General features: G+C 59.0%; 110 protein-coding genes and 4 pseudogenes (1 of these 114 cut by a window edge). 50 read left to right on the top strand and 64 right to left on the bottom strand.

The genetic code is table 11. The features are described 5' to 3' along the window. Positions 1-147: 147 nt before the first annotated feature. From ACZRMS_RS11465 to ACZRMS_RS11455, 3 genes and pseudogenes are all read right to left on the bottom strand, one after another. Positions 148-1,002 (bottom strand): annotated as a pseudogene (locus ACZRMS_RS11465) (YifB family Mg chelatase-like AAA ATPase); the annotation flags it as partial. Between the two features lie 225 nt (positions 1,003-1,227). Then, on the bottom strand, positions 1,228-1,650 hold the full coding sequence (locus tag ACZRMS_RS11460) for a bleomycin resistance protein (protein ID WP_463995442.1): 423 nt from the start codon (positions 1,648-1,650) through the stop codon (positions 1,228-1,230). Positions 1,651-1,693: 43 nt separating this feature from the next. After that, positions 1,694-1,954 (bottom strand): accessory factor UbiK family protein, encoded by a 261-nt coding sequence (locus ACZRMS_RS11455; RefSeq protein WP_048361399.1) that lies wholly within the window; start codon positions 1,952-1,954, stop codon positions 1,694-1,696. Between the two features lie 416 nt (positions 1,955-2,370). Here ACZRMS_RS11455 and glnK point away from each other — a divergent pair, with 416 nt between their 5' ends. The 3 genes from glnK (at position 2,371) to sutA (ending at position 4,889) form a co-directional block, all read left to right on the top strand. Further along, the gene (gene glnK / locus ACZRMS_RS11450) at positions 2,371-2,709 is read left to right on the top strand and encodes a P-II family nitrogen regulator (protein WP_002555808.1); all 339 of its coding nucleotides are present in this window, start codon (positions 2,371-2,373) and stop codon (positions 2,707-2,709) included. Between the two features lie 34 nt (positions 2,710-2,743). After that, positions 2,744-4,081, top strand: coding sequence for an ammonium transporter (locus ACZRMS_RS11445; protein WP_463995441.1), 1,338 nt, complete (start codon positions 2,744-2,746; stop codon positions 4,079-4,081). A gap of 481 nt (positions 4,082-4,562) precedes the next feature. Beyond that, on the top strand, positions 4,563-4,889 hold the full coding sequence (sutA, locus tag ACZRMS_RS11440; RefSeq protein WP_048361401.1) for a transcriptional regulator SutA: 327 nt from the start codon (positions 4,563-4,565) through the stop codon (positions 4,887-4,889). Between the two features lie 234 nt (positions 4,890-5,123). On the opposite strand, the gene ACZRMS_RS11435 is transcribed toward sutA, so the two are convergent. The 6 genes from ACZRMS_RS11435 to lptM are packed head-to-tail and all read right to left on the bottom strand — an operon-like array spanning position 5,124 to position 9,684. After that, a complete protein-coding gene (locus tag ACZRMS_RS11435) occupies positions 5,124-5,813 on the bottom strand; it encodes an HAD family hydrolase (RefSeq protein ID WP_463995440.1) in 690 nt (229 codons plus the stop codon). After that, positions 5,810-6,706 carry a tyrosine recombinase XerC gene (gene xerC / locus ACZRMS_RS11430; protein WP_463995439.1) on the bottom strand — a complete coding sequence of 299 codons (897 nt, stop codon included), beginning with the start codon at positions 6,704-6,706 and terminating at the stop codon, positions 5,810-5,812. The genes ACZRMS_RS11435 and xerC overlap by 4 nt, the downstream gene beginning before the upstream one ends. Then, on the bottom strand, positions 6,707-7,423 hold the full coding sequence (locus ACZRMS_RS11425) for a DUF484 family protein (RefSeq protein ID WP_463995438.1): 717 nt from the start codon (positions 7,421-7,423) through the stop codon (positions 6,707-6,709). 13 nt (positions 7,424-7,436) lie between these two features. After that, positions 7,437-8,267 (bottom strand): diaminopimelate epimerase, encoded by an 831-nt coding sequence (dapF, locus tag ACZRMS_RS11420; protein ID WP_463995437.1) that lies wholly within the window; start codon positions 8,265-8,267, stop codon positions 7,437-7,439. A 4-nt stretch (positions 8,268-8,271) separates the two neighbouring features. Then, positions 8,272-9,519 carry a diaminopimelate decarboxylase gene (gene lysA, locus ACZRMS_RS11415; RefSeq protein ID WP_463995436.1) on the bottom strand — a complete coding sequence of 416 codons (1,248 nt, stop codon included), beginning with the start codon at positions 9,517-9,519 and terminating at the stop codon, positions 8,272-8,274. 9 nt (positions 9,520-9,528) lie between these two features. Further along, positions 9,529-9,684 (bottom strand): LPS translocon maturation chaperone LptM, encoded by a 156-nt coding sequence (gene lptM, locus ACZRMS_RS11410; protein WP_463995435.1) that lies wholly within the window; start codon positions 9,682-9,684, stop codon positions 9,529-9,531. 203 nt (positions 9,685-9,887) lie between these two features. Between lptM and cyaY the strand changes: the two genes are divergently transcribed. From cyaY to rnk, 3 genes are all read left to right on the top strand, one after another. Beyond that, entirely contained in the window at positions 9,888-10,220 is a 333-nt protein-coding gene (gene cyaY / locus ACZRMS_RS11405) for an iron donor protein CyaY (protein WP_463995434.1), read from the top strand. Beyond that, the gene (locus tag ACZRMS_RS11400; RefSeq protein ID WP_261742526.1) at positions 10,217-10,435 is read left to right on the top strand and encodes a DUF1289 domain-containing protein; all 219 of its coding nucleotides are present in this window, start codon (positions 10,217-10,219) and stop codon (positions 10,433-10,435) included. The genes cyaY and ACZRMS_RS11400 overlap by 4 nt, the downstream gene beginning before the upstream one ends. 303 nt (positions 10,436-10,738) lie before the next feature. After that, a complete protein-coding gene (gene rnk, locus ACZRMS_RS11395) occupies positions 10,739-11,152 on the top strand; it encodes a nucleoside diphosphate kinase regulator (protein WP_463995433.1) in 414 nt (137 codons plus the stop codon). 16 nt (positions 11,153-11,168) lie between these two features. On the opposite strand, the pseudogene ACZRMS_RS11390 reads toward rnk, so the two are convergent. Together ACZRMS_RS11390 and ACZRMS_RS11385 are read right to left on the bottom strand one after the other, a co-directional pair. Next, a pseudogene (locus ACZRMS_RS11390) lies at positions 11,169-12,431 on the bottom strand (class I adenylate cyclase); the annotation flags it as partial. Between the two features lie 159 nt (positions 12,432-12,590). Further along, positions 12,591-12,839: a TIGR02647 family protein gene (locus ACZRMS_RS11385; protein ID WP_048361411.1), complete on the bottom strand. Its 249-nt coding sequence runs from the start codon at positions 12,837-12,839 to the stop codon at positions 12,591-12,593. A 351-nt stretch (positions 12,840-13,190) separates the two neighbouring features. Between ACZRMS_RS11385 and oscA the strand changes: the two genes are divergently transcribed. The 5 genes from oscA to ACZRMS_RS11360 all read left to right on the top strand — a co-directional run bounded on the left by oscA (position 13,191) and on the right by ACZRMS_RS11360 (position 17,233). Continuing rightward, positions 13,191-13,373 carry a sulfur starvation response protein OscA gene (oscA, locus tag ACZRMS_RS11380; protein WP_048361412.1) on the top strand — a complete coding sequence of 61 codons (183 nt, stop codon included), beginning with the start codon at positions 13,191-13,193 and terminating at the stop codon, positions 13,371-13,373. A 67-nt stretch (positions 13,374-13,440) separates the two neighbouring features. Then, entirely contained in the window at positions 13,441-14,454 is a 1,014-nt protein-coding gene (locus tag ACZRMS_RS11375; RefSeq protein ID WP_463995432.1) for a sulfate ABC transporter substrate-binding protein, read from the top strand. A gap of 90 nt (positions 14,455-14,544) precedes the next feature. Continuing rightward, on the top strand, positions 14,545-15,363 hold the full coding sequence (cysT, locus tag ACZRMS_RS11370) for a sulfate ABC transporter permease subunit CysT (protein WP_048361414.1): 819 nt from the start codon (positions 14,545-14,547) through the stop codon (positions 15,361-15,363). Positions 15,364-15,376: 13 nt separating this feature from the next. Further along, the gene (gene cysW, locus ACZRMS_RS11365) at positions 15,377-16,249 is read left to right on the top strand and encodes a sulfate ABC transporter permease subunit CysW (RefSeq protein WP_048361415.1); all 873 of its coding nucleotides are present in this window, start codon (positions 15,377-15,379) and stop codon (positions 16,247-16,249) included. A gap of 3 nt (positions 16,250-16,252) precedes the next feature. Next, positions 16,253-17,233, top strand: a complete 981-nt coding sequence (locus ACZRMS_RS11360) for a sulfate/molybdate ABC transporter ATP-binding protein (protein ID WP_463995431.1) — start codon at positions 16,253-16,255, stop codon at positions 17,231-17,233. Between the two features lie 112 nt (positions 17,234-17,345). Here ACZRMS_RS11360 and ACZRMS_RS11355 read toward each other — a convergent pair whose 3' ends face one another. Together ACZRMS_RS11355 and prlC are read right to left on the bottom strand one after the other, a co-directional pair. After that, positions 17,346-17,624, bottom strand: coding sequence for a YheV family putative zinc ribbon protein (locus ACZRMS_RS11355; protein ID WP_463995430.1), 279 nt, complete (start codon positions 17,622-17,624; stop codon positions 17,346-17,348). Beyond that, a complete protein-coding gene (gene prlC / locus ACZRMS_RS11350) occupies positions 17,621-19,672 on the bottom strand; it encodes an oligopeptidase A (protein WP_463995429.1) in 2,052 nt (683 codons plus the stop codon). Before prlC ends, ACZRMS_RS11355 begins: the two co-directional genes overlap by 4 nt. A 101-nt stretch (positions 19,673-19,773) precedes the next feature. On the opposite strand from prlC, the gene ACZRMS_RS11345 reads away from it, so the two are divergent. Both ACZRMS_RS11345 and ACZRMS_RS11340 read left to right on the top strand, forming a co-directional pair. Then, positions 19,774-20,322: a gamma carbonic anhydrase family protein gene (locus ACZRMS_RS11345; RefSeq protein ID WP_463995428.1), complete on the top strand. Its 549-nt coding sequence runs from the start codon at positions 19,774-19,776 to the stop codon at positions 20,320-20,322. Positions 20,323-20,345: 23 nt separating this feature from the next. Next, the gene (locus ACZRMS_RS11340) at positions 20,346-20,993 is read left to right on the top strand and encodes an HAD family hydrolase (RefSeq protein WP_463995427.1); all 648 of its coding nucleotides are present in this window, start codon (positions 20,346-20,348) and stop codon (positions 20,991-20,993) included. A gap of 99 nt (positions 20,994-21,092) precedes the next feature. On the opposite strand, the gene ACZRMS_RS11335 is transcribed toward ACZRMS_RS11340, so the two are convergent. Further along, complete coding sequence (locus ACZRMS_RS11335; RefSeq protein ID WP_463995426.1) at positions 21,093-21,572, bottom strand: Mpo1 family 2-hydroxy fatty acid dioxygenase; 480 nt, start codon at positions 21,570-21,572, stop codon at positions 21,093-21,095. Between the two features lie 120 nt (positions 21,573-21,692). On the opposite strand from ACZRMS_RS11335, the gene ACZRMS_RS11330 reads away from it, so the two are divergent. The 3 genes from ACZRMS_RS11330 to ACZRMS_RS11320 all read left to right on the top strand — a co-directional run bounded on the left by ACZRMS_RS11330 (position 21,693) and on the right by ACZRMS_RS11320 (position 24,294). After that, on the top strand, positions 21,693-22,274 hold the full coding sequence (locus tag ACZRMS_RS11330) for an alpha/beta hydrolase (RefSeq protein WP_463995425.1): 582 nt from the start codon (positions 21,693-21,695) through the stop codon (positions 22,272-22,274). 49 nt (positions 22,275-22,323) lie between these two features. Continuing rightward, positions 22,324-23,220, top strand: a complete 897-nt coding sequence (locus ACZRMS_RS11325; protein WP_463995424.1) for a sigma 54-interacting transcriptional regulator — start codon at positions 22,324-22,326, stop codon at positions 23,218-23,220. A 291-nt stretch (positions 23,221-23,511) separates the two neighbouring features. After that, positions 23,512-24,294 (top strand): MetQ/NlpA family ABC transporter substrate-binding protein, encoded by a 783-nt coding sequence (locus tag ACZRMS_RS11320; RefSeq protein ID WP_019828286.1) that lies wholly within the window; start codon positions 23,512-23,514, stop codon positions 24,292-24,294. 51 nt (positions 24,295-24,345) lie between these two features. On the opposite strand, the gene ACZRMS_RS11315 is transcribed toward ACZRMS_RS11320, so the two are convergent. After that, positions 24,346-25,509 (bottom strand): AAA family ATPase, encoded by a 1,164-nt coding sequence (locus ACZRMS_RS11315; RefSeq protein WP_463995423.1) that lies wholly within the window; start codon positions 25,507-25,509, stop codon positions 24,346-24,348. Between the two features lie 231 nt (positions 25,510-25,740). On the opposite strand from ACZRMS_RS11315, the gene ACZRMS_RS11310 reads away from it, so the two are divergent. From ACZRMS_RS11310 to ACZRMS_RS11295, 4 genes are all read left to right on the top strand, one after another. Further along, positions 25,741-26,832: an efflux RND transporter periplasmic adaptor subunit gene (locus ACZRMS_RS11310; RefSeq protein WP_463995422.1), complete on the top strand. Its 1,092-nt coding sequence runs from the start codon at positions 25,741-25,743 to the stop codon at positions 26,830-26,832. Between the two features lie 11 nt (positions 26,833-26,843). After that, positions 26,844-27,914: an efflux RND transporter periplasmic adaptor subunit gene (locus ACZRMS_RS11305; RefSeq protein WP_463995445.1), complete on the top strand. Its 1,071-nt coding sequence runs from the start codon at positions 26,844-26,846 to the stop codon at positions 27,912-27,914. Then, positions 27,911-30,973 carry an efflux RND transporter permease subunit gene (locus tag ACZRMS_RS11300; RefSeq protein ID WP_463995421.1) on the top strand — a complete coding sequence of 1,021 codons (3,063 nt, stop codon included), beginning with the start codon at positions 27,911-27,913 and terminating at the stop codon, positions 30,971-30,973. The genes ACZRMS_RS11305 and ACZRMS_RS11300 overlap by 4 nt, the downstream gene beginning before the upstream one ends. 121 nt (positions 30,974-31,094) lie before the next feature. Next, complete coding sequence (locus ACZRMS_RS11295; RefSeq protein ID WP_463995420.1) at positions 31,095-31,835, top strand: SDR family oxidoreductase; 741 nt, start codon at positions 31,095-31,097, stop codon at positions 31,833-31,835. Between the two features lie 78 nt (positions 31,836-31,913). On the opposite strand, the gene ACZRMS_RS11290 is transcribed toward ACZRMS_RS11295, so the two are convergent. The 7 genes from ACZRMS_RS11290 to ACZRMS_RS11260 all read right to left on the bottom strand — a co-directional run bounded on the left by ACZRMS_RS11290 (position 31,914) and on the right by ACZRMS_RS11260 (position 38,842). Then, a complete protein-coding gene (locus ACZRMS_RS11290; RefSeq protein ID WP_463995419.1) occupies positions 31,914-32,540 on the bottom strand; it encodes an ABC-type transport auxiliary lipoprotein family protein in 627 nt (208 codons plus the stop codon). After that, entirely contained in the window at positions 32,537-33,475 is a 939-nt protein-coding gene (locus tag ACZRMS_RS11285) for an MlaD family protein (protein WP_463995418.1), read from the bottom strand. The genes ACZRMS_RS11290 and ACZRMS_RS11285 overlap by 4 nt, the downstream gene beginning before the upstream one ends. A 1-nt stretch (position 33,476) precedes the next feature. Then, positions 33,477-34,268: an ABC transporter ATP-binding protein gene (locus ACZRMS_RS11280; RefSeq protein ID WP_463995444.1), complete on the bottom strand. Its 792-nt coding sequence runs from the start codon at positions 34,266-34,268 to the stop codon at positions 33,477-33,479. 8 nt (positions 34,269-34,276) lie between these two features. Further along, positions 34,277-35,407: an MlaE family lipid ABC transporter permease subunit gene (locus ACZRMS_RS11275; RefSeq protein WP_463995443.1), complete on the bottom strand. Its 1,131-nt coding sequence runs from the start codon at positions 35,405-35,407 to the stop codon at positions 34,277-34,279. 79 nt (positions 35,408-35,486) lie between these two features. Continuing rightward, on the bottom strand, positions 35,487-36,527 hold the full coding sequence (locus ACZRMS_RS11270; RefSeq protein WP_463995417.1) for a DUF5924 family protein: 1,041 nt from the start codon (positions 36,525-36,527) through the stop codon (positions 35,487-35,489). 183 nt (positions 36,528-36,710) lie between these two features. Next, a complete protein-coding gene (locus ACZRMS_RS11265; RefSeq protein ID WP_463995416.1) occupies positions 36,711-37,376 on the bottom strand; it encodes a fumarylacetoacetate hydrolase family protein in 666 nt (221 codons plus the stop codon). Between the two features lie 71 nt (positions 37,377-37,447). Beyond that, complete coding sequence (locus tag ACZRMS_RS11260; protein WP_048361435.1) at positions 37,448-38,842, bottom strand: FAD-binding oxidoreductase; 1,395 nt, start codon at positions 38,840-38,842, stop codon at positions 37,448-37,450. A gap of 206 nt (positions 38,843-39,048) precedes the next feature. On the opposite strand from ACZRMS_RS11260, the gene serA reads away from it, so the two are divergent. Continuing rightward, a complete protein-coding gene (gene serA / locus ACZRMS_RS11255) occupies positions 39,049-40,278 on the top strand; it encodes a phosphoglycerate dehydrogenase (RefSeq protein ID WP_048361436.1) in 1,230 nt (409 codons plus the stop codon). 60 nt (positions 40,279-40,338) lie between these two features. On the opposite strand, the gene ACZRMS_RS11250 is transcribed toward serA, so the two are convergent. Next, positions 40,339-40,776 (bottom strand): DUF4399 domain-containing protein, encoded by a 438-nt coding sequence (locus ACZRMS_RS11250; protein WP_463995415.1) that lies wholly within the window; start codon positions 40,774-40,776, stop codon positions 40,339-40,341. A gap of 138 nt (positions 40,777-40,914) precedes the next feature. On the opposite strand from ACZRMS_RS11250, the gene ACZRMS_RS11245 reads away from it, so the two are divergent. Continuing rightward, the gene (locus ACZRMS_RS11245; protein WP_463995414.1) at positions 40,915-41,556 is read left to right on the top strand and encodes a transporter substrate-binding domain-containing protein; all 642 of its coding nucleotides are present in this window, start codon (positions 40,915-40,917) and stop codon (positions 41,554-41,556) included. A 101-nt stretch (positions 41,557-41,657) separates the two neighbouring features. Here ACZRMS_RS11245 and ACZRMS_RS11240 read toward each other — a convergent pair whose 3' ends face one another. The 3 genes from ACZRMS_RS11240 to ACZRMS_RS11230 are packed head-to-tail and all read right to left on the bottom strand — an operon-like array spanning position 41,658 to position 45,451. After that, positions 41,658-42,914, bottom strand: coding sequence for a c-type cytochrome (locus tag ACZRMS_RS11240; protein ID WP_463995413.1), 1,257 nt, complete (start codon positions 42,912-42,914; stop codon positions 41,658-41,660). 12 nt (positions 42,915-42,926) lie between these two features. Beyond that, positions 42,927-44,711 (bottom strand): GMC family oxidoreductase, encoded by a 1,785-nt coding sequence (locus ACZRMS_RS11235; protein ID WP_463995412.1) that lies wholly within the window; start codon positions 44,709-44,711, stop codon positions 42,927-42,929. Between the two features lie 2 nt (positions 44,712-44,713). Further along, positions 44,714-45,451 (bottom strand): gluconate 2-dehydrogenase subunit 3 family protein, encoded by a 738-nt coding sequence (locus ACZRMS_RS11230; protein WP_463995411.1) that lies wholly within the window; start codon positions 45,449-45,451, stop codon positions 44,714-44,716. Positions 45,452-45,740: 289 nt separating this feature from the next. Here ACZRMS_RS11230 and ACZRMS_RS11225 point away from each other — a divergent pair, with 289 nt between their 5' ends. Continuing rightward, entirely contained in the window at positions 45,741-46,382 is a 642-nt protein-coding gene (locus ACZRMS_RS11225; RefSeq protein WP_463995410.1) for a dual specificity protein phosphatase family protein, read from the top strand. Between the two features lie 5 nt (positions 46,383-46,387). Here ACZRMS_RS11225 and ACZRMS_RS11220 read toward each other — a convergent pair whose 3' ends face one another. Beyond that, the gene (locus tag ACZRMS_RS11220) at positions 46,388-48,397 is read right to left on the bottom strand and encodes a M3 family metallopeptidase (RefSeq protein ID WP_463995409.1); all 2,010 of its coding nucleotides are present in this window, start codon (positions 48,395-48,397) and stop codon (positions 46,388-46,390) included. A 308-nt stretch (positions 48,398-48,705) separates the two neighbouring features. After that, positions 48,706-49,761: an aminopeptidase gene (locus tag ACZRMS_RS11215; RefSeq protein ID WP_463995408.1), complete on the bottom strand. Its 1,056-nt coding sequence runs from the start codon at positions 49,759-49,761 to the stop codon at positions 48,706-48,708. Between the two features lie 181 nt (positions 49,762-49,942). Between ACZRMS_RS11215 and ACZRMS_RS11210 the strand changes: the two genes are divergently transcribed. Continuing rightward, a complete protein-coding gene (locus ACZRMS_RS11210) occupies positions 49,943-50,359 on the top strand; it encodes a PA0061/PA0062 family lipoprotein (RefSeq protein ID WP_463995407.1) in 417 nt (138 codons plus the stop codon). Here the strand turns inward: ACZRMS_RS11210 and ACZRMS_RS11205 are convergent. Together ACZRMS_RS11205 and ACZRMS_RS11200 are read right to left on the bottom strand one after the other, a co-directional pair. After that, complete coding sequence (locus ACZRMS_RS11205; protein ID WP_463995406.1) at positions 50,351-50,593, bottom strand: DUF1161 domain-containing protein; 243 nt, start codon at positions 50,591-50,593, stop codon at positions 50,351-50,353. The genes ACZRMS_RS11210 and ACZRMS_RS11205 overlap by 9 nt on opposite strands. Positions 50,594-50,752: 159 nt before the next feature. Continuing rightward, positions 50,753-51,184, bottom strand: coding sequence for an OsmC family protein (locus tag ACZRMS_RS11200; protein ID WP_048361447.1), 432 nt, complete (start codon positions 51,182-51,184; stop codon positions 50,753-50,755). A gap of 215 nt (positions 51,185-51,399) precedes the next feature. Here ACZRMS_RS11200 and ACZRMS_RS11195 point away from each other — a divergent pair, with 215 nt between their 5' ends. Next, the gene (locus tag ACZRMS_RS11195) at positions 51,400-52,404 is read left to right on the top strand and encodes an LLM class flavin-dependent oxidoreductase (protein WP_463995405.1); all 1,005 of its coding nucleotides are present in this window, start codon (positions 51,400-51,402) and stop codon (positions 52,402-52,404) included. 120 nt (positions 52,405-52,524) lie between these two features. On the opposite strand, the gene ACZRMS_RS11190 is transcribed toward ACZRMS_RS11195, so the two are convergent. Both ACZRMS_RS11190 and ACZRMS_RS11185 read right to left on the bottom strand, forming a co-directional pair. Next, positions 52,525-52,749, bottom strand: coding sequence for a DUF1161 domain-containing protein (locus tag ACZRMS_RS11190; RefSeq protein WP_019828311.1), 225 nt, complete (start codon positions 52,747-52,749; stop codon positions 52,525-52,527). 122 nt (positions 52,750-52,871) lie between these two features. Further along, positions 52,872-53,087 carry a dodecin gene (locus ACZRMS_RS11185; protein WP_019828312.1) on the bottom strand — a complete coding sequence of 72 codons (216 nt, stop codon included), beginning with the start codon at positions 53,085-53,087 and terminating at the stop codon, positions 52,872-52,874. 154 nt (positions 53,088-53,241) lie between these two features. On the opposite strand from ACZRMS_RS11185, the gene ACZRMS_RS11180 reads away from it, so the two are divergent. Further along, entirely contained in the window at positions 53,242-53,568 is a 327-nt protein-coding gene (locus ACZRMS_RS11180; RefSeq protein WP_048361451.1) for an ElaB/YgaM/YqjD family protein, read from the top strand. On the opposite strand, the gene ACZRMS_RS11175 is transcribed toward ACZRMS_RS11180, so the two are convergent. Then, positions 53,565-54,455 carry a LysR family transcriptional regulator gene (locus tag ACZRMS_RS11175; RefSeq protein ID WP_463995404.1) on the bottom strand — a complete coding sequence of 297 codons (891 nt, stop codon included), beginning with the start codon at positions 54,453-54,455 and terminating at the stop codon, positions 53,565-53,567. The two genes, ACZRMS_RS11180 and ACZRMS_RS11175, sit on opposite strands and share 4 nt — an antisense overlap. 112 nt (positions 54,456-54,567) lie before the next feature. On the opposite strand from ACZRMS_RS11175, the gene trpB reads away from it, so the two are divergent. Together trpB and trpA are read left to right on the top strand one after the other, a co-directional pair. Further along, positions 54,568-55,788, top strand: a complete 1,221-nt coding sequence (trpB, locus tag ACZRMS_RS11170; RefSeq protein ID WP_463995403.1) for a tryptophan synthase subunit beta — start codon at positions 54,568-54,570, stop codon at positions 55,786-55,788. Beyond that, positions 55,788-56,594, top strand: a complete 807-nt coding sequence (gene trpA, locus ACZRMS_RS11165; protein WP_463995402.1) for a tryptophan synthase subunit alpha — start codon at positions 55,788-55,790, stop codon at positions 56,592-56,594. Before trpB ends, trpA begins: the two co-directional genes overlap by 1 nt. 59 nt (positions 56,595-56,653) lie before the next feature. On the opposite strand, the gene epsC is transcribed toward trpA, so the two are convergent. From epsC to phoB, 7 genes are all read right to left on the bottom strand, one after another. Beyond that, positions 56,654-57,580 (bottom strand): serine O-acetyltransferase EpsC, encoded by a 927-nt coding sequence (gene epsC / locus ACZRMS_RS11160; protein WP_463995401.1) that lies wholly within the window; start codon positions 57,578-57,580, stop codon positions 56,654-56,656. Between the two features lie 95 nt (positions 57,581-57,675). Further along, positions 57,676-59,052, bottom strand: coding sequence for a M16 family metallopeptidase (locus ACZRMS_RS11155; RefSeq protein WP_463995400.1), 1,377 nt, complete (start codon positions 59,050-59,052; stop codon positions 57,676-57,678). Between the two features lie 83 nt (positions 59,053-59,135). Continuing rightward, the gene (locus ACZRMS_RS11150; RefSeq protein ID WP_463995399.1) at positions 59,136-60,794 is read right to left on the bottom strand and encodes a Na/Pi cotransporter family protein; all 1,659 of its coding nucleotides are present in this window, start codon (positions 60,792-60,794) and stop codon (positions 59,136-59,138) included. Between the two features lie 245 nt (positions 60,795-61,039). Continuing rightward, positions 61,040-62,347, bottom strand: a complete 1,308-nt coding sequence (locus ACZRMS_RS11145; RefSeq protein WP_463995398.1) for a CitMHS family transporter — start codon at positions 62,345-62,347, stop codon at positions 61,040-61,042. 269 nt (positions 62,348-62,616) lie between these two features. Further along, on the bottom strand, positions 62,617-63,957 hold the full coding sequence (locus ACZRMS_RS11140; RefSeq protein WP_463995397.1) for a hemolysin family protein: 1,341 nt from the start codon (positions 63,955-63,957) through the stop codon (positions 62,617-62,619). Between the two features lie 100 nt (positions 63,958-64,057). Then, on the bottom strand, positions 64,058-65,380 hold the full coding sequence (phoR, locus tag ACZRMS_RS11135; RefSeq protein WP_463995396.1) for a phosphate regulon sensor histidine kinase PhoR: 1,323 nt from the start codon (positions 65,378-65,380) through the stop codon (positions 64,058-64,060). 44 nt (positions 65,381-65,424) lie between these two features. Then, a complete protein-coding gene (gene phoB / locus ACZRMS_RS11130) occupies positions 65,425-66,117 on the bottom strand; it encodes a phosphate regulon transcriptional regulator PhoB (RefSeq protein WP_016782809.1) in 693 nt (230 codons plus the stop codon). 151 nt (positions 66,118-66,268) lie between these two features. On the opposite strand from phoB, the gene ACZRMS_RS11125 reads away from it, so the two are divergent. Then, positions 66,269-66,649, top strand: a complete 381-nt coding sequence (locus ACZRMS_RS11125) for a COG4315 family predicted lipoprotein (protein WP_463995395.1) — start codon at positions 66,269-66,271, stop codon at positions 66,647-66,649. 164 nt (positions 66,650-66,813) lie between these two features. On the opposite strand, the gene ACZRMS_RS11120 is transcribed toward ACZRMS_RS11125, so the two are convergent. The 8 genes from ACZRMS_RS11120 to ACZRMS_RS11085 form a co-directional block, all read right to left on the bottom strand. Then, positions 66,814-67,704 carry an ABC transporter permease subunit gene (locus ACZRMS_RS11120; protein WP_463995394.1) on the bottom strand — a complete coding sequence of 297 codons (891 nt, stop codon included), beginning with the start codon at positions 67,702-67,704 and terminating at the stop codon, positions 66,814-66,816. After that, positions 67,701-68,621, bottom strand: coding sequence for an ABC transporter permease subunit (locus ACZRMS_RS11115; RefSeq protein WP_463995393.1), 921 nt, complete (start codon positions 68,619-68,621; stop codon positions 67,701-67,703). Before ACZRMS_RS11115 ends, ACZRMS_RS11120 begins: the two co-directional genes overlap by 4 nt. Then, positions 68,618-69,760 carry an ABC transporter ATP-binding protein gene (locus ACZRMS_RS11110; RefSeq protein ID WP_463995392.1) on the bottom strand — a complete coding sequence of 381 codons (1,143 nt, stop codon included), beginning with the start codon at positions 69,758-69,760 and terminating at the stop codon, positions 68,618-68,620. Before ACZRMS_RS11110 ends, ACZRMS_RS11115 begins: the two co-directional genes overlap by 4 nt. A gap of 70 nt (positions 69,761-69,830) precedes the next feature. Next, positions 69,831-70,925 (bottom strand): polyamine ABC transporter substrate-binding protein, encoded by a 1,095-nt coding sequence (locus ACZRMS_RS11105; protein ID WP_463995391.1) that lies wholly within the window; start codon positions 70,923-70,925, stop codon positions 69,831-69,833. A 254-nt stretch (positions 70,926-71,179) separates the two neighbouring features. Further along, positions 71,180-72,292: a polyamine ABC transporter substrate-binding protein gene (locus ACZRMS_RS11100; protein ID WP_463995390.1), complete on the bottom strand. Its 1,113-nt coding sequence runs from the start codon at positions 72,290-72,292 to the stop codon at positions 71,180-71,182. Positions 72,293-72,476: 184 nt separating this feature from the next. Next, positions 72,477-73,841 carry an aspartate aminotransferase family protein gene (locus ACZRMS_RS11095; protein WP_463995389.1) on the bottom strand — a complete coding sequence of 455 codons (1,365 nt, stop codon included), beginning with the start codon at positions 73,839-73,841 and terminating at the stop codon, positions 72,477-72,479. 61 nt (positions 73,842-73,902) lie between these two features. Beyond that, positions 73,903-75,261, bottom strand: coding sequence for a glutamine synthetase family protein (locus tag ACZRMS_RS11090; protein ID WP_048362178.1), 1,359 nt, complete (start codon positions 75,259-75,261; stop codon positions 73,903-73,905). A 36-nt stretch (positions 75,262-75,297) separates the two neighbouring features. Further along, positions 75,298-76,074 (bottom strand): gamma-glutamyl-gamma-aminobutyrate hydrolase family protein, encoded by a 777-nt coding sequence (locus ACZRMS_RS11085; protein WP_463995388.1) that lies wholly within the window; start codon positions 76,072-76,074, stop codon positions 75,298-75,300. A gap of 278 nt (positions 76,075-76,352) precedes the next feature. Here ACZRMS_RS11085 and ACZRMS_RS11080 point away from each other — a divergent pair, with 278 nt between their 5' ends. Together ACZRMS_RS11080 and ACZRMS_RS11075 are read left to right on the top strand one after the other, a co-directional pair. Further along, complete coding sequence (locus ACZRMS_RS11080; RefSeq protein WP_463995387.1) at positions 76,353-77,729, top strand: glutamine synthetase family protein; 1,377 nt, start codon at positions 76,353-76,355, stop codon at positions 77,727-77,729. Positions 77,730-77,837: 108 nt separating this feature from the next. After that, positions 77,838-78,482 carry a TetR/AcrR family transcriptional regulator gene (locus ACZRMS_RS11075; RefSeq protein WP_463995386.1) on the top strand — a complete coding sequence of 215 codons (645 nt, stop codon included), beginning with the start codon at positions 77,838-77,840 and terminating at the stop codon, positions 78,480-78,482. Between the two features lie 142 nt (positions 78,483-78,624). Here ACZRMS_RS11075 and ACZRMS_RS11070 read toward each other — a convergent pair. Next, a pseudogene (locus ACZRMS_RS11070) lies at positions 78,625-78,933 on the bottom strand (TauD/TfdA family dioxygenase); the annotation flags it as partial. A 2-nt stretch (positions 78,934-78,935) separates the two neighbouring features. Between ACZRMS_RS11070 and ACZRMS_RS11065 the strand changes: the two are divergent. Next, a pseudogene (locus tag ACZRMS_RS11065) lies at positions 78,936-79,085 on the top strand (TetR/AcrR family transcriptional regulator); the annotation flags it as partial. A 142-nt stretch (positions 79,086-79,227) separates the two neighbouring features. Here the strand turns inward: ACZRMS_RS11065 and tauD are convergent. The 4 genes from tauD to tauA are packed head-to-tail and all read right to left on the bottom strand — an operon-like array spanning position 79,228 to position 82,743. Next, the gene (gene tauD / locus ACZRMS_RS11060) at positions 79,228-80,061 is read right to left on the bottom strand and encodes a taurine dioxygenase (protein WP_463995385.1); all 834 of its coding nucleotides are present in this window, start codon (positions 80,059-80,061) and stop codon (positions 79,228-79,230) included. A 46-nt stretch (positions 80,062-80,107) separates the two neighbouring features. Continuing rightward, complete coding sequence (gene tauC / locus ACZRMS_RS11055) at positions 80,108-80,944, bottom strand: taurine ABC transporter permease TauC (protein ID WP_463995384.1); 837 nt, start codon at positions 80,942-80,944, stop codon at positions 80,108-80,110. Next, positions 80,941-81,735 carry a taurine ABC transporter ATP-binding subunit gene (gene tauB, locus ACZRMS_RS11050; RefSeq protein ID WP_463995383.1) on the bottom strand — a complete coding sequence of 265 codons (795 nt, stop codon included), beginning with the start codon at positions 81,733-81,735 and terminating at the stop codon, positions 80,941-80,943. Before tauB ends, tauC begins: the two co-directional genes overlap by 4 nt. Before the next feature lie 27 nt (positions 81,736-81,762). Further along, positions 81,763-82,743, bottom strand: coding sequence for a taurine ABC transporter substrate-binding protein (gene tauA / locus ACZRMS_RS11045; RefSeq protein ID WP_463995382.1), 981 nt, complete (start codon positions 82,741-82,743; stop codon positions 81,763-81,765). Positions 82,744-83,242: 499 nt separating this feature from the next. Here tauA and ACZRMS_RS11040 point away from each other — a divergent pair, with 499 nt between their 5' ends. The 8 genes from ACZRMS_RS11040 (at position 83,243) to ACZRMS_RS11005 (ending at position 90,646) form a co-directional block, all read left to right on the top strand. After that, entirely contained in the window at positions 83,243-84,613 is a 1,371-nt protein-coding gene (locus tag ACZRMS_RS11040; protein WP_463995381.1) for an OprD family porin, read from the top strand. 294 nt (positions 84,614-84,907) lie between these two features. Then, positions 84,908-85,546, top strand: coding sequence for a peroxiredoxin (locus tag ACZRMS_RS11035; RefSeq protein ID WP_463995380.1), 639 nt, complete (start codon positions 84,908-84,910; stop codon positions 85,544-85,546). Between the two features lie 303 nt (positions 85,547-85,849). Beyond that, positions 85,850-86,443, top strand: a complete 594-nt coding sequence (gene ssuE, locus ACZRMS_RS11030) for an NADPH-dependent FMN reductase (RefSeq protein WP_463995379.1) — start codon at positions 85,850-85,852, stop codon at positions 86,441-86,443. A gap of 187 nt (positions 86,444-86,630) precedes the next feature. After that, a complete protein-coding gene (locus ACZRMS_RS11025; RefSeq protein WP_463995378.1) occupies positions 86,631-87,596 on the top strand; it encodes a sulfonate ABC transporter substrate-binding protein in 966 nt (321 codons plus the stop codon). 32 nt (positions 87,597-87,628) lie between these two features. Beyond that, a complete protein-coding gene (gene ssuD, locus ACZRMS_RS11020) occupies positions 87,629-88,777 on the top strand; it encodes an FMNH2-dependent alkanesulfonate monooxygenase (RefSeq protein WP_463995377.1) in 1,149 nt (382 codons plus the stop codon). Positions 88,778-88,784: 7 nt separating this feature from the next. Further along, the gene (gene ssuC, locus ACZRMS_RS11015; protein WP_463995376.1) at positions 88,785-89,591 is read left to right on the top strand and encodes an aliphatic sulfonate ABC transporter permease SsuC; all 807 of its coding nucleotides are present in this window, start codon (positions 88,785-88,787) and stop codon (positions 89,589-89,591) included. Continuing rightward, the gene (gene ssuB, locus ACZRMS_RS11010) at positions 89,588-90,394 is read left to right on the top strand and encodes an aliphatic sulfonates ABC transporter ATP-binding protein (RefSeq protein WP_463995375.1); all 807 of its coding nucleotides are present in this window, start codon (positions 89,588-89,590) and stop codon (positions 90,392-90,394) included. The genes ssuC and ssuB overlap by 4 nt, the downstream gene beginning before the upstream one ends. Before the next feature lie 36 nt (positions 90,395-90,430). Then, on the top strand, positions 90,431-90,646 hold the full coding sequence (locus tag ACZRMS_RS11005) for a TOBE domain-containing protein (protein ID WP_003444581.1): 216 nt from the start codon (positions 90,431-90,433) through the stop codon (positions 90,644-90,646). Between the two features lie 76 nt (positions 90,647-90,722). On the opposite strand, the gene ACZRMS_RS11000 is transcribed toward ACZRMS_RS11005, so the two are convergent. Further along, positions 90,723-90,980 (bottom strand): hypothetical protein, encoded by a 258-nt coding sequence (locus tag ACZRMS_RS11000; RefSeq protein WP_463995374.1) that lies wholly within the window; start codon positions 90,978-90,980, stop codon positions 90,723-90,725. 417 nt (positions 90,981-91,397) lie between these two features. Between ACZRMS_RS11000 and ACZRMS_RS10995 the strand changes: the two genes are divergently transcribed. Together ACZRMS_RS10995 and ACZRMS_RS10990 are read left to right on the top strand one after the other, a co-directional pair. After that, positions 91,398-91,643 carry a FitA-like ribbon-helix-helix domain-containing protein gene (locus ACZRMS_RS10995; RefSeq protein ID WP_463995373.1) on the top strand — a complete coding sequence of 82 codons (246 nt, stop codon included), beginning with the start codon at positions 91,398-91,400 and terminating at the stop codon, positions 91,641-91,643. Continuing rightward, positions 91,640-92,068 carry a PIN domain-containing protein gene (locus ACZRMS_RS10990; protein WP_463995372.1) on the top strand — a complete coding sequence of 143 codons (429 nt, stop codon included), beginning with the start codon at positions 91,640-91,642 and terminating at the stop codon, positions 92,066-92,068. Before ACZRMS_RS10995 ends, ACZRMS_RS10990 begins: the two co-directional genes overlap by 4 nt. A gap of 138 nt (positions 92,069-92,206) precedes the next feature. On the opposite strand, the gene betT is transcribed toward ACZRMS_RS10990, so the two are convergent. The 5 genes from betT to ACZRMS_RS10965 form a co-directional block, all read right to left on the bottom strand. Continuing rightward, positions 92,207-94,204 carry a choline transporter BetT gene (gene betT / locus ACZRMS_RS10985; RefSeq protein ID WP_463995371.1) on the bottom strand — a complete coding sequence of 666 codons (1,998 nt, stop codon included), beginning with the start codon at positions 94,202-94,204 and terminating at the stop codon, positions 92,207-92,209. A gap of 631 nt (positions 94,205-94,835) precedes the next feature. After that, on the bottom strand, positions 94,836-96,236 hold the full coding sequence (locus ACZRMS_RS10980; protein WP_463995370.1) for a hypothetical protein: 1,401 nt from the start codon (positions 96,234-96,236) through the stop codon (positions 94,836-94,838). A 99-nt stretch (positions 96,237-96,335) separates the two neighbouring features. Beyond that, a complete protein-coding gene (locus tag ACZRMS_RS10975) occupies positions 96,336-96,872 on the bottom strand; it encodes a hypothetical protein (RefSeq protein WP_463995369.1) in 537 nt (178 codons plus the stop codon). A gap of 284 nt (positions 96,873-97,156) precedes the next feature. Continuing rightward, the gene (locus ACZRMS_RS10970; protein ID WP_463995368.1) at positions 97,157-97,483 is read right to left on the bottom strand and encodes a DOPA 4,5-dioxygenase family protein; all 327 of its coding nucleotides are present in this window, start codon (positions 97,481-97,483) and stop codon (positions 97,157-97,159) included. Between the two features lie 24 nt (positions 97,484-97,507). After that, a complete protein-coding gene (locus ACZRMS_RS10965) occupies positions 97,508-98,434 on the bottom strand; it encodes a choline sulfate utilization transcriptional regulator (protein ID WP_463995367.1) in 927 nt (308 codons plus the stop codon). Between the two features lie 109 nt (positions 98,435-98,543). Between ACZRMS_RS10965 and betC the strand changes: the two genes are divergently transcribed. Together betC and ACZRMS_RS10955 are read left to right on the top strand one after the other, a co-directional pair. Continuing rightward, positions 98,544-100,097: a choline-sulfatase gene (gene betC, locus ACZRMS_RS10960; protein WP_463995366.1), complete on the top strand. Its 1,554-nt coding sequence runs from the start codon at positions 98,544-98,546 to the stop codon at positions 100,095-100,097. A 10-nt stretch (positions 100,098-100,107) separates the two neighbouring features. Beyond that, positions 100,108-101,676, top strand: a complete 1,569-nt coding sequence (locus ACZRMS_RS10955) for a SulP family inorganic anion transporter (protein WP_463995365.1) — start codon at positions 100,108-100,110, stop codon at positions 101,674-101,676. A gap of 16 nt (positions 101,677-101,692) precedes the next feature. Here ACZRMS_RS10955 and aroE read toward each other — a convergent pair whose 3' ends face one another. Continuing rightward, a complete protein-coding gene (gene aroE, locus ACZRMS_RS10950; RefSeq protein WP_463995364.1) occupies positions 101,693-102,514 on the bottom strand; it encodes a shikimate dehydrogenase in 822 nt (273 codons plus the stop codon). A 22-nt stretch (positions 102,515-102,536) separates the two neighbouring features. Further along, positions 102,537-103,451: an oxygen-dependent coproporphyrinogen oxidase gene (hemF, locus tag ACZRMS_RS10945; RefSeq protein WP_463995363.1), complete on the bottom strand. Its 915-nt coding sequence runs from the start codon at positions 103,449-103,451 to the stop codon at positions 102,537-102,539. A gap of 162 nt (positions 103,452-103,613) precedes the next feature. Here hemF and ACZRMS_RS10940 point away from each other — a divergent pair, with 162 nt between their 5' ends. Then, positions 103,614-104,591 (top strand): NADPH:quinone reductase, encoded by a 978-nt coding sequence (locus tag ACZRMS_RS10940; RefSeq protein WP_463995362.1) that lies wholly within the window; start codon positions 103,614-103,616, stop codon positions 104,589-104,591. Positions 104,592-104,714: 123 nt separating this feature from the next. On the opposite strand, the gene tsaC is transcribed toward ACZRMS_RS10940, so the two are convergent. Together tsaC and dprA are read right to left on the bottom strand one after the other, a co-directional pair. Further along, positions 104,715-105,272, bottom strand: coding sequence for an L-threonylcarbamoyladenylate synthase type 1 TsaC (tsaC, locus tag ACZRMS_RS10935; protein ID WP_463995361.1), 558 nt, complete (start codon positions 105,270-105,272; stop codon positions 104,715-104,717). 35 nt (positions 105,273-105,307) lie between these two features. After that, the gene (gene dprA / locus ACZRMS_RS10930) at positions 105,308-106,405 is read right to left on the bottom strand and encodes a DNA-processing protein DprA (RefSeq protein ID WP_463995360.1); all 1,098 of its coding nucleotides are present in this window, start codon (positions 106,403-106,405) and stop codon (positions 105,308-105,310) included. Positions 106,406-106,786: 381 nt separating this feature from the next. On the opposite strand from dprA, the gene def reads away from it, so the two are divergent. From def to ACZRMS_RS10905, 5 genes are all read left to right on the top strand, one after another. After that, positions 106,787-107,293, top strand: a complete 507-nt coding sequence (def, locus tag ACZRMS_RS10925; RefSeq protein WP_463995359.1) for a peptide deformylase — start codon at positions 106,787-106,789, stop codon at positions 107,291-107,293. A 122-nt stretch (positions 107,294-107,415) separates the two neighbouring features. Beyond that, entirely contained in the window at positions 107,416-108,375 is a 960-nt protein-coding gene (gene fmt / locus ACZRMS_RS10920) for a methionyl-tRNA formyltransferase (protein WP_463995358.1), read from the top strand. Further along, positions 108,372-109,682 (top strand): 16S rRNA (cytosine(967)-C(5))-methyltransferase RsmB, encoded by a 1,311-nt coding sequence (gene rsmB, locus ACZRMS_RS10915; RefSeq protein WP_463995357.1) that lies wholly within the window; start codon positions 108,372-108,374, stop codon positions 109,680-109,682. Before fmt ends, rsmB begins: the two co-directional genes overlap by 4 nt. Positions 109,683-109,705: 23 nt before the next feature. Then, the gene (gene trkA / locus ACZRMS_RS10910) at positions 109,706-111,082 is read left to right on the top strand and encodes a Trk system potassium transporter TrkA (RefSeq protein WP_048362207.1); all 1,377 of its coding nucleotides are present in this window, start codon (positions 109,706-109,708) and stop codon (positions 111,080-111,082) included. Positions 111,083-111,100: 18 nt separating this feature from the next. Next, positions 111,101-111,412 carry a tetratricopeptide repeat protein gene (locus ACZRMS_RS10905; RefSeq protein WP_463995356.1) on the top strand — a complete coding sequence of 104 codons (312 nt, stop codon included), beginning with the start codon at positions 111,101-111,103 and terminating at the stop codon, positions 111,410-111,412. Positions 111,413-111,527: 115 nt separating this feature from the next. Here ACZRMS_RS10905 and ACZRMS_RS10900 read toward each other — a convergent pair whose 3' ends face one another. Further along, on the bottom strand, positions 111,528-112,122 hold the 3' portion of the coding sequence (locus ACZRMS_RS10900; protein ID WP_463995355.1) for a lysophospholipid acyltransferase. The gene runs 293 nt beyond the window's last position; only the last 595 of its 888 coding nucleotides appear in the window; its start codon lies beyond the right edge, outside the window; the stop codon is at positions 111,528-111,530.

Below are 112,122 nucleotides of genomic sequence, written 5' to 3'. Positions count from 1 at the left end.
ATACAGCTTACTTCTCTGATCCCGAGGATTTCCCAGATGCGGGGGTCGTCGGCTAGCTGGGGGATAAAATTCACGTCGCTTCCAAAGCTTCATTATCAGATAAAAATAGAAATTATCATGCTTTGGTGTGCATTTGCATTTATCAATAGGTTTTACACCGCCGCCCACCAATGCCGGGCCGGAGGCAGAATGGTGCGGCTGGCGAAAAGGGCGCTGTGGCCAGCAACTCAACGGCACATGACTGGCCACCGACTGGATGGCCGCCACTTCCAGCGCCTCTTGCTCGTTGAGTGGCGGCAACAAGCCGGGCAGCCGGCTGGCCAGCAGGGTTTTGCCGGTGCCGGGCGGGCCGGTGAACAATAAATTATGGCCGCCAGCTGCGGCGATCAACAGCGCCCGCTTGGCTGAAAGCTGACCCTGGACATCGCTCAAGTCGGGGTAGGGCTTGACCACGTGCAGCAATCCGCTGGCGACATAGGGCTCGATCACCGAGCGCCCGGCGAAATGCGCCACCACCTGCAACAGATGTTCGACCGCGATCACCCGCAACCCGCATGCCAGGCAAGCCTCTTCGGCATTGGCCAGCGGCACCACCAGGGTCCGGCCCGCCGCCCGCGCCGCCAGTGCGGCAGGCAACACGCCCTGAACGGGCCGGATCGCGCCCGACAGGGCCAACTCACCCAGACACTCCACCTGTTCCAGCGCCGCAGCAGGCAATTGCCCGCTGGCGGCCAGAATGCCCAGAGCAATGGCCACATCAAAGCGCCCGCCGTCCTTGGGCAGATCGGCGGGTGCGAGATTGAGAGTGATACGCCGGGCCGGGAAATCAAGCGCGCAATTAAGAATCGCGCTGCGCACCCGGTCCTTGCTTTCCTTGACCGCAGTTTCGGGCAACCCGACCAGGGTTAACGCCGGCAACCCATTGGCCAGATGCGCTTCGACCGTAACCGCTGGCGCCTCCACGCCGACCTGGGCGCGGCTGTAAACGATAGCCAGAGCCATGACTCATTCCTTGAGTTTGCAAAAAATGCATCCTGCGCGAGTCGTCGACCAAGGTCAGGGGGGGAATGGATACGGGATGTGAATGGGTACGCAAAACACTGGGGATTCCGAGCTTGTTCGCGATACAGGAAACTTGATTCATCTGACGGTGCGAAGCGATGCCATCGCTGGCAAGCCAGCACCTGCAGGAATTACTGGGGGCTGGCTGATTTTTCTGCACATGTCCTATAGCGCTTTGGTCCCCAGGTCCTCGGCAAAGCGTAACAAGTAGCCATCCGGGTCGAGCACCAAAAAGTTGCGCTCGCCAAACAGCACGTCGTTGCTGCGATACCAGCGTTCTTCGAGGGGTTTGCGCAAGGTGTGGCCTGCCGCTTCAAGGCGGCCAATCAGGCCCGGGGCGTGCGGGCACTTGATCGAGAGGTTCATGCCGCGACCGAACGGCGGCTCCAGTGGGCCGACACGCCAGGACGACTCTTCAAGGTCGTCCTGCTCCAGCATCAACTGGCTGCCATGGAACGATAAAAACGCAAAATGATGCTCGGGCCGCTGGTACTCGATCTTGAAGCCGAGCACCTCACAGTAGTAGTGCAAGCTGCGGGCAAGATCCGAGGCGATCATCTCGGGCACCAAAGGGTTCATGACCAGCATGTGAAAACGTCCTTGTTTTTGTGATACGCACCGCCGTTGAGCATTACTCGGTCGGCGGCAACAGCCTGGCTTCCAGCTCGGCCACTTTGGCCTCCAGGCTTTCGAGGCGCGCACGGGTGCGGGCCAGGACCACCATCTGGCTGTCGAATTCTTCGCGGCTCACCAGGTCCAGTTTGCTGAAGCCACTTTGCAGCAAGGCTTTGAACTGGCTTTCGATTTCGTTGCGCGGCAGCGCGGTTTCGCCGCTGAACAAGCGTGAAGCGTGGCCACCAAGGGCGTCGAGAAGGTCTTTGGGCGCGAGCATGGGTAAGGTCCTTAAAACTGATGGCGCCGAGTGTATCACGGGGTATCAGGGCTCATTGCCGGCGGGCTTCTGCACATTTTTCGCGCACCCCCTGTGCCGGCCATGCACCATCTTCGAGCACAAATACCCCGGAAAATCAGGCCAAAAGCCATCAACTTCCCATAAATCTCTGTAATTGCTGACTTTTCCAGACATGGCAAGGTTTCTGCTTAGTCGTACATGACTCATGCACTGATGCAGCAGCTGTGACGAAGGCAGTGCGGCAGGTGGTTCAAGGAGTGTTTTCGTCACCAGCGATTTACGCACGTTGTGCAGCCTGAAGAAGGCTAACGACGCGTTACAAAGCCAGACACTGCGCTTAGACTTGAGCCGGGTTTGTTTTCCTGGGGCAAGTCCACCAATTCGGGAGAAGTTTCATGAAGCTAGTCACCGCCATTATCAAGCCGTTCAAGTTAGACGACGTGCGCGAGTCGCTGTCCGAAATCGGCGTACAAGGCATTACCGTTACTGAGGTTAAAGGCTTCGGCCGGCAGAAGGGTCACACCGAGCTGTATCGCGGCGCGGAATACGTGGTCGATTTTCTGCCAAAGGTGAAGATTGATGTCGCCATCGACGACAAGGATCTTGATCGGGTTATCGAGGCGATAACCAAGGCAGCCAACACCGGCAAGATTGGTGACGGCAAGATTTTCGTGGTCAATCTGGAACAGGCTATTCGCATCCGTACCGGCGAAACCGATACCGACGCAATCTAAGCCGCCAAACCCCAACGCCCCAGGAGAAAACACTATGACTCTGCGTAAAATCGCAGGGCTCGGAGCCCTGCTGTCCGTCGTAATGCCTGGCCTGGCCATGGCGGCAGACGAAGTGGCTGCTCCAGTCCTCAACTCCGGCGATACCGCCTGGATGCTGACTGCAACCGCTTTGGTGCTGTTTATGACCATTCCCGGCCTGGCGCTGTTCTACGGCGGCATGGTGCGCTCCAAAAACATTCTTTCCGTGATGATGCAGTGCTTCGCCATTACCGGTCTGATCAGCATCCTGTGGGTCATTTATGGCTACAGCATCACGTTCGACACCACTGGCATGGAGCAGGGCGTCACCAACTTCAATTCGTTCATCGGCGGGTTCAGCAAAGCCTTCCTGGCGGGTGTAACGCCGGCAAGCCTGACCTCATCCACCGCGTTGTTCCCGGAAGCCGTGTTCATCACCTTCCAGATGACCTTCGCCATCATCACCCCGGCACTGATCGTCGGCGCCTTTGCCGAACGCATGAAGTTCTCGGCCATGCTGATCTTCATGGGTGTGTGGTTCACCCTGGTCTATGCGCCGATTGCGCACATGGTGTGGAGCGGCAACGGCGGCCTGCTGTGGGATTGGGGCGTACTCGACTTCGCAGGCGGCACCGTGGTCCACATCAACGCCGGTATCGCAGGCCTGGTGGCGTGCATCGTGCTCGGCAAGCGTAAAGGCTACCCAAGCACCCCGATGGCCCCGCATAACCTGGGTTACACCCTGGTGGGCGCAGCCATGCTGTGGATCGGCTGGTTCGGCTTTAACGCAGGTTCGGCCGCTGCCGCCAACGGCACCGCCGGCATGGCGATGCTGGTGACTCAGATCGCAACTGCCGCTGCCGCACTGGGCTGGATGTTTGCCGAGTGGATCACCCACGGCAAACCAAGCGCGCTGGGCATCGCCTCGGGCGTGGTTGCAGGTCTGGTAGCCATCACTCCGGCTGCAGGCACCGTAGGCCCGATGGGCTCGATCGTGATCGGCCTGTCGGCGGGTGTCATCTGTTTCTTCTGCGCCACCAGCCTCAAGCGCAAGCTGGGCTATGACGACTCGCTGGATGCATTCGGCGTACACGGCATCGGCGGCATCGTCGGCGCTCTTCTCACCGGTGTATTTGCAGCCCCGGCACTGGGCGGCTTCGGCACCGTGACCGACATCGCAGCCCAGGTCTGGATCCAGTTCAAAGGCGTCGCCTTCACTGTGATCTACACCGCGATTGTGACCTTCATCATTCTCAAGGTACTGGATGCCGTGATGGGTCTGCGTGTGGCTGAAGAGGAAGAGGCTGTCGGCCTCGATCTGGCCCAACACAACGAACGTGGCTATAACCTGTAACTACCCCTAAAAAAAACCCGGCCTGCCGGGTTTTTTTTTGCCTGTAACAAGACGATATTCACGCCAATGAAATGATTTCTCCTACGCGTTACAGGGGCCGACAAGTTCTACGCTTGTTTATGCGACAGTCACTTGCAGCGCAACTCGACTATTAGCCGCTTTGCTTTTTTCTTCAGCACGCTAGAATGCGCGCCGAAGGGCAGAAAACAATGCTCGAGTACGACGAAGGCGAGGATGATCTCCCGACGCTTTCAAGGCCCGTGTCCCGTGCTGCTGGAGCATCTGGCACTGGGCGCCTGGCAAGGTGTTTATTCAGGCGAACACCGTGATAATGGCGGTGTTCACCAAGCCCTCTTCGCGTTACAACGATGAAGAGGCGTGAGCCGCGGTTTGCCCAAGGCTACTTTTTCACCAGCGGTGGTCGACAGTTGGCCCAGCTGGTCTATAACTAATCTGCTTTACGTATGTCATGGGGTAGAACATGAGCGACGATGATCTGGAAAATGATGACCTCGAAGTAGGCGAAGACGACGATACCGAAGAGGGCCTGGAAACGGCCGCTGAGGACGTTGCTGACGACGACGGTGGCGAAGATGCGCCGGCCCCTGCGGCCAAAGGCAAATCCAAGGCTGCGGTGTCGGTTGATGACCTGCCCAGTGTAGAAGCCAAAAACAAGGAGCGTGATGCTCTGGCTCGCGCCATGGAAGAGTTTTTGTCCAAAGGCGGCAAGGTGCAGGAAGTTGAGGCCAACGTGGTGGCTGACCCACCCAAGAAGCCTGACAACAAGTACGGCAGCCGCCCTATCTAAGGGCAGCTTGTTCGCTTGAAGAAAAAACCCGCCGTCGCTGCGGGTTTTTTTGTGGGTGATGGGAATCTTGTAGAAACCTGGAGGAACAAAAGCTGCGATCGGCGTGATGCGGCACCCCGACGAAGCCGTCGAAGATCGGACACCCCGGTGTTTCAGGGCAAATGAGTACTCAGGGTTTACGACTGCTACGCAGCCTCGCGCTGCTCATCAGCGGCTACACGATGGTTGTTGGCTCTAACCGAGAGCTTTCAACACCGCCGGCAACTCACTCAAGCAGCCAATCTCGGCGTCCGGGGCCTTGTCGCCGTCCCAGTGTTTGCCGCCCGGGTTGAACCACACCGCGCGCAAACCCGCCTGCTGGGCACCGGCGATATCGTCGCCCGGATGATCGCCCACATGCACCGCCGAACCCGCTGCCACCCCACCACGCACCAGTGCCTCATGAAACAACCGCACATCCGGCTTGGCGATGCCGATATCTTCGGCACACAACACAAACTTGAAGTGATGCCCCAGACCGATTCGCCGTACATCGGCATTGCCGTTGGTGACCACCCCCAAGGCGTAATCCCGGGCCAGGGTGATCAGCATCGGCTCGACCTGCGGGAACACTTCCAGGGCGTGGCGCGCCTCGATGAACACGGCAAATGCATCATCGGCCAGGCTGGCAGCATTCACGTAACCCGCCCCCTGCAGGGCATGAAACAGGATCTGCCGGCGCAGCGCACTGATCCGGTGCCGCAGTTGCGGCTCGTCACTCAAGACCTGCTGGCGAACGGCCTGAAATGCCTCAACGTCTAAAGCGCCCACTTTTGGTGCATTAACAACCAGCCATTCGCGCAGCACCGCTTCGGCACTCACGATCACCGGTGCGGTATCCCACAGGGTGTCGTCCAGGTCGAAGGTAATCAGCTCAATCGTCATTCACTGTCCTTACTGCGTTTGGCCCGTGGGTGGGCACTGTCGTAGACCGATGCCAGATGCTGGAAGTCCAGATGAGTATAGATTTGCGTAGTTTTGATGTCCGCATGCCCCAGCAACTCTTGCACGGCGCGCAAATCCTGGGAGGACTCCAGCAGATGGCTGGCAAATGAATGGCGCAGCATGTGCGGGTGCAGGTTCTGCCCCAGCTCGCGCTCTCCGGCTGCCTTGACCCGCAGTTGAATGGCTCGCGGCCCAAGACGCCTGCCGCGCTGGCTGACGAACACGGCGTCGTCCTCGGGGTTGGCCAGAGCCCGCAAGGGCAACCACGCCTGCAGCGCCTCCCGGGCCTTCTTGCCCACAGGCAGCACGCGGGTCTTGCTGCCCTTGCCGAGCACTTCCACCAGCCCGTCTGCCAGGTCCAGTTGCTCCAGATTGAGCCCGGTCAGCTCCGAAAGGCGCAGCCCCGAGGAGTAGAACAACTCCAGAATGGCCTGATCGCGCTGGGCCATAAAGTCGTCCTCAATGGCACCCTCCAGCAATTGCAGGGCACGGTCGGTATCCAGGGTTTTGGGCAGGCGACGCTCACCTTTGGGCGGGGCCAGGCCGTTGGCCGGGTCGTGGTCGCACAAACCTTCGCGATTGAGATAGTGATAAAGCCCGCGCACCGCCGAGAGCAAACGCGCAATGCTGCGCGATGATTGCCCTTGCTGATGCAGACGTGACACCAGCTGGCGCAGGCGCTGGATATCCAGCGCAGTCCAGCTGGTGATTGATTCTTTGGCGCAAAACCCCAGCACCTTGTTCAGGTCGCGGCGGTAAGCCTCCAGCGTATGGGGCGACACCTGGCGCTCACTGCGCAGGTGAATGCAGTAAGCGTCCAGCTGACCTTGCATCTAACGTACCGAACGCAGGGCGTTGGTAAAGCGCGGCAGCATCCGGCCCAGAACTTCGGCGACATAACCCAGGAACAGGCTGCCCACCGAGCTCTTGTAGTGCTGCGGGTCGCGACTGGCAATCGCCAGTACGCCGTGCAAACCCAGATGGTTGAGCGCCACCACGGCCGTCGAACCGATCTGCTTGCGCTGCTCTTCGCCAAACAGGAAGTCCAGCTCATGCTCGCGCAGGCTGCCGCTGACCGCTTTGCCTTCCGTCAGCAAACCACCCAGCGCGCGTTGCGCCTCGGCACTGTTGACCCAGCGGCCGACCGGCATCGGGTTGTCGCCAAACAGCACAAGGCTGACGAAGGGGACCTGAAAGTCCTGGCGCAAGCTGTCTTCGACGGCAATCACCAGTTCATCAAGGCTGGTAGCGTCCATCAAGGCGAGGTTGAGGCGCCGGGTTTTCTCGAACAGGCGGTCGTTGTCGCGGGCCACGTCCATCAACTGGGACAACCGATGACGCATCTCGATGTTACGACCACGCAACAGCTCCAGCTGGCGCTCCACCAGCGAGATCGTGTCGCCGCGCTGGTGTGGAATGCGCAGCGACAGCAACAGCTCATCGCGCTGGTTGAAGAAGTCCGGATGCGCCTGCAGGTAGGCCGCAACAGTGTCTGCCTGCGAGTTATCCACAGATGCGTCGAGTTCCAAGGGCTGCGTCTTGTCGGTCATCGGTTGCGCTCGCTCATAAACGGACTTGTCCTTCGTAAACACGCATCGCCGGGCCGGTCATGATCACCGAATGGCCTGGACCGGCCCATTCGATGGACAAACGGCCACCGGGCAAATCCAGGATCAGCGGCGAGTCCATCCAGCCCAGGCTGATGGCGGCCACAGCAGCGGCACACGCGCCGGTACCGCAGGCCTGGGTTTCCCCGGCGCCACGTTCCCAGACCCGCAGTTGCCCGCGCTGGCGATCAATTACGTGAAGAAAACCGACATTGACCCGTGCCGGGAAGCGCGGGTGATGTTCAATTTTTGGTCCCAGCTCATGCACCGGCGCGGCGTTGATATCGTCGACGCGCAGCACCGCATGGGGGTTGCCCATCGACACGGCCGCCAACTCAACGGTCTGCCCGTCGACATCCAGCTCATAGCTCAACGCCTGGGCATCGGCCACAAACGGAATCTCGGCAGGAATCAGACGCGGCGGGCCCATGTCGACGCTGATTTGCCCATCGCTGCGCACGTTCAGTTCGATGATGCCGCCTTTGGTTTCGACCTTGAACTGGCGCTTGGTGGTCAAGCGTTTGTCGAGCACGAAGCGCGCAAAACAGCGCGCACCGTTGCCGCATTGCTCAACTTCGGAACCGTCGGAGTTGAAGATCCGGTAACGGAAATCCACCTCCGGGTTGCTCGGTGCCTCAACCAGCAGCAGTTGATCAAAACCGACACCCGTGTGCCGATCACCCCATTGCTTGGCATGCTTGGGCAGGATATGCGCGTGCTGGCTGACCAGGTCGAGAACCATGAAGTCATTGCCCAGGCCGTGCATTTTAGTAAAACGCAGCAACATGGGTTTACTCCGCCAGCAGGCTTTCGCCAGCAAACAACTCGGCTACGGTCTCGCGACGACGCACTTCAAATGCTTGGTCGCCATCCACCAGAACTTCGGCAGCGCGGCCACGGGTGTTGTAGTTCGAACTCATGACAAAGCCATACGCGCCAGCCGAGTGCACCGCCAGCAGATCGCCTTCGGCCAAGGCCAGTTGGCGGTCCTTGGCCAGGAAGTCGCCGGTTTCGCAGATCGGGCCGACGATATCGTAAGCACGGGCTTCGGTGTCACGCGGGCGAACCGCGGTCACGTCCATCCAGGCCTGGTACAACGCAGGGCGGATCAGGTCGTTCATCGCCGCATCGACGATGGCGAAATCCTTGTGTTCGGTGTGCTTGAGGTACTCGACCCGGGTCAGCAGCACGCCCGCATTGGCCACGATAAAGCGGCCGGGCTCGAACACCAGCGCCAGGTCGCGACCGTCAATGCGCTCGCGCACGGCCTTGATGTAATCGCCGGCCAACGGCGGCTCTTCGTCGCGATAACGCACGCCCAAACCACCACCCAGATCGATATGGCGCAGGTAAATGCCGCAATCGCTCAGACGGTCGATCAGCGCCAGCAGGCGGTCGAGCGCATCGATGAAAGGTTCGAGGGTGGTCAGTTGCGAGCCGATATGGCAATCGACGCCAACCACTTCCAGGTTCGGCAATTGTGCGGCGCGGATGTACACATCTTCGGCGTCAGCGATGGCGATACCGAACTTGTTTTCCTTCAGGCCGGTGGAAATGTACGGGTGCGTGCCCGCATCGACGTCCGGGTTGACCCGCAGCGAGACCGGCGCGCGAACGCCCATTTCGGCGGCCACAATCTGCAGGCGCTCAAGCTCTTCGGTGGACTCGACGTTGAAGCAGTGCACGCCCACTTCCAGGGCGCGACGCATGTCGTCACGGGTTTTGCCCACACCGGAGAACACGATCTTGTCAGCCGAGCCGCCAGCGGCCAGCACACGTTCCAGCTCGCCACGGGACACGATGTCAAAACCGGCGCCCAAACGCGCCAGGACATTGAGCACACCCAGGTTGGAGTTGGCCTTGACCGCGAAACACACCAGGTGCGGCACGCCGTTCAGGGCATCGGCGAAAGCGTTGTATTGCGCCTCGATGTGCGCACGGGAATACACATAGGTCGGCGTGCCAAAACGCTCGGCAATGGCCGTCAGCGCAACACCTTCGGCGAACAGCTCGCCGTCCCGGTAATTAAAAGCGTCCATGGTGTTCCCTTATTGGTGCTTGTGCGATTGCGATTGCGACGACTTCGCTTGGTCTTCCGGGGATTTGCTGTCATCGGGCAGATACAGCGGTCCTTTTTGACCACAGGCAGAAACAAGGCAGGCGACCGCGAGGAGCGCAGCAATAGAAGAGATCAGGCGCTTCATGGCGAAATCCTTTGAAAAGTATTAATTGCGCCCGAGTATACCCAGCGCCTACCAGCTTGCCTATGCAGCAGAACGCGCCGCGCGCAAGGCCCTGTGTGGATAATCAGTAGTGGTTGGCGGCAGGTGTCATGGGGTTTGCAATCGGCCTGGAGCGCCCGTATCTTGCGAGCTCCGAGCATGACTAGACATTACGAGGTTCCACCATGAGTTTGACTGAAGCCCGTTTTCACGATCTGGTCGATGCCACCCAGGAAAATCTGGAAGACATCTTCGACGACTGTGATCTGGACGTAGATGTGGAAAATTCCGCCGGAATCCTGACGGTCAAGTTTGAGAATGGCAAAGCCCTGATCTTCAGCCGCCAAGCCCCCGTGCTTCAGCTCTGGCTGGCCGCTCCCAATGGCGGTTTCCACTTTGACTACGATGAAAAGCGCAGTTCGTGGAAGTGCGATAAAACCGACGAGTTGCTCAGCGAAATGGTTCAGCGCCTGACCCTGGAACACGCTGGCGCCGAGCTGGAATTTGAAGAGATCTGATAGTGACCGCTCCTGTTAAACCCGCAAAACCGCTCTACAGCAACGTCAGCCCGGCAGTGCCGTCCCCATGTATCAGCACCTGCCGGCTGGATGAGCACAAAGTCTGCCTGGGCTGTTTTCGCCACGTCGAAGATATCCGCGAGTGGCGCTCGGCAGACGACCAGCGGCGACGTGTAATCTGTGAACAGGCGCAACTGCGGCAGATGCTCCCGTAGCAACTGCCGCAGGCTGCGTCCGATTGCGCAGCAATCGTAAACCTCAGTCCTTTGCTCAACTGACACACCGCGCAACCTGACTTTACGACCACTGCGTCGCCGATCGCAGCCTGCTGCAGCTGCTACGAATAATCTCCCGTTGCAATCCGTTCAGGGGCAAACAGCAAAACCCCACATGGCTTGTGTATTTATTTTGCTGTGGTAGTGTCCGGATACGCCTCGCACTAACGAGGTTCGTCAAAACCCCGCCATTTTCCGGCGGGGTTTTGCTTTTTCGTGCAGAAAAAAGGAGTCTGCCAGGTCATGAGCACCCCAACCCCACTCATTCTTACCCGCCTGGACGTTCAGCGTCTGGAGCACCTCATTGACAGCTTGCCAGAAACGACTCCTGGCATTGCTGCCCTGCAGGCCGAGCTCGATCGCGCCGAAACCATCGTCGGCCACGAAGACGTGCCTGCAGGCGTTGTGACCATGAACTCGCGTGTGCATTGCCGCGAAGAGAGCAGTGGCAAGGACTACCGTCTGACACTGGTGTACCCGAAAGACGCCAACGCCGACGAAGGCAAGATTTCGATTCTGGCACCAGTCGGCAGCGCGCTGCTGGGCCTGCAAGTCGGTCAGCACATCAACTGGCCTGCGCCGGGCGGCAAGACCCTCAAGCTCGAATTGCTTGAAGTGGAATACCAGCCAAAAGCCGCCAGCGACTTCAGTGCTTAAGATCGCCTGATGGCAGCTCGTCACGGGCAAACTGACTCAGGGACCGATAGCTGACACTCAGCTCACGAGCCAGGGCCCGGCGCTCATGGCTGACCTGCTGCGCAGCCCACTGCGAGCGATTGTCGAGCATCGCCAGGTGATGCTCATCCCAGCCCCATTCGGCGGTCAATCGCTGCAGTAGCCGACGCTGCCATTGCATGCCCTGTGCCGCCACGCTACCGGTCAGCTTGTGGTTGACCTTCAGGTACAGGCTGCGGCGGACCAGCTCCAGTCGCTGCCGATCACCGCGCGCTTCGAGGTAACGCTCGATGCGCCGGTACACCACCACGTAGGGGTCCAGTTCATCGAGGTCCAGCTGGTTGGCGTACACCGCCTGCTTGAAGCACAGACTCAGACAGCTCACCCGCGGGTGTTCGCTGGCATATACCTCAATCAGCAACAGCTTGAGTACCGACTTGTACGGTGACTCCATGCCCTTGAACAATTGCCACAGCCCCGCGCCCAGCAGCTCGCCAGGGGTGATGTGCGCCAGATGCCCAAGGTCAATGCTCTCGTGGCAGCCAATCACCTGGCGGGTCAGCAGCATGCCGGCAAACTCGTCGTACCGGGCCTCCTCATGCGCCGGCACCCACCACCACATCGGCGTGTGCCCCGCGAGCCAGATGGCCGTGCGATAAAACTCATCGAGCAACAGCATGTGCCTTGGCGCCCCGCCATTGTCCGTGTGCAAACGTGCGTCCGCTTCACCCTGGGCGAAGCGCTGCGCATCAATCAGAAAGAAGTGCGCCTCACCGCCCTGGCTCGCCGCCCAGGCCTCCAGGCGCCGGCATTTTTTGCGCAGTGCCGCCAAAGCAATGTCGCCCAGCCCCGGGGCGAGGCAAATCCACACGTCCATGTCGCTTTGATCGGTCTGGGCCAGGGTACCGAGGCTGCCCATCAAAAAAAGCCCGTGCACCGGCTCCGGCAGGCTGGAGCTGCACGTATCGAAAGAAAAGTCGGGGACCAGCTGCCGCGCTGCCGCGAGCGTGGGCGCATCGGGTTCATAACCTGACACTCCGGCCGGGGTGCAGTCCGACACATAACCGGGCAGCAACGGGTGATTCACATGAAAGAACAGCGCCAACAAGCTCAGCAACCGTTGCTGGCGTGGCGCCAGGCCTTCCATCGCACGGGCCAGACGCCCCTGGTTGACGGTCAAAAACCGTCCACGCAACTGCTGGAGCACCTGTCGCTCGATTCCCTCGCTCAGCGTGGAAGGTGTTGCAGGAGGGCGCGTCATTTCAAGCTCGGCACGCGAGAAAAAGAAGGTAGGAGTCTACAGACAGCCGTATGAAAGGCTTAGGACGAAAACGCTTTTCGTCAGCAGATTTTTTACGAGGCTAAAAAAATGTGCCCGCGGAATCGTTGAACACTCAGATCCCGAGGGCGCGGCGTGACATCAGGCGGTTTCTGTGGATTCGACGAGAATCGTCAGCAGCACTTGAACACTCTGGGCAGCATCACGGCCCAGGCTGGTCAGATAGCCTCCATCGGGCTGATCAATCAGCTTTTTGTCATACAGACGGCGTGCGGCAGCCACTTTCTCTGGCGCGGCATGTTGATGGATTTTCAGGCCCTCAAGGGTACTTTCCAAGTCAAACAGTGCAAGGACTTCCAGTTCGGCAACCAACTCAGGGGTAAACGACATAAAGACTCCAGACTATGCAGGAAAAGACGACAGCTGCTCTAAGGTGATCCCACTGACGCTGACTGTCCAGTGACAGTTCCTACCTTTATAAAACAGCCTGTCGTGATAGGGCATTTGGAGTGTAGTCCAACTGTGGGAGCGAGCCTGCTCGCGAACGGCCTTCGCGAGCAGGCTCGCTCCCACTGGGGATATCTGCCCGGCAACAGAGTATCTACAGGTTTTTGCTGGTCGCGGGATCGGTATGACTTTTCAGTTATATAAACATTCTTAAATAGTATTTTTAAGAATATCCGCTCCTCACTACTATTGGCCCTACGCCAGCAGGCACCCCATATTTTCAGGAGCAGCACCATGAGCGCATCTCTACGTAGCGTTGACGGCCAGGACGAAGCAACCATTCTGCGGGAAATCCAGAGTGCGCTGCGGGACCTGCGCTTTGGTGCCGTTGAAATCACGGTGCATAACGCTCAAGTGGTTCAGATCGAACGCAAAGAGAAATTCCGGCTGCAAAACCCGAGTCAAAAAAGCAGCTGACTTGCACACAGCGCACTCGCCTGAAGGCGCTTATAAAAACTAAAAATACCCGCTTGGAGCCTCACCTATGTCCCTACGCCGTTACGCTTTGGCCGCGCTGGCCAGTGCCATTTTTGCTGGCTCCGCTGTGGCAAAAGATTACGAATTGCTCAACGTTTCCTACGATCCTACCCGTGAGCTGTACCAGGATTACAACACTGAGTTCACCAACTTCTGGAAAGCCAGCCACCCCGGTGACAACGTCAAAATCCAGCAATCCCACGGTGGCTCGGGCAAACAGGCTCGCGGCGTAATCGACGGCCTGCGCGCAGACGTCGTGACCCTGGCCCTGGCCGGTGACATCGACGAAATCGCCAAGCTGAACAAAGGCTCACTCCCGGAAAACTGGCAAACCCGCCTGCCGGACGCCAGCACCCCATACACCTCGACCATCGTGTTCCTGGTGCGCAAGGGCAACCCTAAAGGCATCAAGGACTGGGGCGACCTGACCAAAGACGGCGTATCGGTGATTACCCCGAACCCTAAAACCAGTGGCGGCGCCCGCTGGAACTTCCTTGCAGCCTACGCTTACGGCCTCAAGGCCAACGGCGGTAACGAAGAAAAAGCCAAAGAATACGTAAGAAGCCTGTTCAAACACGTGCCAGTGCTGGACACCGGCGCACGGGGTTCGACCATTACCTTCGTCAACAACGGTCAGGGTGACGTGTTGCTGGCCTGGGAAAACGAAGCGTTCCTGGCACTCAAGGAAGACGGCGGCGGTGACAAGTTCGATATCGTCGTGCCTTCGCTGTCAATTCTGGCCGAGCCTCCGGTGGCTGTAGTCGATAAAAACGCCGAGAAAAAAGGCAACACCGAAATCGCCAAAGCGTACCTCGAGCACCTTTACAGCCCGGCCGGTCAGGAAATCGCGGCGAAGAACTTCTACCGTCCGCGTGACGCGGCAGTAGCGGCCAAATACGCACAGCAGTTTCCGAAACTGGAACTTGTGACTATCGACAAAGACTTCGGTGGCTGGAAGACTGCGCAGCCGAAATTTTTTAATGACGGTGGCGTGTTCGACCAGATCTACCAGGCGCAATAACCTGCGGGGCGGGCCTTTGGGCCACGCTTAAAGCTAGAACATCAGGCCCGCAATTGGTTGCGGGCCTCGTGCGTTAACCCAAGGACTTTTATGTCGCGTCGTATCTCCCCCGTCATACCCGGCTTCGGGCTGACGCTGGGCTACACCTTGGTGTATCTCAGCCTGATTGTGCTCATTCCACTGGCGGCAATGTTCGTGCATGCCGCCCAACTGACCTGGGACCAGTTCTGGGCCATCATCACCGCTCCCCGGGTGTTGTCAGCGTTGCAGCTGAGCTTTGGCACCGCCTTTGTCGCCGCCATCATCAACGGCATCATCGGCACCGTGCTGGCCTGGGTTCTGGTGCGTTACACCTTCCCGGGACGCAAGGTCATCGACGCCATGATCGACCTGCCGTTTGCCCTGCCGACCGCCGTGGCCGGTATCGCCCTGACCGCCCTGTACGCCCCCAACGGCTGGATCGGCCAGTTCGCCGCCGACCTAGGCTTCAAAATCGCCTACACCCCGATGGGCATCACCCTGGCACTGACCTTCGTTACCCTGCCGTTTGTGGTGCGCACCGTGCAGCCGGTACTGGCCGACATCCCCCGCGAGATCGAAGAAGCCGCCGCCTGCCTGGGTGCCAAGCCCCTGCAAGTGTTCCGCTACATCCTGGTGCCGGCCTTGTTGCCCGCCTGGCTGACCGGTTTCGCCCTGGCCTTTGCCCGCGGTGTCGGCGAGTACGGTTCAGTGATTTTCATTGCCGGCAACATGCCGTTCAAAACCGAGATCCTGCCGCTGTTGATCATGGTCAAGCTGGACCAGTACGACTACACCGGCGCCACTGCCATTGGCGTGATGATGCTGGTGGTTTCCTTCATTTTGCTGCTGATCATCAACTTGATTCAGCGGCGCATCGAAAAACCGTGAAGGAGGCCTGACCATGTCCAGTTCAACACAGAGCGCCTCATCCGTAGCCAACGCCGCCCGCCGTGGCAGCCCGCTGTCGCGACGCTTGCTGATCGGCTTCGGCTGGTTGTTTTTCACCTTGTTCCTGTTGCTGCCGCTGCTGATCGTCGTGTCCCAGGGGTTGAAGATGGGGGTGGGTACGTTCTTTGACGCCATCCTCGAACCCGACGCCCTGTCGGCCCTCAAGCTGACCATCATTGCGGTGGTGATTTCGGTGCCGCTTAACGTGGTGTTCGGCGTCAGCGCCGCCTGGTGCGTGAGCAAATACAGCTTTCGCGGCAAAAGCATCCTGGTGACCCTGATCGACCTGCCGTTCTCGGTATCGCCGGTGATCGCCGGTCTGGTCTACGTGCTGATGTTCGGCGCACAAGGCTTCTTCGGCCCGTGGTTGCAAGACCACGACATCCAGATCGTCTTCGCCCTGCCGGGCATCGTGCTGGCGACCATCTTCGTCACCGTGCCGTTTGTGGCCCGTGAGCTGATCCCGCTGATGCAGGAGCAAGGCACCCAGGAAGAAGAAGCCGCACGCCTTTTGGGCGCCAACGGCTGGCAGATGTTCTGGCACGTCACGGTGCCCAATATCAAATGGGGCCTGATCTACGGCGTGGTGCTGTGTACCGCGCGGGCGATGGGTGAGTTCGGTGCGGTGTCGGTGGTTTCCGGGCACATTCGCGGGGTCACCAACACCCTGCCGCTGCACGTCGAGATCCTCTACAACGAATACAACCACGTTGCCGCCTTCGCTGTGGCCACCCTGTTGCTGATCCTGGCGCTCTTCATCCTGCTGCTCAAGCAGTGGAGCGAATCCCGTATTAACCGCCTGCGCGCCAGCGCCGCGGAGGAATGAACCATGTCGATCGAAGTCCGTAATGTCAGCAAGAACTTCAACGCCTTCAAGGCGCTGAACAGCATCAACCTGGATATTCACAGCGGCGAACTGGTGGCTCTGCTCGGTCCTTCGGGCTGCGGCAAAACCACCTTGCTGCGCATCATCGCAGGCCTCGAAACCCCGGACGAAGGCAACATCGTGTTCCACGGTGAAGACGTTTCGGGCCACGACGTGCGCGATCGCAACGTCGGTTTCGTGTTCCAGCATTACGCGCTGTTCCGCCACATGACGGTGTTCGACAACGTCGCCTTCGGCCTGCGCATGAAGCCGAAAAAAGAACGCCCGAACGAAACCCGCATCGCCGAAAAAGTCCACGAACTGCTGAACATGGTGCAACTGGACTGGTTGTCGGATCGTTACCCCGAGCAGCTCTCCGGCGGTCAGCGCCAGCGTATCGCCCTGGCCCGCGCCCTGGCGGTGGAACCTAAAGTGCTGCTGCTGGACGAACCCTTCGGCGCGCTGGATGCCAAGGTGCGCAAGGAGCTGCGTCGCTGGTTGGCGCGCCTGCACGAAGACATCAACCTGACGTCTGTGTTCGTGACCCACGACCAGGAAGAAGCGATGGAAGTCGCCGACCGCATCGTGGTGATGAACAAAGGTGTGATTGAGCAGATCGGCTCACCGGGCGAGGTTTACGAAAATCCGGCCAGCGATTTTGTGTACCACTTCCTGGGTGATTCCAACCGCCTGCACATCGGCGAAGACCAGCACGTGCTGTTCCGCCCGCACGAAGTGTCGTTGTCACGTCACGAACTCGAAGACCACCATGCCGCGCAGGTACGCGATATCCGCCCATTGGGCGCGACCACCCGGGTGACATTGAAGGTTGAGGGGCAAAGCGAGCTGATCGAAGTTGAAGTGGTCAAGGACCATGACAGCCTGACCGACCTGGCGCGGGGCGAGACATTGTTCTTCAAGCCCAAGGTGTGGCAGAAGGCTTAAGCCCACTGCCCTTGTGGGAGCGGGCTTGCTCGCGATGCAATCGACGCGGTTTGTCTTGAAACCACGTTGTTGCCATCGCGAGCAAGCCCGCTCCTACAGTTTCAGAGTGGATCTAAGGCTTTTTCAGCTTCGGATTAGGAAAGAACTGCACCGCCTGCACTTTAGGGTCCGGTGCTTTTTTCAGCGCCGAGATATTCACCCGCGTACCCAATTCCTTGGGCACCGACAGCCCTTGCTCATTCAACGTATCCGAATAACCGCAGGCCACGCACTCGCGGTGCGGTACTTCGTCTTCGTTCCACATCATCAGCTTGTCAGGCTCGCTGCACGCCGGGCAGACAGCCCCGGCGATAAAGCGTTTTTTGGTCACGTTCACAGGTGCATCGCTCATGCTGGCGAATCCTCGCTCAGGCCGCTGTGACGCAACAGCGCGTCGATCGACGGCTCACGGCCACGGAAGTCCTTGAACAACTCCATCGGCGCCAATGACCCGCCGCGGGCCAGAATGGCCTGGCGGAACGCCTTGCCGGTTTGCGGGTTGAACACGCCTTCTTCTTCAAAGCGCGAGAACGCATCCGCCGACAACACTTCCGCCCATTTGTAGCTGTAGTAACCCGCCGCGTAACCGCCCGCAAAAATGTGCGCGAAGCTGTTGGGGAAGCGGTTGTAAGCCGGTGGACGCATGACCGACACCTCGTCGCGGATGCCGTCCAGCACCTGCGCCACGCTGCGACCGTCACCGTGGGTGGCGTGCAGTTCGAAGTCGAACAACGAGAACTCCAGTTGGCGAACCATCATCAGCCCGGACTGGAAGTTCTTGGCCGCGAGCATCTTGTCCAGCAGGTCTTTTGGCAGCGCTTCGCCGGTTTCGTAGTGGCTGGAAATCAGCGCCAGGCCTTCAGGCTCCCAGCACCAGTTTTCCATGAACTGGCTCGGCAACTCGACCGCATCCCAGGCCACGCCGTTGATTCCGGACACGCCTGCGTGCTCGATCTCGGTCAGCATGTGGTGCAGGCCGTGACCGAACTCGTGGAACAGGGTGGTGACTTCGTCGTGGGTCAGCAGCGCAGGCTTGCCTGAAACGGCCGGGGTGAAGTTGCACACCAGGTTGGCCACCGGGCTTTGCAGAGTGCCAGCTGCCGTGCGACGACGATCGCGGGCGCCGTCCATCCACGCACCGCCACGCTTGTTGGCGCGGGCATAGAGGTCAAAGAAGAAGCGCCCGATGTGCTGGCCGTTTTCCTTGATTTCGAACAGGCGAACGTCCGGGTGCCAGGTATCGAAGCCTTTGATTTCGGCGATTTCGATCCCGTACAACTTCTGCACAATGGCAAACAGGCCGCCCAGTACCTTGTCGATCGGGAAGTAAGCGCGCAGTGCTTCTTGCGACACGCTGTAACGCTGTTCGCGCAGTTTCTCGCCGAAGAAACCTGTATCCCAGCTTTTCAGTTCCGGGGTGCCTTGTTCGGCGGCGTAGGCTTGCAGCTGTTCCAGGTCACGGGCAGCAAATGGCTTGCTGCGCTTGGCCAGATCGCGCAGGAAGGTCAGTACCTGATCCGGGGTTTCGGCCATTTTGGTGGCCAGGCTCAGTTCGGCAAAGCTGCCAAAACCCAACAGCCTGGCCAGCTCCTGACGCAGGTCGAGGATTTCTTCCATGACCGGGCCGTTGTCGAACTTGCCGGCATTCGGGCCCTGGTCCGACGCGCGGGTGCAGTACGCGGCGTAGACTTCTTCGCGCAGGGCGCGGTCTTCGGCGTAGGTCATGACCGGGAAGTAGCTCGGGAACTCCAGACTGATCAGCCAGCCGTCCAGACCTTTGGCCTGGGCCGCAGCGGCCATTTGCGCCTTGGCCGATTCGGTCAGGCCTGCCAGCGAGGCTTCGTCGGTGACGTGTTTGGTCCAGGCCTGGGTTGCGTCCAGCAGCTGGTTGGAGAACTTGCTGCCCAGCTCCGAGAGCTTGCTCTGAACTTCGGCATAACGCTTTTGATCAGCCTCTGGCAGGTCGATACCCGACAAGCGGAAGTCACGCAGCGAGTGCTCCAGAATGGTTTTTTGTGCCTGGTCGAAGTCAGCCACTTGCGGGCTGTGGGCCAGGGCTTCGAAGGCCTGGAACAGTTCGCGGTTCTGGCCCATCTCGGTGGAATAGGCGCTCAATGCAGGCAGGCAGGCCTCGTAGGCTTCGCGCAGTTCGCTGCTGTTGCACACGGCATTGAGGTGGCTGACCGGGCTCCAGGCCGCGCCCAGTCGATCGTTCAGCTCATCCATCGCCAAAACCAGGCCGGCCCATGTCGGGTTCTGGCCCTGGTCTTTGAGGATGTTTTGAATGCCGGCGCGGTTGTCGGCGAGGATCTGCTCGATGGCCGGCTGTACGTGCTCAGGACGGATCGCCGAGAACGGCGGCAGGTCGTAGGGCTGCAAAAGAGGGTTGTTCTCGCTCACGTTGGCACCTTGGCTTAAAGAAACATTGGGCCATCTTAATTACAATCGCCGCTAACCGCAGCACTGCAACGCCCTATTACTGCTAAAGAAGGAAGCTATAGGTGTCCATTCGTCCGTTCCAGCAACACACACCGACCCTGGGTGAGCGCACCTTTGTCGACCGCTCGGCGGTGGTGATCGGCGACGTCGAGATCGGCGCCGACAGTTCGATCTGGCCGCTGACCGTGATTCGCGGCGACATGCACCGCATCCGCATCGGTGCGCGCACCAGCGTGCAGGACGGCTGCGTGCTGCACATCACCCACGCCGGCCCCTTCAACCCCGAAGGTTTCCCGCTGTTGATCGGCGACGACGTGACCATCGCCCACAAAGTGATGCTGCATGGCTGTACCGTCGGCAGCCGCATCCTGATCGGCATGGGCAGTATCGTGATGGATGGCGCCGTAATTGAAGACGACGTGATCGTCGGCGCGGGCAGCCTGGTGCCGCCGGGCAAGCGTCTGGCCAGCGGTTTTCTGTATGTGGGCAGCCCGGTCAGGCAAGTGCGTGAACTGAGCGAAAAAGAAAAAGCCTTTTTCACCTACAGCGCCGGCAACTACGTAAAACTCAAAGACCAGCATTTGGCCGAAGGCTATCACCTGCCGGTTTAAGCTCATTTTTCAGGAAGCCTTGCATGCATTACCAAAACGTATTGTTCGACCTCGACGGCACCCTGACGGACCCGCGCGAAGGCATCACCCGTTCGATCCAGTTTGGCCTGGGCAAAATGGGCATCGATGAACCCGACCTGAGCAAGCTCGAACACTTTATCGGCCCGCCCCTGCTGCAACAGTTCATGGCCACCTATGGCTTTGACGAGGCACAAGCCTGGGAGGCGATGGGTTTTTACCGCGAGCGTTTTGCGGTAACTGGCCTGTATGAAAACCAGGTATTCGATGGCGTGACAGCGCTGCTCGAAGAACTGGCAGGGCAGGGTCGCCAACTGTTTATCGCGACGTCCAAACCGCACATCTACGCGCGCGAAATCGCCCGCCATTTTGATTTCGCCAAACACTTCAACGTGATTTACGGCAGCGAACTGGACGGCACGCGTACCAACAAGGTTGAGCTGATTGCGCACCTGATGAACGAGCAAGGGCTGGACCCGGCGCAGACCCTGATGATCGGCGACCGCAAGCACGACCTGATCGGTGCCCGCGACAACGGCATGGACGCGGCGGCGGTGGGTTATGGTTTTGGCAGCTTTGAAGAGCTGAGTTCGTTTAATCCCAAGTACCACTTTGAAACCCTGGCGCAGTTGCATCAGGCGTTCAAACACTGACCTGCCCTTGTGGGAGCGGGCTTGCTCGCGATTGAGCCGGCGCGGTGTGACAGATTCACCGCGTCGTGGCCATCGCGAGCAAGCCCGCTCCCACATACACTAACCGGCGCGCAGCTCCATCTCCCGCTGCAAATCCTCGCGCCAGCCCAGCAAAAAGCCCAGTTCCACCACCACAAACAGCGGCCCGATAATCAGCCCGGTCACGTCATCGATAAACGCCGGTTTGCGCCCTTCGTAGTAATGCCCCACAAACTGAATCACCCAGCCGACCACAAACAAACCAACTCCCCAGCCCAGCCAGGCGCCGGTACCCAGCACCGCCAGCGTGTGCCCCAGCCACACCGCCAGCCCCAGCAGCACCGTCATCAACAACCCCAAACGCAGCTCAAGGCGCACATAAAAAATCGCGCTCGCCAGCATCACCAGCACCGCTGGCGAGATCCCCGCCCACTGTGGTCGCGAGAGCAAGGTCGCCACGGCGATCACAATCAAGGGGACGCCGATGAAGTGGCTGGCAATGTTGCGTCGGTCACGGTGATAGGCAGCGTATTGGCTCAAATGATCGACCAGGCTTTTCATGGACTGAACCCTCAGGAATTACTTTTTAGTTATAAACAAATAGCTTCTTATTCCTTAGAGAATCTAAAAACCGTCCCTATACTGACTCGGTAACACACATACCGCTGGAGGCGCGCACCCATGGGCAACGATTCGATTCGCTATTTGATAGTGCCGGGCTGGCAAGGTTCGTCCGACGATCATTGGCAAACCCACTGGCAAAACAGCTTGCCGAACAGTGCCCGGGTGGAACAGGCCGACTGGTTGACGCCTCGCTGCGAAGACTGGATCGCTGCCCTGGCCGAAGCCATTGTCGCCGACAGCACGCCTGTGATTCTGATCGCCCACAGCCTGGGTTGCATTACCGTAGCCCACTGGGCCGAGCGTGCGCCAGAAAGCCTGTTGCGCCAAGTGCGCGGTGCATTACTGGTGGCCCCGGCCGATGTCGAACGTCCGGCCTGTGCGCCCGCCCTGCGCAACTTTGCACCGATCCCGAGCCGGCCGTTGCCGTTCCCGAGCCAAATTGTCAGTTCGGACAACGATGCGGCCGTCAGCGCGCCACGAGCCATGGAGTTCGCCCGGCAATGGGGCTCGGAGGTCGGCATTATCAGCGGCGCCGGGCATATCAACGTCAAGTCCGGGCATCAGCGCTGGGAGCAAGGCTTCGCCTTTTTGTACCGCCTGCAAACCCGTATCGAACATGGCGCCCTGCGCCGCGCATGAATTTCTGTAACGCCCGCGCCCACCTTTAGGCGGCGGGCGGGAGCCTGCCATGAGCCTGCATGAAACCTTTGGCCAGCCATTGCTGACCTTTCCCGACGCTGAAAAAAGCCCGCTGAGCATTCGCGCCAAGGCGCTGGTATTTGTCGACCCGCGTTCGCGCGAGCTGCGCAACGATCTGGAACAGCTGGCACCCCGGGCCTTGCCCGTATTGATTCGTGGCGAGACCGGCAGCGGCAAGGAGCTGCTGGCCCGGCACATTCACCGCGCCAGCGACCGCTGCGGCCTGTTTGTGTCCGTCAACTGCGGGGCGATCAGCCCCACCTACGCCGACGCCGAACTGTTCGGCTACGCCCCCGGCGCGCACAGCAGTTCGGCCAGCAGCCGCGCCGGGTGGTTTGGTTCGGCCAATGGCGGCACCTTGTACCTGGACGAAATTGGCGACTTGCCCCTAGCGATTCAAATCAAGCTGTTGGCCGCACTGGAAACCCACGAAGTCACCCGTGTGGGTGCCCATCAGCCCAGCCCGGTGGATGTGCGCCTGGTTGCCGCCACCAGCATCGACCTGGCGCAGGCGGTGAGTGCCGGAAAATTCCACGAGCGCCTTTATCGCTACCTCAGCGAAGGGCGGCTGGAGTTGCCCGCATTACGCGAGCGGCCCGGGGACATCCTGTCTCTGGCGGAATATTTTTTAGGCATCTACAGCCAGCGCCTGAACCTGCCCGTGCCGTTTATCAGCGACAGCGCGCAACGGGTACTTGAGCGCTACAGCTGGCCGGGCAACACCCGGGAGCTGGAAAACGTGATTCATTTTGCGCTGTTGGTGAGCTCCGGCGAAGAGATCCTTCCCGAGCACTTGAACCTGCCCGACGCACTGAGCCAGATTGAGCTGTTTATCAAGGGGGCAACAGAACAGGAGTTGGCGGCACTGAAAAAAATTCTGACTTGAGCAATCCACCCCGTAGCCGCTGCCAAAGGCTGCGTCCGACGACGTAGTCGTCGCAAACTCGGGTTGCCCTTTTTCCAGGTCAACCGCACATCCGGGCTTACGAACGCTTCGCGTCCGGACGCAGCCTTCGGCAGCGGCTACGGATTATGAGGAGGCGGTAAAACTCAAGCGAACAAAATGGCATAAGAAGCTGAATAAATATTATTGTTCGGGAATAAAGAAACTCGGTATTGTCCGTTTCGTCTTCCAATAAAACCGTCATCCGAACGGTCACACACTTAAGGGTATTGCATGAAAAAGGTTCTGTTGTTTACCGCATTGGCGGCTGCTTTGACGGCAGGCCTGGCACAAGCCGGCGAGAAACTGGTGGTCGCGGCAACGCCGATCCCGCACGCCGAAATCCTTGAGCTGATCAAACCAACCCTCGCCAAAGAAGGCGTGGACCTGGAAATCAAAGTGTTCACCGACTACGTGCAGCCTAACGTGCAGGTCGATCAGAAGCGTCTGGACGCCAACTACTTCCAGACCCTGCCGTACCTCGAAAGCTTCAATAAAGGCAAAGGCACCAACCTGGTTACCGTGGTCGGTGTTCACGTTGAACCGTTCGGTGGCTACTCGAAGAAAATCAAAAACCTGTCCGAGCTCAAAGATGGCGCCACAGTGGCTATCCCGAACGAAGGCAGCAACAGCGGCCGCGCTCTGATCCTGCTGCAAAAGGCCGGCCTGATCACCCTCAAAGACCCGTCCAACGCACTGGCGACCCCGAAAGACATCGCCAGCAACCCGAAAAACCTCAAGTTCAAAGAACTTGAGTCGGCCATGCTGGCCCGGGTACTGGACCAGGTTGACCTGGACATGATCAACACCAACTACGCGCTGGAAGCGGGCCTGAACCCGGCGACCGACGCACTGGTCATTGAAGGCGCCGATTCGCCTTACGTGAACTTCCTGGTGGCTCGCCCTGACAACAAGGACAGCCCTGCCATCCAGAAGCTGGCCAAAGCCCTGACCAGCCCTGAAGTGAAAGCCTTCATCGCTGAAAAATACAAAGGTGCAGTGTTGCCAGCGTTCTAAACAACACTCGCCCCACTGAAAACGCCGACGGCTATTAAAGCGTCGGCGTTTTTATTTGTCGGGCCAATACCAGGCGGGCTGATCCAGCAAACGCTGGCCGACCACTTCAGTCTGGCCGAAATTTTTTTCCAGCACGATGCAGTTGCACTCCGGGTCTTGCTGCAAGGCCGCGATCAGGCGCCGGGCATGGGACACAACCCATACCTGAGTGTGCTGCGAAACGCTGATAATCAACCGCGCCAGCGCGGGCAGCAGGTCAGGGTGCAGGCTGGTCTCGGGCTCGTTGAGTACCATCATGCCCGGCGGGCGCGGGGTGAGCAGGGCGGCGATCAACAATAGATAGCGCAGCGTACCGTCTGACAACTCGGCGGCCGACAATGGCCGCAGCAGCCCCTCCTGATAAAACTCGATATGAAAATGCCCGCCGGGTACGCACTCGATTTCCAGCCTGGCGCCGGGGAACGCATCGCAGATCGCGGCATGCAGGGCTTCAGGATTGCCAACTTCAAGGATGGTTTGCAACGCTGCCGCCAGATCACGGCCATCGTGATGCAGCACCGGCGTGCGTGTGCCTAGCTGCGGTTGACGCACAGGAGCGTCGGGGTCGGTGCGAAAGTGATCGTAAAAGCGCCAGCCACGGATGGACTCGCGTAACGGCAAGACTTCAGGCGACGCCTGCAAGCTGCCGACCTGATCAAACAGGCTGTCGAACAACGGCGTGTGCTGTGCCAGCACCTGCCAGTTGCGCCCGTCACGAGCGCGGATCATGGGCCCTTTGCGCTCCACCAGCTCACTGGCCGGCCGGTAAAAAGGCCCCGCCCAGATACTCTCGTGCTTGATTTGCGGATCGAGGTTGAACTGCGTACGCCCCGGTATCGGCAAGCCCAAGGCGATGGCGTAGCTGAAATCCTCCCCGGCAAACCCAAGTCGCAGCCGCTTGGCCCCCTGATGGACGCTGGCATTTATATCGACTTCGCCCTGTTTCATGCGCCGGGAAATCACCTCTGGCCCGGCCCAGAATGTTGAACTCAGGCCACCTTCGCGGGCCAGGGCATTGACCACTCCGCCCTGGGCGGTTTCGGCCAATAACCGCAGCGCGCGGTAAAGATTCGATTTGCCACTACCATTGGGACCGGTAATCAGATTAAGTCTGGCCAGCGGGATCACCAACTGGTTGATCGAGCGGTAGTTGGCCACGGCCAGTGTGGTGAGCATAAAACGCCTCGAATTGGGATAAAGAAACCTGTGGGAGCGAGCCTGCTCGCGAAGGTCATCAAAGTGCCGCGATTACCCGGTAAATACGCGCTATCGTTACCAACCTTCGCGAGCAGGCTAGCTCCCGCAATTAAGAAACCAAACGGCGCATAGAGTCCCACAGACGGTAAACCCTGTTCTACGCTATCAACCGTATCCGAATGTTAATTGGCATCACGCAAAGGAGCTTGCATGGCGGGTCCACGAAACACAGGTATTTTGGGCTTGAGCCTTTTGGTGCTTCTGACCGCGTGCGGCAAAGAGGGCCCACAAGAGCCTTTGTCCCCTCGGGTGTATGTGCAGCAGGTCAGCAGCCGCGAATTTGCACCACCGATCCAGCTCAGCGGCGATATTCAGGCCCGGGTCGAAACCCAGCTTTCGTTCCGGGTAGGCGGCAAGATTATCGAGCGCAAGGTCGATGTGGGAGACCACATCCAGGCCAATCAGATGCTGGCCCGACTCGACCCCAAAGACTTGAAAATCCAGGTCCAGACAGCCCAGGCCAGCGTCAACGCGCAACAGGCCCAGGTGGTGCAGACTCGCGCTGCGTTTGTTCGTCAGCAAAAACTGTTGCCAAAAGGCTACACCAGCCAAAGCGAATACGACGCCGCCAACGCCGCCCAATTGAGTGCAAAGAGTGCTCTGGATGCCGCGCAGGCACAGCTGGCCAACGCCCGTGAACAACTGAGCTACAGCAACCTGCAAGCCGAAGCACCCGGCATCATCACTGCGCGCCAGGCCGAAGTGGGGCAAGTCGTGCAGGCCACCATGCCGATTTTCACCCTGGCCCGCGACGGTGCCCGGGACGCGGTGTTTAACGTGTATGAATCGCTGTTTATCGAACCGCCCAAAGACCCCACCGTGCAGGTCACGCTGCTGAGCGATCCGACGATCAAGGTCAAAGGCCAGATCCGCGAAATCACCCCCACGGTGGCAGCACAGAGCGGCACGCTGCAAATTAAGGTGCAACTCGATGCACTGCCCAAAGGCATGGACCTGGGGTCGATTGTCAGCGTCAACCTGACCCCGGCCCCCAGCCGCAGCATCGAGCTGCCGTGGTCGGCCCTGACCAAGGACATCAGCGAGCCCGCCGTGTGGATTGCCGACGAGCACAGCAACGTACGCCTGCAGCGGGTCAAGGTCGGGCGCTACCTGACCGGCAGCGTGATCGTCAGCGAAGGCCTCAAGGATGGAGAGAACGTCGTGGTCGCAGGCGGGCAGTTGCTACACCCCGGCATGAAGGTTGAAATCGTCCCCGCACCGGCACAGGGGGTTCAACTATGAAACGGCTATTGATAAAACGCATGGGGCTTCTGCCCTTGGCCGCCGCCCTGCTGCTGGTGGGCTGCTCTGAAAAAAAGCCGCCCGAACCCGTCAGACCGGCGCTGTATGTGGTGGCCCAACCTGAGCTGGCACAAAACCTGGGACGCTTCGCCGGCAATATCGAAGCGCGCTATGAAAGTACCCTGGGCTTTCGCGTGCCGGGGCGCATCGTGCGCCGTTATTACGATGTGGGCGCGGTGGTCAAACAGGGCGACATTCTGGCCAACCTCGACCCGACCGATCAGCAAAATCAGCTGCGCTCGGCCCAGGGCGACCTGGCCAAGGTGCAGGCACAACTGATCAACACCCAGGCCAATGCCCGTCGCCAGCAAGAGCTGTTCGACCGCGGCGTGGGCGCACAGGCGCAGCTGGATATCGCACAGACCGACCTCAAGACCACACAAGCCTCGATGCAACAGGCCGTCGCCGCCGTCAATCAGGCCCAGGACCAGCTCAGTTACTGCAACCTGCGCGCCGACCATGATGCGGTGATCACCCAGTGGCAGGCCGAGGCCGGCCAAGTGGTAAGCATCGGCCAGGAAGTGGTCACGCTGGCACGCCCTGAAATCAAAGAGGCGGTGATCGACCTGCCGGGGCCGCTGGCCGAAGCGTTACCCAAGGGCATCGAGTTCCGCGTAGCCGGTCAGCTCGACCCGAGCGTCAACACCAGCGCCCATGTTCGCGAGATTGCCCCGCAAGCCGACAGCGCCACCCGCACCCGGCGCACCCGCCTGACCCTGGACCAGACCCCGGCAGCGTTCCGCCTCGGCAGTTCGGTCAGCGTGACCGTCAGCAACCCGATTGCCGAGCATTTCCAGCTGCCCCTGACCGCCGTGCAGGAAACCGGCGGCCACAGCCGGGTGTGGGTCATCGACCCCACAACCCTCACCGTTACCCCGCGGGACATCACCGTGGTGAGCCGTGATGCGCAGAGCGTTCTGCTGGCAGGCGGCATAAAAGCCGGCGACTACGTGGTCAGCGCAGGCGTGAACAGCCTCACCCCCGGACAGAAAGTCAGACTTGATAAGGAAAGCTCGCAATGAATGGGAAGTTCAACCTGTCCGAGTGGGCTCTGAAGCATCAGTCGTTCGTCTGGTACTTGATGTTTATGGCGGTGGCCGCCGGCATCTTTTCGTACATCAACCTGGGACGCGCAGAAGACCCGAGCTTTGCCATCAAAACCATGGTGATCCAGACCAGGTGGCCCGGCGCCACGGTGGATGAAACCCGGTTGCAAATCACCGACCGCATCGAGAAAAAGCTCGAAGAGCTGGACTCCCTCGACTACGTGCAAAGCTATACCCGACCCGGTGAATCCACGGTTTTCGTGTTCCTCAAGGACACCACCAAGGCCGATGCCATCCCGAATATCTGGTATGAGGTGCGCAAGAAAATCGGCGACATCCGCGGCGACTTTCCCCAAGGTATTCAAGGCCCAGGGTTCGACGATGAGTTCGGTGATGTCTACGGCACCATCTACGCCTTTACCGGCGATGGCTTCACCATGCGCCAGCTTCGCGATTACGTGGAGCAGGTACGCACCGGGATTCGCGATGTACCCAATCGCGGCAAGGTGACGACCATTGGCGAGCAGGAAGAAACCTTCTACCTCGATTTTTCAACCCGCAAGCTGGCAGCGCTGGGCCTTGATCAGCAGCAGATACTTGAAAGCCTGCAAGCACAGAACGCCGTAACCCCCGCCGGGGTCATCGAAGCGGGCCCCGAACGCATGTCGGTCCGCACGTCAGGCCAGTTCCACAGTGTTGAAGACCTGGCGGCGGTAAACCTGCGGGTCAACGACCGCTTTTACCGGCTGGCCGACATTGCCGACATTACCCGAGGCTACGTCTACCCTGCTGCGCCGATGTTCCATTACAACGGCAAGCCTGCCATTGGCCTGGCGATCGCCATGATTGATGGCGGCAACATTCAGGAGTTCGGCAAGCAACTGCAGGAGCGCATCGATGAACTGACTGCGCAGTTGCCGGTGGGTGTGGGCGTACACATGGTGTCCGATCAGGCGCAGGTGGTTGAAGAAGCCGTGAGCGGCTTCACCAGTGCGCTGTTCGAAGCCGTAGTGATTGTACTGGCGGTGAGTTTTATCAGCCTGGGCCTGCGAGCCGGCTTGGTGGTGGCGATTTCGATCCCGCTGGTTCTGGCGCTGGTGTTCGTGTTTATGGAGTTCACCGGCATCGCCATGCAACGGGTATCTCTGGGGGCGCTGATCATCGCCCTGGGCCTGCTGGTGGACGACGCCATGATCACGGTGGAGATGATGATCACGCGCCTGGAACTGGGGGAAACCAAGGAGCAGGCGGCAACCTTTGCCTACCACTCCACGGCCTTCCCGATGCTCACCGGCACCCTGGTGACGGTGGCCGGTTTTGTGCCCATCGGCCTGAACAACAGCTCGGCGGGGGAGTACACGTTCACCCTGTTCGCGGTGATTGCCGTGGCGATGCTGGTGTCGTGGGTGGTGGCGGTGCTGTTCGCGCCGGTGCTGGGCGTGCATATCCTCAGCGCCAAGGTCAAACCCAAGCCCGAAACACCCGGGCGCCTGGCCCGCTGGTTCGACACCGGCCTGCTGTGGTGCATGCGCCATCGCTGGGTGACCATTGGCGCCACGGTGCTGATGTTTGTGCTGGCGGTGTTCGGCATGGGCCTGGTGCAGAACCAGTTCTTCCCGGCCTCCGACCGCCCCGAAATACTGGTGGACCTGAACCTGCCGCAAAACGCATCGATCCAGGAAACCCTCAAAGTCACCCAGCGCTTTGAAGAATCGCTCAAGGGCGACCCGGATATCGTGCGCTGGAGCACCTATGTGGGCGAGGGCGCGATTCGTTTCTACCTGCCGCTGGATCAACAACTGCAGAACCCGTTCTACTCCCAACTGGTCATCGTCAGCACCGGGCTGGAAAGCCGCGACGTCTTGATCGAGCGCCTCAACAAGCGCCTGCGCGAAGAGTTTGTGGGGGTAGGCAGTTTCGTCCATACCCTGGAGCTGGGACCGCCGGTTGGCCAGCCGTTGCAGTATCGGGTCAGCGGCAAAAACATCGATCTGGTACGCAAATATTCGATCGACCTGGCCTCAGTGCTCGACGCCAACCCCAACGTCGGCGAAACCATCTTCAACTGGAACGAACCCGGCAAGGTACTGCGCATCGACATTGCCCAGGACAAGGCCCGCCAGTTCGGGCTGTCGTCCGAAGACGTGGCCCATGTGATGAACAGCATCGTCAGCGGCGCAGCCGTCAGCCAGGTCAAAGACAATATCTACCTGATCAACATCGTCGGGCGGGCCGTGGGCAGTGAGCGCGGCAGTCCGGAAACCCTGTTGAACCTGCAAATCACCACACCGGGCGGTACCTCGATTCCGTTGCTGGCCTTTGCCACCGTGCGCTACGAACTGGAGCAACCGCTGATCTGGAGCCGTGACCGGATACCCACCCTCACGCTCAAGGCCTCGGTGCGCGGCTCGATGCAACCGACAGATCTGGTCAACCAGCTAAAACCCGAGGTCGACAAGTTCGCCGCCAGCCTGCCACAGGGCTACACCCTGCAAACGGGCGGCACAGTGGAGCAAAGCGCCAAGGCACAGGGCCCGATCGCCAAGGTCGTGCCGCTGATGCTGTTCTTGATGGCGACGTTCCTGATGATCCAGCTGCAAAGCGTGCAGAAGATGTTCCTGGTGGTGAGTGTCGCGCCGCTGGGCCTGATCGGCGTGGTACTGGCTCTGGTGCCAACCGGCACGCCAATGGGCTTTGTGGCGATTTTGGGCATCCTGGCCCTGGTGGGCATCATCGTGCGTAACTCGGTGATCCTGGTGACCCAGATCGATCAGTTCGAGCGCGATGGCTACGACCCGTGGCACGCGGTGGTACAAGCCACTGAGCACCGTCGCCGGCCGATCCTGCTCACAGCGGCGGCGGCCAGCCTGGGCATGATCCCGATTGCCCGTGACGTTTTCTGGGGGCCAATGGCCTACGCCATGATCGGCGGGATCATCTCCGCCACCCTGCTCACGTTGCTGTTCCTGCCATCGCTGTACGTGGCCTGGTACAAGATCAAGGAGAGCAAAGAGCCGCCGCCGGCCCATGTTTGATTACCCCACGGAGGTAAAGATTGTTGTGATTATCCGAATACCGGTATCAATCCAGCAGTCTTTATCTGCCTGAACGCACATGTGAATCTAGCCCCACGCCTTTCCACTATGGAGTGTTGCCATGAGTTCTTCACAACCTGACGTCGCCATTATCACCGGCGCCTCGCGCGGTATCGGTGCCGTTATCGCCAAACAACTGGCCAGCGAGGGCTTTGCGGTTGTCATCAACTACGCCAGCAGTGCCAACGAAGCCACCGCCCTGGTTGCACAGTTGCGTCAGGACGGGCACCAGGCAATTGCCGTGAAAGCCGATGTGGCCAACGCCGCCGACGTGAAACGCCTGTTCGATGAAACCGAGCAGCAACTGGGCAAGGTCGATGTATTGATCAACAACGCGGGCGTACTCAAAGTACTGCCGCTGGCCCAGCACAGCGACGAGCTGTATGACCAGACCTTCGACATCAACACCAAAGGCACCTTCAACACCCTGCGCGAAGCCGCCACCCGGCTGAACGGCGGCGGGCGCATCATCAACTTTTCGAGCAGTACGGTGGGCATGAACCTGCCCGGCTATGCGGTGTATATCGCCAGCAAAGCGGCGGTTGAGTCGCTGACCCAAGTGTTTGCCAAAGAACTGCGGGGCCGGCAAATCACGGTCAACGCCGTGTCACCCGGGCCGGTGGCCACGGAGCTTTTTTTACAGGGCAAGACCGCGGAGCAGATCCAGACGTTCTCCAAGATGCCGCCTCTGGAGCGCCTGGGCCAGCCGCAAGACATCGCCAATATCATCTCGTTTCTGGTGAGCCCGGCGGCGAGCTGGGTCAATGGGCAGATTTTGCGGGCCAATGGGGGGTTGGTGTAGGCAAAAGCAAAAAGCCCTCACCCCGACCTTCTCCCGGGGGAGAGGGTTGGGGTGAGGGCTTCTTTTGGCTTTTGACCCTTAACGCTGAGCCTGCCCCTGCTGCATCACCCACTGCACCACTTGCGGCATCAGGGTGTCGCTGGCCTGTCCAAACCCTGCAACCACCCCCGGCACCATGGGATTACTCAGCGGCTGGCGCGCTTCAAAGCGTTTGGAAGCGATCACACGCTGGTCGCTGCTGCGCACCAGGCGCGCGTTGTACTGGATCAGCACTTCAGGGCTTTTGCCGTTGTAGTGCGTCTGGAACGCCAACAACTCTCCACCCAACTCATAATCGGCCTGCACGGTGGTGTCATCGGTGCTCAGCCCCTGGATCCGGCCATCCTGCAAGAACGCATCGAGCAGGCGATTGCGCAGCAGCACCGGCGCCGGATCACTCCAGCGGGCACCCTTGTAGTTGCTGATCAGGTTGCCCTCAGGCACCACCGCAATGTTCTGGCTGTTCAGCGCGGCACTGGCCATCGGCTTGTCGAGCCGCAACGACCAGTTCACCGCAGCGCTACGGCTGGCGGCGATGGGCGCTTGCGCATACGGCAACCAGTACACGTCGACCTGCTCGGGCTTGGGCAAGATCGAGCAGGCACTGAGCAAGCTCAGGCTGGCCGCCAGGATGAGGGAACCTGCCAGACGATAAGTAGGCTTCATGGGGTGAATTCCTTGTTCTGTTCGCGGCCCAGCAAGTAACCGCTTGGGTTGGCTTCCAGGCGCCGCGAGATCGAGCGCAGTGTGCCGAGGGTTTCGCGCAGCTCATTGACCGCAGGGCCCAGTTGATTCAGACCTTGCAGGCCGCTGTTGAGCGATTCCTCATTGTTGTCGATCAGCGTGTTGATGGTTGCGCTGCTCTGTTCCAGCGACTTCATGGCGCGCTCTGCGCTGCTGAACATCTGTTTGCCGTCGGTGCTCAACAGCCCGTTGGCGTTGCGCATCAGCACCGTGGTTTGTTCCAGAGTGCTGCTGGCTTGCTTACCGACCTGGACCAGTTGCTTCATCATCTGGCTGATATCGTCACGCTGGCTGGCAATGGCCGTGGTGGTCTGCTCCAGGTTGTCCAGGGTCTTGCTGACACGGTTGACGTTCTCGCCAGAGAACAGGCGGTTAGCGTTGTGCAGCAGAATGTTGACGTTGGCCAACATATCGTTGCCATCGGTCAGCAGCCGGGCGATCGGGGAAGGCGAGGCGATAATCTCCGGCAGCTTGCCGTCCTTGCCCTTGAGATCCGGGCTGTTCGGGTCGCCGCCACTGAGCTGGATGATCGAAGTACCGGTCACTCCGGTCAGCGCCAGCTTGGCCTTGGTGTCGACCTTGACCGGGGTGCTGGCGGCCAGACGAATGCGCGCCAGAACACGGCGCGGGTCTTTTACGTCCAGGCGCAGCTCGATGACGTCACCCACCTTGATGCCGTTGTATTGCACCGAGCTGCCCTTGGACAGACCGCTGACCGCTTCGTTGAACACCACTTCATAATCCTTGAACGTGCTGTCCATGCTCGCCTTCGCCAGCCACAGACCGAACAGCATGGCCCCGACGACAACCAGGACGCTGAACAGGCCGATCAATACATGATGGGCACGGGTTTCCATGTCATTGCTCCTTAAGCTGGGTTGCCGCTTCGTATGCGGCGCGGCCACGGGGGCCATGGAAATATTCATGAATCCACGGGTCGTCGTAGTCTTCGACCTCAGTGATGGGGGCTGCTACCAGCACCCTTTTTTGCGACAGCACAGCCACCCGGTCAGTGATGGTGTACAGCGTGTCCAGGTCGTGGGTGACCAGGAAGACGCTCAGGCCCAGCGCATCACGCAGGGTCAGGATCAGCTGGTCGAACGCCGCCGCGCCGATCGGGTCGAGCCCGGCGGTAGGTTCATCCAGAAACAGGATGTCCGGGTCCAGCGCCAGCGCACGGGCCAGCGCAGCGCGCTTGACCATCCCGCCCGACAGCGAGGACGGATATTTGTCCGCCGCCGACAGGGGCAGCCCGGCCAGCGCCAGCTTGACGCACGCCAGATGCTCGGCGTCAGGGCGGCTCAGCCCGGCGTGCTCGATCAAGGGCAGGGCGATGTTTTCAGTCACAGTCAGCGACGAGAACAACGCTCCACGCTGAAACAACACGCCAAACCGTCGCTCGATCAGCGAGCGCTCGGCCTCATGCAAGCTCAGCAAGTCCTGGCCGAACACCCGCACTTGCCCTTCAGTGGGCCGGCGCAGGCCGACGATGCTGCGCAGCAATACGGATTTACCGGTACCGGAGCCGCCAACCACCCCCAGAATTTCGCCCTTGTACACATCAAGGTCGAGGTGTTCGTGCACGCTCTGGCTGCCAAAGCGGTTGCACAGATCACGCACCTCAATCACTGCCTCGCCGGGCTTGCGCAGGGAAGTACTCACCAGCCCATCTCCATAAAGAACAACGCGGCCACGGCGTCGAGAACGATCACGATAAAGATCGATTGCACCACGCTGGACGTGGTGTGGGCACCGACCGACTCGGCACTGCCGCTGACTTTAAAGCCCTCAAGGCAGCCCACCGCCGCGATCAAAAAGGCGAAGAACGGTGCTTTGACCATGCCCACCAAAAAGTGCTGCACGCCGATATCCGAGTGCAGCAGCGAAATAAACATGTCCGGGGAAATGCCCAGCGAGACCACGCACACCACGGCGCCGCCCAGGATGCCGGCCATCATGGCCAGAAAGGTCAGCAGCGGCAGGGCGATCAACAGGGCCAATACCCGTGGCAGCACCAGCAAGTCCATCGGATCGAGGCCCAGCGTGCGGATCGCGTCGATCTCTTCGTTGGCTTTCATCGAGCCGATTTGCGCCGTAAAGGCACTGGCGGTACGGCCCGCCAGCAGGATGGCGGTCAGCAACACGCCGAATTCACGCAGGAAGGAAAACGCCACGAGGTCGACAGTGAAGATCCCCGCGCCAAAGCTGGCCAGCACCGTGGCGCCGAGAAATGCCACAACAGCGCCCACCATAAAGGTCAGCAACACCACAATCGGCGCGGCGTTGAGGCCAATCTGCTCGATATGCGCCACCACCGGTGTGATGCGCCATTGCCTGGGGCGCAACAGGTTGCGCGCCAGGGTTTGCAGGATCAGCCCGATAAAGCCCAGCAGTTGCAGGGTGTCCTGCCACAGCTTGTCGACCGCGCAGCCGATACGGCTCAACAACTGGATGCCGACGTTCTGCTCTTCGGCTTTGACCGGCACACAGAAGTCGCGCATTGAGGCGTAGATCGTTTGCAGCAAGGCGCGATCCGCGGCGGGGAGCTTTTGTGCGGTCCCGGTCAGCTGGTTGACACGCTCGGCACCCAGCAACTCCACCAGCAGCGACGCACCGGCCGTGTCGATACTGGTTACATCGTCCAGGCTGATGGCGGTCTGGTCATCGTACTGTCCGACCAGTTGCTCGGTCTGCTGCTTGAGGCGGGTGTAATGGGCAAGCGTCCAGTCGCCGCTGATCAGCAGCCGCGCCGGGTTACTCGAGGTGTCTAATTGGGCATTGCCCGCCATGGCCGTAATAATCGTAAGCTCCCAGCTCAATACGTTTAAACGCAGACCTTATGTAATAGCACAGTCCTGCAAAAGTGCTTCAGTTTGCCGGAACAACCACTGGCGGCGCTTGATCTGGGTTAACCCGGAAGCGTAAAACGCCGATCAATTGCCCATCCTCGGTCAGCACCCGGACTTGCCAGCGGCCCAGGGGGTCAGGCGGGAAATTCTGCTTGTGGGTCCACGCACGATAGCCCTCCTTGCGACCGCCATGAATGTCCAGGGCGATACGGTCGACCTCCTGGCCATTGAGTTGCCACACATGGTAAATCCGCTCGTTCAAGCCCCGTGGCGCATTGATCGAGGTGTACGCATACAGGCCACGGCTGCGCAGTTCGCTGACGCTGATGTCTTTGATGCTCTCACCCGGTGTGCGGTCTTGCAGCTGGGTGGTGACGGCCACTTCGGTCATCCACAGCGTGGCCGGCGGCACCCAGGAGCGCAGCAGCCAGCCGGTGCCGCCCAGCGCGAGCACGATCAAGGGCAACACCAGCCAGCCGCGCCACGTTTTGAGCGGCAGGCTTACGGCAAGGCTGGGGATGGAAAGCAGCACGGCGGTGCCCAGTGCCAGCTTGTAGCTCTGGGCGGTGGTCAGGTTGAGGATGATCGGCAACGCAGTCAGCATCGCCGCGAACAGGGCCAGGGTGTGCAGGGCCAGGTACAGCCAGCGCCGGGGGGCCAGCCATTTGTAATACAGCGGGTCAGTGATCGTGACCAGCGCGCACGCCCCCAGCAGGCCGGTAAAGACAAGCTGGCCGCTGTTCCAGGTGGTGGTGATAAAGAAAAACGGCAGGACGAAAAACAGACTTTCCTGATGGATCATCTGGGTCGCATAGCGCAGCAGCGGTGGCGGGATTTCGCGTTTGAACACGCGGGTAAACAGCTGGGTAAAGGTGTTTTCCAGCATCAGCCAGACCCAGCTCACCAGCAGGATCACGGCGATCCAGCGGGCCATGCCTTGCTGGCGGTCCACCAGAATAAAACTGCCCACGCCCGAGCAAAAACCAAACGCCGCAATCAGCCCTGGATAACGCTTCATCAATTCAAGGATGCGCTGTACGTAGTGGTTCCAGTTCGGCATTCGGCGGTTCACATTCTGTATAGGAATAATCCTCGACAGAATAGCGTTTTAGGCGCTCCGCGTCCGGGACTTCATGACGCTGTGGGGGCGGGCTTGCTCGTGATGGCATCACCTCGTTTAACTGACAGACCGCAGTGCCTGCATCCGGTCAGTTGCCCCCACATCGGGTTGTGCAGGTCTGGCTTAGCGCACGCTGCTTTCGAAGCGGCTTGCCCCCGTCAGCTCCAGCACCAGTTCATCGCCCACATTCAGCGGACCAACGCCCACCGGGGTGCCCGTCATGACCACGTCGCCGGCTTGCAGCGAGAAGCACGCCGCCATGTGCTGGATCATCGGCACAATCGGGTTGAGCATCAGGGCACTGTTGCCGTCCTGACGCACTTCACCATTGATGGTCAGACGAATGCCGATGTCGGCCAGGTCAGCAAAGGTGCTGCTCTGTACGAACGGCGCGAGCACGCAGGCGCCATCGAACGACTTGGCGATCTCCCATGGCAAACCTTTGCTTTTAAGCTCGGCCTGCTTGTCACGCAGGGTCAGGTCCAGACCGGGGGCGAAACCGGAGATGGCGTCCAGCACTTCTTCAACACTCGGGTTGTTCGACAGCGGCTTGCCGATCAGCACCGAGATTTCTGCTTCGTAGTGCACCGAGCCGCGCTCGGTCGGGATCGCAAAACCACCGTCCAGCGGCACCACACAACTGCCCGGTTTGATAAACAGCAAAGGCTCGGTCGGGATCGGGTTATCCAGCTCTTTGGCGTGCTCGGCATAGTTACGCCCGATGCATACCACTTTGCCGATAGGAAAGTGAATTCGGGTACCGTCGACATACTGGTGCTGATAGCTCATGGACCGACTCCGCTGTTGGCTAGTGACTCCGTAGCAGCCTCCGGCAGCTGCTACGGGTTTTGTATGGTTAGTTAAACCGCAAAAATCTTGCCCGGGTTCATGATGCCGTTCGGGTCGAACACGGCCTTGAGCGCTTTCATGTACTCGATCTCCACCGGCGAGCGGCTGTAGGTCAGGTAATCGCGCTTGGTCATGCCCACGCCGTGCTCGGCAGAGATCGAACCGTTGTACTTCTCTACGGTTTCAAATACCCACTTGTTCACCGTCGCACACTTGGCAAAAAACTCGTCCTTGCTCAGGTTTTCAGGCTTGAGGATATTCAAGTGCAGGTTGCCGTCACCGATGTGGCCAAACCAGACAATTTCGAAGTCCGGGTAGTGTTCGCCGACAATCGCGTCAATTTCTTTCAAGAATGCCGGCACTTTCGACACAGTGACCGAAATGTCGTTTTTGTACGGAGTCCAGTGGGAAATGGTCTCGGAGATGTATTCGCGCAGTTTCCACAGGTTTTGCAGCTGGGTCTCGCTCTGGCTCATCACGCCATCGAGCACCCAACCTTCTTCCATGCAATGTTCGAAGGTTTCCAGCGCCGCGTTGGCCACTTCTTCAGTGGTCGCTTCAAATTCCAGCAACGCATAGAACGGGCAATCGGTCTCGAATGGCGAAGGCACATCACCACGGCCCATCACTTTGGCCAGTGCCTTGTCGGAGAAGAACTCAAATGCCGTCAGGTCCAGCTTGCTTTGAAACGCATGCAGCACGGGCATGATGGAATCAAAGTCCGCAGTGCCGAGCACCATCGCGGTGAGGTTCTTCGGCGCACGGTCCAGGCGCATGGTGGCTTCCACCACAAAACCCAGAGTACCTTCAGCGCCGATAAACAGCTGACGCATGTCATAGCCGGTGGCGTTTTTGATCAGGTCCTTGTTCAGCTCAAGCACGTCGCCCTTGCCGGTCACCACTTTCATGCCCGCCACCCAGTTGCGGGTCATGCCGTAGCGAATCACCTTGATCCCGCCGGCATTGGTGCCGATGTTGCCGCCAATCTGGCTGGAACCTGCCGAGGCGAAATCCACCGGGTAGTACAGGCCGTTTTCTTCGGCCAGGTTTTGCAAATGCTCGGTAACCACGCCCGGCTGGCAGACCACGGTGCGATCGGTCAAGTTGATGCCCAGCACCTGATTCATGTAGTCGAACGACACAACCACTTCGCCATTGGCCGCCACTGCCGCGGCGGACAAACCGGTACGGCCGCCCGAAGGCACCAGAGCCACGTTATTGGCGTTGGCCCACAGCACGATGGCCTGCACCTGCTCGGTGGTTTTGGGGAACACAATGGCCAGCGGGGCCGGGGCGAAATGCTTGGTCCAATCCTTGCCGTAAGCATTAAGGGAGTCGGCATCGGTCAAGACCTTGCCAGGCTCTACCAGGGTCTTTAGCTCATCAATCAAGGCAGGATGGGTCATCAACAGAACTCTCGAACAATTCATGGTCATCCTGAGAACGCTTCACGTCGCAGGAATGGGTGTTTAGCGGGGCGCTTATGCTAGCATACGACCCCCCCGTAGAATCGAGCCGTAGGACGATTCTCGGTGCCGGTCTTCACGCCGGCCAGGTCAGCTCTCGCTGTCCATTCCCTGCCATTTTTTCTCTGGGACACAGGTTTACGCAGATGAGCAAGACTTCTCTCGATAAGAGCAAGATCAAGTTCCTTCTTTTGGAAGGCGTCCACCAATCCGCTGTTGAAGTGCTCAAATCTGCCGGGTACACCAGCATTGAGTACATCACCAGTTCCTTGCCTGAAGCCCAGCTGAAGGAAAAGATCGCTGATGCCCACTTTATCGGCATCCGTTCTCGTACCCAGCTGACCGAAGAAGTGTTCGACTGCGCCAAGAAGTTGGTCGCTGTTGGTTGTTTCTGCATCGGCACCAACCAGGTCGATCTCAACGCTGCACGTGAGCGCGGTATCGCTGTTTTCAACGCCCCCTACTCCAACACCCGTTCGGTGGCCGAGCTGGTACTGGCTGAAGCGATCCTGTTGTTGCGTGGCATCCCTGAGAAAAACGCTTCCTGCCACCGTGGTGGCTGGATCAAAAGCGCAGCCAACTCCTTCGAAATCCGCGGCAAAAAGCTGGGCATCGTCGGTTATGGTTCGATCGGTACTCAACTGTCGGTACTGGCTGAAGGCCTGGGCATGCAAGTGTTCTTCTACGACACTGTGACCAAGCTGCCATTGGGCAACGCGACTCAGGTCGGCAACCTGCACGAACTGTTGGGCATGTCCGACATCGTGACTTTGCACGTGCCTGAAACCGCCGCCACCCAGTGGATGATCGGTGAGAAAGAAATCCGCGCCATCAAAAAGGGCGGGATTCTGATCAACGCCGCACGTGGCACCGTGGTTGAACTGGACGCCCTGGCTGACGCGATCAAGGACAAGCACCTGATCGGCGCCGCCATCGACGTATTCCCGGTTGAGCCGCGCTCCAACGACGACGTGTTCGAAAGCCCGCTGCGCGGCCTGGACAACGTGATCCTGACCCCGCACATCGGCGGTTCCACCGCTGAAGCGCAAGCCAATATCGGTCTGGAAGTGGCAGAGAAGCTGGTCAAGTACAGCGACAACGGTACTTCGGTATCGTCCGTGAACTTCCCGGAAGTGGCCCTGCCGGCTCACCCTGGCAAGCACCGCCTGCTGCACATCCACGAGAACATTCCGGGTGTGATGAGCGAGATCAACAAGGTCTTCGCCGAAAACGGGATCAACATCTCCGGCCAGTTCCTGCAAACCAACGAAAAAGTTGGTTATGTAGTGATCGACGTCGACGCCGAGTCCTCGGACCTGGCGCAAGAGAAGCTGCAGACCATCAAAGGCACTATCCGTTGCCGCGTGCTGTTCTAAAACGCGCCTCAATAAAAAGGGAGACCCTCGGGTCTCCCTTTTTTATGACCGTGTTGAAAACTACTTCACATTGACGGTGATTTTTTTCGAAACAACGGCAGGCTCAAACGGTACGTGGTTTTTGTCGCCCAGTTCCAGTTGCAGAGTGTGCTTGCCCGGTGTCAGGGTGACTTCGGTTTCGACCTGGCCCTTGCCGAAGTGCACGTGGTTGGCGTCCGCCGGGATTGGCATGGCGGCGGCGGGCAGAGTGTCGACATCAATCAGCAGATGGTGGTGGCCGGTGTTTGCGGTTTGGTCGCCAGCCGGGGCGATGGCGACATTTTTGGCGCCGAATTTAACGGTGAAGGTTTTATCCACAGTGGCACCGTCTGCAGGGGACACGATAAACACTTCGGCGCCCTTGGGGGCCGGGGTGGTCGGCATACCGGCGGCCGTGGCCATAACTGAAGCGCCCATCAATACAGAAGCCAACGCAACACGAGACAGTAGAGCTTTCATTTTTTTCTCCGGTTTTTGCAAAAAACTCAGGCCCCGGACAACTTTGAGACAATCTGTTGTCCAACGCCGCAATTGACCAACATAAAGCAAAGCGCACACCAGTTGCGAATCGCTTGCATCAAATTCAAAGGAGTGACCATGCGTTTTCTGCCAGGCCTGATGCTTTTACTGCCACTGGCGAGCCCTTTTGCTCAAGCCGAACTGATCGACGACGTAAACGACCGGGGTGAACTGCGCATCGCCCTGGAGGCCGATACCCCTCCCTTCAGCTTCAAGCAGGACGGACGTCTGGCCGGCTTTGAAGTGGAACTGGCCGAGCTGCTGGCCCAAGAGCTGGAAGTGCATCCCTCCATCCTTGTGACTGACAGCAATGACCTGCTGTCAGGTGTCGAAAACGGTAAATACGATGTGGCCATTAACCACATCGCTTTGACCCCCGAACTTCAGGATCGTTTCGACTTCAGCGAACCTTACAGCTACACCTCGGCGCAGACGATCGCCCAGCCAGAAAAACCGCGCCCGGCCACTACCCTTGCAACACTTCAGGGTCAGTACTTAGGCGTAGCCCAGGGCAGCCAGTTTGTCGAACGTCAACCTCTGATGACCGTAGCGCCAAAGCCGCCGGTCACGGACGAAGAGGTGGCGCTGGCGATTCCCTTCCAGAAGGGCAACCCGGCGTTCCAGGCCAGCCTGGACAAGGCGCTGCAACGGATCAAGGCTGATGGGCGGCTGGAGGCGTTGTCGCAGAAGTGGTTTGGGACGGGTGCAAAACAACCCTGAATACCCACTGTGGGAGCGGGCTTGCTCGCGATGGGATCGAATCGGTAATTCAGGCATACCGAGTCAACTGCATCGCGAGCAAGCCCGCTCCCACCCAATACTCAGGGTGTGCGAATCGCCTTAACATCCCCGGCCTTCACTTCCCCGGCCTGGTTGCCCCAGCTGGTGCGGATGAAGTTGACCACATCGGCCACTTCCTGATCCGACAAGCGCCAGTCGAAGGCAGGCATGGTGAAGGTCGACGGCGCCGTATGCGTCGCAGGCAACGTCCCACCCTTAAGCACGATATGGATCAGCGACGTCGGGTCGTCCGACTGCAACACCGGGTTGCCCGCCAATGCCGGGAACACGCGGGTATAGCCGTGACCGTCAGTGCGATGGCAAGCCGCGCAGTTGTCGATGTACACCGCCGCGCCGCGCTTGCTGTCATCACCGTTCCACAGGGCATCTGCCACTGCCGGATCGTACTGGTGCGGCATATCCGCCGGGTTCACAGCAGGCAGAGCCTTCAGATAGAGGGCAATGGCCGTCAAGTCGGCGTCAGACATGTACTGCATGCTGTGCACAATCACATCGCTCATGCCGCCAAATACCGCACTGCGATCACTGCGCCCGGTCTTGAGGAATTGCACCAGCTGCTCTTCGCTCCAACTGCCCAGTCCGTCCTTGTGGTCGCCGCGCAGGTTTTTCGCGATCCAGCCCTCCAGCGGAGCGCTGCCTGACAGGAATGCACTGCCGTCGCTCGCACCCAGGGCCTTTTCCTGCATGGTCAACGCCCGTGGCGTATGGCACGCGCCGCAATGGCCAAGGCCTTCCACCAGATAAGCACCGCGACTGACCACAGGGTCTTGTCCGGCCTCAGGCTTGAAATCCTCAACCGCCGGGGCAAACAGCCAGCGCCAGATTGCCAGCGGCCAGCGCATGCTCAGCGGCCAAGGGATATCGGCCTCCTTGTTCTCCTGCTCGACGGGTTTTACGCCCCGCATAAAGTAGGCATACAAGGCCTGCATGTCGGCCTGGTTGACCCGCGCATAAGACGGGTACGGCATGGCCGGGTACAGCGTGCTGCCGTTCTGGGCAATGCCATGGCGCACAGCCTTGTCAAAATCTTCGAAGCTGTAACTGCCAATGCCATTTTTGCCCGGCGTGATGTTGGTCGAATAAATCGTGCCGATCGGGGTTTCCATCGCCAGGCCACCGGCGAACGGCTTGCCGTCCTTGGCCGTGTGGCACGCCACGCAGTCACCGGCGCGCGCCAGGTATTCACCTTGCTTGACCAGGGCCTGCGGGTCGCTGTCTGCGGCCACCGCCGAGAAGCTGGCGAACAAGGTCAGGGTCGCGATAACAAATGCTTTCATGGTCATCGCTCCTTATGCCTGAACCAGTGGGCCGGGGTTTTTCAGGTACTGCTCACGGATCGCCCGGGCCGACCAATAGGTCAACGCGGCAACCAAGCCTGTCGGGTTGTATCCCAAACCTTGCGGGAAGGCAGAAGCACCCGGCACAAACACGTTGTGCACGTCCCAGCTCTGCAAGTAGCGATTCAGGGCGCTGGTCTTAGGGTCGGTGCCCATGATCGCGCCACCGTTCAGGTGAGTGGTCTGGTAGGAGGCCGTGTTGAAATGGTCACCGACCTGCTTGCCAATTCGGGCGATGGCTTTGGGGTTCATCGCTTCGGCGATTTTGCCCATTTTTTCCATCATGAAACGGTTCATCTTGATGTCATTTTCCTGCCAGTCGAAGGTCATCCGCAGCAGCGGTTGGCCGTAGGCATCGCGGTACACCGGATCAAGGTCGAGGTAGTTACAACGGTAGGACTGATGCGCACCGTGTGAGTCCATCGACACCTGGTGGGTGTAGTAATCGGCGGTTGCACGCTTCCAGGCGCTACCCCAGGCCGGAGTACCCGGCGGGTTGGAAGTGCCGGCAATCGGTCGGCTGCCAGCCTGGTTGACCCACATCGGCGAGCCCCCGACAAAGCCATGGGGCCCGTGGTCGAAGTTGTCCGCGTTGAAATCATCGACCGCTACACCATTGCCGCCCGCGCCGATGAAGTTGTTGGTGTGCACGTCTTTATCGAAGTAGGCCTTGATGGTGCCCATGTTCTGGTAGGCGAAGTTACGGCCCACCACACCTTCATTGGTGACCGGGTTGTAAGGCTTGCCGATGCCCGAGAGCAGCATCAACCGCACGTTGTGCAGTTGAAATGCACCGAGAATCACCAGATCGGCCGGCTGTTCGATTTCACGGCCCAGGGCATCGATGTAAGTCACGCCGGTGGCCTTGGTTTTAGTGCTGTCCAGGTTGACCCGGATCACATGCGAATCAGGGCGCAGCTCAAAGTTCGGCAGCGGCTTGAGCGCCGGCAGGATGTTTACGTTGGGCGATGCCTTGGAATACATGTAGCAGACATAACCGCTGCAGAAGCCGCAGAAATTGCACGGGCCCATTTGTGCACCATACGGGTTGGTATAAGGCCCGGAGGTGTTCGCAGATGGCAGGTTGTAAGGCTTGTAGCCCACGTCATTGGCCGCTTTTTGAAACAGTTGCGCGGAGTAAGTGTTCTTCTGCGACAACAACGGGAAATTATCGGAACGATCGGGCGCATAAGGGTTGCCGCCTTTGCCTTCGCCCACCAGTTGACCGTTGACTGTCCAGGCCTGGCCCGAAGTACCGAACACTTTTTCGGCATAGTCGAAAAACGGTTCCAGCTCTTCATAGCTGACGCCGAAATCCTGAATGGTCATGCCTTCAGGGATAAATTTTTTGCCGTAGCGCTCTTCGTAATGGCTGCGCATCCGCAGCTCCATCGGGTCTACCCGAAAATGGACGCCCGACCAATGCAAACCTGCGCCGCCGACACCGTTGCCGGGCAGAAATACGCCCAGCTGGCGATTCGGCAGGGCCACGTCATTGATGCTGTGACGGATGGTGACGGTTTCTTTGGAGACGTCCTGAAACAGCTTTTTGCGTACGCTGTAGGTCAGTTCATCAATCACCTGTGGATAGTTACCGTCCGGGTAGGTGTCCTGCATTGGGCCACGTTCGAGGGCCACAACATTCAGGCCAGCTTCGGTCAGTTCTTTGGCCATAATCGCGCCGGTCCAGCCGAAACCGACGATAACTGCATCAACTTTTTTCATAACGGTCGACATGCTCAAGCCCTCTCGCCGCGGATGGATACTGCCGGGAAGGGGTACTGCTCGTTGCGCTCAACCCAGTCCATGAAATCTGCGCGCGCGCCAGGAAAGCCGATCATGGTCCAGCCGACCATGCCTTTGTTGCCACCGTGAATCGGGTCGCAAAAGAAACCTTCCTTAGTGTTTTGCAGCAAAAAACTGAAAAACATCTTGGCCGGGACGTTCTCGAATTCAGGCGTGCCTGCCTCCAGTTTTTTGAGCACTTCGTCTCGGGTAGCGCTGTCTAGCCCAGCAAACGTTGAGTTATAGGCTTTTTTGCACAGTGCCTCCGTGGCAGCGATGCCCAGGCGATAGATCTGTTTTGGCACCAGTTTGCTCTGCCAGCCCATTTCAGGTGGCGCGTCGGCATTGAACGGACCTTGCATGAACCACAGGGCGCCGCTGGCGTAAGGCGTGTTCATCTGGCGGTCGATGTATTCCGGAACGCCTGCTTCCAGGGCACCGGGGCCTTGCTCGTCTGCCGGGATCAGGCGCGCCACAGCAGCGTTCACGAATGCCCACTCTTCGGCGGTGAAATAAGTGGGTTCATACGCTGTGGCAGGGGCCGGCGTGCGCTTGTCAGGTTCGGGCGCGGCAGCCGCAGGCGTGGCCATCAGCACAGAACCACCGAGGCCGGTGCTGGCCACAGTGACCACTGGGATCAGGGTCAGGGTTTTGCGCAAAAACTCACGCCGGGGATTGTCTTGCTCAGACATGCGGGGGCACCTCATCAGGCAGTCGCGGATTACAGCCGCTCATTGGCAGCTTTCGTTTTGGCAGCGGAACAGGTCGAACGAACCGAAAGGAACAGGACGCGCAGCAAACATTAGTTACAAATTCTAACAGGCCTTTCGGTCAGGTGAATCGTTTCATGCGTAATTTTGCCGCACCGTCGACGGTACTGAGCGATCACACATTTTTGACAACTGACTCACAGAGTTTTGATTCGGTTTCGCTCAATCTGGCGACCTACCCCTCAACCCAACTCAATACGGTCGACCTGACATGCCGAGATCCCGCCTCTTTCCTGCTTTGTGCCTGACGTTGCTTGCTCTGTTTGCGTTGCCACAGGCCCAGGCGGATGAAGCGTCTGCATCTCGCCCCGCGCAGTGGGCTCAGCCTGTCGCGACACCGTACAACCTGTACCAGATGTCACCGACCCTGTACCGCAGCGCGTTGCCGGACAGCGCAGCGCAACCGTTGCTGGAAAAGCTCCACATCACCACCGTGATCAACTTTTTGCCCGAAGCTGACAGTTCCTGGCTGAAGACGCCCGGCGTCACCCAGGTTCAGTTGCCTTACCGCACCAATCACGTGGACGACGCTGATGTGCTGGCCGCATTGCGCGCTATCCAGACGGCACAAGCCAAGGGCCCGGTATTGATGCACTGCAAACACGGCTCGGATCGCACGGGCTTGATGTCGGCGATGTACCGCGTGGTGATCGAGGACTGGAGCAAGGAAGACGCACTCAAGGAGATGACCCAAGGCGGCTTTGGTGAAAGCTCACACCACAAGGATGGCGTGAGCTACATGATGAAGGCGGATATCCCGCAGTTGCGTGCAGCCTTGAGCAGCGGCGCCTGCAGCACCAGCGCGCTGGCTTCGTGTGCGGTGATGAGCTGGTTCAAGCCCGTCAGGTCCTGAGGCAGTCAAAAACCTTCGGGCGGTTTGCCCATGAAGATCTCGAAGGACTCCAGCAGCGGGCGCTCAGCGCCCGGTGTGTAAAACGCCTCGCGAAATTCCCGGCCAGTGTCTGCGTTGAAAACGCCATCGCGTTCGAACCGTTCAAACACTTGCCGGGCCAGGCTTTGGGACCATTGATAGGCGTAATACCCGGCGTCATAGCCCGTCACCATATAGTCGAACGCCTGGGCAAACCGGTCAGTCTCTGGCCAGGCCAGCGGTTGCACCACCTTCCTCGTACTGAGCAGAACCTCTTGCACGCTGCGACCATCGCCATAGGTTCGGTGCAGTTCAAAATCAAACAATGAACGCATCAACTCATCTGCCGTTCTGAGCCCCGAGGCGACTTCTCTCGCTTCCAGAATCTGATCAATCTGCTCGGTGCTCAGCCCTTCATCTGTCTTATGGTGACGGGCAATCCAGAGCAGGCTCTCCCGGGACCAGCACCACTCTTCCAGCATCTTGCCCGCGAACTCGCTGGCATCAACCCCCAGCCCCCTGATACCCGACAGCTCGCGCAGCGAACTGCGCGTGAGGACTTGTTGCAAACAGTGCCCGAACTCATGAAAAAGCATGCTCAGCTGCAAATGACTGAGCAAGGACGGGGTATCGGCGCTGGGGGCGCCAAAGTTGCCATGAAAAATCGCCACCGGCAGTGTGACCCGCCCCTGGGCATCGACCCGGCGGTTGCGTGCGGGTTGAGTCCAGCAACCGTCCATTTTTGGGGCGCGCCAATAGGGGTCGACAAAGATATGCCCCAGCAGGCTTTCACCCTCCCGCACTTCAAATAACTGTACGTCGGGGTGCCAGCTGCTGAAGTTTTTTTGCTTGATCAGGCGCACGCCGAACAGCTGTTGCACCACTAAAACCAAACCTTCCAGCACGCGATTGAACGGGAAGTAAGCGCTCAGCTCAGCCCCGGAAATATCAGACTGACGGGCACCCATCATTTGCGCCAAATAGGCGTAGTCCCACGCGCCAAGGTCGGTATAGCCCAGTGATGCTGCCGCATCACGGAGTACCTGGGCCTGACTGTCGAGCAAGGGTTTTTCGCTGGCAATACGCGATTTTATAAAGTTCAGAACCTGCGCCGTCGACGTAGCCATCCTGGTTTGCAGGCTGTACTGCGCATGATTTTCGTAGCCCAACAGGGCTGCTCTCTGCTGGCGCAACTCCAGCAACTGCTCAAGTACCGGCCCGTTGTCATACTCAAGGGCGTTAGGCCCCTGATCCGAGGCACGGGTGCTGTAAGCGGTGAACAACTCCTGGCGTAATGCCCGATTTTCACATTGGCTGATGACGTCGGTGTAAACGGCCTCTTCTTCAAGGGTCAGCAACCAGCCATCACGCCCGGAAGCCTTCGCCCGCAATGCCAGCTTTGTTTTGAGGTGGGCACTGAGCCCGGATAACTGGCTTTCGTCGGTGATGTGTTTTTCCCAGCCGCTGTTGGCGGCGTGTACGTTGTCCTGGAATACCCCTTCAAGCGTACCGATCGTGTCATTGAGCGTGGCAAGCGCCTTCATCTCAGCGGCAGGCAAATTCACGCCAGATATACGCCAGTCGTTGAGTTTTCTGGTCAGCAACGTTGTTTGGGCCGCACTGAATTGCGCCGCAGCCTCGCTGTTGGCGAGGGTCTGATACGCCTGGAACAGGGGCATGCTCTGTTTCACTTCGGAGTACCACGAGCTGATTTCCAGGCGGCATGCACCGACGGCGGCATGCCATTGCGAGGGTCTTGGCAATTGACTCAACGTCTCGAGCGCATCGCCCGCTTCGTCCAGCCGGGCCTGTAGTTCATCCATCGCCAGCACTAACCCGTCCCAGGTGGGGTTCAATGACTGGCTGGCAATGATGTCCGCCATGGCCTTGCGGTTGTCGGTGACTATTTGAAGGATGGCCGGCTGCAGGTGCTCAAGCCATATGTCCTCATACGGCACGAGATCATGGGATTGTAAAAGTGGATTTCGATCGCTCAAGTTCAAACCTCCTGTCTGTGCGTCGTGGCGAATCGCGCCAGACGACGCGGGAGCACAGACTAAAAGTCAGGTTGAGGACCCATGTCATACCGGGGTACCGCACACGCCTGGCCGTGTGCGTTTAAAGGCGTGATGATTTCGACCGCCATGGGGGCAGCCCTACAGCCCGCATAGGGCATCAGGCAGAGCCCATGCAGTAATCTCTGACCACCAATAAAGCTTAATCACACGCCCTCACGGTGCATGGAGGTACGCACCGTCATCTTTCAGGATCTGTTGTGTGTGCAGTATTTTCACATCTGGCACCGTCAGGCAGGCGGCGGTGCCACCCATTGCTGCAAGGCCGCCTTGCGCTGAACCATTGGCAGTTTGCCCAACTGCTCAACCTGGCCATAAAACACCTGCCAATCACCGCCCGAGTGCTTGAACAGCGCAGCAAAGGCAGGCACCCATTGATCGTAAAGGCCAAAGGGCAAGAGTTTGGCGTTATTCATCGGTGCATTGATCCACGCATCAAAGCGGTTATTTCCCGCCCATTGCTGATCACGCATCTGACGATAATCGCGGCGCATTCGGTCGAATTGCGCAGCTTTGCGCTGACGCATCTCTTGAGCCGGCAAAGGCTGAGCATAGAGTTTCTGCAGGCGCTGGCGAGTGTCCAGCACCAGTGCGGTGAATTGCTCGCGTTGCTGCAGGCTGTTGGCGCTGGAGGGTGGCAGGCCTTGATAGGCGCGCCATTGGCGGGTGCCTTCCTGTTCGACGAAACTGGCAAAAGACTCGTTGAATTCGCTGTCGTCTTTCACATAAAAACGTTGATGCGCCAACTCGTGAAAAATCAGCGTGGCCAGGCGCTCGTCGCCCCAGGTGAGCATGCTGTTGAGGATCGGGTCATCAAACCAGCCCAACGTCGAGTAGGCCTCAACCCCGCTGACCAGCACGTCTTGGCCTTGCTGACGTTGCAGGGCTGCTTCGCCTCGCGCCGCACCCAGGCTGTAATAGCCACGGTAGGCCACGCACCCGGCAATCGGGAAGCAATGGGTGACAGGATTGAGGGAAAACTCTGGCGTGGCGAACACATTCCACACCACATAAGGCCGCTTGAGGTCGACGTACAGGCGATAGCTCTGGTTGTGCGGCAGGTGCAAGTGCTCGCTGGCAAAGGTTCTGGCGGCCTGGGCTTTTACCAATTGCTCACGCAATGCCGCCGGGCGCTGCGGGTCGGTAATGACCGTGCTCACCGGCTCTCGGGCCTGCAGTAACTGCCATTGCCCACCTGCCAGTTGCGAGTAATAACCGGCACTGGAGCAACCGCTGAGCACTATCGACAAGACAAGGGCCGGCAGGCAACGAACAGGCGGGGTCATAGAGCAATCCAGTGGGCGAGTGACAATAGTGTGGGAGCGGGCTTGCCCGCGATACAGGCACCGCGGTCCTTAAGGCAAACTTCATCGATCCTATCGCGGGCAAGCCCGGCTCCCACAGGGGGCTAAACTGCGAAGCGGCATTGCGCGCTATGCTTATGTAACAAATTTTCTGGAAATCATCATGCGCACTTTATTGCTTGTGTTGACCACTTGCCTGCTGAGCGCCTGCGCCAGCACGCCATTGCCTTCGGCGGACCCGAAAATGGCCTGGGTCGACCTTGAAACACAAACCGGCAAGCTGGTGATGGCCGAGCGCCTGGATAACCGGCGCATGCCTGACGGCCGCTATTTTCAAGTCACGCCCGGCCGGCATGAATTGGTGGTGCGTTTCGATTTCGAGATCTTTGTCGGCGGCATGGGCATGTTCAGCGATCCGCAAGAACGCCTGTGCTACGTCACCCTGGATTACGACAACTTCCAGCCCGGCCAGCGTTACAGGCTCCAGGCGCGCTCACTGGGCTTCAACGCCTACGCCCGGCTGTACAACGCTGCGGGCAAGGTGGTGGCCGAGGAGCGGCAGGTCAACTGCTTACCGTGAAGCCTGACCATTGTTTTGATAGATGATCTTTTTGCTGCCGTACTCGCACGACCCGACCACCATATTCTCGTCATGGACTTCTTCATTGGTCACGATTTCGAGCGTGTAGGACGACACATTGTTGGCCTGGATCTTGGCCTCGATTTCATCCTTCAGTTCTTCACACGCCTTGGGGGCCGCCAGTGCCGAGGTGGCCATGGAGCAACAGATAACCGCTAGAGCAAAACGTTTCATGGTGAGACTCCCTTGAGGCAGTACGCAAAGTCATGATCTGACGCCAGTGGCGTGCATTCGATCACATTTGCCACAGCACAGGACTGATCTGACGCAGCCAGGGTCAAACTGTTCGGGCCAGCGCCGCCTCGCTTGCGACAAGCGGGGCGGCGTACAGGGTCAGCTCACCAGCGTGGCATCGAGGGTGATTTTGGCGTTCAGCACCTTGGACACAGGGCAGCCTTCTTTGGCCTTGGTGGTCAGTTCGTCAAATTGCGCCTGGGTTGCGCCGGGCACCTTGGCTTTGAGCACCAGGTGCACGGCGGTAATCGCAAAGCCGCCGTCCACCTGGTCCAGCGTCACTTCAGCGCTGGTATCAATGCTGTCGGCCTTGAGCCCGGCATCACCGAGGATCATCGACAGCGCCATCGAAAAGCAGCCTGCATGGGCTGCGCCAATCAGTTCTTCGGGGTTGGTGCCCTTGCCGCCTTCAAATCGCGCCTTGAAACCATACGGCGCTTCGCGCAGTACCCCGGTTTCAGTGGAGATGGAGCCAATGCCGGTTTTAAGGTCGCCTGCCCAATGAGCCGATGCTTTCTTTTTAATACTCATGCGTGCCTCCTGAAGAACGGCGCGAAGGATTCACGCCCTGACTAACGTTGTGAGGGTAGTCGGCTCCACAAAGTTCATCTTGTCGGACCAGTCGTCTTTTTTAATCGCTCAATTCCCCGCCTGCCATTGAAACTCGGGTATATGCCCATATTGCTGTAGTCACTGGCGGGCCAAGCGAGCGCTTGGACCTGCACCCCACCTGGAGTAGCCGGCTGATGAAACGACTGTCTGACATCAAATTCTCGACCCTCGATCTGGTACCTGTGCGCGAAAATGGCAGCGCAGCCCAGTCGTTGCGCAACTCGCTGGACTTGGCACAGCACGTTGAAAAGTTCGGCTACAACCGTTTCTGGGTTGCTGAGCACCACAACATGGACGGCATCGCCAGCTCGGCGACTTCGGTGTTGATCGGTTATCTGGCCGGTGGTACCTCGACCATTCGCGTGGGTTCGGGGGGTGTCATGCTGCCCAACCATGCGCCGCTGGTGATCGCCGAGCAGTTCGGCACCCTCGAAAGCCTGTACCCGGGGCGTATCGACCTGGGCCTGGGCCGTGCGCCGGGCTCCGACCAAATGACCGCCCGCGCCCTGCGTCGCGAACGTTCGGGCAGTGCCGATGAGTTCCCTGAGGACGTGGCCGAGCTGATGCGTTACCTGGGGCCACGCACCCCGGATCAACGGATTATCGCCATGCCGGGTACCGGGACCAACGTACCGGTGTGGTTGCTGGGCTCCAGCCTGTTCAGCGCGCAACTGGCGGGGGAGCTTGGTTTGCCTTACGCCTTTGCCTCGCATTTCGCACCACGCCTTATGCACGAAGCGATTCGCGTGTACCGCAACCACTTCAAGCCGTCGGCGACCCTCGACAAACCCTACGTGATGCTAGGCATTCCGCTGGTAGCGGCGGATACCGATGAACAGGCCGAGTATCTGGCCACCTCGGTTCAGCAACGGATTCTGGCGTTGATGCGCGGGCAAAGTCTGGTACAGCGTCCACCGGTCGACTCAATGAACGGCCTGTGGCTGCCCCACGAAAAAGAGGCTGTGATGAGCTTCCTTGGGCTGGCGATGGTCGGCAGCCCGCAGAAAATCAAGGCTCAGTTGGATGTGCTGGTCGAGCAAACCCAGGCGGACGAACTGATCTTTACCTGTGATTTGTATGAACACGCAGACCGCATTCACTCGTATGAATTGTTGTCGCAGGTGATGAAAGAGGCTTAACGCAAAAACAAATGTGTGAGCGAGCCTGCTCGCGATGGCATCGACGCGGTTCAACTGAAACACCGCGCCGTCTGACATCGCGAGCAGGCTCGCTCCCACCGTTTTTGCTGCGCGCAAGACTTAGCCGCGTTTGTAGATGATTTCCTTGGTACCGCCTTCGCAGGTACCCACCACTTTGCCGTCAGCCGAAGTGCCTTTATCCACAGCAGTCAGCGAATAATGCGTGGCGCCGTTAGCCTCAATCTTCGCCGCGATTTCGCTTTTCAGCTCTTCGCACGGCTTGCCCGCTGCGAACGCTGTTCCTGCCAGACTCAGCAAACCTACAGCCAATAAAATCTTTTTCATCGGTGACATTCCCCGGTCAAAACGAAAAGGGTGCAACGCGGCATGTGCCGTGCTGCACCCAGACGGTGTAGCCGAGTTTATGGCAAACGGCCAGCCAGTAAGTTCAAAACGCCATCACCGTGTCAGCTACTGGCTATCCGAAAACCGACCTTGAGCGTCACCTGATAGTGCGCAACCTTACCGTCTTTGATGTGCCCACGAGTATCGATCACTTCGAACCATTCCAAGTGTTTGATGCTTTTATTGGCCTCGGCCAGTGCATTACTGATGGCATCTTCTATGCTGCTCGGGGACGAGCCTACCAGTTCAACTTTCTTGTAGGTGTGATGGTCAGACATAACGTTCTCCTTTGTCGTAGATCAAAGCCTAGCAGCGATTGTGCTAAATACTTTGTAGGCAATTTGAGAGGAAAAGTTCAGGCCAACTGCACTTTCTGAAATCTCTGTAGTCCGACTTAACAAGCACCTCACTCATCAATGCAGGAGAGCCCTAATGGCTAGCAACTCTTTACGTAAAGCCTCATTGCAAAGCATGGAAGCAGAGATCGAGAGCCTGCTCAAGTCTCTGGAAAGCCTCAAGCACGACGCTTCCGACGAATCCAAAAAGACCCTGGGTGTCCTCAAGAACAACGCCGAGAACGCGCTCAAGCACTCGCGCCATCTGCTCAGCGACGCCTATGAAGAAGTGAAGGACAAGACCCGCGAAACCGCTATCGCCACTCGCGAATACGCGCAAGAGCACCCGTACGCCACCGCTGGCGTTGCCATCGGCGCACTGGGTCTGCTGGCCGCATTTCTGTTGTGCAAACGCGGTAACTAATCGCGCGCAAGCTCAGCCTTGAGCCATTGCGCCAGTTGCCTGGCGCGCCCGTCTGCGGCGCGCTTGGGCAGCCATAACGCCAGTTGTGCCGGGGTTTGCTTGAACCCCCACGGCGCAACCAGGCGTCCCGCTTTCAGGTCCTGCGCCACCAAGGGTTCAGGAGCAATCGCCACACCCAGCCCCGCGACGGCGGCTTCAAGCATGTAGTACAAGTGCTCAAACCCTTGCCCGTATTTCAATTCCTTAGGCTCGATTGCGTTCTGCTGCGCCCAGCTCGGCCATGCCTGGGGCCGCGAGGTGGTATGCAGTAACGGTTCACCCGCCAGCACGCCGGCAGGTGCCTGACGCAGTTGCTCATAACGGGCATAGCGCGGGCTGACCACCGGGCCAATGCGCTCGCTGGCCAACTCGTACACCTGCATATCGGCAGGCCATGGCGGCTCGGCAAATACCAGCAAGGCGTCTAGCCCGGGGCGGCGCGGATCGAGATCGCCTTCACCGGCGGACAAGTGCAAGCGCAGGTCCGGCAAATCTGCATTCAACCGCCCCAAACGCGGGATAAACCAGCGCGCCAGCAAACTGCCCGAACAGCCGAGCACAAAAGGGGCATCGACCTGACCTTTAGTGAGTTCTGCGCACAGGTTTCGCAGACGGTCAAAGGCTTCGCTACTGGTGTCACGCAGACGGATGCCGGCGTCCGTGAGTTTCAGGCCGCGCCCTTCCTTGACGAACAGGCTCACGCCCAGGTGCTCTTCAAGTACTTTTAGCTGGCGACTGACCGCGCCGTGGGTGACGTTCAGCTGCTCGGCGGCCTGGCTGACGCTGCCCAGGCGGGCGGTGGCTTCAAATGCGCGCAAGGCATTGAGGGGCGGGAGATCGCGGCTCATGATATCTGTGAGTTTTCCTGACAGGTTACGGCGATCTTATCGGTTTTCATCCTGGGCTGTCGCGGGTAAAGTCTGGCCATCGACCTTCGTAACTTTTTATCTGGAGCGTCACATGACTCAATCCACTTTGCGTACCGGCCCTGATGCCAATGGCCTGTTTGGCTCATTCGGCGGCCGTTACGTGGCTGAAACCCTGATGCCGCTGATCCTCGACCTGGATCGCGAGTACGAGCTGGCCAAGAAAGACCCTGAGTTCATCAAGGAACTGGCCTACTTCCAGCGCGATTACGTGGGCCGCCCGAGCCCGCTGTACTTCGCCGAGCGGCTCACCGAGTTCTGTGGCGGCGCCAAGATCTACCTCAAGCGCGAAGAGCTGAACCACACCGGCGCGCACAAGATCAACAACTGCATCGGCCAGATCCTGCTGGCACGGCGCATGGGTAAAAAACGCATCATCGCCGAGACCGGCGCCGGCATGCACGGCGTGGCCACCGCCACCGTGGCCGCCCGCTTTGGTCTGCAGTGCGTGATCTACATGGGCACCACCGACATCGAGCGCCAGCAGGCCAACGTGTTCCGCATGAAGCTGCTGGGCGCTGAAGTGATCCCGGTAGTCGCGGGCACCGGCACCCTGAAGGACGCGATGAACGAAGCCCTGCGCGACTGGGTGACCAACGTCGACGACACCTTCTACCTGATCGGCACCGTCGCTGGCCCACACCCGTACCCGGCGATGGTGCGCGACTTCCAGGCCGTGATCGGCAAGGAAACCCGCGACCAGATGCAAGCCCAGGAAGGCCGCCTGCCGGACAGCCTGGTGGCGTGCATCGGCGGGGGCTCCAACGCGATGGGCCTGTTCCACCCGTTTCTGGATGACACCAGCGTCGAAATCATCGGTGTGGAAGCCGCGGGCTACGGCATCGAAACCGGCAAGCATGCGGCCAGCCTCAATGGCGGCGAGCCGGGCGTGCTGCACGGCAACCGCACCTTCCTGCTGCAGGACGACGACGGCCAGATCATCGACGCCCACTCGATTTCTGCCGGTCTCGATTACCCCGGTATCGGCCCTGAGCATGCGTGGTTGCACGACATCGGCCGCGTCGAATACACCTCTGTGACCGACGACGAAGCCCTGGATGCATTCCATAAATGCTGCCGCCTCGAAGGCATCATCCCGGCCCTGGAAAGCGCCCACGCACTGGCCGAAGTCTTCAAACGCGCACCCACCCTGCCGGCCGATCACCTGATGGTGGTCAACCTGTCCGGGCGAGGCGACAAAGACATGCAAACCGTGATGCACCACATGGAACAGTCCCAGCAGGAGAAACACTGATGAGCCGCCTGCAAACGCGTTTTACCGAACTCAAGGAACAAAACCGCGCGGCGCTGGTGACCTTCGTCACCGCCGGTGACCCGGATTACGCCACCTCGCTGGCGATCCTCAAGGGTTTGCCTGCAGCGGGCGCCGACGTGATCGAGCTGGGCATGCCCTTCACCGATCCAATGGCCGACGGCCCGGCGATTCAGCTGGCCAACATCCGCGCGCTGGGCAACAAACAGAACCTGGCGAAAACCCTGCAAATGGTTCGCGAGTTCCGTGAAGGCAACAGCGATACGCCGCTGGTGCTGATGGGCTACTTCAACCCGATCCACCACTACGGTGTGCCCAAGTTCGTGGCCGAGGCCGTCGCTGCGGGCGTAGACGGCCTGATCGTGGTCGACATGCCACCTGAGCACAACAGCGAGCTGTGTGACCCGGCGCAGGCCGCAGGCCTGGACTTTATCCGCCTGACCACCCCGACCACTGACGATGTGCGTTTGCCGACCGTGTTGGCGGGCAGCTCGGGGTTTGTGTACTACGTGTCGGTGGCGGGCGTGACCGGCGCAGGTTCCGCGACCACCGAACAAGTGAGCGCGGCCATTGAGCGCCTGCGTCGTCATACCGACTTGCCGATCAGCGTTGGCTTTGGCATTCGCACCCCCGAGCAGGCGGCAGCGATTGCCCGTCTGGCAGATGGCGTGGTGGTCGGTTCGGCACTGATCGACAAGATCGAAAATGCCGCGACCCCTGAACAGGCGGTGGATGGTGTGCTGAGCTTGTGCGCGGCGCTGGCAGAAGGCGTGCGTACCGCCCGCTGAGTGAATGCTGAACAAACTGTGGGAGCGGCGCTCCCACAATTAGAGTTCAGTGTTTTGCCTTACTTCTGCGTCCCGTCATCGTGCAGCAAGTTGGCCTGGGTCAGGTTGCAGCCCGCCGGCACACTGCGGGTCAGCCACACGTTGCCGCCAATGGTCGAGCCCTGACCAATGGTAATACGGCCCAGAATCGTCGCCCCGGCATAGATCACCACGTCATCCTCAACAATCGGATGGCGCGGATGACCTTTTTGCAGCTGGCCCGACTCGTCCGCCGGGAAGCGCTTGGCCCCCAGGGTCACAGCCTGATAGATCCTTACACGTTCGCCGATAATCGCGGTTTCCCCGATCACAACACCCGTCCCGTGGTCGATAAAGAAGCTGCGGCCAATCTGCGCGCCCGGGTGAATATCAATGCCGGTGGCCGAGTGCGCAATCTCTGCGCTGATCCGCGCCAGCAACGGCAACCCGGCGCGGTACAGATGATGCGCCAGACGGTGGTGAATCACCGCCAGAATCCCCGGGTAGCACAACAGCACTTCATCCACACTGCGCGCCGCCGGGTCGCCGTGGTAGGCGGCCAGTACGTCGGTGTCCAGGAGGGTGCGCAGGCCCGGCAACGCCAGGGCGAAATCCTGAATCAGCAAGGTGGCGGTGTCGCTGACGCCATCATCGGGCTGGCCGCTCTGGCGCGCCGCATAGCGCAACTCCAGCTTGGCCTGGGCCAACAAGGCATTGAGCGCTACGTCGAGGGTGTGGCCGACATAAAAGTCTTCACTCTCTTCACGCAAATCCACAGGGCCCAGGCGCATCGGAAACAATGCACCGCACAGGGCTTCAAGAATATCGGCCATCGCGGCACGCGAAGGCAGCTCGCGGCCCCCCTGCTCGCCACTGACACGCCCGTTTTGCGTGCGCCACTGGTTTCGCGCCGTGCGCAGTTGGCAGACGATGGCCTGCAATTGCCAAGGATTGGAACGATCACTCACGATGAATACTCCGCACGCTGGCGGCTGGGTTAACCAGCCGCGAATTGGCAATGATTTTACGGTATCAAAGAGTTTCTGAGTGGGGCAATGAGCGCTTAACGTCGACGCCAGGTGCGCCAGGCCACCGCAGCGATGATCAGCAACGCCAGCCCGCCCAGGATGGCCATGCTCAAGCCGTGGTAACTGAACAGCGGCTTCTCGATGCGCACATACCCGGGTTCGGCAAACAGCTCGCGCATCGCCGTGTTGGCCTGCTCAAGGCTGATGGCCTGGAGCTGCCTCGCCGGATCGGTGAAGTGGCCCTCGTCGTAGTCACCCAGCGAAGCCCAGTAGTAATCGGCCAGCGCGCTGTTGCCTTGCACTGTCCAAGCCTTGCGGGCAATGGCGGTGTTCTTGAGCCGGGCAAACACTTGCGGGTCCAGCCCGTCCTTGAGCAGTTGGGCCTTGAGTTGCTCCACAACCTGCCGGGCCTGAGGTACTTGATCGCGCTCAAGGTCTGCATTGAGGCTTAAAAAGCTCACGCCGCCGAACACCTCGCGCTCAGCCCATGGCCCGTAAGACAAGCCGTGCTTGAGCCGCAGTTCGCTGTACAGCGCCCACTCCAGATAATCGCGAAGCAGGCTCCAGGTTTCATCGGACTGCCCCTCGATCACCGGCTCCGGCAACAGCCAGTGCAGGGTCGCGCTATCACCGACGACGCCGCGCACCAGCTCGCGCTCGGCGTCGGCCTTGGCATCGATTTCGGCCAAGGGCCGGTGCTCGCTGGGCTTGACCGGCTCGAGAGCACCGTAAGTGCGCTCCAGATAGGCAGGCAGCAGCCGGTCAAGGTCGCCGACGATAATCAGCGTCATGTTGTTGGGCGCGTACCAGTTCTGGCGCACGGCCTCTAACTGCTGGCGCGTGAGGTCATGCACTTCGGCCCGCTCGGCGCATTTGAGACCCAGCTCAACCGCCAGCTGGTTGCTGGCGCTGTGGCCCAGATCTTGACGGTCCAGCCACCGCTGCAAGTGCGAATAGTGGCCGCCGTCTTCGCGCTCAACCACTTGCTTGGCGTCGCTGATACGTTGCTCGGTGAGCTGCGTATGGGTGAGCAGCCCCAGGAGCAGGTCGAGGATCTTGCGCTGGTTTTTGGCCGGGGCTTCGATCACAAAAGTGGTGTCGGCGCTGCTGGTAAAGGCGTTCCACTCGCCACCCAGGGCCTGCATTCGCTCCTCCAAGCCACCTTCGCCGGTAGCGTCGGTGCCACTGAACAGCAAGTGTTCCAGCAGGTGCGGCAATTGCTGATCGGCACAGGTGAAATCGTCCAGCCCCACGCCGACCACCAGGCGAATGGCCACGTGCCCGCGATCATTGCCGGGTTTGAGGATCAGTTGCAGACCATTGGGCAGTTGGTAGCCCTCAACGCTGTAACGATCAAGGGCAAAACCCTGACCCGCGCCGAGCAGCAAGCATATGAACAGCAGGCAACGCATAAAAAATCCCTGAATTCTCGAGTCCTTGAGCTGGTGCAGCTTAGCCGCTGCTTAACGACTGACAACAGCCCGGAGGGCAACGTTCAAGGAAAATGCTGGGTATCCGCGGTGGCATCCAGCTCCAGCGCACCGATCTCAGAGGTTTCCAGCACCACATAAGCACTGCCGCAGAACAACGAGTTCAAGCGTTTCATATCAGCAATCAGCTCCAGGTGCATGGAACTGGTCTCGATACTTTGCGTGATTTTACGCTGCAGACGACTTACATGAGCGTGGGCCAAACGCCGCTCCTGCGCGCGAAAACGGCGTTTCTCGCGTAGCAACTGGCGTGCACTTTGCGGGTCCGAATTCAGGAAGACGGTGAGCCCGAGGCGCAGATTGTCGATCAACTGAGTATGCAGGCCCACCAGTTCTTCCAGCCCTGTTTCTGAGAATGATCGGCGCTGCGAGGTTTTCTGTTGCTGCACTTTGCGCAGCATGCGTTCAATCACGTCACTGGCGAGTTTGAGGTTGATCGCCAGCTCGATGATTTCTGCCCAGCGCCGGCTGTCCTGTTCGCTCAAGTCCTCCCGTGGCATCTGAGCCAGGTAGAGTTTGACCGCGCTGTACAGCACTTCGACTTCATCGCTCAGGGTGCGCATTTCCTGGGTGATGGCCGTTTGCTTGCCGCGCAGTACGTCGAGCATATTGACCAACATGGTGTCGATCAGGTCGCCAATACGCAGGGTTTCACGTACCGCGTTGGTCAGCGCCAGGCTGGGCGTGTCCAGGGCGGTCGGGTCCAGGTGACGCGGTTTCACTACGCCATTGGCCTGCTCGCGTTCGGGCAGCAGCCAGGCGCAAATTCGCGCCATCACGCCTACCGTCGGCAACATCAGGAAGCAGCGAACGGTGTTGTAGAGCAGGTGAAAACCGATCACCAACTCCTGGGCGCTGTAGCTCAGGCTGTCCATCCAGGCCACCAGCGGATTGAGCACGGGCATGATCAGCAACAGACCGATCAGTTTGTACAGCAGGCTGCCCAGTGCCACCTGACGCCCGGCGGCGTTTTGCATGTTGGTACTGAGGAACGCCAGCACGCCGCTGCCAATGTTCGCGCCAATCACCAGACCGATTGCCACGTGCAGGCTGATCACGCCCGCGCCGGCCAATGTTGCGGTCAGCAGCACGGCGGCCAGGCTTGAGTAGGAGATCATTGCGAACAGGGCGCCGACCAGGGCATCGAGCAGGATGTCGCCGGTCAACGAGGCGAATATCACCTTCACGCCCTGGGCATGGGTGATGGGTGCTGCCGCTTCGACGATCAGTTGCAGCGCCAGGATAATCAGGCCCAGACCAATCCCGACCCGGCCCAGTTGCCCGGCGCGGGTTTGCTTGCGGGTCAGAAAGAAAATCACCCCCAGAAAAATCAGCAGCGGCGACAGCCACGTGAGGTCGAACGTCAGTACCCGGGCCATCAAGGCCGTACCGACATCGGCGCCGAGCATGGTTGCCAGCGCGGGGGTCAGCGCCATCAGCCCCTGGCCGACGAAGGAAGTCACCAGCATGGCGGTGGCGTTGCTGCTTTGCACCATGGCGGTGACCACGATCCCGGCGACAAAGGCGAACATGCGCCTGGATACGTTTTGCCCGATGACATGGCGCAGGTTTGTGCCGTAGACCCGCAGAATGCCGGTTCGGACGATGTGTGTGCCCCAGATCAGCAAGGCCACAGCGGAAAGCAGATTGAGCAGGGTCAGCATGCTGGCTCCCTGTAATAGATATGTCTAAGGATCAGATAGCTGCGGGCCGTTCCTACAGATGATTCTTAACATGTAGTCGGCAATTGAGCAGAGCGCCAGCATCGCATAGCGCGGGGAAGGTTGAAACACTGGCGGACGATGATGGCATTGTGGGAGCGGGCTGGCTCGCGATGGCTTCGATACGGTTTAACTCAAACACCGCGTCGTTTGCATCGCGAGCCAGCCCGCTCCCACACCGGAGGGGGTTAAAGCGTGCTGAACAGCGGGAATGTCCCCAACAGCAGCGCCGCAACCATGATGACCAGGCACACCAGAATGGCCCACTTGAGGGTGAAGCGCTGGTGATCGCCGAACTCGATGCCGGCCAAAGCCACCAGCAAGTAAGTCGATGGCACCAATGGGCTCAGCAAATGCACAGGCTGGCCAACAATCGAGGCGCGGGCCATTTCGGCTGCCGTGATGCCGTAGTGGCTGGCCGCTTCGGCCAGTACCGGCAATACGCCGTAGTAGAACGCATCGTTGGACATGAAGAAGGTAAACGGCATGCTCACCAGCGCGGTGATCACGGCCAGATAAGGCCCGAGCGCAGGTGGAATCACGGCCAGCAGGCTTTTCGACATGGCGTCGACCATGCCGGTGCCGGACAGGATGCCGGTAAAAATACCCGCGGCAAAAATCAGCCCGACCACCGCCAATACGCTGCCGGCATGGGCGGCAACGCGGTCTTTTTGCTGTTGCAGGCACGGGTAGTTGACGATCATCGCAATACTGAACGCGACCATGAACAGCACCGGCAAAGGCAGCAGGCCGGCAATCAGCGCGATCATCAGCACCAGCGTCAGTGCGCCGTTGAACCAGATCAGTTTTGGCCGACGGGCATCAGGGTATTGCGAGACGCTGATTTCGCTGTGATCGATTTCATCGCCATGCAGGTGCAACTCGCCCAGACGCGCACGCTCACGTTTGCCATAGAACCAGGCGATGGCCAGGATGGCGACGCAGCCTGCAAGCATGGCCGGGATCATCGGTACAAAGATGTCCGAAGGGTCGACATGCAGCGCACTGGCAGCGCGTGCAGTCGGGCCGCCCCAGGGCGTCATGTTCATCACGCCACCGGCCAGAATGATCAGGCCCGCCATGATCCGCGGGCTCATGCCGATGCGGCTGTAGAGCGGCAGCATGGCGGCCACGCAAATCATGTAAGTAGTCGCGCCGTCGCCATCCAGGGATACCACCAGCGCCAGCACCGCGGTGCCGACCGAGATCTTGAGCGGGTCGCCCTTGACCAGTTTGAGGATCTTGCGCACCGCCGGGTCAAACAGGCCGGAGTCGATCATCAAGGCGAAGTAGAGGATGGCGAACATCAGCATCACCCCGGTCGGGGCCAGCTTGGTAATGCCTTCGAGCATCATCGGGCCGATTTTTGGCGCAAAACCACCAAAAACGGCAAACAGGATGGGTACCAGAATCAGAGCGATCAGGGCAGAAAGGCGCTTGGTCATGATCAGGTACATGAAGGTAATGACCATGGCAAAGCCAAGGAAGGTCAGCATAAAAGTCACCCTTATTGTTGTAGTAGGGCTCTGACCGCGTGTTATGCGCATGCCAGGCCAACCGGTCTATTGCCGGTGATGACCCGATGCTAGTGGGGGAAGCTTTCAGCCAGCTGTCGCTGGTAAAGAATCTTACAGGAGGGCTATTTGGAGAATCTCTGTGGGAGCGGGCTTGCTCGCGATGGCATCAACGCGGTCATTTAGTTAAACCGCGTCGTTTGCATCGCGAGCAAGCCCGCTCCCACAAATAATGTGTGTGGTGCCAGGCTTTAATCCAGCTTCAGGACTTTGGCCAATACGATTTTCGGGCCTTTCATCTTTTTGATGATAATGCGCAGGCCTTCGACTTCCAGCTGCTCTTCTTCGGCAGGCACCCGCTTGAGGGTGTCGTAGATCAGGCCTGCGACGGTTTCGGCTTCGATGTGGTCAAGGTCTACACCCAGCAGGCGCTCGATCTTGAACAGCGGCGTGTCACCGCGTACCAGCAGTTTGCCGGGCTGGTAAGACAGAATGCCGCGCTCGGCCTTGCGGTGTTCGTCCTGAATGTCGCCCACCAGCACTTCCAGCACGTCTTCCATGGTCAGGTAGCCAACGACCTTGCCGTCAGCCTCTTCGACCAGGGCAAAGTGGGCGCCGCCCTTGCGGAACTGTTCAAGCAATTGCGACAGCGGCATATGGCGCGATACGCGCTCCAGCGGGCGGGTCAGCCCTTCCAGGTTGAACGTCTCGGGCAGGTGGTCAAGGTCGGCCAGCTCAAGCAGCAGGTCCTTGATGTGCAGCAGGCCAACAAAGGTGTTGGTCTCGGCATCGTAGACCGGGTAGCGGCTGAACTTGTGACGACGGAACAGTGCCAGGATTTCCTTGAGCGGGGCCTTGGAGTCCAGGGTCACCAGGTCTTCGCGGGAGTTGGCCCAGTCGACCACTTCCAGCTCGCCCATTTCGACGGCGGAAGCCAGCACGCGCATGCCTTGGTCACTCGGGTCCTGACCACGGCTGGAGTGCAGGATCAGCTTGAGTTCTTCACGGCTGTAGGCGTGATCGTGATGAGCACCGGGCTCACCTTGACCGGCAATGCGCAAAATGGCGTTGGCACTGGCGTTGAGCAGGTAGATCGCCGGGTACATGGCCCAGTAGAACAGGTACAGCGGCACGGCGGTCCACAGCGACAGGGTCTCTGGCTTGCGAATGGCCCACGACTTGGGGGCCAGTTCGCCGACAACGATGTGCAGGTACGAAATGATGAAGAAGGCGGTAAAGAACGATACGCCCTTGATCACTTCAGGCGACTCGACACCGATGGCGCCCAGCAGCGGCTCCAGTATGTGCGCGAAGGCCGGCTCACCGACCCAGCCCAGGCCCAGCGAGGCCAGGGTGATACCCAGCTGGCACGCCGACAGGTAAGCGTCGAGCTGGTTGTGAACAGTACGCAGGATCTGCCCGCGCCAGCCGTTGGTATCGGCGATGGCTTCGACCCGGGTCGAGCGCAGTTTGACCATGGCAAATTCGGCCGCAACGAAAAAGCCGTTGAGCAAAACCAGGATCAGAGCAAAAAGAATCATGCCAAAGTCGGCGAAGAGTGTTGCGAGGGTCAAACCTGGGGAAGGGTCCATGATGGAGTTTTAAGGGTTCCGTTGTTTCAAATGAGGGGGATATGGCCAAGCAATGTAGCGGCAGATGCGATCCTTGCCTAGTGGGAAAAGGCCACAGGGCCTAGTCGACCAGCAGCTGCGGCTTTGAATGTGTCACCTGGGCCGGGGCGAAATGGCACGTAAAGGTGCTGCCATGGCCCAGCACGCTGCTGATCTCCAGGTGCGCACGGTGGCGCAACAGCACATGCTTGACGATCGCCAGGCCCAGCCCTGTGCCGCCTGTACTGGCGTTGCGACTGGAGTCCACCCGGTAGAAACGCTCCGTCAGGCGCGACAGGTGCTTGTTGTCGATACCCACACCCGAGTCCTGGACGCTCAGGTGCGCGCCCGCCTTGTCCGCCCACCAGCGGATGTGGACCTTGCCGCCATCCGGGGTGTACTTGACCGCGTTGAACACCAGATTGGAAAACGCGCTGCGCAGTTCGGCCTCACTGCCTTTGAGCGAGGCCTGCGCCTCGACCTCCAGTGTGATCGTCTGGTTACGCTGCCCGGACAGCGCCTGGGCGTCGCTCTTGATCGAACGCAGCAACGCATCGATGTCCACCGGCTGGTTGTCCGAGGGGTAGTCCGTGGCTTCAAGCTTGGCCAGCAGCAGCAAGTCGTTGAGCAAGGTTTGCATGCGCTCACCCTGTTGCTGCATTTGCGACAGGGGGCGTTTCCAGCGCGGGTTCACGTCGTCGACATTATCGAGCAGGGTTTCCAGATAACCGCAGATCACCGTCAACGGCGTGCGCAGTTCATGGGACACGTTGGCGATAAAGTCTTTGCGCATTTGCTCCAGCTGATGAATCCGGGTGACGTCGCGCACCAGCATCAGGTGTTCGTTGTTGCCGTAGCGAGTGATATAGAGCTGGATGCGCAGGTGATCGTTGACCGGTGAAGGGATATCCAGCGGTTCGCCGTAGTTGCCTTGCTCGAAATATTCCTTGAAGCGCGGATGGCGTACCAGGTTGCTGACGGGCTGGCCGCTGTCCTGAGGCGTCTTGAGCCCCAGCAGGGTTTCGGCGGCGCGGTTCCACCATTCCAGGTTGCCGTCGCTGTCGAGCATCACTACGGCGTCCTTGAGGGCAGCCGTAGACTCCTGCACCCGATCGATCACCGCTTGCAGGCGGCCACGGACCCGCTGATCGCGGCGTTGCAGGTGGTAGATACTGTCAAACACTTCGCCCCACAGGCCGTAGCCATCGGGTGGCGCTTCGTCGGGTTTATGCTGGCGCAGCCATTCATGCAGGCGCAACAACTGCTTGAGGGTCCAGCCCAGATAGAACGCCAGGCCAATGGCCAGACTCCAGCCGTAATAGCCACTGAGCAGCCCGACCAGCAGGCAGCCTGTGACCAGAAGCAACAAATGACGAATCAGAGTGCCATGCCAGTTTCGATTCACGTCGCGCGGGTCCTTGCTTGCCGTTGGATCAGATAAAGCCGGTTTCAGGCCTTGGTCGAAAACCGGTAACCGGTGCCACGCACGGTTTGTACCAGATTTTCATAGGCCTCACCGAGTGCCTTGCGCAGCCGACGGATGTGCACGTCCACGGTTCGCTCTTCCACGTACACATTGCCGCCCCACACCTGGTCGAGCAATTGGCCGCGAGTGTAGGCGCGTTCCTGGTGGGTCATGAAGAACTGCAACAGACGGTATTCGGTGGGGCCCATTTCGGCAGGGGTGCCATCGATGGTCACGCGATGGCTGATGGGGTCGAGCAGCAAACCGCCGATTTCGATCGGCGATTCTGCATCGGCCGGGCCTGCGCGGCGCAGTACGGCCTTGAGGCGGGCAACCAGTTCACGCGGGGAAAACGGCTTGGTGATGTAGTCATCCGCACCGACTTCCAGCCCCTGGATCTTGTTGTCCTCTTCGCCCTTGGCCGTGAGCATGATGATCGGGATATCGCTGGTCAGCTCTTCGCGCTTGAGGCGACGGGCCAGCTCGATGCCCGAAGTGCCGCCGGGCAGCATCCAGTCGAGGAGGATCAGGTCCGGCTTACGGTCCACGATGATGGCATGGGCGTCCTGAGCATTATCGGCTTCAAGGCAGTCGTAGCCTGCCATTTCCAAGGCTACGGCGATCATTTCGCGAATCGGCGCCTCGTCATCAACGATCAAAATGCTCCTGCCAACCATGCCGTTCTCCTCATGTCATTGAACTGTCTTGTGGCGCATTAGATAACGGAATTATTGCAGTCGTGTGACAGCTTTGAGTATCAACCACGCCCTGGAGGTTCGTGGACTACGCTTTAAGTTCAAATCGTACAACCACAAAAGGACGATTCCGATGACTTTACGCTCGCTTCCCCTAAAGACTTTCCTGTTGGCCGCCGCCCTTGCCTTGCCAGGGCTGGTGCATGCGGCTGATCCGGCGATGACCAAGGACGGCATACTCGTCGACCACAAAGGCATGACGCTCTACACCTTCGCCAAGGATGCGGGCGGCAAGTCGATGTGCAACGACAAGTGTGCGGCCAACTGGCCACCGCTGGCAGCCGATGCCATGGCCAAAAACATGGGTGAATGGACGGCCATCAAACGCGATGACGGCACCATGCAATGGGCCTACGACGGCAAGCCGCTGTACACCTTTGTCATGGACAAGAAAGCCGGCGACATGACGGGTGACAACAAAATGGACGGCGCCTGGAAAGTGGCCAAGCCTTAGAAAGATCAAAAAAACTCACCCTGACCCTCCGGGAGAGGGCTGGGGTGAGGGGCTTTGGCCCTTTCCCATAAGCCATAAGCCATAAGCCATAAGCCATAAGCCATAAGCCATAAAAAAACCTCGCCGCCCTTTCACGGGAGACGAGGTTTTTTATGACGCCGGGTTTAAGCCGCGTTGGTCGATTGCGGACGACGCACGTCAGGCTGTTTCCAGGAGTCGGCAGTCGCTTCGTCGATGGCTTGCTGGATCGCCTTTTTGCGGTGTTCTTCAGCACGGCGGCTGAAGAACCACACCATGAAGGTCACCAGCGACACCGCCAGCAGAATCAGGCTGGCCACGGCGTTGATCTCGGGTTTAACCCCCAGACGCACCGCAGAGAACACTTCCATCGGCAAGGTCGTTGAGCCCGGCCCGGACACGAAGCTGGCCAATACCAGGTCATCAAGTGACAGGGCAAAGGACATCATGGCGCCCGCAGCCAGGGACGGCGCGATCATCGGGATGGTGATCAAAAAGAACACCTTCCACGGCTTGGCACCCAGGTCCATGGCCGCTTCTTCGATCGACAGGTCCAGCTCACGCAGACGCGACGACACCACCACGGCCACATAGGCCGAGCAGAACGTGGTGTGGGCAATCCAGATGGTGACGATGCCACGCTCTTGCGGCCAGCCGATCATCTGCGCCATGGCCACGAACAGCAGCAACAGCGACAGACCGGTGATCACTTCCGGCATTACCAGCGGTGCAGTCACCAGGCCGCCAAACAGCGTGCGGCCCTTGAACTGGCTGATACGGGTCAGCACGAACGCCGCCAGCGTACCCAGCGCAACCGCTGCAATCGCCGTGTAGCAGGCGATTTCAATGGAGCGCATCACCGAACCCATCAACTGGGTGTTGTCCAGCAGGCCCACGTACCACTTCAGCGACCAGCCGCCCCATACCGTCACCAGCTTGGAGGCGTTGAACGAGTAGATAACCAGAATCAGCATCGGCAGGTAGATGAACAACAACCCCGCGACCAGCATAAAACTAGAGAAACGGATGCGATTCATATCTTGCCCTCCAGCTCTTTAGCCTGGCTGCGGTTGAACAGAATGATGGGCACGATCAGGATCGCCAGCATCACGACAGCAAGTGCAGACGCTACCGGCCAGTCACGGTTGTTGAAGAACTCTTGCCACAACACTTTACCGATCATCAGGGTTTCCGGGCCGCCCAGCAGTTCCGGGATCACGAACTCGCCCACCACCGGGATAAACACCAGCATGCAGCCGGCGATGATGCCGTTTTTGGACAGCGGAACGGTGATTTTCCAGAAGCTGTTGAAGGTGCTCGAACCCAGGTCCGACGCGGCTTCCAGCAAGCTGTTGTCGTGTTTTACCAGGTTGGCGTACAGCGGCAGGATCATGAACGGCAGGTACGAATACACAATACCGATATACACCGCGATGTTGGTGTTGAGGATCTGCAACGGTTCGCTGATCCAGCCCATCGACATCAGGAAGCCATTGAGCAGGCCGTTGTTGCTGAGGATGCCCATCCACGCGTAAACGCGGATCAGGATCGCGGTCCAGGTCGGCATCATGATCAGCAGCACCAGTACGGTCTGCATCTCTTTGCGCGCATTGGCGATGGCGTAGGCCATCGGATAGCCGATCATCAGGCACAGCAGCGTGCTGAAAAACGCCATTTTCAGCGAGCCAAGATAAGCTGCGATATACAACTCATCGTCGCCCAGCATGGCGTAGTTGCCCAGGTTCAGCAGCAGCTGAATTTTTTGGTCAACGTAGCTGTAGATCTCGGTGTAAGGCGGAATTGCGACGTCAGCTTCAGCAAAACTGATCTTCAGAACGATGAAGAACGGCAGCATGAAGAACAGAAACAGCCACAGGAATGGAATCCCGATGACCATATGGCGGCCACCGGGGGTTATTCGTTGCAGTCGGCGCTTGAGCTTTCGCATGTTCATGAGCGCAGTACCACGCCGCTGTCGTCTTCCCACCACACGTAAACTTCGTCGTCCCAGGTAGGACGGGCGCCACGGCGTTCGGCGTTAGCCACGAACGACTGCACCAGCTTGCCGCTCGGCAGCTCGACGTAGAACACCGAGTGACCGCCCAGGTAGGCAATGTCATGCACCTTGCCGCGCGACCAGTTGTATTCGCAGGTCGGTTTCTCGGTGGTGACGAGCATTTTTTCCGGGCGGATAGCGTAGGTGGTGTGCTTGTCTTCCACCGAGGTGCTGACGCCGTGACCGACATAAATGTCGTTCTCCAGCTCCGGGCAGTTGATGCGCGCATAGCCTTCGGCGTCGTCGACCACTTCACCTTCGAACAGGTTGACGTTGCCGATGAACTCGCAAACCAGACGGCTTACCGGGGTTTCATAAATGTCGATCGGGCTGCCGATCTGGGCGATCCAGCCCTGATGCATGATTGCAATGCGCTGGGCCATGGTCATGGCCTCTTCCTGATCGTGGGTCACCATGACGCAGGTCACGCCGACGCGCTCGATGATCTCTACCAGTTCGAGTTGCATCTGCGAACGCAGTTTTTTGTCCAGTGCGCCCATCGGCTCATCGAGCAGCAGCAGTTTTGGACGCTTGGCCAGCGAACGGGCCAGAGCCACACGCTGACGCTGACCGCCAGACAACTGGTGGGGCTTGCGCTTGGCGTACTGGCTCATGTGCACCAGCTTGAGCATCTCACCCACGCGGGCATCGATCTCGGCGCCGGACATTTTGTCCTGCTTGAGGCCGAAGGCGATGTTCTGAGCCACCGTCATATGCGGGAACAGGGCGTAGGACTGGAACATCATGTTGATCGGCCGCTCATACGGCGGCATGTCAGTGATGTCTACACCATCAAGGAAAATACGGCCTTCTGTTGGGCGCTCGAAACCGGCGAGCATACGCAGCAAGGTAGATTTGCCCGATCCCGATCCGCCGAGCATGGCAAAGATTTCGCCCTTGTTGATTTCCAGGGACACATCGTCCACGGCAATCGTCTCGTCGAATTTTTTCGTGACCCGGTCGATTTTGACCAGCACCTGTTTAGGTGTCTGGTCGCCCTCGAGGGCTTTCTTATAGGCGCCGGAGGCAACAGCCATTTACGAAACTCCCAACAAATTTAGCAGCCCGACCTAGATGATCGAGCCTTGGATAGGTGGTCTTGCGAGCTTATCTACCCGTCTTGACCTTGGTCCACGTACGCGTCATCAGACGCTGTATTTTCGGCGGCAACTCGGTTGAGACGTAGGTTTTGTCCAGCACCGCCTGAGTCGGGTACACCGCCTCGTCGGTACGAATCGATTCATCCATCACCTTGTCAGCGGCCGGGTTAGGGTTGGCATAGCCGACATAGTCGCTGACCTGAGCGATCACTTCAGGCTTGAGCAAGTAGTTGATGAACGTGTGGGCTTCCTTGACGTTACTGGAGTCCTTGGGGATCGCCAGCATGTCAAACCACAGTGCGCCGCCTTCCTTGGGCACGATATAGGCGATGTTGACGCCTTTTTTGGCCTCTTCGGCGCGCGCTTTTGCCTGGAACACATCACCGGAAAAACCAATCGCAACACAGATGTTGCCGTTGGCCAGGTCGGAAATGTACTTGGAAGAATGGAAGTAGGTGACGTAAGGACGCACCGACATCAGTGTCGCTTCAGCTTTTTTGTAATCTTTAGGGTTGGTGCTGTTGGCATCCAGGCCCAGATAGTTGAGCACGGTCGGCAGCATTTCATCGGCCGAGTCCAGGAAGGCCACGCCGCACGATTGCAGCTTCTTCATGTTCTCGGGTTTGAACACCACGTCCCAGGAATCGATGGTATCGACGCCCAGTACTTCTTTGACCTTGTCGACGTTGTAGCCGATGCCGTTGGTGCCCCACAGATACGGTACGGCATATTGGTTGCCCGGATCGTTTGCCTGAAGGCGCTTGAGCAAGGCAGGGTCGAGGTTGGAATAATTTGGCAACTGCGACAGGTCGAGCTTCTGGAACGCGCCCGCCTTGATCTGCTTGCCCAGGAAGTGGTTAGACGGAACGACCACGTCATAACCGGTACGTCCGGCCAGCAGCTTGCCTTCCAGGGTTTCGTTGGAATCGAAGACGTCGTACACCGGCTTGATGCCGGTGGCTTTCTCGAAATCAGCCAGCGTGTTCGGCGCGATGTAGTCCGACCAGTTATAAATGTGCACGGCAGGTGCCGCTTGTACGCTGACGGCAAGCGTCAAACCAGCTCCGACCAGCAGGGTCTTGCGAAACAAAGATATAGACACGTGGTGGTCCTCTAAATAGTTGGGCCTGAGTGGCCCGCGTCACACACCAGCCTGAACTGGCAAAGACAAAACCGGCGCGCAACTTACCCTCGATAAACCGACACGGCAAAGTTTTCCGCAATTTATTGCACGATTGCCGGATTCTGTAGCCGTTGCCGCAGGCTGCGATAAGGCCTGAAGGGCCTTCGAGCGACCGAAAACAGTGGGCGCTTCGGTCTCAATCGCAGCCTGCAGCAGCGGCTACAGCGTTTTGCTTACTTACCGGACTTGATCTTGGTCCAGCTGCGCGTCAGCAAACGCAAGGTGGTTGGTGGCAAATCGCTGATGGCGTACAGCTTGGCTTTCACTTCATCCGACGGGTAAATGCTCGGGTCGCCAGAGATGTCTTTATTCACGAGCGGCGTTGCAGCCTTGTTACCGTTCGGGAAACGCACGCTGTTAGTGATTTCAGCCATCACCTCTGGCTGCATCAGGTAGTTCATCCATGCGTAAGCGGCGTCAACGTTCTCGGCATCCTTGGGAATGGCGACCATGTCATAGAAGCTGCCAGCGCCTTCTTTCGGAATGGCGTACTTGAGCTTGACCTTGTCACCCGCTTCTTTGGCGCGAGTAATGGACTGTTCGATGTCACCCGAGTAACCCACGGCCACGCAGATGTTGCCGTTGGCCAGGTCCGAGATGTACTTGGACGAGTGGAAGTAGCCCACCGAAGGACGAATTTTCAGGAACAGTGCTTCGGCTTCGGCCAGTTGTTTCTTGTCTTGCGAGTTGGTCGGGTAGCCCAGGTAATGCAGCGCTGCCGGGATCATCTCGGTTGGCGAGTCGAGGAAGCTTATACCGCAGCTCTTGAGCTTGGCCGCGTTCTCCGGCTTGAACAGCACGTCCCAGGAATCGATGGTGTCGACACCCAGTGCGGCTTTGACTTTTTCAGGGTTGTAGCCGATGCCGATGGTGCCCCACATATAAGGGAACGCATGTTTGTTGCCTGGGTCGCTGGCATCGCCCACGGCTTTGAGCAGGGCAGGGTCGAGGTTTTTCCAGTTGGGCAGCTTGGACTTGTCCAGCTCCTGGTAAACCTGGGCCTTGATCTGCTTGGCCAGGAAATTGTTGGATGGCACGACGATGTCGTAGCCGGACTTGCCCGCCAGCAGCTTGGCCTCAAGGGTCTCGTTGCTGTCGAACACGTCGTAGACCACCTTGATACCGGTTTGGTCTTCGAACTTTTTAACGGTGTCAGGTGCGATGTAATCGGACCAGTTGTAGATGTGCAGAACCTTGTCCGCCGCTTGAGCTGCCCCAGCCATCATGCCCATCAAGGAGAGGGCGAGAAGGGTCTTGCCAGCTTTTTTAAAACCTGATGCCTTCATCTGTAATGCTCCAATTGTTCTTTTAAACCACCGATTCAGCGACCTGATCTCAAGGTGACTAAAGCCGGCGGCTAGTCTGGCAAGATCCGGGGCAGGCTTTCAAGGGAAGAGCCTTGATTCTTAAGGCTCTGAGCGCAATTGCCTACTTTCAAACCGCAGTTGTCTTGCGCCCAAAGCCTAGCAGTTAACCTCGCAATACTTCCAAGGTCAGATCCAGGCACTTACGGGCCTTGGTCACCAGCTCGTCGATCTCGTCTTTGCTGATCACCAGAGGTGGCGAAATGATCATGGTGTCGCCTACGGCGCGCATGATCAGGCCGTTATCAAAGCAGAACTGTCGGCAGATCATGCCTGCGCCACGGCCTTCGTAACGTTTGCGCGTGGCTTTGTCCTGCACCAGTTCAATGGCGCCCAACATGCCCACACCGCGCACTTCGCCCACCAACGGGTGATCGTTCAGTTCACGTAGACGCTTTTGCAAATACGGTGCCGTTTCGGCGTGAACCTTCTCGATAATTTTTTCTTCGCGCAGGATGCGGATGTTTTCCAGTGCCACTGCTGCTGCTACCGGGTGACCCGAATAGGTGAAGCCGTGGTTGAAATCGCCGCCTTCATTAAGCACCGCAACCACTTCGTCGCGCACGATCAGGCCACCCATCGGGATATAACCCGAGGTCAGGCCCTTGGCGATGGTCATCATGTCCGGCTTGAGGTCGTAAAAATCGCTACCGAACCACTCACCGGTACGACCAAAGCCACAGATCACTTCGTCGGCGACAAACAGGATGTCGTACTTGGCCAGGATCTCCTTGATGCGCGGCCAGTAGGTGGCAGGTGGAACGATCACACCGCCCGCGCCCTGAATCGGCTCGGCAATAAAAGCACCGACATTGTCGACGCCGATTTCCAGAATGCGTTCTTCCAGCTGGTTGGCAGCATGGATGCCGAACTCTTCCGGGGACATGTCGCCACCTTCACCGAACCAGTACGGCTGGGCGATGTGGGTGATGCCCGGGATCGGCAAGTCGCCCTGTTCGTGCATATAGGTCATGCCGCCCAGGCTGGCGCCGGCCACGGTGGAACCGTGGTAGCCGTTCTTGCGGCTGATGATGACTTTCTTGTCGGGCTGGCCCTTGATCGCCCAGTAGTGGCGAACCATGCGCAGCATGGTGTCGTTGCCTTCAGAGCCGGAACCGGTGAAGAACACGTGGTTCATGCCTTCAGGGGCGATCTCGGCGATGGCTTTGGACAGTTCAAGAACAGGCGGGTGAGCGGTCATGAAAAACAGGTTGTAGTACGGCAGTTCGCGCATTTGCTTGCTGGCGGCATCGGCCAGCTCGTCACGTCCGTAGCCGATGGCAACACACCAGAGGCCGGCCATGCCGTCGAGAATTTTGTGGCCTTCGCTGTCCCACAGGTACACGCCTTTGGCGTGGGTAATAATGCGTGGGCCGACTTCTTTCAACTGTTTGAAGTCACTGAACGGTGCCAGGTGGTGATCATTGCTCAGTTGTTGCCATTCGAGGGTTTGCGGGTTCTTGCTAGTCATACAACTCTCCTTGATTCAGTAGAGGAGAGGCTGCGCATCCCAGGCGCAGCCCCCCGGCGTGTCAGACGGCGAACAGCAGGAATTCCCGCTCCCAGGAACTGATGACGCGCTTGAAGTTTTCATGCTCGGCACGTTTGACTGCCACGTAGCCCGCGATGAACTTGGTACCCAGGTATTTCTCAACGGTCTTGCTGCTTTCCATCCGTGCCAGTGCTTCTTCGAGGGTCAGGGGCAGGCGCAAGTTGCGACGCTCATAACCACGACCCACCACTGGCGCACTCGGGTTGATACCTTCAACCATGCCGATGTAGCCACACAGCAAGCTGGCGGCAATCGCCAGATACGGGTTGGCATCGGCACCCGGCAAACGGTTTTCAACACGGCGATTTTGCGGGCCGGCATCCGGCACACGCAGCCCCACGGTGCGGTTTTCTTCACCCCATTCCACGTTTACCGGTGCCGAGGTATCCGGCAGGAAGCGGCGGAACGAGTTCACGTTCGGTGCAAACAGCGGCAGCAGCTCAGGAATGAACTTCTGCAAACCGCCGATGTGATTGAGGAACAGTTGGCTCATGGTCCCGTCTTCATTGGAGAAGACGTTTTTGCCGGTTTCGATATCAATGATGCTCTGGTGCAAGTGCATGGCGCTGCCAGGCTCGCCGGTCATGGGTTTGGCCATGAAGGTGGCGGCTACATCGTGCTTGAGCGCGGCTTCGCGCATGGTGCGCTTGAACACCAGGATCTGGTCGGCCAGCGACAGTGCGTCACCGTGACGGAAGTTGATTTCCATCTGCGCCGTGCCGTCTTCATGGATCAGCGTGTCCAGATCCAGCTCTTGCAGTTCGCACCAGTCGTAGACGTCTTCGAACAAAGGGTCGAATTCGTTGGCGGCTTCTATAGAGAAGGACTGACGGCCGGTTTCCGGGCGACCGGAGCGACCAATCGGCGGCTGCAACGGGTAGTCCGGGTCGTCACTGCGCTTGGTCAGGTAAAACTCCATTTCTGGCGCCACAATCGGCTGCCAGCCGCGATCGGCATAAAGTTTGAGTACCTTTTTAAGCACGTTGCGCGGCGACAACTCAATCGGGTTGCCCTGCTTGTCATAGGTGTCGTGAATCACCTGAGCGGTCGGCTCAATGGCCCACGGCACCACAAATACTGCGTTCTGGTCGGGACGGCAGATCATGTCGATGTCTGCCGGATCGAGAAGCTCGTAATAGATGTCGTCTTCGACATAGTCGCCCGTTACGGTTTGCAGCAATACGCTCTCGGGCAGGCGCATGCCTTTTTCGGCAATGAACTTGTTGGTCGGCGAAATCTTCCCGCGAGTAATCCCGGTGAGGTCGGCGATCATGCATTCGACTTCTGTGATCTTGTGGTCTTTCAACCAATCGGTGAGCTGGTCGAGGTTGTTACTCATAAATGCCTCTGGGCTGAGTGTCCTGACTTGAATAAGTCAGGCGTTTACTGACGCATCCGCGTCGCGTTGTGTCGCGCGCCGTCTACAGGCATCTCCAAATGCCTGAAAGATGGCGAGATAGATCGGGTTAGAGCTTACCTGCCATTCTGGGTGCCACTGAACCGCTAAAGCAAAAGCCTTGCCGCCCTCCACTGAAACCGCTTCAACCAGACCGTCCGGGGCAACCGCTTCAACCCGCAGGCCAGGCGCTAGACGCTGGATGCCCTGGGTGTGAATCGAGTTGACCGAAAACTCCGGCGGCAAGCCCAGGCCGGCCAGTACACCACCGGGCTGCACGTGCATCCCGTGGCTCGGCGCGTATTGCACTTCAACCGGGGCGCTGGGGTCTTCGCGGTGCTCGATATAGCCATCGACTTCGTGCAGTTTCTGGTGAAGTGAGCCACCCAGGGCTACATTCAACTCCTGAAAGCCGCGGCAAATGCCGAGCACGGGTACACCGGCCGCCAGTGCGGCGCGAATCAGGGGCAGAGTGGCGCGATCACGGTCTGGGTCATGCAGCGTGCCAGGCACGCTGGCAGGGCCGTGATACAAATGAGGTTCGATATTGGAAGGCGACCCGGTAAAAAGCAGGCCGTCCAGACTGTCCAGAATATCGTTCGGATCTATCAGTTCCGCCATTGACGGAAGGATCAGAGGCAAGCCTTTGGCGGCCACCGCGACTGCTCGCACGTACTTATCGCCAGTGACGTGATAAGGATGCAAACCGATCTGCTTGGTGCAGGCGGTGACGCCGATTAACGGCAGGCGTGACATGTAACACCCCGGTATTATTGCTGTTATGGGTTTGAATCGAGCTTAGCCTTGTTCATTTTTTTACACAACACCCCCGTAAAAAATACAACACGGCCCGCTCAAGCCTGCGGGCGGCAAGGCTTCAAAAAGGTAAAAGACGCCCTAAAAAGCGTCAAAAATGGCCTTTACGCGCTTTTTGAGGGCAAAAAAGAGGCTGCTTGACTTCGGTATGCCGTTCGGGTTGACTGAAACCCGTAGCGCTCAATGATTGATATTTTTAACAACAAAGGTGTTGCATCATGTCGGTACCCCCGCGTGCCGTTCAGCTTAACGAAGCGAACGCGTTCCTTAAGGATCATCCTGAGGTTCTGTACGTAGACCTTCTCATTGCGGATATGAATGGTGTGGTGCGCGGTAAGCGCATTGAACGCACCAGCCTCCACAAGGTTTACGAGAAAGGCATCAACCTGCCGGCCTCTCTATTTGCGCTTGATATCAATGGCTCAACGGTGGAAAGCACCGGCCTGGGTCTGGATATCGGTGACGCAGACAGAATCTGTTATCCCATCCCTGACACCCTGTGCAATGAACCATGGCAAAAGCGCCCAACCGCGCAACTGCTGATGACCATGCACGAAATTGAAGGTGAACCCTTCTTCGCCGACCCTCGCGAAGTATTGCGTCAAGTTGTCACCAAGTTTGACGACCTGGGCCTCACCATCTGCGCCGCTTTCGAGCTGGAGTTCTACCTGATTGACCAGGAGAACGTTAACGGCCGCCCACAACCGCCACGTTCGCCTATTTCCGGCAAGCGTCCGCACTCGACTCAGGTTTACCTGATCGACGACCTCGATGAATACGTCGACTGCCTCCAGGACATTCTGGAAGGTGCCAAGGAACAAGGCATCCCGGCTGACGCCATCGTTAAAGAAAGTGCCCCGGCGCAGTTCGAAGTGAACCTGCACCACGTTGCCGACCCGATCAAGGCCTGCGACTACGCGGTACTGCTCAAGCGACTGATCAAGAACATCGCCTACGACCATGAGATGGACACCACGTTCATGGCCAAGCCTTATCCGGGCCAGGCGGGCAACGGGCTTCACGTCCATATTTCGATTCTGGACAAAGAGGGCAAAAATATTTTTGCCAGCGAGGATCCCGAGCAGAACGCCGCACTGCGTCATGCGATCGGCGGTGTGCTGGAGACCCTACCGGCGCAGATGGCGTTCCTTTGCCCTAACGTTAACTCCTACCGTCGTTTCGGCGCACAGTTCTACGTGCCGAACTCGCCGTGCTGGGGCCTGGATAACCGTACGGTCGCCCTGCGCGTACCGACCGGCTCCTCAGACTCCGTGCGTCTGGAGCACCGGGTTGCCGGCGCAGATGCCAACCCGTATCTGTTGATGGCTTCGGTTCTGGCAGGCGTGCACCACGGCCTGACCAACAAGATCGAGCCGCCGCCACCCGTAGAAGGCAACTCCTACGAGCAGAACGAGCAAAGCCTGCCAAACAACCTGCGTGATGCGTTGCGCGAGCTGGATGACAGCGAAGTCATGGCCAAATATATCGACCCGAAATACATCGATATTTTTGTCGCGTGTAAAGAGAGCGAGCTGGAAGAGTTCGAACACTCCATCTCCGACCTCGAATACAACTGGTACTTGCATACCGTGTAAGCGATTGCAGTCCGAAAAAACGCCGTCGGCTTTACTGCCGGCGGCGTTTTTTTATGCGCCAGCCTTCTGCGGCCTCGTACAATGCCGGCTGCCCTGCAGGAGAGACTCATGACGCGCCCCGCCACACCTCGAAAACCACGCGTTCGCAGCCAGGCCCGGATCGATTTGATACTGGCGGCTGCCCGAACATTGCTCGCGACTGAAGGGGTGTCCAGTTTGTCGATTTACAGCGTGGCCGAACGCGCCGCCATCCCGCCATCGTCGGTCTATCATTTTTTCGCAGGCGTGCCCGCGCTGCTCCAGGCACTGACCGGTGATGTGCATGCGGCCTTCCGCGCCTGCCTGCAAGCGCCGATAGAGCATCAAGGATTGAACAGCTGGCGTGATTTGTCGCGCGTGGTCGAACAACGCATGTTGGGGATTTACAACGAAGACGCGGCTGCCCGGCAGTTGATTCTGGCCCAGCATGGCCTCACGGAAGTCACTCGGGCCGACCGCCAGCACGACCTTGAATTGGGCCAACTGATGCACGGGCTGTTCATGCGCCATTTTGAACTGCCGGTTTTGCCACAGGACGTGGACGTATTTGCCCTGGCGATGGAGTTGGGCGACCGCGTCTATGCGCGCTCCATCCAGCTGCACGACAGCATCACCCCGCGCCTGGCCGAAGAAGGCTTGCGGGTGGTGGATGCTTATTTGGGGTTGTACTTGCCGCCGTATTTGCCAAAACGCCAGAGCCCAATCAACGCCTGACCGGCTTTGTGGGCACAACAAAACCTGTGGGAGCGTGGCTTGCCCGCGATGGCATCACTGCGCTCTAGCTGACAGACCGCACCGCCTGCATCGCGAGCAAGCCCGCTCCCACAGTTTTTTGCATTGCCTTCACACCATCAAATCAAAACGGCGCATCACCCAGGATCGTCGCGCGGTGCATCACACGGCGGTTCGGGCGGTAATCGTCCACCGCGTAATGCTGAGTCGAGCGGTTATCCCAGAACGCCACGTCGTTTTCCTGCCAGCGCCAGCGAATGGTGTATTCCGGGCGGGTGGCGTGGGCGAACAGCAGCTTGAGGATCGCTTCACTTTCAGCCTCTGAAAGCTCATTGATCTTCGTAGTAAAACCTTCGTTGACGAACAGCGACTTGCGCCCGCTCACCGGGTGAGTGCGCACCACCGGGTGCGAAAGCGGCGGGTTGTTTTTACGGGTTGGGCGACCGCGTCTATGCACGCTCCATCCAGCTGCACGACAGCATCACCCCGCGCCTGGCCGAAGAAGGCTTGCGGGTGGTGGATGCTTATTTGGGGTTGTACTTGCCGCCGTATTTGCCAAAACGCCAGAGCCCAATCAACGCCTGACTGGCTTTGTGGGCACAACAAAACCTGTGGGAGCGTGGCTTGCCCGCGATGGCATCACTGCGCTCTAGCTGACAGACCGCACCGCCTGCATCGCGAGCAAGCCCGCTCCCACAGTTTTTTGCATTGCCTTCACACCATCAAATCAAAACGGCGCATCACCCAGGATCGTCGCGCGGTGCATCACACGGCGGTTCGGGCGGTAATCGTCCACCGCGTAATGCTGGGTCGAGCGGTTATCCCAGAACGCCACGTCGTTTTCCTGCCAGCGCCAGCGAATGGTGTATTCCGGGCGGGTGGCGTGGGCGAACAGCAGCTTGAGGATCGCTTCACTTTCAGCCTCTGAAAGCTCATTGATCTTCGTAGTAAAACCTTCGTTGACGAACAGCGACTTGCGCCCGCTCACCGGGTGAGTGCGCACCACCGGGTGCGAAAGCGGCGGGTTGTTTTTACGGGTTTGCTCCCAGCGCGCCAGATCTTCTGGGGTCGAACCAAAACGCTCCAGCGGGAACGATTTGGTGAAATCGTGCGTCGCCGTCAAACCATCCAGCAGCACTTGCAGAGGTTTGGACAGCCCCTCAAATGCCGCAATCCCGCCCGCCCACAAGGTGTCGCCACCAAAGGCCGGCAACTGCTTGGCGCTGAGCACCGCGCCCATCGCAGGCGTCGGCAAAAAGGTCACGTCGGTATGCCACACCGCGTTGTCGCGCACGTCGGTCACGGCCGTGTCCAGCACCAGCACTTCTGGCTGCTCCGGCACATTGGGGTAAATCGGGTGAATGTGCAGGTCGCCAAAGTGGGCGGCAAAACGCGCCTGCTGCTGCGGCGTGATCGCCTGGTTCTTGAAAAACACCACATGATGCGCAAGCAACGCCTGCTCAATGGCATTGCGGTGCTCCAGACTCAGGGGCAGGGTCAGGTCAACGCCGTCAATCTGGGCGCCAAGGGCAGAGCTAATCGGGGTGATGGTCAGGCTCATGGTCAATCTCTTAATCAGCGCGCCGATTGATCAGCGTCGAGTGTGTTTAGTGAGCCTGGCCGTGCCACGGCACCAGCTTGCGTTGCAGGGCGCGCAGGCCCATCTCCATGGCGAAGGCGATGATGGCAATCACCAGAATCCCCAACACCACCACATCAGTGACCAAAAACTGCGCGGCGGACTGCACCATAAAACCCAGGCCGCTGGTGGCGGCGATCAGCTCGGCAGCCACCAGGGTCGACCAGCCCACACCCAGCCCGATTCGTACACCGGTCAAAATATCCGGCAGGGCGCTGGGCAAAATCACATGGCGGATCAACTGCCAGCGTGTGGCGCCCAACGATTGCGCCGCACGAACTTTGGCCGGGTCCACGGTGCGCACCCCGGTGGCGGTGGCAATTGCAATCGGGGCAAAGATCGCCAGGTAAATCAGCAGTACTTTCGACAGCTCGCCAATTCCGCACCAGATCACAATCAGCGGCAAATACGCCAACGGCGGAATCGGCCGGTAAAACTCAATCAGCGGGTCGAAAATCCCCCGCGCAATGCGGTTATGGCCAATGGCAATGCCCACCGGCACCGCCGTCAGGATCGCAAAACCCAGGCCCAGGCCGATACGGCTCAAACTCGCGCCCAGGTGCTGCCACAAGGTGGAGTCCATGTAGCCTTTGGTCGCCAGCAACCAGCCTTTTTCCAGCACGGCGGGCGGCGGTGGCAAAAACAGGGGTTCGATCAACCCGGCAGCGGTCACGGCCCACCAGACGGTAATCAAGGTCACAAGGGTCAAGACGCTGATCCAGCGCGTGCTCAGGCTGCGCTTGACCGGGCGCGGGGGGTGGGGCGCCGCAACCGGGGCGGCGGCGACTGCTTCATAACTGCTCATGCGCGCTCCTGCCGCTGGGCGGCACCGCGTTGTGAAAACACGCGCTCAAGCACGTGCTCACGGGTTTCGATAAAACGAGGGTCGGACTTGATCGAACGCGCCGATTCGCCAGCGTTGTAGCGCTGGCCGAAATCCAGGCTCAGACGCTCAACGATGCGGCCCGGGTTGGGGGCCAGCAAAATCAGGTCAGTGGCCAGAAACACCGCTTCTTCAATGTCATGGGTAATCAGGAACACCGGCTTGTCGGTACGGCGGCACACTTGCAGCAGCAGTTCTTGCATCTGCTCGCGGGTGAATGCATCAAGAGCGCCAAAGGGTTCGTCCATCAACAACACCCGAGGATCGGCGGCCAAGGCACGTGCCAGGCCGACCCGCTGTTTTTGTCCGCCCGAGAGCTCCCACACGCGGCGGTGCTCAAAGCCCGACAAGTCAACCAGAGCGAGCATTTCACGGGCGCGGATCTCGCGTTTGTCACGGGGTACACCGGCCAGCTCAAGGCCGAAAGCCACGTTAGCCAGCACGTCTTGCCACGGCAGCAACACGTCGTCCTGAAACACCACGCCGCGTTCGGCGCTCGGGCCTTTGACCGGTGCGCCATCAAGGGTTATGCGCCCGGCGCTGGGCTCCACAAAACCCGCAATCAGATTCAGCAAAGACGTTTTACCGCTGCCCGACGGGCCGAGTGCGACCAGCAGTTGCTGAGGGCCGAGGCTGACGGAGATATCCGACAGCACCGGCTCCGCGGCGCCCGGGTACTGTGCGCTGATGCGCTCCAGTGATAACAAGGCCATGACGGTCGACTCCTCAGCGCGGGTTGATTATTGGGTGATAAAGGTGGCGTTGACTGACGGCGCGTAGTCCGCCAGCACCGCATCGACCTTGCCTTGCTCCTTGAGGAAAGCGGCGGTATCGGTCAGGGCTTTGGTGGTCGGCGCGCCGAGCAAGACAATCTGGTCATTGGCCAGCGGGTACACGTTGCCCTGCAGCAGTACCGGAATGTCCGAAGCCTTGGCGCCCGACAGTTTCACCACCTTGTCGACATTGCTCTGGCTGGCCAGCCAGGCTTTCGGGTCTTTGCGGTAGTCGGCGTAGGCATCCAGCGTGACTTTGGCAAATTGCTTGACGATTTCCGGATGCTTGGCGGCGAAGTCTTTACGCACAATCCAGGCATCAAATGTCGGTGCGCCCACCTTGGCCAGCTCGCCCGAGGTGATCAGCACTTTGCCGTTCTCTTTGGCCGCGCCCAGGGCCGGGTCCCAGACATAAGTAGCGTCGATATCGCCACGCTTCCAGGCCGCCACAATGGCCGGTGGGGCGAGGTTCAGAATCTGTACTTTCGCCGGGTCGATATTCCAGTGCTTGAGCGCGGCCAGCAGGCTGTAGTGGCCGGTGGAGACAAATGGCACGGCAACTTTTTTACCGATCAGATCCTGCGGGCCGTTGATCCCGGAACCGTCGCGGGCCACCAGGGCTTCAGCGCCGCCGATCTGGGTGGCAATCAAAAAGGTTTCAACCGGCACCTTGCGGGTGATCGCGGCCGTCAGCGGGCTCGAACCGAGGTAGCCAATTTGCACATCGCCCGAGGCGATGGCGGCAATGATGTCCGAGCCGTTATCGAATTTGCGCCAGTTGATCCTGGCCCCGGTGGCTTTTTCATAAGCGCCATCGGCCTGAGCGACTTTCGCCGGATCAACGGTAGTTTGGTAAGCCACGGTGACATCGGTGGCGGCCTGCGCGAAGAAGCTGGCACCCGCCAGGGACAAAGCAGCCAAAAGGCGTAGGGGAGAGTGCAGTTTCATCAGGAAGCTCCTCGGCAGACGGCCGGATATCGGCAGAACGCGAGGTTAAATGATCTAAGAACCGGTAAATAAATAACTTTTAAGCATTAGCTTATGTGGTTCCGAAACATCCAGAAATGCACGCAGCGGTCATCTGCTATGGCGTTTTGAACTGCATGTGATCGGGTCGACTGTTTAAGAACCAAACGCTATTAAAAGATTCACAAAATTATGTTTAAGAATTAGACGAAAGGCCGATAGCATTCCTTCACATGCGCGTAGGAAATATCCTTAGATATGCCTATTTGATCTGAAAAGCTTAGAAACAATTCTTTTTGGGTTTATCAAATAGCCATTACTCTGCGCACAAACGGAAAATGACTAGACAAAGGTCGTAGACACTCTTGGTTACGATTGACTTGCCGGTCACCGTCTGGCGCTAATCGCGCATCTGTAGCACCGAGACGTCAGATCTGGGGCTAAAGAACTACAAAAATTAGAGACGCAAAGGAGCAACACAATGAACAAGTCCACCTTGGCCATCGCTGTGGCCGTAGGGCTGTTGGCACAACAAGCAAGCGCTGCTGGTTTCATTGAAGACAGCAAGGCCACGCTGAAACTGCGTAACTTCTATATCAACAACGACAACCGTGATTCGGGCACCAAGGCTGCGGGCGCTCAGAGCAAGGTTGAAGAGTGGGGCCAGGGCTTCCAGCTGGACTTCACCTCCGGCTATACCCAGGGCACAGTCGGTTTTGGTGTGGATGCCATTGGCCTGCTGGGCGTCAAGCTGGACTCGAGCGCTGGCAAGCACGGCAACCCGAACGGTGCTAACTCTGGCGGCTCGGTATTCCCAAGCGACGGCAACCACGCTGTAGACGATTTCTCCAGCCTGGGCCTGACCGCCAAAGCCAAGATCTCCCAGACCGAATTGCGCATCGGTACCCTGCAGCCAAAACTGCCGGTTATCGTCTCCAACGACGGTCGCATGCTGCCGCAGACCTTCCAGGGCGGCCAGATCACCTCCAGCGAGTTCAAGGACCTGACCTTCACCGGCGGTCAGATCGAACACGCCAAAGGTCGTAACTCCAGCAACAACGAAGGCCTGTCGATTGCCGGCGCCAACAGTGGCTCGAACTACGCCAAAGGCGAGTTCGTCAACAAGTTCTACTACGGCGGCGCGGACTACAAGGTCAACAAAGACCTGTTGCTGCAGTACTACTACGGCAACCTGGAAGATTTCTACAAGCAACACTTCCTGGGTCTGGTTCACAACTGGTCCATCGGCCCGGGCGTGTTGAAGTCTGACCTGCGTTACTTCAACAGCACTGATGACGGCAAGAACGGCCACGACTCTGCGTATTACACCACCGGTGATTACGCCAACAGCTCAGCGGGTAGCGGCAAAGGCAAGGTCGACAACAACCTGATCAGCGGCCTGTTCCTGTACACCGTTGAAGGCCACACCTTCGGTGGCGGCTATCAGGTCAGCAACGGCAGCAGCGACTTCCCGTTCCTGAACCAGGGCGACGGCGCATCGGCTTACATCCCTACCGACATGCAGATCTCGAAGTTCGCACGTGCTGGCGAGCGTACCTGGCAGGCGCGTTACTCGTATGACTTCGCCAAAGTCGGCGTACCTGGCCTGACGGCGGGCGCGGTTTACCTGCGTGGCGACAATATCGACACCTACAACAGCAAAAACGTACAAACCAGCAATGGCTCTTCCGAGTGGGAACGCGATATCACCGTGGCTTACGTTATCCAGGAAGGCGCGTTGAAAAACCTCGGCCTGACGTGGAAAAACGCCATGTGGCGCAACGATATTGTGGGCCAGCGCGACCAAGACGAAAACCGTCTGATCGTCAGCTACTCGATCCCGTTGCTATAAGCGTGATGTAGAACAAAGGTAAGAAAAATCCTGCCCGGTGCAATACCGGGCAGGGTGTTTACCGAAGACCAGAACGATCAATTCGCAACACATTAATAGTCGTAGCTCCCTGCCACTCCCCTTGCCTAAACCTGCGCCCAGAGTGGACCCGGGGCTTTGTTGCGTCCAATGAAACAGTTTTTAATATTCTTTTTTGCGCTAATCAAATCGATATTTATTCTTTTTAATTCACTCATGACGCAGGCAGAGTAGGCCCATCACGCCCTGCCATTCCCTATAAAAAGGAGCTGCACCATGAGCCTCAGACTCGGCGACATCGCCCCCGATTTCGAACAGGATTCCAGCGCCGGCACCATCCACTTCCATCAATGGCTGGGCGACAGCTGGGGCGTGCTGTTCTCTCACCCCGCGGACTTCACCCCGGTGTGCACCACCGAACTGGGCCTTACGGCCAAGCTCAAGGACGAGTTCGCCAAGCGCGGCGTCAAAGCCATCGCGCTGTCTGTCGACCCGGTGGACTCGCACCACAAGTGGATCGATGACATCAACGAAACCCAGAACACCGTGGTCAACTTTCCGATCCTGGCCGATGCCGATCGCAAAGTGTCGGACCTCTATGACCTGATCCACCCCAATGCCAGCGACACCCTGACCGTGCGCTCGCTGTTCGTGATTGATCCGAACAAGAAAGTCCGCCTGACCATCACCTACCCGGCCAGCACCGGGCGCAACTTCAACGAAATCTTGCGCGTGATTGATTCACTGCAACTGACCGATAACTACAAAGTCGCAACCCCGGCCAACTGGCAGGATGGCGACGACGTCGTGATCGTGCCGTCGATCAAGGACGAAGACGAAATCAAAAAGCGCTTCCCCAAAGGCTACCGCGCCGTGAAGCCCTACCTGCGCCTGACGCCACAGCCCAACAAGTAAGGTCAACGTCACCCCTTGTGGGAGCGGGCTTGCTCGCGATCAAGGCGCTGCGGTTTTTCTGATCCACCGCAACGATCCCATCGCGAGCAAGCCCGCTCCCACACAACCAGTGTCTTCACAGGGTTTCAGGCCGTTTCGACGGCCTTTTTTTGGCTTTCGGATTCGCCAGCCTGCATATACCTTTAAAGAATAAACAAATGAATAAATATGATTTATAGATATATAAATCACCTGTTAAGGTCTGTTCACTCAAGCGAAAACGCTGACAGCGAATTGCACATATTCATTCAAGGAAACGTCTAGATGCTGGTCGTGACTCTCGGAGGAAGCCCAAGCCAACGATCCCGTTCGGGAGTGTTGCTGGACTACGCCAAACGCTGGTTGAACCAGCAAGGCGTTGAAGTGGTGAGTTATCAGGTACGTGACTTCCCGGCCGAAGACTTGCTGCACGCACGCTTCGACAGCCCGAAAATTATCGACCTGCTGCAACAGATTGAAAACGCCGACGGCCTGGTGATCGCGACCCCGGTGTACAAAGCCTCGTTCAGCGGCGCACTGAAAACGGTGCTCGACTTGCTGCCTGAACGCGCCCTGAGCCACAAAGTGGTCCTGCCCATCGCCACCGGCGGCAGCATCGCCCACATGCTGGCCGTGGACTACGCCCTCAAGCCCGTACTGTCGGCCCTCAAGGCCCAGGAAATGCTGCACGGCATTTTTGCCGATGACAGCCAGATTGCTTACGGCGAAGGCAGCGCACAGGCGCAGCTTGCCCCCCTATTGGAACAACGTTTGAGCGAGGCCCTTGAGCAGTTCTACAGCGCCTTGGCGCGCCGTCCGAAACCGCTGGACCCCAACATCCTCAACGACCGGCTGCGCACGGCGCGCTGGAGTATCTGAAACACCATTTTCCCCTGTGGGAGCGGGCTTGCTCGCGATATCAGGCGATGTGTTCTTACTGGCACACCGCAGCGATCCTATCGCGAGCAAGCCCGCTCCCACAGGTAAAGCATCAACTTCACCTTACTGAACCGCCAACGGCCCAGCAGGTGCAACCCGAATCTCGAACTGCAAATAGGAGAGCGCCATGCGCCCTGTCATTTTGCGTCGTGGTCTGGTCGCACTGTTAGCTGCGGCTGTGTCCTTCGGCGCTGTTACCCAGGCTCAAGCCGATACGCTGCGCATCGGTTATCAAAAATACGGCACGCTGATGCTGCTCAAGGCCAAAGGCACGCTGGACAAGCGTCTGGCCGAGCAGGGCGTCGACGTGCAATGGACCGAATTCCCCGGTGGCCCGCAGCTGCTTGAAGGCCTGAACGTGGGCTCCATCGACTTCGGCGTGACCGGCGAAACCCCGCCTGTTTTCGCCCAGGCAGCCGGGGCAGACCTGCTCTACGTCGCCTACGAACCGCCTGCCCCCACCAGTGAAGCCATCCTGGTGCCCAAGGACTCACCGATCACCTCGGTCAAAGACCTTAAAGGCAAAAAGGTCGTGCTCAACAAAGGCTCCAACGTGCACTACCTGCTGGTGCGCGCCCTTGAAGACGCCGGCCTGAAATACACCGATATCCAGACCGTATTCCTGCCACCGGCGGATGCCCGCGCGGCGTTCGAGCGCGGCAGCGTCGACGCCTGGGTCATCTGGGACCCGTACCAGGCCGCCGCCGAACAGCAACTGCAAGCACGCACCCTGCGTGACGCCAGCGGTATCGCCGACAACCACCAGTTCTATCTGGCCACCAAGCCTTATGCCGAACAGCATCCCAAGGTGATCGAAACCCTGGTCGATGAAGTGCGCAACATTGGCGAGTGGGCCAAAGCCCACCCTGAAGACGTGACCGAACAGGTCGCGCCGCTGCTGGGCCTGTCGCCAGAAATCACCCTGACTGCGGTTAAACGCCAGGGCTACGGCGCGCAGTTCTTGACCCCGGCAGTGGTCAACGCCCAGCAAAAAATTGCCGACAGTTTTTACCAGCTCAAGCTGATTCCCAAGCCGCTGGTTGTGAAAGACGTGATCTGGACGCCACCGGCCAATCTGGCCAAAGCCAACTAACGCTTGCTGCCCCCCATTTAGGAGACCACTCCATGAGCCTCAATATTTTCTGGTTCCTGCCTACCCACGGTGATGGCCATTACCTTGGCACCTCCGAAGGCGCCCGCGCGGTTGACTACGGCTACCTGCAACAAGTCGCACAGGCGGCTGACCGCTTGGGGTTTGGCGGGGTACTGATCCCTACAGGGCGTTCGTGCGAAGACTCGTGGCTGGTGGCCGCCGCGCTGATCCCGGTGACCCAGCGCCTGAAATTTCTGGTGGCCCTGCGCCCCGGCATTGTTTCGCCCACCGTGGCGGCACGTCAGGCGGCGACCCTGGACCGTCTGTCGGGTGGCCGTGCACTGTTCAATCTGGTGACTGGCGGTGACCCGGAAGAACTGGCCGGCGATGGCCTGTTCCTCAGCCACGAAGAGCGCTATCAGGCCTCGGTGGAATTCACCCGCATCTGGCGACGAGTGCTCGAAGGCGAAACCGTGGACTACGACGGCCAGCACATCACCGTCAAAGGCGCAAAATTGCTCTACCCGCCGATCCAGCAACCGCGTCCGCCGCTGTACTTCGGCGGCTCGTCGGAAGCGGCGCAAGACCTGGCTGCCGAACAAGTGGAAATGGTACTGACCTGGGGCGAGCCACCGGCCGCCGTCGCAGAAAAAATCGAACAAGTGCGGGCCAAGGCCGCCAAACACGGACGCACCGTGCGCTTCGGGATTCGCTTGCACGTGATCGTGCGTGAAACCAACGACGAAGCCTGGAAAGCCGCGGACAAACTTATTTCTCACCTGGACGACGACACCATCGCCCACGCCCAGGCCTCACTGGCCCGCTTCGACTCGGTCGGCCAGCAACGCATGGCCGCACTGCATGGCGGCAGCCGCGACAACCTCGAAGTCAGCCCCAACCTGTGGGCGGGCGTAGGCCTGGTGCGCGGCGGCGCGGGCACAGCCCTGGTCGGCGACGGCCCCACCGTGGCAGCGCGGGTCAAGGAGTACGCGGACCTGGGCATCGATACCTTTATTTTCTCCGGTTACCCACACCTGGAAGAGTCGTACCGCGTGGCCGAACTGCTGTTCCCGCACCTGGATATCGAGCGCCCGGAACTGCCAAAAAGTGCCGGGTACGTGAGCCCGTTTGGCGAAATGGTCGCCAACGACATTCTCCCTAAAGCTGCATCGCAGAGCTGAGGTCGCCATGAGTTCAGGCAAGGCCTTGGGCCTCAATAAAATCGGTCACACCCTGGCGCCCTGGGCCTTGCCTGTCCTGCTGCTGGCGGTATGGCAGCTGTCCGTGTCGGCAGGCTGGTTATCGACACGCATCCTGCCCGCCCCCAGCGCCGTGATCGCGGCCGGGATTGAGCTGGTACGCAGTGGCGAGATCTGGAAACACCTGGCCATCAGCGGCTGGCGCGCCGGGCTGGGCTTTGCCATCGGCGGCAGTATCGGCCTGGCGCTGGGCTTTATCACCGGCCTGTCGAAGTGGGGCGAACGCCTGCTCGACAGCTCGGTGCAAATGATCCGCAACGTGCCGCATCTGGCGCTGATTCCGCTGGTGATCCTGTGGTTCGGCATTGATGAATCGGCAAAGATTTTTCTGGTGGCGCTGGGCACCTTGTTCCCGATCTACCTCAACACCTACCACGGCATCCGCAACGTTGACCCGGCCCTGGTCGAGATGGCGCGCAGCTATGGCTTGTCCGGTTTTCGCTTGTTCTGGCAAGTGATCCTGCCCGGCGCCTTGCCTTCGATCCTGGTGGGCGTGCGCTTTGCGCTGGGCTTTATGTGGCTGACGCTGATCGTGGCCGAAACCATCTCCGCCAGCTCCGGCATTGGCTACCTGGCGATGAATGCCCGGGAGTTTTTGCAGACCGACGTGGTGGTACTGGCGATTGTTTTGTACGCGGTACTCGGCAAGTTGGCCGATACCGCAGCCCGGGGGCTGGAGCGCGTGTGGCTGCGCTGGCACCCGGCGTATCAAGTGGCTAAAGGCGGTGCAGCATGACAGCTCAACAACCCCCGCGTTTGCGCCAGGGCATACCGCTGGCCATCAAGGGCCTGCAGAAATCCTTCGGCGAACGCCAGGTCCTGCGCGACATCAATCTACACATCCCCGCCGGTCAGTTTGTGGCCATCGTAGGGCGCAGCGGTTGCGGTAAAAGCACCCTGATGCGCCTGCTGGCCGGGCTCGATCAACCTACGGGCGGCGAACTGCTGGCCGGCAGCGCACCGCTGCAAGAGGCCCGCGAAGACACGCGGCTGATGTTTCAGGAAGCGCGCCTGCTGCCCTGGAAAAAAGTCATCGACAACGTGGGCCTTGGCCTCAAGGGCGACTGGCGGCCCAAGGCGCTCAAAGCGCTGGAAGAAGTGGGCCTGGCCGAACGCGCCAACGAATGGCCCGCCGCACTATCGGGCGGGCAAAAACAGCGTGTGGCCCTGGCCCGCGCCCTGATTCACCAGCCGCGCCTGCTGCTGCTGGACGAGCCGCTGGGCGCGCTGGATGCCCTGACCCGTATCGAAATGCAGCAACTGATTGAACGCCTGTGGCGCCAGCATGGTTTCACCGTGTTGCTGGTGACCCACGACGTGAGCGAAGCCGTTGCGATTGCAGACCGCGTGATCTTGATTGAAGAAGGCGAGGTGGGGCTGGACCTCACCGTCGAACTGCCGCGCCCACGGGTACGCGGCTCGCATCGACTGGCCGCGCTGGAAACCGAAGTGCTCAACCGTGTGCTGGCCTTGCCAGGGGCACCGCCCGAACCCGAACCCGTCGCACCGCTGCCCACGCAACTGCGCTGGGCGCAATAACCTCACTTTTTTTATCCCAAGACAGGAATCGACACCATGACCATCAAAGCCATCAACGTTCGTAACCAGTTCAAAGGCCACATCAAGGAAATCGTGCTGGGCGACGTACTGTCGGAAATCGACGTACAAACCGCATCGGGCATCGTGACCTCCGTGATCACCACCCGCTCGGTCAAAGAGCTGGAACTGGTGGTGGGCAGCGAAGTGATCGCCTTCGTAAAATCCACCGAAGTGTCCATCGCAAAGTTGTAAATCATGGGTGATCCACAGCCCCGAACGGCGTGAGCCCTTCGGGGTTTTTTTGGCTCACATTTGCCCTTGCGCGGGATCAGGCGTGTTGCAGCGCCAGTACTTGCAGCACATCACACCCTTGCTGCAACAACAAAGACGACGCCTCACACACGGCGCTCAAGTCGTGGGGGTCATGGCTGCGGGCGCTCATCAGCGCCAAACAACGCAACAGATTCTTGGCCGCCTGAATGCGCTGCTCGGCACAGGCCAGCAAGGCAGATACAGAGGCGCGGGTATCGATTAACAAGACATTTGAGCCGACGGGGTTGTCGGTTTGGGGGATGTAATGCGTCATGGTTGAACTCCAATAATTTGAGGAGCCACTCCGATCAGCTTGCACGCAGAAAGAAGGTGGCAGTTGTGCGCGGGTGTGCAAGACCGGTTATTGGGACCCGGCAGACCCGAAGATCTCCCGCGCACAACCGCCATAACGCCGATTGCAGGCGCTGAGCCTACCAAGCGATATGAAAAGTTGAAATCCAATAATCAGGCTTGCACGCCTGATCGCTGATTTTTCAGCGACGGGGCGGACTATAGGCAGCCCGCCGGGGGCATCACAATGGGGTGCAGAGCGTGAAAGCCCGATCCCACACAAGTGCGCGAAGGGTCTGTAGAAGCACGCTTTAAGCGGCGCCGCTGGTCGGCCCTCACTGGCGACAACTTCTAAAGCTTTCTATGATTCCAACGATTTCATTGATTGCAAGAGGTGCATATGGCCAGCATTACCATTCGAAACCTGGATGATCAGGTTAAAGAGCGCCTGCGCATTGAGGCCGCTCTCAACGGTCACTCGATGGAGGAAGAGGTACGACTGATATTGCGCCGGGCACTCAAAGCGCCCACGTCAAGCCTGGGCCTTGCGAGCCGGATTCATGCACGTTTTGCGCAGGCAGGTGGCGTTGAACTGGAGTTGCCAAGCAGAGAGGAACGCGCCCGCACGGTGGACTTTGACGAATGATTATTCTCGATACCAACGTGCTTTCTGAATTGATGCGTGCTCAACCAAACCCTGGCGTGATGGCGTGGATGGATGCACAAAGTGCCGATGGTTTATTTATCAGCGCCATTACGATGGCCGAGATCCTTCATGGCATTGCCCGTTTGCCCGCCAGCAAACGCAAAGACCATTTGCATGAAATGGCATGGGCGATTTTCAGCGAGGATTTCGCTGATCGTGTTTTACCGTTTGATGCACATGCGGCTTCACGCTATGCGCAATGGGTTGCCGACAGTGAAGCCAAGGGCAAGCCTGTCAGCATGGCCGAAGCGCAAATAGCGGCGATATGCCAACTACACAACGCCAGCCTTGCCACGCGCAACGTGAAAGATTTTGCCCACGGCAACGTCTCACTTATCAATCCGTGGCTCGTGGACGAGTCTTGAGCCAACTACACCGCGGCGCCTGAATCGCGAGCGAGCCCGCTCCCACAGATAGGGAGAGTGTTCACACAAAGTGCAAACACACCGAAACCGGTGGGAGCGGGCTTGCTCGCGATGGCATCCACTCGGTGATTCAGGTAATCACCGAACCAAATGCAAAAACTGCATATGACGCTCGTACTGATCGAGGATGTCGTTGATGATTTGCTCTTTGGTGTAGCCCGTCAGGTCGTAGTCCTGGCTGCCTTCGGCCAAATGCACTTCCGCACGGTAGTAGCGACGGTTGCGCAGTTGCTCTTTTTTGCCAAAACCACCACGGGCAAAGGACGGCGTGAAGTAGCCGCGCATCTGCACCTGATAGATGAACGGATGCTCTTCGCCGTGGCCGATTTCCAGGCTCACATTGTCGTTGGCCGGGTCCGGCTGGGTGACAACGTTAAGCCCTTTTTCCAGGAACACCGCGCTCACTTCTTCAATCGCCGGGCGCACGGTGCTGTCCATGAAGCGGTACACCTCGTCACGGGACGGGAAGTGCACGGCCTGGCTCAAGCGCTGACGCCAGCCGCCACGACGCGAGTGCGAAACCGGCGCCAAAGAGTGCATCTGCGCGATTTGCTTCTGCGACTCGAGGTAGAACGCCTTGTGCAGGCCCCACATCATCAGCAGCAAGATCAGCGAGAACGGCAACGAAGTGAGCACGACCGCTGACTTGAGCGCATCGATACTGCCCGAGAACAACAGCGCACTGGTGACCAGCGCAGTCATCGCACCCCAGAACACCCGCAACCATTTCGGGCCGTCTTCGTCGGCGTTGTTGCCACGCGCCGAGAGGGTAGACAGCACCACGGTGCCGGAGTCGGCCGAGGTCACGAAGAACACGAAGCTGATGAACACCGTCACCGCAATCACGGTCCGGCTCCACGGGTAAGTCTCAAGCAGCAAGTACAGGGTGCGCGACGGGTCGTCGATGGCCGACTGGCCGAGGGCAACCATGCCGTGGTTGAGCACCTGATCGATGGCGCTGTTGCCGAAGATCGACATCCACGCCAGGGTGAAACCCAGCGGGATCAGCAGCACGCCAAACACGAATTCGCGGATGGTACGGCCACGGGAAATACGCGCAATAAACAGGCCCACAAACGGCGACCATGCGATCCACCAGGCCCAATAGAACACGGTCCAGCCGCCCAGCCAGTCATTGGGCTTGTCATAGGCGTACACATCGAAACTCTTGGTCGGCAACGCGCCCAGGTAGTCACCGATGTTCTGCACCAGGGTGTTGAGCAAATGCTGGGTAGGCCCGGCAAACAACACAAACAGCAGCAACGCACAGGCCAGCAGCATGTTGATGTCGCTCATCACGCGCACGCCTTTATCGACGCCCGCAATGGCCACCAGGATGGCTGCGCCCATCATCAACGTGATCAGGCCCACTTGCACCCATTGGGTGTGCGGCAAACCGAACAGGTAATCGAGACCGGAATTGAGGTGCAACACGCCAAAGCCCATGTCGGCGCCCAGACCAAACACGGTAGCGATGATGCCGAAGCCATCCACCGCATAACCGATCGGCCCGTTGATGCGCTTGCCGATCAGCGGGTACAGCGCAGAGCGCAGCGCCAGGGGCAGGTTATGGCGATAAGCGAAGTAGGCCAGCGCCATGCCGACAAAGGCGAACACGCCCCAGCCATGCAGGCCCCAGTGCAGGAACAGCAACTGCATGCCCTGGCGCGCAGCCTCTGATGTGCCGGCTTCGCCTTGGGGCGGGGCGAGCATGTGGGTCAGGGGTTCGGAAACGCAGAAGAAAAATAGCGTGATGCTGATCCCGGCGGCGAAGAGCATGCCGGCCCAGGACAGGTAGCTGAACTCGGGTTCGTCGTGGTCGGCACCGAGCTTGATCTTGCCGTAGCCGGACAAGGCGGTGACGACCACGAAGATCAGATACAGAGTCATCGCTAACATGTAGTACCAGCCGACCGTATTGGCCGCCCAGTTTTGTGCTGCCAGCAGCCATTCACCGGCTGCTTGTGGCATGGCGATAACCACCAGGCCAAAGATCAAAATAAACGCGGCGGCAAAGTAAAACACCGGCGGGTTCATGCGGATCTGGGACGTCTCCGACGTGATCGGTACACTCATTGGATGTGCACCTTATAGAGGTAAAACGAGATCAAAAAGAGCGGATTCGGCAAGGGTTAGCCTCCTGTTGTGAGCGGGCAGCGGACCACCGTTTTAACTTGAACAACCATTCAAGTTAAACATGGATGGCCTTTCAGCACTAATCGCTGCCCACGGCTAGACGCCTAATACGTTAGCTCATGGCAGGGTATGACACATGGCCATGATCAACGTTCAACCGTTATAGGGTGGGGCTATCAGCGCGAAGCGACGGCAACAGAAAGCGGGATTTTCGGGCGCTGAAAAAAATCCAAAAAAAATGCTCGCAGAGGCGTAGTAATCAAAAAACAGACAGCATTCAGGTGTGGATCAACAGCGGTTCAGGCAGAGCGTACAGATGAGTCGACAAGGGGAAACCCGCTTGATTGAAGTCCCCTCTGAGATTGGCTTCGTCTTGGCGCCAGCGAAGCACAAACGCCAAAACGAATAAATCGTGGCACATAAATAACACCTCATGCTGTTACCCATCGACAGGCTCAACGAGTTGGCATACTCAACTATGCATTCAAAACACAGGAGTGGAGAATAATTCCCATAATGAAGTCAGCCTACAGGAAGGCCATATACCCGTTGTAAAATCACTTATACTTATTCACTTCGGCGATTTATCTGCTGAAGACCCATCGGGAACAATAATCGAAAAATTAACGGCCACGGCTTCTTTGACTTCACCTTTTTGAGTGAAGTTACTGACTCCGACTATATCATTTCCACTTCGTATATCTGCTAATGGTTTCGTATACTTCAGATCAATGTGTGAAATACCAAGTTCGTCCAGAGTGTGTAGCTCGCTTGCACTCTCTGACGGTTGAGGGCCATCAACCCAACTTTGACCATCGTGATCAGCATCAATCCAGATCTTCACATCGCTCCATCGATGGTCCTGGTTATCAAATTTAAGATCTTTGTTGCTATCCAGACTGCGCAGCGCATCAAAAGCATTATCAAAGGTTTTTTCACTAGGGGAGTCACGGTTTCCTTGTTCGGCGCCAAAATATTCTGACATCAATTCCGAGACATCATCAATTTTTCCGTCCCCATCCAAATCCACAACAACAATACCCTCTTCAGTACTGCTCCATCCCGTTTGAACTTTCTCGCCATCGTTGTTCATATCGAAATGAACAGGAGAAACATGAGGGCTGGTGAGTTTTATTCCTGATCCATTCAGATCTAAAATCAAAGGGTCTATTTTTCTATCCAGCAGGCATTTAATTTTTGAAATTTGCTCTGGCGTTATATAATTAAGACCACCAACACTTTCCAATGAAATATCAACATTTGCAACTGGCTTTTCGCCGGAGGTCACAGGAAGGCCTCCACCGGTGCTGTAGCCGTTCGATGCAGAGGTTACTCCACTTCCGCCACCGCCACCCGTTCCATTGCTTATACCTCCACCCGGAATCAGAGGCAGCAAAATATTGATTTCTACTTCTGCGATTAATAATCTTTCCAATATTACCTTTGCGGCAATAGACACAACCATTGAAACATCGTCTAAATATCGTTCGACAATCATCCCGATAGCGGCGGCATTTTGTATGAATACCGTGGCATAATTTTCCATCTGTTCTAGAAAAGTACGACCCGGAATCTCAACATAATCATGCCCTAATCCACCCATCCACACAGGAAATTCATCACCGAGGGTTCCGCCCCAATGCCATGGCTCCAAGCCCAGGCCTTCAACTGCGGCTTGTACGTCTCTTTTAATTACTTCTTTAATTGGCAAAATGGCTTTAGCATTAATAAAATCCGCAATAACTTGGTGGGCTAATTTGTCAGAGGCATTTTTGTACATGCGCGAAGTAAACTGCCTTCCGGAGCGCTCAACGGCATATCGCATGGAGTTATAAACTATTTCACTAACAAACGTTCTATCAAGATTATTAATAGACTTTGCCGAAATAAGCCAGTTAGCCGCCATCAGCATTGGGTCTCTCACTTCGCCATCGGCCTGGTTGGCGATGGCTTTCTGAGCAACATCATACAAGTACTGGTACCCTCCCGAGTAGTCTTTCTCAGCGAGCCTACGCTCCAGGTATTTAATATCCGCAGTTGTCAGTGGTATTGACACCATTTTATTTTCTCTTTAATTAATTAAAAAACGATCCAGAAAATTCAACACAAAATCATCGACTTTTTTAAGGTCTGAAATCTCACGCTTAAACAAGTAGTCAGCCCCCAAAATACTTTTGTACGCTCTTTTTCCCACATAAATAATTTCCCACTCAGATAGGTAAGCATTGCTTCCGTCACGGCCCGCAACCCTATAAATCTTCTCACTACCCTCTAACCGTTCAACCCCATCAAAAGACGTAAGGGCTTTTAATTTCCCGAAAGCCCGGTCTATATCAAACGGCGGAACTGACACAGGAAATAAAATCAATACTACTATGTTGTCAGATCTATTTTTATAGCCCACTAACTTCATGGACGGGTACTCAACACGAAGCGTGACTACGGTTTCACCGTTAAAATCAATAAGCTGGCAATCTTCATCTGAGAGATAAAAGGAGAAAACACTGATATTCGTTTTTTTATTAACAAACGTGCAGGTTGCATTGGCGGGCATAGAGCCCCAAGCAAACACGAGTGACAGGAACGCGCCTAGAAGATATCTACGCATTACCAATCTCCATTATTGCTAATGAATCGTCTTTTCCGCCGAAGGAATAAATATACTCATCAACGACGTTTACTCTCCAGAGCACAGCGAGGGACGTCGTTTTAGGCCGTATTATTTTCATGATCAATCCAAGAGCCAGATAAAAACTTGTTACTCAGAAAACTTTAGGCCCGGTATCAAAATATAACCACAGCGAAGCCGCCGCTCTTAATGTCGGATATTTCCGTAACTAAAAATATTATGTAGGAGAGGGTTAAGACGGGCGCTGAACTGCGCGGCCCGGTTTAAAACACAGACAAATCCAGCGGCCGAACAGCCCCCATCCAGATCGCATGGTCGGTGTGGTCCAGCAGGTCATTGCCGGTATCAGGGTGCAGGAACACCACCAGCCCGTTGCGGTTGAGCGCCAGCCACGGCAGGACGATGCCGACGAGCTCCGGGCCGAAGGCCAATTGGCAGCTCCAGTCCGGGTGCGGGCCCACCGGGCGTTCGTGGACGCGGCCCATCTGAACGCCAAACAGTTGCGCAGCCTCCAGGCACAAGGCGCGGGCTTGATCGAGGGTGGTGGCGTCGAAATAGACGTGGGCGTGGTAGCCCTTGATTCGTTGCATAGGGGGCCTCGTGAAAGGATGCATTTAATGTGGCAGCTGGCTTGCACCCGCATTCTGCTCCGCCAGCATCCAGTCAACAAAGACTTTAGCCAGTCGGTTGCGCCGTTTGCGCGGTGGCATCACCGCGTAATAGCCAAATGCCGATTGCGCCGACTCGGCAAACGGGCGGCACAGAACGCCTTGCTCCAACAAGTTATCCACAAGGTGCTTCCAGCCAATGGCCATGCCTTGCCCGGCTATCGCGGCCTGAATCAGCAGGGTGTAGTTGTCAAAGCGTAGCTGGCCCGGCGCAGGCGCCTGCCCAAGCTGGAAGGCGTCAAATAGCCGGTACCAGTCGAACCACTGGCGGGCGTGTTCGCCGCGCAGTTGCAGCAGCGGGAAGCCGCCCAGGGCTTGAGCCGATAACGGCAGCGCCTGCCCGGACAACAAGTGCGGGCTGCACACCGGGAAAACTTCTTCATTGAACAACCACTGGGACTCACCCTGGGTAAATCGCCCCTGGCCAAACAATACCGCCACGTCGATATCACCATGCAGGGCGTCATGGCTACGCTCGCGGGTAATCAGGCTTACATCAATATGTGGATAAAGCCCGTGAAAACGCGGCAGACGCGGCATCAGCCAATACGCCGCAAAGGCAAAGTCGGTGGCGACTTGCAGCACTTCACGGGCCGGCTGTTTGCGTAACGCCTGCAAACCTGAGTCGATTTGCTGCAAACCTGCCTGAACGTGCAAGAACAGGCCCAAGCCCGCTTCGGTCAGGGCGATGCCGCGATAGATGCGGTCAAACAAACGAATGCCCAAACGCGCTTCCAGCCGTTTGAGTTGCTGGCTGATGGCGGGCTGGGTAGTGCCCAGTTCCTGTGCCGCGGCGGTAAAACTGCGATGCCGGGCTGCCGCTTCAAAGGTGCGCAGCAGGTCGAGGGACACGTCACCCAGAGCTTCATACATTAGCAGTGCTTATCCGAGTTATTGCGGTGTATGGGTTTTACCACGCCAGACGTGGCCTTCATGCTGCTTGTCAGCACTTTCGCATAAATTTTTGAAAGGTCGACCGCCTATGTCACGCAAAAATATCCTGTTCATCATGGCTGACCAAATGGCCGCCCCCTTGTTGCCGATTTACGGCCCGTCCCCGATCAAACTCCCGCACCTGAGCCGTTTGGCGGCTCAAGGCGTAGTGTTCGACGCGGCGTACTGCAACAGCCCGCTGTGCGCGCCGTCGCGTTTCACCCTGGTCAGCGGCCAGCTGCCGAGCAAGATCGGCGCCTACGACAACGCGGCGGACTTGCCCGCTGATGTACCGACCTACGCGCACTATCTGCGCCGTTTGGGTTACCGCACGGCACTGGCGGGCAAGATGCACTTTTGCGGGCCCGACCAGTTGCATGGTTTCGAGGAGCGCCTGACCAGTGATATTTACCCCGCCGACTATGGCTGGTCGGTCAATTGGGATGAGCCGGATGCGCGGCCCAGCTGGTATCACAACATGGCCTCGGTGCTGCAAGCCGGCCCCTGTGTGCGCACCAATCAGCTGGATTTCGACGAAGAGGTGGTGTTCAAGGCCCAGCAATACCTGTTCGACCACATTCGCCAGGACGGCGACCAGCCGTTTTGCCTGACCGTGTCCATGACCCATCCGCACGACCCGTACACCATCCCCAAACCGTTCTGGGATTTGTACTGCGACGAAGACATTCCGCTGCCCCACACCCCGCCACAAGCCAGCCTCGACCCGCACTCGCAACGCCTGCTCAAGGCCTACGACCTGTGGGACAAACCGCTGCCTGTGGATAAGATTCGCGACGCCCGCCGTGCGTATTTCGGCGCGTGCAGTTACATCGACCACAACATCGGCCGGCTGCTGCAAACCCTTGAAGACACCGGGCTGGCCGATGACACGGTGATCGTGTTTTCCGGCGATCACGGCGACATGCTGGGCGAGCGCGGGCTTTGGTACAAAATGCACTGGTTCGAGATGGCCGCACGGGTACCGCTGGTGGTGTACGCGCCGGGGCAATTTGATTCGGCGCGCATAGGCGCGGCCGTCTCGACCGCCGACCTGTTGCCCACCTTTGTCGAATTGGCGGGTGGCACGCTGGAGGACAATCTGGCGCTGGACGGTCGCTCGCTGGTACCTCACTTGCGCGGCGAGGGCGGCCATGACGAGGTCTTCGGCGAGTACATGGCCGAAGGCACCATCAGCCCGTTGATGATGATCCGCCGTGGCGCCTACAAATTTATCTACAGTGAAGACGATCCCTGCCTGCTGTATGACCTGCACAACGACCCGCGCGAACTGGAAGAACTCAGTCAGTCACCCGGGCATCAGGCGCTGTTCAACGATTTTTTGGCGCAGGCACGGGCCAAATGGGACATCCCTCTGATTCACCGGCAAGTGCTCGCGAGCCAGCGCCGCCGACGGCTGGTCACTCAAGCGCTGGCCACGGGCAAGCTCACCAGCTGGGATCATCAACCCTGGGTCGACGCCAGCCAGCAATACATGCGTAACCACATCGACCTCGACGACCTGGAGCGCACGGCACGTTATCCACAGCCTGGCGCCTTGCACCCGGCAGGGTTAAACGACACTCTGCCCAAGACCGATATCTGAAGAGTCCTACATGGCCTGGCCCAAACTCCAACACTTATTGCCCTTTTTAAGCTGGCTGCCCAAGCAAACCCGCGCCAGCGTGGGCCGCGATGCATTGGTGGGGCTCAGTGGTGCAATTCTGGCGTTGCCGCAGTCCATCGCCTACGCCCTGATCGCCGGGTTGCCGCCCGAGTACGGGCTGTATGCGGCCATTGTGCCGGTGATCATCGCCTGCCTGTGGGGTTCGTCGTGGCATTTGATTTGCGGCCCTACGGCGGCGATTTCCATCGTGCTGTTTGCCAGCGTCAGCCCGTTGGCGGTGCCCGGTACTCAGGACTACATCGGCCTGATTTTGCTGTTGACGTTTTTGGCCGGGATTTTTCAGTGGCTGATCGGCATGCTCAAATTTGGCGCACTGGCCAATTTTGTTTCGCACTCGGTGATACTCGGCTTCACCCTCGGCGCGGCAGTTGTGATCGCGCTGGGCCAGTTGCCCAATGTGCTGGGGCTGCACTTATCGAGCAAAGCCACTGCACTCGACAGCCTGTTGACGCTGCTCGCCCATATTCGCCAATTTGATCCCGCCTCGTTGTTGCTGGGTGCGGGCACGTTGGTGCTGGGGGTTGTGTTCAAGCTGTGGATGCCACGCTGGCCGACCTTGCTGCTCACGCTGGTGATCGCCAGCCTGGTGGTATGGCTGCTGCCGCAGGTGTTTGGGCATGTCGAGCTGGTGCAATCGTTTGTCGGCCGTCTGCCGCCTTTCAGCCCACTGCCTTTGGACCTCGAAACGATCTTGCGTTTGCTGCCAGGCGCCGTAGCGGTGGGCATGCTGGGGCTGGTGACCAGTTTGTCGATTGCCCGCTCGTTAGCTACACGTTCGCAGCAGATGCTCGATGCCAACCAGGAAGTTCGCGCCCAGGGTTTGTCCAATGTGGTGGGCTCGTTGTTCTCCGGGTATTTGTCGTCGGGCTCGTTCACGCGCTCAGGGTTGAGCTACGAGGGCGGTGCCAATTCGCCGTTGGCAGGGGTGTTTTCAGCGCTGTGGGTGGCGTTGTTCGCCGTGGCCGGGTCGAAGCTGATTGCGCACATTCCGATCCCGGCGATGGCGGGCAGTATTTTGCTGATTTGCTGGGGGCTGGTGGACACGCGGGGGATTCGCGCGCTGTGGCGGGTGAGCCGCGCCGAGTTCGCGGTGATGGCACTGACCTGTATCGCGACGTTGCTACTGGAGCTGCAAACGGCGATTTATGCCGGGGTGCTGGCTTCGCTGTTTTTCTACCTTAAACGCACTTCACGCCCGCGCATCCACCAATGGCGCGAGGGTGACGAAGAGGTGTTGCGGGTTGGCGGTTCGATTTTTTTCGGCGCCAGCCATTACCTGCAAGTTCGCTTGCAGCGCACCCAAGGCCAGCGAGTGGTGATCGAGGCGCAACACATCAACTTTATCGATTACTCAGGGGTTGAGATGCTGCATCAGGAGGCGCGCCGATTGCGGGGGTTAGGCCGCAGCTTGACCCTGCGCCGGGCGCGGACGCAGGTAGTGGAGGAGTTGAAGAAGCTGGAAGGGGCGGATCGGTGCCCGGTTTTGTTTGAAGGGTAAACGTCCGCTCCCACAGTTATTGCGCCAGCAACCTGCGCAACTCGGCCAACGCCGGCGCCGTATCCGGGCGCACGCCGCGCCACAGGTAGAACGCTTCCCCCGCCTGTTCGGCGAGCATCCCCAGACCATCCATCACCTGACCCGCGCCATGTTCGGTGGCCCACAGGCAAAACGGTGTCGGCTCCTTGCCGTACATCATGTCGTAGCACAGGGTTTTACCCGGCTCGATCAGGCTGCTGGCAATCGGCGGCACTTCGCCGCTCAGGCTGGCAGAGGTGGCGTTGATAATCAGGTCGACCGGCTCGTGCAGCCAGTCAAAACCGCTGGCCGCCACCGGGCCCAGGTCGCTGAACAGTTCGGCCAGCAACTCGGCCTTCTCAACCGTGCGATTGGCGATGGTCACAGAGGCCGGCCCTTCGCCCAGGATGGGCTCCAATGCACCACGAACCGCACCGCCCGCGCCCAGCACCAAAATGCGTTTGCCCTTGAGGCTGAAGCCGGCATTGACCGTGAGGTCGCGCACCAGGCCGGCACCGTCGGTGTTGTCCCCCAGCAAGCTGCCATCGGGCTGTTTGCTCAGCGTGTTGACCGCACCTGCACGCTGCGCCCGGGCGGTCAGCTGGTTGGCCAGCCGATAAGCCTCTTCCTTGAAGGGCACGGTGACGTTGGCGCCGCGCCCGGCTTGGAAGAACGCAGTGGCGCAGCCAGCAAAATCATCCAGCGGCGCGAGCAAGGTGTCGTATTGCATGACCTGACCGGTTTGCTCGGCAAACAGGCGATGCAACACCGGGGATTTGCTGTGGGCAATCGGGTTACCAAAAACAACGTAACGGTCCATCAGGCAAACTCCTCGGGCAATGTCAGGCGTTGGCTAGCCAGTCGCGGTCTTGCAGGAAGTATTCGGTGAGGCGCGCCTCCGGGCTGCCCGGTTCGGCTTTCCAGTCGTAGCCCCAGCGTACTTGCGGCGGCAACGACATCAGGATCGACTCGGTGCGACCGCCCGATTGCAGGCCAAACAGGGTGCCACGGTCATAGACCAGGTTGAACTCCACGTAGCGGCCACGGCGCAATTCCTGGAATTCACGCTGCTGGGCGGTGTATTCGTCGTTTTTGCGGCGCTGAACGATCGGCAGGTAGGCGTCGATATAGGCGTCGCCAATGGCACGAATAAACGCGAAGCAGGTGTCGAAATCCCACTCGTTCAGGTCATCAAAAAACAGACCGCCAATGCCGCGCGGCTCGTTGCGATGCTTGATGTGGAAGTAGGTGTCGCACCAGGCTTTGTAGCGCGGGTACACATCGGCGCCAAACGGGGCGCAAGCCTGCTCGGCCACGCGGTGCCAATGCACGCAGTCTTCTTCTACGCCGTAGTAGGGCGTGAGGTCAAAGCCGCCGCCGAACCACCAGACCGGCTCTTCGCCTTCTTTTTCGGCGATGAAAAAACGCACGTTAGCGTGGGAAGTCGGCACATGCGGGTTATGCGGGTGGATCACCAGCGACACACCCAGGGCTTCAAAGCCACGGCCCGCCAGTTCAGGGCGATGGGCGCTGGCCGACGGCGGCAGGCCGCTGCCAAACACGTGGGAAAAGTTAACCCCACCTTTTTCAATCACAGTGCCATTTTCGATCACACGGGTGCGACCGCCGCCGCCCGCCGGGCGCTGCCAGGCGTCTTCGACGAATTGCGTGCCACCGTCTTCAGTTTGCAGTGCGTTGCAAATGCGGTCTTGAAGGTCGAGCAGGTAGGCTTTTACAGCCTCGGTGCGAGTAGTCATGACATCACCTTAAATCGGGCAAAGCGACGCGGCACTTCGTTCTGAGCGGGGCCGGCGGCAAAGGGCCGCTAGCATAACACCGCCCCCCGCATCACCGCAGTTGACGAAGGTCACGCTTAAGCGTTGGATGGTGGCTTCGTGAAATGAGCGAGGACAGTGCAGATGGCTAAACGTATCCAGTTTCGGGCCCACGGCGGCCCTGAAGTGCTTGAATATGTCGACTTCCAACCCGCCGAGCCGGGCCCGCAACACGTGCGGGTGCGCAACCAGGCCATCGGTCTGAACTTTATCGATACCTATTACCGCGGTGGCTTGTACCCGCTGCCTGAACTGCCGTCCGGGCTGGGCAATGAAGGGGCGGGCATTGTCGACGCGGTGGGTTCTGAGGTGCGCAACGTCAAGGTCGGCGACCGCGTGGCCTACGGCACCGGACCGCTGGGCGCGTACAGCGAACTGCACGTGTTGCCCGCCGCGAATGTGGTGAAGCTGCCCGACGATATTTCGTTCGAACAAGCCGCCGCCGTGATGCTCAAGGGGCTCACGGTGCAGTACCTGTTGCGTCAGACCTATGAACTCAAAGCCGGTGAAACCGTCCTGTTTCACGCAGCGGCGGGTGGCGTAGGTTCGCTGGCCTGCCAATGGGCCAAAGCGTTGGGCGTAAAACTGATCGGGACTGTCAGTTCGGCCGAAAAAGCCGCTCACGCCAAAGCGCTGGGCGCGTGGGAAACCATCGATTACAGCCATGAAGATGTGGCCAGGCGGGTACTGGAATTGACCGACGGCAAGAAGTGCCCGGTGGTCTACGACGGTGTCGGCAAGGACACCTGGCTGACCTCGCTGGACTGCGTGGCACCTCGCGGGCTGATGGTCAGCTTTGGTAATGCCTCTGGCGCTGTGACGGGCGTGAACCTGGGGATTCTGTCGCAGAAGGGTTCGCTGTATGTCACCCGGCCGACACTGGCGACTTACGCCAATAACGCCGAAAACCTGCAAAAAATGGCCGATGAGCTGTTTGGGATGATTCGCAGTGGCAGCATCAAGGTCGATATCAGCCAGCGTTTTGCGCTGAGTGATGCGGCCAGGGCCCAGACGGAATTGTCGGCACGGCGTACAACGGGCTCGACGATTTTGCTGCCTTAATACAAGCGTCCATCCCTGTGGGAGCGGGCTTGCTCGCGATGGAATCGCTGCGGTGTAACTGACACACCGTAGTGCCTCAATCGCGAGCAAGCCCGCTCCCACAAAACAGAAAAGCGTGTGTGCCTACGCCGGGCGAACCACCTTGCCGGTGGCCAGGTCGCGGATCAGGCTCGGGTTTTTACGCCCGCCCAGATTACCGCCCAGCACATGATCGATCTGCCCACGGAAATACTGCTCAACTTTTAACCGTGTACGCGCAGCAGGCAAGCCCGCCGGGTTGGCCGAAGTCGATACGACCGGTCCCACCAATGCGCACAGCTCTCGCACCAGCGGGTGATCGCTCACGCGCAACGCCACGGTGTCATGTACCCCAGTGATCCATTCGGGCAGCAAGCCCTGATGCGGCACCAGCCAGGTGTTAGGGCCCGGCCAGGTGCCGGCCATACGGTCGAGCCATTCCTGCGGGAAATCTTCAAATAGAAAGTCGAACTGGTGAATGTTGTCTGCCACCAGAATCAGGCCTTTATCCACAGGCCGCGATTTGATCGCCAGCAACCGCTCAACCGCTTCTTCATCCCACGGGTCGCAGCCCAAACCCCAGACTGCTTCGGTCGGATAGGCAATCACCGCGCCTGCGCGAATGGCTCTTGCAGCTTGTTGGACGCGCCAGGTGCTGATCATTGAATGTCTCCAAATATGTGCTGCGCGCAGTGTACTTAGCTGGCGCGAGCAAACCAACGCCCACCCTCCAGCACCACACGCCCCTCCAGCTCAAGTTCGGTCAGGGCGGCCAGCAGTCGGGGCAAATCCCAACCGCTGGCGCTGACCAGTGCTTCGCTGGTGTAAGGCGCTACCTGCAACAGTTGCACTAACGGATGACAGCTTGGCGTAAACAAATCCGCGGTGGGTAACGGCATTGAGCGCCAGCCACGCAAGCCCTCCAGAATATGCTCGACCGTCTCGACCAGAGTGGCGCCATCGCGAATCAACTGATGACAGCCCCGCGCACCCGGGTGGTGGATTGAGCCGGGCATTGCGTACACCTCGCGCCCCTGCTCGGCGGCCAGGCGGGCGGTGATCAGGGAACCGCTGGCCACGCTGGCTTCGACCACCAGCACCCCGAGGGACAAACCGCTGATGATTCGATTACGCCGCGGGAAGTTGGCCGCTTGCGGCCCGGCGTCCAGAGGGAACTCCGAAACCACCGCGCTGCCGCTGGCAATCATCGCGTCCGCCAGGGCGCGGTGGCGCTGTGGATAAAGTTTTTGCAGGCCGGTGCCCAATACCCCCACCGTCAGCCCGCCGACGTCCAGCGCCGCTTGATGCGCCGCACCATCTACCCCCAGCGCCAGCCCGCTGGTAATCACAAAACCGGCCCCGGCCAAGCTGCGGGAAAAGGCTGCGGTGGTGTCCAGACCCGGCCGTGAAGCGCGTCGGCTACCGACCATTGCCAACTGCGGTTTTTCCAGTATGGAAGGGTCACCGGCCACGAGTAACACCGGCGGCGCATCGCTCAGCTCACTCAATAGTGCCGGGTAATCGGCGTGGTCGTGCAGCAGCACATGGTGGCTGGAGCCCTCAAGCCAGCGCAATGCAGCGCTGGCGCCATCGCGAACTTCAGGGCTGCGCCGCGCCTGGGCACTGGCGGCGGGCAGCCCCAGGGCGGCCCATGCACTGGCCGGCGCGCTAAGCGCCGAACTGGCCGAGCCGAAGGCTCTAAAGAGGGTGTAATAGCGACGCGGCCCAACTTCGGGCAAGCGGTGCAGACGCAACCGGGCTTCCAGCTCGGCCGGGGAAATATCTGACAGCGGCATGGGATCATCCTTGATCGATTATTCCAACTAAATATAAGGAACAAGCTGTGGATAAGTCTGTTGACAAGTTGTTTGAAAACCGATGAGAAACGCCGGATTGAGCACCCGGGCGACCCTTGAAATTGAATGTAGAAACCCAACCTTAGTTGAACGTCGTACAGAGTCGGCGCAGGTTGGTTTCAAATTGAGACATGCGGCTGTGCAGCACGGCAGCTAGTCGTTTCATCCGCGGGTGAATCCCTTTATTATATGCGCTCGCGTGAAACGCCAGAGCCCGAGCGGGTTCTCTCTGAAGGAGACGTTTTGCACAGGTTGCTCGAGTCCACAGGACCCACCTGACAACCGTTTTTGAATCTTTCACACAGTGCACCAATCAAACTTATGGCTATTTTAAACATCCTCGAATTCCCGGACTCGCGACTGCGCACCATCGCCAAACCTGTGACGGTTGTGGACGACGAAGTCCGTCAATTGATCGATGACATGTTTGAAACCATGTACGAAGCGCCTGGCATCGGCCTGGCTGCCACTCAGGTCAACGTACACAAGCGCATCGTGGTCATGGACCTGAGCGAAGACCGCAGCGAACCGATGGTGTACATCAACCCCGAGATCGAGACCCTGACCGACGAGATGGGCCAGTATCAGGAAGGCTGCCTTTCGGTACCGGGTTACTACGAGAACGTTGATCGCCCGCAGCGCATCAAAATCAAGGCGCTGGACCGTGACGGCAAGCCTTTCGAGCTGATTGCCGAAGGCCTGCTGGCGGTGTGCATCCAGCATGAGTGCGACCACCTCAACGGCAAGCTGTTCGTCGATTATCTGTCTACGCTCAAGCGTGACCGGATCAAGAAGAAGCTGGAAAAACTGCACCGCCAGAACGCTTGATCAACATTTACATGGCACATCGCGGGCAAGCCCGCTTCTGCACCGGTTGCAGGAGCGGGCTTGCCCGCGGTGGTTTCCAGGCCGGGATTGTTCCCGAGCACTCAATTCCAAGTGAGTAATCCATGACTGAGCCACTGCGCATCGTCTTTGCTGGCACCCCAGAATTCGCCGCTGAACACCTCAAGGCACTGCTAAGCACCCCTTACGAGATCGTCGCGGTTTACACCCAACCGGATCGTCCGGCCGGGCGCGGGCAAAAGCTGATGCCAAGCCCGGTCAAGCAGCTTGCCCTGGAGCACAACATCCCGGTGATGCAGCCGCCAACCCTGCGCGCACCTGAAGCTCAGGCCGAACTGGCAGCGCTCAAGCCGGACTTGCTGGTGGTGGTGGCGTACGGCCTGATCCTGCCGCAAGTGGTACTGGATATTCCGCGCCTGGGCTGCATCAACAGCCACGCGTCGCTGCTGCCACGCTGGCGTGGGGCTGCGCCGATCCAGCGCGCCATCGAAGCGGGTGACAGTGAAAGCGGCGTGACCGTGATGCGCATGGAGGCGGGTCTGGACACCGGCCCCATGCTGCTCAAGTCCGTCACCCCGATCAGCGCCAACGACACCGGCGGCAGCCTGCACGACCGTCTGGCCGAACTGGGCCCGCCCGCCGTCATCCAGGCCATTGCCGGTCTGGCAGCCGGTACGCTGCAAGGCGAGGTGCAGGACGACAGCCTGGCGACCTACGCCCACAAGCTGAATAAAGACGAAGCACGCATCGACTGGAGCCGCCCGGCCGTTGAGCTGGAGCGCCTGATTCGTGCCTTTAACCCATGGCCGGTTTGCCACAGCACGCTCAGTGGCGAAGCCCTGAAAGTGCTGGCCGCCACCGTAGCGGACGCCAAAGGCGCACCGGGGCAAATTATTGCGGCGAGTAAAGACGGCCTGATCGTCGGCTGTGGTGAAGGCGCGCTGTGCCTCACCCGCCTGCAATTGCCTGGCGGCAAAGCGCTGAACTTCAGTGATTTTTTCAACAGTCGCCGTGAGAAATTCGCTGTCGGCATCACCCTCGGTCAAACGGAAAACGCGCAATGAACCCTCGTCTGGCCGCCGCCAAGGCACTGACTGCAGTGCTGAACGGCAAAGCATCGCTCAACAGCTCCTTGCCGCTGCAACTGGACAAGGTTGAGGTGCGCGATCGCGGCCTGACCCAGGACCTGGCGTTCGGCACTGCGCGCTGGCACCCACGCTTGTCGGCGCTGGCCAACAAGCTGCTGCAAAAGCCGTTCAAGGCCGCCGACGCCGATGTTGAAGCGCTGCTGCTGGTGGGCTTGTATCAACTGCTCTACACCCGTATCCCGGCCCACGCGGCCATCGGCGAAACCGTGGGCTGCGCCGACAAGTTGAAAAAGCCGTGGGCCAAAGCCCTGCTCAACGCCGTGCTGCGCAACGCCCAGCGCGAGAGCGAAGCCTTGCTGGCCGAGCTTGAACACGACCCGGTAGTGCGTACCGCGCACCCGCGCTGGCTGCAAAAATCTCTCAAGGCGTTCTGGCCGCAGCAGTGGGAAGCCATTTGCGCTGCCAACAACGCACATCCGCCCATGATTCTGCGCGTTAACCGTCGCCATAAAACCCGCGATGCGTACCTGCAATTGCTGGTCGAGGCCGATATCGAAGCCCAGCCGTGCGTCTACAGCCAGGACGGTATCGTGCTGGCCCAGGCCTGTGATGTGCGCAATCTGCCGGGCTTTGCCGAAGGCTGGATCAGCGTGCAGGATGAGGCCGCGCAACTGGCCGCCGACCTGCTGGATCTGGCGCCGGGCCAGCGCGTACTCGACGCCTGCTGCGCACCGGGCGGCAAGACCTGCCACATCCTGGAAGTCGAACCGGCACTGGCCGGCGTGGTCGCGGTTGATCTGGAAGCCAAGCGCCTGGTGCGGGTGCGCGAGAACCTTGAGCGTCTGGGCCTGAGCGCCGAGCTGATTGCAGCCGATGGCCGCGACACCGCCGCCTGGTGGGACGGCAAGCCGTTCCAGCGCATCTTGCTCGATGCACCGTGCTCGGCCACCGGGGTGATCCGTCGCCACCCGGACATCAAGCTGACCCGCCAACCGGATGACATCGCCGCACTCGCCACCTTGCAAGGCGAACTGCTGGACGCGATGTGGCCAACGCTGGAAGTCGGTGGCATCTTGCTCTATGCCACGTGCTCGACGTTGCCGACCGAAAACACTGAAGTGATCGAAGCCTTCCTCGGCCGCACCCCGGGCGCCCGGGAGCTGGATATCGCAGGGCAGTTCGGCATCAAGCAGCCCCACGGTCGCCAGTTGCTGGCACAAGAGGGCGGGCACGACGGTTTCTATTACGCCAAATTGATCAAGATCGCTGCAGCACGCGGCTAATGGTTTGAACAGGGAATGACGGCATGAAAATCATCATCCTCGGTGCCGGGCAAGTCGGCGGCACGCTGGCAGAGCATCTGGCCAGCGAGGCTAACGATATTACTGTGGTCGACACCGACGGTGATCGCCTGCGCGACCTGGGTGATCGCCTCGACATCCGCACCGTGCAGGGCCGCGCCTCGCTGCCCAATGTACTGCGCCAGGCGGGGGCGGATGACGCCGACATGCTGGTGGCAGTGACCAACAGCGACGAGACCAATATGGTCGCGTGCCAGGTGGCCTACACGCTGTTTCACACCCCGACCAAAATCGCCCGGGTACGCGAAGCGGCGTATCTGACACGCGGCGAAGAGCTGTTCGATAACGATGCGATCCCGGTGGACGTATTGATCAGCCCCGAGCAAGTGGTCACCAACTACATCAAGCGCCTGATCGAACACCCCGGCGCCTTGCAGGTGATCGACTTCGCCGGCGGCAAAGCGCAGTTGGTGGCGGTCAAGGCGTACTACGGTGGCCCGCTGATTGGCCAGCAACTGCGCCAGCTGCGCGAACACATGCCGAATGTAGATACGCGGGTAGCGGCTATTTTCCGACGTGACCGGCCGATTACGCCTCGTGGGGACACTATTATTGAGGCCGACGATGAGGTGTTTTTCATCGCAGCCAAGGCAAACATTCGCGCAGTGATGAGTGAAATGCGCCGCCTCGACGAGAGCTACAAACGCATAGTCATCGCCGGCGGCGGTCAGATCGGCGAACGTCTGGCCGAGGCCATCGAAAGCCGTTATCAGGTCAAGATCATCGAGATGAATGCTGCGCGTTGCCGCTATTTGTCCGACACCCTGGACAGCACCGTGGTGCTGCAAGGCAGCGCTTCGGACCGCGACCTGATGCTCGAAGAGAACATCGCGGATGCCGACCTGTTTCTGGCCCTGACCAACGACGACGAAGCCAACATCATGTCGTCGCTGCTGGCTAAACGTCTGGGCGCCAAGAAGGTGATGACCATCATCAACAACCCGGCCTATGTGGATTTGATTCAGGGTGGCGAAATAGACATCGCTATCAGCCCGCAGCTGGCCACCATCGGCACTTTGCTGGCCCACGTGCGTCGTGGCGATATCGTCAGCGTGCACTCATTGCGCCGGGGCGCGGCGGAAGCCATCGAGGCGATTGCCCACGGCGACTCGAAGTCGAGCAAGGTGATTGGCCGCAGTATCGGCGAAATCCATCTGCCACCAGGCACCACGATTGGCGCAATCATTCGCGACGAAGAAGTGCTTATCGCCCACGACGCCACCATCATCAATGCTGGCGACCACGTTATTTTGTTCCTTGTGGATAAAAAGCATATTCGCGACGTGGAGAAGCTGTTCCACGTGGGCTTGAGTTTTTTCTAACAGGAAAAGGAGTCAGGGATGCTCGATTCGCTTGAAAAAATGCTGGCCAAGGGTGTGGATAACTCATTGCTGCGCTTTGGTCTGGGCAAGGGTTACCTCGACCTTGGGGATAACCTCAAGGCGGCTGAGCATCTGCAATGTTGCGTAACCTTTGATCCAAAGTACTCAGCGGCCTGGAAGCTGCTGGGCAAGGCACACCTGGCGGCGGGGAACCGCGATGCGGCACGCACGGCGTGGGAGCAGGGGATTGCAGCGGCGCAGGCCCATGGCGACAAACAGGCCGAGAAAGAAATGACTGTGTTTTTGAAGAAGCTGGATAAAGCCTCATGACACTGCAGATCTAATGTGGGAGCGGGCTTGCTCGCGATGCAGATAGCGCGGTTCAATTTTAAAACCGCGTCGATGCAATCGCGAGCAAGCCCGCTCCCACAGGGGTTGAGTGGCTTTAGTACCAGCGCGCCTCACCCGGCGGGCGTTTTTTGAAGCGTTTCATGCTCCACATGTACTGGCTCGGGTAAGCCCGCACATATTTCTCCACTACCTGGCTCATGGCCGCGCACGAAGTTTCGGTGTCGGTGCTGTACATGGCCTCTGGCGCCGCTTCCAGGATCACTTTAAAGCCCGAACCGTCCGGCAGGCGCAAGGCGTGCAGGAACACCCCGACCGCTTTGCCACCCGCCAGCATGTTCGGCACGAACTTGCTGGTCAGGGCCATGGTGCCCAGGAACGGCACGAAAATACCGGCCGACTCTGCGGGTTCCGGGTCAGCCGGAATGCCCACCTGGCCGCCTTTGCGCACTTCCTTGATGACACTCAAAATGCCTTCTTTGGTCGATGCGGCCACGCGGTTGCCCAGCTGCACGCGCTGTTTGCGCAGCAATTCATCAACGGCCTTGAGCTTGGGCGGGCGGTAAAAAATGATCGGTTTGCACTGGCTGCAGTAGAAGTGGTTGAGCACTTCCCAGTTGCCCAGGTGGCTGGTGATGCCGACCACGCCCTTGCCTGAAGCCAGGGCGTCCTTGAGCACGTCCAGGCCTTCG

The organism is Pseudomonas sp. B424, from assembly GCF_055408345.1.
This window is presented reverse-complemented; position numbering and strand designations above follow the sequence as displayed.

Bases quoted from the DNA above. Each gene is read 5' to 3' on its own strand.
- ACZRMS_RS11460 (WP_463995442.1), bottom strand. From the start codon at position 1,650: ATGCTGGTCATGAACCCTTTGGTGCCCGAGATGATCGCCTCGGATCTT.
- ACZRMS_RS11455 (WP_048361399.1), bottom strand. From the start codon at position 1,954: ATGCTCGCGCCCAAAGACCTTCTCGACGCCCTTGGTGGCCACGCTTCA.
- glnK (WP_002555808.1), top strand. From the start codon at position 2,371: ATGAAGCTAGTCACCGCCATTATCAAGCCGTTCAAGTTAGACGACGTG.
- ACZRMS_RS11445 (WP_463995441.1), top strand. From the start codon at position 2,744: ATGACTCTGCGTAAAATCGCAGGGCTCGGAGCCCTGCTGTCCGTCGTA.
- sutA (WP_048361401.1), top strand. From the start codon at position 4,563: ATGAGCGACGATGATCTGGAAAATGATGACCTCGAAGTAGGCGAAGAC.
- ACZRMS_RS11435 (WP_463995440.1), bottom strand. From the start codon at position 5,813: ATGACGATTGAGCTGATTACCTTCGACCTGGACGACACCCTGTGGGAT.
- xerC (WP_463995439.1), bottom strand. From the start codon at position 6,706: ATGCAAGGTCAGCTGGACGCTTACTGCATTCACCTGCGCAGTGAGCGC.
- ACZRMS_RS11425 (WP_463995438.1), bottom strand. From the start codon at position 7,423: ATGACCGACAAGACGCAGCCCTTGGAACTCGACGCATCTGTGGATAAC.
- dapF (WP_463995437.1), bottom strand. From the start codon at position 8,267: ATGTTGCTGCGTTTTACTAAAATGCACGGCCTGGGCAATGACTTCATG.
- lysA (WP_463995436.1), bottom strand. From the start codon at position 9,519: ATGGACGCTTTTAATTACCGGGACGGCGAGCTGTTCGCCGAAGGTGTT.
- lptM (WP_463995435.1), bottom strand. From the start codon at position 9,684: ATGAAGCGCCTGATCTCTTCTATTGCTGCGCTCCTCGCGGTCGCCTGC.
- cyaY (WP_463995434.1), top strand. From the start codon at position 9,888: ATGAGTTTGACTGAAGCCCGTTTTCACGATCTGGTCGATGCCACCCAG.
- rnk (WP_463995433.1), top strand. From the start codon at position 10,739: ATGAGCACCCCAACCCCACTCATTCTTACCCGCCTGGACGTTCAGCGT.
- ACZRMS_RS11385 (WP_048361411.1), bottom strand. From the start codon at position 12,839: ATGTCGTTTACCCCTGAGTTGGTTGCCGAACTGGAAGTCCTTGCACTG.
- oscA (WP_048361412.1), top strand. From the start codon at position 13,191: ATGAGCGCATCTCTACGTAGCGTTGACGGCCAGGACGAAGCAACCATT.
- ACZRMS_RS11375 (WP_463995432.1), top strand. From the start codon at position 13,441: ATGTCCCTACGCCGTTACGCTTTGGCCGCGCTGGCCAGTGCCATTTTT.
- cysT (WP_048361414.1), top strand. From the start codon at position 14,545: ATGTCGCGTCGTATCTCCCCCGTCATACCCGGCTTCGGGCTGACGCTG.
- cysW (WP_048361415.1), top strand. From the start codon at position 15,377: ATGTCCAGTTCAACACAGAGCGCCTCATCCGTAGCCAACGCCGCCCGC.
- ACZRMS_RS11360 (WP_463995431.1), top strand. From the start codon at position 16,253: ATGTCGATCGAAGTCCGTAATGTCAGCAAGAACTTCAACGCCTTCAAG.
- ACZRMS_RS11355 (WP_463995430.1), bottom strand. From the start codon at position 17,624: ATGAGCGATGCACCTGTGAACGTGACCAAAAAACGCTTTATCGCCGGG.
- ACZRMS_RS11340 (WP_463995427.1), top strand. From the start codon at position 20,346: ATGCATTACCAAAACGTATTGTTCGACCTCGACGGCACCCTGACGGAC.
- ACZRMS_RS11335 (WP_463995426.1), bottom strand. From the start codon at position 21,572: ATGAAAAGCCTGGTCGATCATTTGAGCCAATACGCTGCCTATCACCGT.
- ACZRMS_RS11330 (WP_463995425.1), top strand. From the start codon at position 21,693: ATGGGCAACGATTCGATTCGCTATTTGATAGTGCCGGGCTGGCAAGGT.
- ACZRMS_RS11325 (WP_463995424.1), top strand. From the start codon at position 22,324: ATGAGCCTGCATGAAACCTTTGGCCAGCCATTGCTGACCTTTCCCGAC.
- ACZRMS_RS11320 (WP_019828286.1), top strand. From the start codon at position 23,512: ATGAAAAAGGTTCTGTTGTTTACCGCATTGGCGGCTGCTTTGACGGCA.
- ACZRMS_RS11315 (WP_463995423.1), bottom strand. From the start codon at position 25,509: ATGCTCACCACACTGGCCGTGGCCAACTACCGCTCGATCAACCAGTTG.
- ACZRMS_RS11310 (WP_463995422.1), top strand. From the start codon at position 25,741: ATGGCGGGTCCACGAAACACAGGTATTTTGGGCTTGAGCCTTTTGGTG.
- ACZRMS_RS11300 (WP_463995421.1), top strand. From the start codon at position 27,911: ATGAATGGGAAGTTCAACCTGTCCGAGTGGGCTCTGAAGCATCAGTCG.
- ACZRMS_RS11295 (WP_463995420.1), top strand. From the start codon at position 31,095: ATGAGTTCTTCACAACCTGACGTCGCCATTATCACCGGCGCCTCGCGC.
- ACZRMS_RS11290 (WP_463995419.1), bottom strand. From the start codon at position 32,540: ATGAAGCCTACTTATCGTCTGGCAGGTTCCCTCATCCTGGCGGCCAGC.
- ACZRMS_RS11285 (WP_463995418.1), bottom strand. From the start codon at position 33,475: ATGGAAACCCGTGCCCATCATGTATTGATCGGCCTGTTCAGCGTCCTG.
- ACZRMS_RS11275 (WP_463995443.1), bottom strand. From the start codon at position 35,407: ATGGCGGGCAATGCCCAATTAGACACCTCGAGTAACCCGGCGCGGCTG.
- ACZRMS_RS11270 (WP_463995417.1), bottom strand. From the start codon at position 36,527: ATGCCGAACTGGAACCACTACGTACAGCGCATCCTTGAATTGATGAAG.
- ACZRMS_RS11265 (WP_463995416.1), bottom strand. From the start codon at position 37,376: ATGAGCTATCAGCACCAGTATGTCGACGGTACCCGAATTCACTTTCCT.
- ACZRMS_RS11260 (WP_048361435.1), bottom strand. From the start codon at position 38,842: ATGACCCATCCTGCCTTGATTGATGAGCTAAAGACCCTGGTAGAGCCT.
- serA (WP_048361436.1), top strand. From the start codon at position 39,049: ATGAGCAAGACTTCTCTCGATAAGAGCAAGATCAAGTTCCTTCTTTTG.
- ACZRMS_RS11250 (WP_463995415.1), bottom strand. From the start codon at position 40,776: ATGAAAGCTCTACTGTCTCGTGTTGCGTTGGCTTCTGTATTGATGGGC.
- ACZRMS_RS11245 (WP_463995414.1), top strand. From the start codon at position 40,915: ATGCGTTTTCTGCCAGGCCTGATGCTTTTACTGCCACTGGCGAGCCCT.
- ACZRMS_RS11240 (WP_463995413.1), bottom strand. From the start codon at position 42,914: ATGAAAGCATTTGTTATCGCGACCCTGACCTTGTTCGCCAGCTTCTCG.
- ACZRMS_RS11235 (WP_463995412.1), bottom strand. From the start codon at position 44,711: ATGTCGACCGTTATGAAAAAAGTTGATGCAGTTATCGTCGGTTTCGGC.
- ACZRMS_RS11230 (WP_463995411.1), bottom strand. From the start codon at position 45,451: ATGTCTGAGCAAGACAATCCCCGGCGTGAGTTTTTGCGCAAAACCCTG.
- ACZRMS_RS11225 (WP_463995410.1), top strand. From the start codon at position 45,741: ATGCCGAGATCCCGCCTCTTTCCTGCTTTGTGCCTGACGTTGCTTGCT.
- ACZRMS_RS11215 (WP_463995408.1), bottom strand. From the start codon at position 49,761: ATGACCCCGCCTGTTCGTTGCCTGCCGGCCCTTGTCTTGTCGATAGTG.
- ACZRMS_RS11210 (WP_463995407.1), top strand. From the start codon at position 49,943: ATGCGCACTTTATTGCTTGTGTTGACCACTTGCCTGCTGAGCGCCTGC.
- ACZRMS_RS11205 (WP_463995406.1), bottom strand. From the start codon at position 50,593: ATGAAACGTTTTGCTCTAGCGGTTATCTGTTGCTCCATGGCCACCTCG.
- ACZRMS_RS11200 (WP_048361447.1), bottom strand. From the start codon at position 51,184: ATGAGTATTAAAAAGAAAGCATCGGCTCATTGGGCAGGCGACCTTAAA.
- ACZRMS_RS11195 (WP_463995405.1), top strand. From the start codon at position 51,400: ATGAAACGACTGTCTGACATCAAATTCTCGACCCTCGATCTGGTACCT.
- ACZRMS_RS11190 (WP_019828311.1), bottom strand. From the start codon at position 52,749: ATGAAAAAGATTTTATTGGCTGTAGGTTTGCTGAGTCTGGCAGGAACA.
- ACZRMS_RS11185 (WP_019828312.1), bottom strand. From the start codon at position 53,087: ATGTCTGACCATCACACCTACAAGAAAGTTGAACTGGTAGGCTCGTCC.
- ACZRMS_RS11180 (WP_048361451.1), top strand. From the start codon at position 53,242: ATGGCTAGCAACTCTTTACGTAAAGCCTCATTGCAAAGCATGGAAGCA.
- ACZRMS_RS11175 (WP_463995404.1), bottom strand. From the start codon at position 54,455: ATGAGCCGCGATCTCCCGCCCCTCAATGCCTTGCGCGCATTTGAAGCC.
- trpB (WP_463995403.1), top strand. From the start codon at position 54,568: ATGACTCAATCCACTTTGCGTACCGGCCCTGATGCCAATGGCCTGTTT.
- trpA (WP_463995402.1), top strand. From the start codon at position 55,788: ATGAGCCGCCTGCAAACGCGTTTTACCGAACTCAAGGAACAAAACCGC.
- ACZRMS_RS11155 (WP_463995400.1), bottom strand. From the start codon at position 59,052: ATGCGTTGCCTGCTGTTCATATGCTTGCTGCTCGGCGCGGGTCAGGGT.
- ACZRMS_RS11150 (WP_463995399.1), bottom strand. From the start codon at position 60,794: ATGCTGACCCTGCTCAATCTGCTTTCCGCTGTGGCCTTGCTGATCTGG.
- ACZRMS_RS11145 (WP_463995398.1), bottom strand. From the start codon at position 62,347: ATGCTGACCTTCCTTGGCTTTGCCATGGTCATTACCTTCATGTACCTG.
- ACZRMS_RS11140 (WP_463995397.1), bottom strand. From the start codon at position 63,957: ATGGACCCTTCCCCAGGTTTGACCCTCGCAACACTCTTCGCCGACTTT.
- phoB (WP_016782809.1), bottom strand. From the start codon at position 66,117: ATGGTTGGCAGGAGCATTTTGATCGTTGATGACGAGGCGCCGATTCGC.
- ACZRMS_RS11125 (WP_463995395.1), top strand. From the start codon at position 66,269: ATGACTTTACGCTCGCTTCCCCTAAAGACTTTCCTGTTGGCCGCCGCC.
- ACZRMS_RS11120 (WP_463995394.1), bottom strand. From the start codon at position 67,704: ATGAATCGCATCCGTTTCTCTAGTTTTATGCTGGTCGCGGGGTTGTTG.
- ACZRMS_RS11115 (WP_463995393.1), bottom strand. From the start codon at position 68,621: ATGAACATGCGAAAGCTCAAGCGCCGACTGCAACGAATAACCCCCGGT.
- ACZRMS_RS11110 (WP_463995392.1), bottom strand. From the start codon at position 69,760: ATGGCTGTTGCCTCCGGCGCCTATAAGAAAGCCCTCGAGGGCGACCAG.
- ACZRMS_RS11100 (WP_463995390.1), bottom strand. From the start codon at position 72,292: ATGAAGGCATCAGGTTTTAAAAAAGCTGGCAAGACCCTTCTCGCCCTC.
- ACZRMS_RS11095 (WP_463995389.1), bottom strand. From the start codon at position 73,841: ATGACTAGCAAGAACCCGCAAACCCTCGAATGGCAACAACTGAGCAAT.
- ACZRMS_RS11090 (WP_048362178.1), bottom strand. From the start codon at position 75,261: ATGAGTAACAACCTCGACCAGCTCACCGATTGGTTGAAAGACCACAAG.
- ACZRMS_RS11085 (WP_463995388.1), bottom strand. From the start codon at position 76,074: ATGTCACGCCTGCCGTTAATCGGCGTCACCGCCTGCACCAAGCAGATC.
- ACZRMS_RS11080 (WP_463995387.1), top strand. From the start codon at position 76,353: ATGTCGGTACCCCCGCGTGCCGTTCAGCTTAACGAAGCGAACGCGTTC.
- ACZRMS_RS11075 (WP_463995386.1), top strand. From the start codon at position 77,838: ATGACGCGCCCCGCCACACCTCGAAAACCACGCGTTCGCAGCCAGGCC.
- tauD (WP_463995385.1), bottom strand. From the start codon at position 80,061: ATGAGCCTGACCATCACCCCGATTAGCTCTGCCCTTGGCGCCCAGATT.
- tauC (WP_463995384.1), bottom strand. From the start codon at position 80,944: ATGAGCAGTTATGAAGCAGTCGCCGCCGCCCCGGTTGCGGCGCCCCAC.
- tauB (WP_463995383.1), bottom strand. From the start codon at position 81,735: ATGGCCTTGTTATCACTGGAGCGCATCAGCGCACAGTACCCGGGCGCC.
- tauA (WP_463995382.1), bottom strand. From the start codon at position 82,743: ATGAAACTGCACTCTCCCCTACGCCTTTTGGCTGCTTTGTCCCTGGCG.
- ACZRMS_RS11040 (WP_463995381.1), top strand. From the start codon at position 83,243: ATGAACAAGTCCACCTTGGCCATCGCTGTGGCCGTAGGGCTGTTGGCA.
- ACZRMS_RS11035 (WP_463995380.1), top strand. From the start codon at position 84,908: ATGAGCCTCAGACTCGGCGACATCGCCCCCGATTTCGAACAGGATTCC.
- ssuE (WP_463995379.1), top strand. From the start codon at position 85,850: ATGCTGGTCGTGACTCTCGGAGGAAGCCCAAGCCAACGATCCCGTTCG.
- ACZRMS_RS11025 (WP_463995378.1), top strand. From the start codon at position 86,631: ATGCGCCCTGTCATTTTGCGTCGTGGTCTGGTCGCACTGTTAGCTGCG.
- ssuD (WP_463995377.1), top strand. From the start codon at position 87,629: ATGAGCCTCAATATTTTCTGGTTCCTGCCTACCCACGGTGATGGCCAT.
- ssuC (WP_463995376.1), top strand. From the start codon at position 88,785: ATGAGTTCAGGCAAGGCCTTGGGCCTCAATAAAATCGGTCACACCCTG.
- ssuB (WP_463995375.1), top strand. From the start codon at position 89,588: ATGACAGCTCAACAACCCCCGCGTTTGCGCCAGGGCATACCGCTGGCC.
- ACZRMS_RS11005 (WP_003444581.1), top strand. From the start codon at position 90,431: ATGACCATCAAAGCCATCAACGTTCGTAACCAGTTCAAAGGCCACATC.
- ACZRMS_RS11000 (WP_463995374.1), bottom strand. From the start codon at position 90,980: ATGACGCATTACATCCCCCAAACCGACAACCCCGTCGGCTCAAATGTC.
- ACZRMS_RS10995 (WP_463995373.1), top strand. From the start codon at position 91,398: ATGGCCAGCATTACCATTCGAAACCTGGATGATCAGGTTAAAGAGCGC.
- ACZRMS_RS10990 (WP_463995372.1), top strand. From the start codon at position 91,640: ATGATTATTCTCGATACCAACGTGCTTTCTGAATTGATGCGTGCTCAA.
- betT (WP_463995371.1), bottom strand. From the start codon at position 94,204: ATGAGTGTACCGATCACGTCGGAGACGTCCCAGATCCGCATGAACCCG.
- ACZRMS_RS10975 (WP_463995369.1), bottom strand. From the start codon at position 96,872: ATGCGTAGATATCTTCTAGGCGCGTTCCTGTCACTCGTGTTTGCTTGG.
- ACZRMS_RS10970 (WP_463995368.1), bottom strand. From the start codon at position 97,483: ATGCAACGAATCAAGGGCTACCACGCCCACGTCTATTTCGACGCCACC.
- ACZRMS_RS10965 (WP_463995367.1), bottom strand. From the start codon at position 98,434: ATGTATGAAGCTCTGGGTGACGTGTCCCTCGACCTGCTGCGCACCTTT.
- betC (WP_463995366.1), top strand. From the start codon at position 98,544: ATGTCACGCAAAAATATCCTGTTCATCATGGCTGACCAAATGGCCGCC.
- ACZRMS_RS10955 (WP_463995365.1), top strand. From the start codon at position 100,108: ATGGCCTGGCCCAAACTCCAACACTTATTGCCCTTTTTAAGCTGGCTG.
- aroE (WP_463995364.1), bottom strand. From the start codon at position 102,514: ATGGACCGTTACGTTGTTTTTGGTAACCCGATTGCCCACAGCAAATCC.
- hemF (WP_463995363.1), bottom strand. From the start codon at position 103,451: ATGACTACTCGCACCGAGGCTGTAAAAGCCTACCTGCTCGACCTTCAA.
- ACZRMS_RS10940 (WP_463995362.1), top strand. From the start codon at position 103,614: ATGGCTAAACGTATCCAGTTTCGGGCCCACGGCGGCCCTGAAGTGCTT.
- tsaC (WP_463995361.1), bottom strand. From the start codon at position 105,272: ATGATCAGCACCTGGCGCGTCCAACAAGCTGCAAGAGCCATTCGCGCA.
- dprA (WP_463995360.1), bottom strand. From the start codon at position 106,405: ATGCCGCTGTCAGATATTTCCCCGGCCGAGCTGGAAGCCCGGTTGCGT.
- def (WP_463995359.1), top strand. From the start codon at position 106,787: ATGGCTATTTTAAACATCCTCGAATTCCCGGACTCGCGACTGCGCACC.
- fmt (WP_463995358.1), top strand. From the start codon at position 107,416: ATGACTGAGCCACTGCGCATCGTCTTTGCTGGCACCCCAGAATTCGCC.
- rsmB (WP_463995357.1), top strand. From the start codon at position 108,372: ATGAACCCTCGTCTGGCCGCCGCCAAGGCACTGACTGCAGTGCTGAAC.
- trkA (WP_048362207.1), top strand. From the start codon at position 109,706: ATGAAAATCATCATCCTCGGTGCCGGGCAAGTCGGCGGCACGCTGGCA.
- ACZRMS_RS10905 (WP_463995356.1), top strand. From the start codon at position 111,101: ATGCTCGATTCGCTTGAAAAAATGCTGGCCAAGGGTGTGGATAACTCA.